At 67.0% G+C, this 115343-nt stretch carries 100 protein-coding genes and 3 tRNA genes (1 of these 103 running past the window's edge); 47 read left to right on the plus strand and 56 right to left on the minus strand.

Going from position 1 to position 115343, the window contains the following annotated elements; all coding sequences use genetic code 11:
• From IBJ82_RS07250 to IBJ82_RS07275, 6 genes are all read right to left on the minus strand, one after another.
• A partial coding sequence (locus IBJ82_RS07250; RefSeq protein ID WP_194825236.1) for an MlaD family protein occupies positions 1-248 on the minus strand: 248 nt, incomplete at its 3' end.
• On the minus strand, positions 245-1240 hold the full coding sequence (locus tag IBJ82_RS07255) for an MCE family protein (protein ID WP_194825237.1): 996 nt from the start codon (positions 1238-1240) through the stop codon (positions 245-247). The genes IBJ82_RS07255 and IBJ82_RS07250, both read right to left, overlap by 4 nt.
• Positions 1237-2262: an MCE family protein gene (locus IBJ82_RS07260; RefSeq protein ID WP_063005858.1), complete on the minus strand. Its 1026-nt coding sequence runs from the start codon at positions 2260-2262 to the stop codon at positions 1237-1239. Before IBJ82_RS07260 ends, IBJ82_RS07255 begins: the two co-directional genes overlap by 4 nt.
• Positions 2259-3752, minus strand: coding sequence for an MlaD family protein (locus IBJ82_RS07265; RefSeq protein WP_228536791.1), 1494 nt, complete (start codon positions 3750-3752; stop codon positions 2259-2261). The genes IBJ82_RS07260 and IBJ82_RS07265 overlap by 4 nt, the downstream gene beginning before the upstream one ends.
• Positions 3753-3759: 7 nt before the next feature.
• Complete coding sequence (locus IBJ82_RS07270; protein WP_194825238.1) at positions 3760-4623, minus strand: ABC transporter permease; 864 nt, start codon at positions 4621-4623, stop codon at positions 3760-3762.
• A gap of 3 nt (positions 4624-4626) precedes the next feature.
• A complete protein-coding gene (locus IBJ82_RS07275; RefSeq protein ID WP_194825239.1) occupies positions 4627-5481 on the minus strand; it encodes an ABC transporter permease in 855 nt (284 codons plus the stop codon).
• Positions 5482-5969: 488 nt separating this feature from the next.
• On the opposite strand from IBJ82_RS07275, the gene IBJ82_RS07280 reads away from it, so the two are divergent.
• Positions 5970-6638, plus strand: a complete 669-nt coding sequence (locus IBJ82_RS07280) for a S1 family peptidase (protein ID WP_194825240.1) — start codon at positions 5970-5972, stop codon at positions 6636-6638.
• A gap of 65 nt (positions 6639-6703) precedes the next feature.
• Here IBJ82_RS07280 and IBJ82_RS07285 read toward each other — a convergent pair whose 3' ends face one another.
• Together IBJ82_RS07285 and IBJ82_RS07290 are read right to left on the minus strand one after the other, a co-directional pair.
• A complete protein-coding gene (locus IBJ82_RS07285; protein WP_194825241.1) occupies positions 6704-8161 on the minus strand; it encodes an MFS transporter in 1458 nt (485 codons plus the stop codon).
• 37 nt (positions 8162-8198) lie between these two features.
• Entirely contained in the window at positions 8199-8816 is a 618-nt protein-coding gene (locus IBJ82_RS07290; protein WP_228536792.1) for a hypothetical protein, read from the minus strand.
• A gap of 231 nt (positions 8817-9047) precedes the next feature.
• Here IBJ82_RS07290 and IBJ82_RS07295 point away from each other — a divergent pair, with 231 nt between their 5' ends.
• The 7 genes from IBJ82_RS07295 (at position 9048) to IBJ82_RS07325 (ending at position 17219) form a co-directional block, all read left to right on the plus strand.
• Positions 9048-10208: a serine hydrolase domain-containing protein gene (locus IBJ82_RS07295; RefSeq protein WP_194826140.1), complete on the plus strand. Its 1161-nt coding sequence runs from the start codon at positions 9048-9050 to the stop codon at positions 10206-10208.
• Between the two features lie 36 nt (positions 10209-10244).
• On the plus strand, positions 10245-11582 hold the full coding sequence (locus IBJ82_RS07300) for a cytochrome P450 (RefSeq protein WP_194825243.1): 1338 nt from the start codon (positions 10245-10247) through the stop codon (positions 11580-11582).
• A gap of 319 nt (positions 11583-11901) precedes the next feature.
• Entirely contained in the window at positions 11902-12792 is an 891-nt protein-coding gene (locus tag IBJ82_RS07305) for a L,D-transpeptidase (RefSeq protein ID WP_228536793.1), read from the plus strand.
• A 157-nt stretch (positions 12793-12949) separates the two neighbouring features.
• Complete coding sequence (locus tag IBJ82_RS07310; RefSeq protein ID WP_370585208.1) at positions 12950-13861, plus strand: carbohydrate ABC transporter permease; 912 nt, start codon at positions 12950-12952, stop codon at positions 13859-13861.
• Positions 13858-14724, plus strand: coding sequence for a carbohydrate ABC transporter permease (locus IBJ82_RS07315; protein WP_194825244.1), 867 nt, complete (start codon positions 13858-13860; stop codon positions 14722-14724). The genes IBJ82_RS07310 and IBJ82_RS07315 overlap by 4 nt, the downstream gene beginning before the upstream one ends.
• A gap of 21 nt (positions 14725-14745) precedes the next feature.
• On the plus strand, positions 14746-16074 hold the full coding sequence (locus tag IBJ82_RS07320) for an ABC transporter substrate-binding protein (RefSeq protein ID WP_194825245.1): 1329 nt from the start codon (positions 14746-14748) through the stop codon (positions 16072-16074).
• A 68-nt stretch (positions 16075-16142) separates the two neighbouring features.
• Positions 16143-17219, plus strand: a complete 1077-nt coding sequence (locus IBJ82_RS07325) for an ABC transporter ATP-binding protein (RefSeq protein WP_194825246.1) — start codon at positions 16143-16145, stop codon at positions 17217-17219.
• A gap of 10 nt (positions 17220-17229) precedes the next feature.
• On the opposite strand, the gene IBJ82_RS07330 is transcribed toward IBJ82_RS07325, so the two are convergent.
• The 3 genes from IBJ82_RS07330 to IBJ82_RS07340 all read right to left on the minus strand — a co-directional run bounded on the left by IBJ82_RS07330 (position 17230) and on the right by IBJ82_RS07340 (position 21311).
• Positions 17230-18411, minus strand: a complete 1182-nt coding sequence (locus IBJ82_RS07330; RefSeq protein ID WP_194825247.1) for a Fic family protein — start codon at positions 18409-18411, stop codon at positions 17230-17232.
• A gap of 106 nt (positions 18412-18517) precedes the next feature.
• Positions 18518-19270 (minus strand): MBL fold metallo-hydrolase, encoded by a 753-nt coding sequence (locus IBJ82_RS07335; protein WP_194825248.1) that lies wholly within the window; start codon positions 19268-19270, stop codon positions 18518-18520.
• Between the two features lie 25 nt (positions 19271-19295).
• Entirely contained in the window at positions 19296-21311 is a 2016-nt protein-coding gene (locus IBJ82_RS07340) for a M13 family metallopeptidase (protein ID WP_370585209.1), read from the minus strand.
• Between the two features lie 268 nt (positions 21312-21579).
• Here IBJ82_RS07340 and IBJ82_RS07345 point away from each other — a divergent pair, with 268 nt between their 5' ends.
• On the plus strand, positions 21580-22011 hold the full coding sequence (locus IBJ82_RS07345; protein WP_194825250.1) for a hypothetical protein: 432 nt from the start codon (positions 21580-21582) through the stop codon (positions 22009-22011).
• On the opposite strand, the gene IBJ82_RS07350 is transcribed toward IBJ82_RS07345, so the two are convergent.
• Entirely contained in the window at positions 22008-22373 is a 366-nt protein-coding gene (locus tag IBJ82_RS07350) for a DUF397 domain-containing protein (protein ID WP_194825251.1), read from the minus strand. The genes IBJ82_RS07345 and IBJ82_RS07350 overlap by 4 nt on opposite strands.
• Before the next feature lie 10 nt (positions 22374-22383).
• A complete protein-coding gene (locus IBJ82_RS07355) occupies positions 22384-23238 on the minus strand; it encodes a helix-turn-helix transcriptional regulator (protein ID WP_194825252.1) in 855 nt (284 codons plus the stop codon).
• A 221-nt stretch (positions 23239-23459) separates the two neighbouring features.
• Between IBJ82_RS07355 and IBJ82_RS07360 the strand changes: the two genes are divergently transcribed.
• Positions 23460-23990 (plus strand): hypothetical protein, encoded by a 531-nt coding sequence (locus IBJ82_RS07360; RefSeq protein WP_194825253.1) that lies wholly within the window; start codon positions 23460-23462, stop codon positions 23988-23990.
• Positions 23991-23992: 2 nt separating this feature from the next.
• Here IBJ82_RS07360 and IBJ82_RS07365 read toward each other — a convergent pair whose 3' ends face one another.
• Positions 23993-24712 carry a pirin-like bicupin family protein gene (locus tag IBJ82_RS07365; RefSeq protein ID WP_194825254.1) on the minus strand — a complete coding sequence of 240 codons (720 nt, stop codon included), beginning with the start codon at positions 24710-24712 and terminating at the stop codon, positions 23993-23995.
• Between the two features lie 200 nt (positions 24713-24912).
• Between IBJ82_RS07365 and IBJ82_RS07370 the strand changes: the two genes are divergently transcribed.
• Positions 24913-26241 carry an MFS transporter gene (locus tag IBJ82_RS07370; RefSeq protein WP_194825255.1) on the plus strand — a complete coding sequence of 443 codons (1329 nt, stop codon included), beginning with the start codon at positions 24913-24915 and terminating at the stop codon, positions 26239-26241.
• 11 nt (positions 26242-26252) lie between these two features.
• Here IBJ82_RS07370 and IBJ82_RS07375 read toward each other — a convergent pair whose 3' ends face one another.
• A complete protein-coding gene (locus tag IBJ82_RS07375; RefSeq protein ID WP_194825256.1) occupies positions 26253-26489 on the minus strand; it encodes a hypothetical protein in 237 nt (78 codons plus the stop codon).
• A 92-nt stretch (positions 26490-26581) separates the two neighbouring features.
• Between IBJ82_RS07375 and IBJ82_RS07380 the strand changes: the two genes are divergently transcribed.
• Entirely contained in the window at positions 26582-28105 is a 1524-nt protein-coding gene (locus tag IBJ82_RS07380) for a DUF4185 domain-containing protein (RefSeq protein ID WP_194825257.1), read from the plus strand.
• On the opposite strand, the gene IBJ82_RS07385 is transcribed toward IBJ82_RS07380, so the two are convergent.
• From IBJ82_RS07385 to IBJ82_RS07415, 7 genes are all read right to left on the minus strand, one after another.
• Positions 28074-28964: a biotin-dependent carboxyltransferase family protein gene (locus IBJ82_RS07385; RefSeq protein WP_194825258.1), complete on the minus strand. Its 891-nt coding sequence runs from the start codon at positions 28962-28964 to the stop codon at positions 28074-28076. The two genes, IBJ82_RS07380 and IBJ82_RS07385, sit on opposite strands and share 32 nt — an antisense overlap.
• Before the next feature lie 69 nt (positions 28965-29033).
• Positions 29034-29708 (minus strand): allophanate hydrolase subunit 1, encoded by a 675-nt coding sequence (locus tag IBJ82_RS07390; protein ID WP_194825259.1) that lies wholly within the window; start codon positions 29706-29708, stop codon positions 29034-29036.
• Positions 29709-29723: 15 nt separating this feature from the next.
• Complete coding sequence (locus IBJ82_RS07395; protein WP_194825260.1) at positions 29724-30473, minus strand: LamB/YcsF family protein; 750 nt, start codon at positions 30471-30473, stop codon at positions 29724-29726.
• A gap of 99 nt (positions 30474-30572) precedes the next feature.
• Complete coding sequence (locus IBJ82_RS07400) at positions 30573-31778, minus strand: ATP-binding cassette domain-containing protein (protein ID WP_194825261.1); 1206 nt, start codon at positions 31776-31778, stop codon at positions 30573-30575.
• On the minus strand, positions 31775-32644 hold the full coding sequence (locus tag IBJ82_RS07405) for an ABC transporter permease (protein ID WP_370585210.1): 870 nt from the start codon (positions 32642-32644) through the stop codon (positions 31775-31777). Before IBJ82_RS07405 ends, IBJ82_RS07400 begins: the two co-directional genes overlap by 4 nt.
• Complete coding sequence (gene modA / locus IBJ82_RS07410) at positions 32641-33393, minus strand: molybdate ABC transporter substrate-binding protein (RefSeq protein WP_194825263.1); 753 nt, start codon at positions 33391-33393, stop codon at positions 32641-32643. The genes IBJ82_RS07405 and modA overlap by 4 nt, the downstream gene beginning before the upstream one ends.
• The gene (locus IBJ82_RS07415; protein ID WP_194825264.1) at positions 33390-33788 is read right to left on the minus strand and encodes a TOBE domain-containing protein; all 399 of its coding nucleotides are present in this window, start codon (positions 33786-33788) and stop codon (positions 33390-33392) included. The genes modA and IBJ82_RS07415 overlap by 4 nt, the downstream gene beginning before the upstream one ends.
• A gap of 138 nt (positions 33789-33926) precedes the next feature.
• Between IBJ82_RS07415 and IBJ82_RS07420 the strand changes: the two genes are divergently transcribed.
• Positions 33927-34742 (plus strand): hypothetical protein, encoded by an 816-nt coding sequence (locus IBJ82_RS07420; RefSeq protein WP_194825265.1) that lies wholly within the window; start codon positions 33927-33929, stop codon positions 34740-34742.
• On the opposite strand, the gene IBJ82_RS07425 is transcribed toward IBJ82_RS07420, so the two are convergent.
• Positions 34743-36206 (minus strand): CCA tRNA nucleotidyltransferase, encoded by a 1464-nt coding sequence (locus IBJ82_RS07425; protein ID WP_370585211.1) that lies wholly within the window; start codon positions 36204-36206, stop codon positions 34743-34745. It lies immediately after the preceding gene.
• A gap of 548 nt (positions 36207-36754) precedes the next feature.
• Between IBJ82_RS07425 and IBJ82_RS07430 the strand changes: the two genes are divergently transcribed.
• A complete protein-coding gene (locus IBJ82_RS07430; RefSeq protein ID WP_228536794.1) occupies positions 36755-37210 on the plus strand; it encodes an NUDIX hydrolase in 456 nt (151 codons plus the stop codon).
• Positions 37207-39666, plus strand: a complete 2460-nt coding sequence (locus tag IBJ82_RS07435) for a DUF6049 family protein (RefSeq protein WP_194825267.1) — start codon at positions 37207-37209, stop codon at positions 39664-39666. The genes IBJ82_RS07430 and IBJ82_RS07435 overlap by 4 nt, the downstream gene beginning before the upstream one ends.
• A 72-nt stretch (positions 39667-39738) precedes the next feature.
• Here IBJ82_RS07435 and IBJ82_RS07440 read toward each other — a convergent pair whose 3' ends face one another.
• Complete coding sequence (locus IBJ82_RS07440; protein WP_194825268.1) at positions 39739-40047, minus strand: hypothetical protein; 309 nt, start codon at positions 40045-40047, stop codon at positions 39739-39741.
• A gap of 951 nt (positions 40048-40998) precedes the next feature.
• On the opposite strand from IBJ82_RS07440, the gene IBJ82_RS07445 reads away from it, so the two are divergent.
• The 6 genes from IBJ82_RS07445 to IBJ82_RS07470 all read left to right on the plus strand — a co-directional run bounded on the left by IBJ82_RS07445 (position 40999) and on the right by IBJ82_RS07470 (position 49167).
• The gene (locus IBJ82_RS07445) at positions 40999-44616 is read left to right on the plus strand and encodes a murein biosynthesis integral membrane protein MurJ (protein ID WP_194826144.1); all 3618 of its coding nucleotides are present in this window, start codon (positions 40999-41001) and stop codon (positions 44614-44616) included.
• Positions 44617-44911: 295 nt separating this feature from the next.
• The gene (gene sigM, locus IBJ82_RS07450; RefSeq protein WP_194826145.1) at positions 44912-45508 is read left to right on the plus strand and encodes an RNA polymerase sigma factor SigM; all 597 of its coding nucleotides are present in this window, start codon (positions 44912-44914) and stop codon (positions 45506-45508) included.
• A 96-nt stretch (positions 45509-45604) separates the two neighbouring features.
• Positions 45605-46363: a hypothetical protein gene (locus IBJ82_RS07455; RefSeq protein WP_194825269.1), complete on the plus strand. Its 759-nt coding sequence runs from the start codon at positions 45605-45607 to the stop codon at positions 46361-46363.
• A gap of 123 nt (positions 46364-46486) precedes the next feature.
• A complete protein-coding gene (gene trxB, locus IBJ82_RS07460) occupies positions 46487-47473 on the plus strand; it encodes a thioredoxin-disulfide reductase (protein ID WP_194825270.1) in 987 nt (328 codons plus the stop codon).
• 17 nt (positions 47474-47490) lie between these two features.
• A complete protein-coding gene (gene trxA, locus IBJ82_RS07465) occupies positions 47491-47823 on the plus strand; it encodes a thioredoxin (protein WP_056822621.1) in 333 nt (110 codons plus the stop codon).
• 132 nt (positions 47824-47955) lie between these two features.
• Positions 47956-49167 (plus strand): N-acetylmuramoyl-L-alanine amidase, encoded by a 1212-nt coding sequence (locus IBJ82_RS07470; RefSeq protein WP_194825271.1) that lies wholly within the window; start codon positions 47956-47958, stop codon positions 49165-49167.
• Between the two features lie 58 nt (positions 49168-49225).
• On the opposite strand, the gene IBJ82_RS07475 is transcribed toward IBJ82_RS07470, so the two are convergent.
• The 9 genes from IBJ82_RS07475 to rpmH all read right to left on the minus strand — a co-directional run bounded on the left by IBJ82_RS07475 (position 49226) and on the right by rpmH (position 57584).
• A complete protein-coding gene (locus IBJ82_RS07475; RefSeq protein WP_194826146.1) occupies positions 49226-49951 on the minus strand; it encodes a GNAT family N-acetyltransferase in 726 nt (241 codons plus the stop codon).
• An 80-nt stretch (positions 49952-50031) separates the two neighbouring features.
• Positions 50032-51069, minus strand: coding sequence for a ParB/RepB/Spo0J family partition protein (locus tag IBJ82_RS07480; protein WP_194825272.1), 1038 nt, complete (start codon positions 51067-51069; stop codon positions 50032-50034).
• A 34-nt stretch (positions 51070-51103) separates the two neighbouring features.
• The gene (locus IBJ82_RS07485; protein WP_301904220.1) at positions 51104-52099 is read right to left on the minus strand and encodes a ParA family protein; all 996 of its coding nucleotides are present in this window, start codon (positions 52097-52099) and stop codon (positions 51104-51106) included.
• Positions 52100-54223: 2124 nt separating this feature from the next.
• Complete coding sequence (rsmG, locus tag IBJ82_RS07490; protein ID WP_194825273.1) at positions 54224-54970, minus strand: 16S rRNA (guanine(527)-N(7))-methyltransferase RsmG; 747 nt, start codon at positions 54968-54970, stop codon at positions 54224-54226.
• An 86-nt stretch (positions 54971-55056) separates the two neighbouring features.
• The gene (locus tag IBJ82_RS07495) at positions 55057-55593 is read right to left on the minus strand and encodes a R3H domain-containing nucleic acid-binding protein (RefSeq protein ID WP_194825274.1); all 537 of its coding nucleotides are present in this window, start codon (positions 55591-55593) and stop codon (positions 55057-55059) included.
• 25 nt (positions 55594-55618) lie between these two features.
• Positions 55619-56698, minus strand: coding sequence for a membrane protein insertase YidC (yidC, locus tag IBJ82_RS07500; RefSeq protein ID WP_194825275.1), 1080 nt, complete (start codon positions 56696-56698; stop codon positions 55619-55621).
• 4 nt (positions 56699-56702) lie between these two features.
• Complete coding sequence (yidD, locus tag IBJ82_RS07505; protein WP_194825276.1) at positions 56703-57002, minus strand: membrane protein insertion efficiency factor YidD; 300 nt, start codon at positions 57000-57002, stop codon at positions 56703-56705.
• Positions 57002-57418, minus strand: a complete 417-nt coding sequence (gene rnpA, locus IBJ82_RS07510) for a ribonuclease P protein component (RefSeq protein WP_194825277.1) — start codon at positions 57416-57418, stop codon at positions 57002-57004. Before rnpA ends, yidD begins: the two co-directional genes overlap by 1 nt.
• A gap of 22 nt (positions 57419-57440) precedes the next feature.
• Positions 57441-57584 carry a 50S ribosomal protein L34 gene (gene rpmH / locus IBJ82_RS07515; protein ID WP_194826147.1) on the minus strand — a complete coding sequence of 48 codons (144 nt, stop codon included), beginning with the start codon at positions 57582-57584 and terminating at the stop codon, positions 57441-57443.
• A gap of 649 nt (positions 57585-58233) precedes the next feature.
• On the opposite strand from rpmH, the gene dnaA reads away from it, so the two are divergent.
• From dnaA to IBJ82_RS07565, 11 genes are all read left to right on the plus strand, one after another.
• Positions 58234-60495: a chromosomal replication initiator protein DnaA gene (gene dnaA / locus IBJ82_RS07520; RefSeq protein WP_194825278.1), complete on the plus strand. Its 2262-nt coding sequence runs from the start codon at positions 58234-58236 to the stop codon at positions 60493-60495.
• 787 nt (positions 60496-61282) lie between these two features.
• Entirely contained in the window at positions 61283-62458 is a 1176-nt protein-coding gene (gene dnaN, locus IBJ82_RS07525; RefSeq protein ID WP_194825279.1) for a DNA polymerase III subunit beta, read from the plus strand.
• A gap of 24 nt (positions 62459-62482) precedes the next feature.
• A complete protein-coding gene (gene recF / locus IBJ82_RS07530; protein WP_194825280.1) occupies positions 62483-63685 on the plus strand; it encodes a DNA replication/repair protein RecF in 1203 nt (400 codons plus the stop codon).
• 132 nt (positions 63686-63817) lie between these two features.
• The gene (locus tag IBJ82_RS07535) at positions 63818-64354 is read left to right on the plus strand and encodes a DUF721 family protein (RefSeq protein ID WP_370585213.1); all 537 of its coding nucleotides are present in this window, start codon (positions 63818-63820) and stop codon (positions 64352-64354) included.
• Positions 64355-64762: 408 nt separating this feature from the next.
• The gene (gene gyrB, locus IBJ82_RS07540) at positions 64763-66796 is read left to right on the plus strand and encodes a DNA topoisomerase (ATP-hydrolyzing) subunit B (protein ID WP_194825282.1); all 2034 of its coding nucleotides are present in this window, start codon (positions 64763-64765) and stop codon (positions 66794-66796) included.
• 57 nt (positions 66797-66853) lie between these two features.
• Positions 66854-69361: a DNA gyrase subunit A gene (gyrA, locus tag IBJ82_RS07545; RefSeq protein ID WP_194825283.1), complete on the plus strand. Its 2508-nt coding sequence runs from the start codon at positions 66854-66856 to the stop codon at positions 69359-69361.
• Between the two features lie 42 nt (positions 69362-69403).
• Positions 69404-70378 carry a DUF3566 domain-containing protein gene (locus tag IBJ82_RS07550; protein WP_194825284.1) on the plus strand — a complete coding sequence of 325 codons (975 nt, stop codon included), beginning with the start codon at positions 69404-69406 and terminating at the stop codon, positions 70376-70378.
• Positions 70379-70512: 134 nt separating this feature from the next.
• A tRNA-Ile gene (locus IBJ82_RS07555) sits at positions 70513-70586 on the plus strand.
• A gap of 29 nt (positions 70587-70615) precedes the next feature.
• The gene (locus IBJ82_RS34585) at positions 70616-70723 is read left to right on the plus strand and encodes a DLW-39 family protein (protein ID WP_214516728.1); all 108 of its coding nucleotides are present in this window, start codon (positions 70616-70618) and stop codon (positions 70721-70723) included.
• A gap of 32 nt (positions 70724-70755) precedes the next feature.
• Positions 70756-70828, plus strand: a tRNA-Ala gene (locus IBJ82_RS07560).
• A gap of 5 nt (positions 70829-70833) precedes the next feature.
• Positions 70834-71733 (plus strand): acyl-CoA dehydrogenase family protein, encoded by a 900-nt coding sequence (locus IBJ82_RS07565; RefSeq protein ID WP_194825285.1) that lies wholly within the window; start codon positions 70834-70836, stop codon positions 71731-71733.
• On the opposite strand, the gene IBJ82_RS07570 is transcribed toward IBJ82_RS07565, so the two are convergent.
• Positions 71734-73317, minus strand: coding sequence for a serine hydrolase (locus IBJ82_RS07570; protein WP_194825286.1), 1584 nt, complete (start codon positions 73315-73317; stop codon positions 71734-71736).
• A 607-nt stretch (positions 73318-73924) separates the two neighbouring features.
• On the opposite strand from IBJ82_RS07570, the gene IBJ82_RS07575 reads away from it, so the two are divergent.
• Both IBJ82_RS07575 and IBJ82_RS07580 read left to right on the plus strand, forming a co-directional pair.
• Positions 73925-74926, plus strand: coding sequence for an ATP-binding cassette domain-containing protein (locus IBJ82_RS07575; protein WP_056822578.1), 1002 nt, complete (start codon positions 73925-73927; stop codon positions 74924-74926).
• Between the two features lie 56 nt (positions 74927-74982).
• On the plus strand, positions 74983-75777 hold the full coding sequence (locus tag IBJ82_RS07580) for an ABC transporter permease (protein WP_228536884.1): 795 nt from the start codon (positions 74983-74985) through the stop codon (positions 75775-75777).
• Between the two features lie 13 nt (positions 75778-75790).
• Here the strand turns inward: IBJ82_RS07580 and IBJ82_RS07585 are convergent, their stop codons facing one another.
• Positions 75791-75940 (minus strand): hypothetical protein, encoded by a 150-nt coding sequence (locus tag IBJ82_RS07585; protein WP_165610294.1) that lies wholly within the window; start codon positions 75938-75940, stop codon positions 75791-75793.
• A 52-nt stretch (positions 75941-75992) separates the two neighbouring features.
• On the opposite strand from IBJ82_RS07585, the gene IBJ82_RS07590 reads away from it, so the two are divergent.
• Positions 75993-76526: a peptidylprolyl isomerase gene (locus tag IBJ82_RS07590; protein ID WP_194825288.1), complete on the plus strand. Its 534-nt coding sequence runs from the start codon at positions 75993-75995 to the stop codon at positions 76524-76526.
• A gap of 70 nt (positions 76527-76596) precedes the next feature.
• Here IBJ82_RS07590 and IBJ82_RS07595 read toward each other — a convergent pair whose 3' ends face one another.
• Entirely contained in the window at positions 76597-77046 is a 450-nt protein-coding gene (locus IBJ82_RS07595; RefSeq protein WP_194825289.1) for a PH domain-containing protein, read from the minus strand.
• A gap of 84 nt (positions 77047-77130) precedes the next feature.
• Positions 77131-77394, minus strand: coding sequence for a cell division protein CrgA (gene crgA / locus IBJ82_RS07600; RefSeq protein WP_056822573.1), 264 nt, complete (start codon positions 77392-77394; stop codon positions 77131-77133).
• 93 nt (positions 77395-77487) lie between these two features.
• Between crgA and IBJ82_RS07605 the strand changes: the two genes are divergently transcribed.
• From IBJ82_RS07605 to IBJ82_RS07615, 3 genes are all read left to right on the plus strand, one after another.
• The gene (locus IBJ82_RS07605) at positions 77488-78150 is read left to right on the plus strand and encodes an aminodeoxychorismate/anthranilate synthase component II (protein ID WP_194825290.1); all 663 of its coding nucleotides are present in this window, start codon (positions 77488-77490) and stop codon (positions 78148-78150) included.
• On the plus strand, positions 78147-78827 hold the full coding sequence (locus IBJ82_RS07610) for a dihydrofolate reductase family protein (protein WP_194825291.1): 681 nt from the start codon (positions 78147-78149) through the stop codon (positions 78825-78827). Before IBJ82_RS07605 ends, IBJ82_RS07610 begins: the two co-directional genes overlap by 4 nt.
• 144 nt (positions 78828-78971) lie before the next feature.
• The gene (locus IBJ82_RS07615) at positions 78972-79430 is read left to right on the plus strand and encodes a deaminase (RefSeq protein ID WP_194825292.1); all 459 of its coding nucleotides are present in this window, start codon (positions 78972-78974) and stop codon (positions 79428-79430) included.
• Between the two features lies 1 nt (position 79431).
• Here IBJ82_RS07615 and IBJ82_RS07620 read toward each other — a convergent pair whose 3' ends face one another.
• From IBJ82_RS07620 to IBJ82_RS07655, 8 genes are all read right to left on the minus strand, one after another.
• A complete protein-coding gene (locus IBJ82_RS07620) occupies positions 79432-79851 on the minus strand; it encodes a CBS domain-containing protein (RefSeq protein WP_101465046.1) in 420 nt (139 codons plus the stop codon).
• Positions 79852-79951: 100 nt separating this feature from the next.
• On the minus strand, positions 79952-81847 hold the full coding sequence (gene pknB, locus IBJ82_RS07625; RefSeq protein WP_194825293.1) for a Stk1 family PASTA domain-containing Ser/Thr kinase: 1896 nt from the start codon (positions 81845-81847) through the stop codon (positions 79952-79954).
• On the minus strand, positions 81844-83364 hold the full coding sequence (locus IBJ82_RS07630) for a protein kinase (protein WP_194825294.1): 1521 nt from the start codon (positions 83362-83364) through the stop codon (positions 81844-81846). The genes pknB and IBJ82_RS07630 overlap by 4 nt, the downstream gene beginning before the upstream one ends.
• Before the next feature lie 37 nt (positions 83365-83401).
• Positions 83402-84874: a penicillin-binding protein 2 gene (locus IBJ82_RS07635; protein WP_194825295.1), complete on the minus strand. Its 1473-nt coding sequence runs from the start codon at positions 84872-84874 to the stop codon at positions 83402-83404.
• Entirely contained in the window at positions 84871-86343 is a 1473-nt protein-coding gene (locus tag IBJ82_RS07640) for an FtsW/RodA/SpoVE family cell cycle protein (RefSeq protein ID WP_194825296.1), read from the minus strand. Before IBJ82_RS07640 ends, IBJ82_RS07635 begins: the two co-directional genes overlap by 4 nt.
• Entirely contained in the window at positions 86343-87794 is a 1452-nt protein-coding gene (locus IBJ82_RS07645; RefSeq protein ID WP_194825297.1) for a PP2C family serine/threonine-protein phosphatase, read from the minus strand. The genes IBJ82_RS07640 and IBJ82_RS07645 overlap by 1 nt, the downstream gene beginning before the upstream one ends.
• Complete coding sequence (locus tag IBJ82_RS07650) at positions 87791-88267, minus strand: FHA domain-containing protein (RefSeq protein ID WP_062992366.1); 477 nt, start codon at positions 88265-88267, stop codon at positions 87791-87793. The genes IBJ82_RS07645 and IBJ82_RS07650 overlap by 4 nt, the downstream gene beginning before the upstream one ends.
• A 168-nt stretch (positions 88268-88435) precedes the next feature.
• A complete protein-coding gene (locus tag IBJ82_RS07655) occupies positions 88436-89866 on the minus strand; it encodes a DUF3662 and FHA domain-containing protein (protein ID WP_194825298.1) in 1431 nt (476 codons plus the stop codon).
• Positions 89867-90086: 220 nt separating this feature from the next.
• Here IBJ82_RS07655 and IBJ82_RS07660 point away from each other — a divergent pair.
• Positions 90087-90169 (plus strand) — tRNA-Leu (locus IBJ82_RS07660).
• Positions 90170-90220: 51 nt separating this feature from the next.
• Here IBJ82_RS07660 and IBJ82_RS07665 read toward each other — a convergent pair.
• Genes IBJ82_RS07665 through IBJ82_RS07675 form a run of 3 tightly spaced genes read right to left on the minus strand, consistent with a single transcriptional unit; the run spans position 90221 to position 92278 of the window.
• Positions 90221-90757, minus strand: coding sequence for a TetR/AcrR family transcriptional regulator (locus tag IBJ82_RS07665; protein ID WP_194825299.1), 537 nt, complete (start codon positions 90755-90757; stop codon positions 90221-90223).
• The gene (locus IBJ82_RS07670) at positions 90754-91596 is read right to left on the minus strand and encodes an alpha/beta fold hydrolase (RefSeq protein WP_194825300.1); all 843 of its coding nucleotides are present in this window, start codon (positions 91594-91596) and stop codon (positions 90754-90756) included. The genes IBJ82_RS07665 and IBJ82_RS07670 overlap by 4 nt, the downstream gene beginning before the upstream one ends.
• 43 nt (positions 91597-91639) lie before the next feature.
• Positions 91640-92278 (minus strand): class I SAM-dependent methyltransferase, encoded by a 639-nt coding sequence (locus IBJ82_RS07675; protein ID WP_194825301.1) that lies wholly within the window; start codon positions 92276-92278, stop codon positions 91640-91642.
• A gap of 83 nt (positions 92279-92361) precedes the next feature.
• Between IBJ82_RS07675 and IBJ82_RS07680 the strand changes: the two genes are divergently transcribed.
• Positions 92362-93795 (plus strand): hypothetical protein, encoded by a 1434-nt coding sequence (locus IBJ82_RS07680; protein ID WP_370585288.1) that lies wholly within the window; start codon positions 92362-92364, stop codon positions 93793-93795.
• Positions 93796-94605: 810 nt separating this feature from the next.
• On the opposite strand, the gene IBJ82_RS07685 is transcribed toward IBJ82_RS07680, so the two are convergent.
• A complete protein-coding gene (locus IBJ82_RS07685) occupies positions 94606-95640 on the minus strand; it encodes a stage II sporulation protein M (protein ID WP_194825302.1) in 1035 nt (344 codons plus the stop codon).
• A gap of 18 nt (positions 95641-95658) precedes the next feature.
• Between IBJ82_RS07685 and IBJ82_RS07690 the strand changes: the two genes are divergently transcribed.
• The gene (locus tag IBJ82_RS07690; RefSeq protein ID WP_194825303.1) at positions 95659-96405 is read left to right on the plus strand and encodes an RDD family protein; all 747 of its coding nucleotides are present in this window, start codon (positions 95659-95661) and stop codon (positions 96403-96405) included.
• Between the two features lie 147 nt (positions 96406-96552).
• Here IBJ82_RS07690 and IBJ82_RS07695 read toward each other — a convergent pair whose 3' ends face one another.
• The 6 genes from IBJ82_RS07695 to IBJ82_RS07720 all read right to left on the minus strand — a co-directional run bounded on the left by IBJ82_RS07695 (position 96553) and on the right by IBJ82_RS07720 (position 103290).
• The gene (locus IBJ82_RS07695) at positions 96553-97839 is read right to left on the minus strand and encodes a DUF58 domain-containing protein (RefSeq protein WP_194825304.1); all 1287 of its coding nucleotides are present in this window, start codon (positions 97837-97839) and stop codon (positions 96553-96555) included.
• Between the two features lie 4 nt (positions 97840-97843).
• Positions 97844-98839 (minus strand): MoxR family ATPase, encoded by a 996-nt coding sequence (locus IBJ82_RS07700; protein ID WP_194825305.1) that lies wholly within the window; start codon positions 98837-98839, stop codon positions 97844-97846.
• A complete protein-coding gene (locus IBJ82_RS07705; RefSeq protein ID WP_194825306.1) occupies positions 98836-99861 on the minus strand; it encodes a DUF4129 domain-containing protein in 1026 nt (341 codons plus the stop codon). The genes IBJ82_RS07700 and IBJ82_RS07705 overlap by 4 nt, the downstream gene beginning before the upstream one ends.
• Positions 99858-100739 carry a hypothetical protein gene (locus IBJ82_RS07710; protein WP_194825307.1) on the minus strand — a complete coding sequence of 294 codons (882 nt, stop codon included), beginning with the start codon at positions 100737-100739 and terminating at the stop codon, positions 99858-99860. The genes IBJ82_RS07705 and IBJ82_RS07710 overlap by 4 nt, the downstream gene beginning before the upstream one ends.
• A 204-nt stretch (positions 100740-100943) precedes the next feature.
• Positions 100944-102557, minus strand: a complete 1614-nt coding sequence (locus IBJ82_RS07715) for an adenylate/guanylate cyclase domain-containing protein (RefSeq protein ID WP_370585214.1) — start codon at positions 102555-102557, stop codon at positions 100944-100946.
• A 187-nt stretch (positions 102558-102744) separates the two neighbouring features.
• Complete coding sequence (locus IBJ82_RS07720; RefSeq protein WP_056822528.1) at positions 102745-103290, minus strand: TetR/AcrR family transcriptional regulator; 546 nt, start codon at positions 103288-103290, stop codon at positions 102745-102747.
• An 80-nt stretch (positions 103291-103370) separates the two neighbouring features.
• On the opposite strand from IBJ82_RS07720, the gene IBJ82_RS07725 reads away from it, so the two are divergent.
• Complete coding sequence (locus IBJ82_RS07725; protein WP_194825309.1) at positions 103371-104882, plus strand: MFS transporter; 1512 nt, start codon at positions 103371-103373, stop codon at positions 104880-104882.
• 48 nt (positions 104883-104930) lie between these two features.
• On the opposite strand, the gene IBJ82_RS07730 is transcribed toward IBJ82_RS07725, so the two are convergent.
• Positions 104931-106754 (minus strand): DUF4407 domain-containing protein, encoded by a 1824-nt coding sequence (locus tag IBJ82_RS07730; protein WP_194825310.1) that lies wholly within the window; start codon positions 106752-106754, stop codon positions 104931-104933.
• A gap of 929 nt (positions 106755-107683) precedes the next feature.
• On the opposite strand from IBJ82_RS07730, the gene gltB reads away from it, so the two are divergent.
• The 5 genes from gltB to IBJ82_RS07755 form a co-directional block, all read left to right on the plus strand.
• Positions 107684-112351 carry a glutamate synthase large subunit gene (gene gltB, locus IBJ82_RS07735; RefSeq protein ID WP_194825311.1) on the plus strand — a complete coding sequence of 1556 codons (4668 nt, stop codon included), beginning with the start codon at positions 107684-107686 and terminating at the stop codon, positions 112349-112351.
• Positions 112344-113816, plus strand: a complete 1473-nt coding sequence (locus tag IBJ82_RS07740) for a glutamate synthase subunit beta (protein ID WP_194825312.1) — start codon at positions 112344-112346, stop codon at positions 113814-113816. Before gltB ends, IBJ82_RS07740 begins: the two co-directional genes overlap by 8 nt.
• A gap of 192 nt (positions 113817-114008) precedes the next feature.
• The gene (locus IBJ82_RS07745; RefSeq protein ID WP_194825313.1) at positions 114009-114635 is read left to right on the plus strand and encodes a tetratricopeptide repeat protein; all 627 of its coding nucleotides are present in this window, start codon (positions 114009-114011) and stop codon (positions 114633-114635) included.
• Positions 114636-114976: 341 nt separating this feature from the next.
• Positions 114977-115324 carry a hypothetical protein gene (locus IBJ82_RS07750; RefSeq protein ID WP_228536798.1) on the plus strand — a complete coding sequence of 116 codons (348 nt, stop codon included), beginning with the start codon at positions 114977-114979 and terminating at the stop codon, positions 115322-115324.
• Positions 115321-115343, plus strand: partial view of a hypothetical protein gene (locus IBJ82_RS07755; RefSeq protein ID WP_194825315.1) — the 5' end (the start) only. The gene runs 910 nt beyond the window's last position; 23 of the gene's 933 nt are visible here — the first part of the coding sequence; its start codon is at positions 115321-115323; its stop codon lies off the right edge, out of view. Before IBJ82_RS07750 ends, IBJ82_RS07755 begins: the two co-directional genes overlap by 4 nt.

Raw genomic sequence — 115343 nt, forward strand, 5'->3', positions numbered from 1 at the left:
GTCATGTGGACCTCGACGTAGGTGCCCTTGGGCACGATCTTGTCGACCTTGCCCACCGCGAGGCCGAGGACCATGATCTCGTTGCCCTCGTACATGCCGGCGATGTTCTCGAAGTCGGCGGTGATCTTGGTCGAGCGGCCGAGCGCGTCGTCGAACTGGCTCGGCAGCAGCGAGCAGCTACCGAGGGCCAGCGCGGTGGTGGCGATCATCATCGTCCGCGCGATGCGGAGCTTGTTGGTCAGTTTCATCCTTGGCACCCCTGGATCACCTGAACGAAGCACAGCCAGTTGTCGGGGAACAACCACGGCAGGCCGACCGAGCCGTAGTTGCCGTTGCCGAGGGCGTTGTTGAAGTAACGCGCCGTCGGCTGTCCGATCTGCAGCAGCTTGTCGAGATTGTCCTTGTTCTTCTGCAGGCCCTCGGCCATGGTGTTGAGCTGGCCGATGGTGCCGCCGAACTGGTCACCGTTCTGCGCGCCGATCTCCTCCAGCTGACGGGTCAGCGTGGCGACATTGTCGAGCAGCTGGCGCAGCAGACTCTGCCGCTCCATCACCCGGTTGGCGATGGCCTCGCCCTGGGTGATGACGAGCAGGATCGAGTTGCGGTTGTCGGCGAGCAGCTGCGTGACCCGGTTGAGGTCCTTGATCAGGCTGTCGACCTCACCCTTGCGCTGGTCGACCACCTTGGCGACCGCACCGACGCTGTCGAGCGCCTGGGCGACCAGCTCCGGCGAATCACCGAGCTGGGAGTTGATGGTGTTGAGCGAGGCGGCGAGCTTCTTGGTGTCGAGCGCCTCGAACTTCGGCGTACCGACCTGCACCACATCGGCGATGTTGTACGGCACGTCGGTGTTGTTGCGCGGGATCGTCTTGTCCTTCAGGCCCGAACCGTCGCCGGGCTGAAGGTCGACGTAGCGCGCGCCGAGCAGGGTCGCCATCTTGATCGCGGCGTGCGCGTCGGGACCGAGCTTGAGCGAGCTGTCCACGTCGAGGGTGACCACCACGTGATCGCCCTCGATCTTGGCGCCGGAGACCGTGCCGACCTGCACACCGGAGACCGCGACCTTGTCGCCGGTCTTGATGCCCGCGGCCTGCACGAACTCCGCGTCGATGGACTGTTTTCCGAGCCCGATGAACTGGTAGATGCTCGAACCGACCAGCAGCAACACGATGCACAGCGCACCGATCACACCCAGCCAGAAGTTGCGGTTACCGACGAAGGCTGACCTGATCTTGCTCATCTGCACACCTCGGAATGGCTGTTGCCACCGATCTGGCTGAACAGACCGCGCGGGAAGAGGACCCCGTACAGCGAGACGTCCAGGCCACACAGGTAGGCGTTGGCGTGAGTGCCTTCCGACGTCATCCGGCCGAGGTCGGCGAGCATCGAAGGCATGTCGATCGCGACCTGGTCGAGCTTGGCGCCGTTGGCGAGCAGCAGATTCAGCGCCGCGGTGGTCGAGTTCTGGGTCGCCGCCAGCTTCGGCTGGATCTTGGTCATCATCCCGACCAGCGCGGTCGTCGAATCGGCGAGGGTGACCGTGGAAGCCTGCAGCGACTGTCCCTGGTCGTACAGTCCGCCGATCAGCGCCCTGGTCTGGGTAATCAGGGTCTCCAATTCGTCCCCTCGCTTTGCCAACCCGGCCATCACACCGGACAGGTTGGTGATCACGTCCGACAGGATCGCGTCGCGACGCTGGAAATCGGTGGCCAGCTGGGCCGCCTGGATGATGAACGCCGACAGCGAAACCCCATCGCCCTGCAGCGCCTGGATCAGGGTCTCCGACATCGCGTTGACCTCGGCGGGCTCGAGCGCCTGGAACAGCGGCTGGAAACCGTTGAGCAGGGCCGAGATATCGAACGAGGGCTCGGTGCGGTCGAGCGGAATCGTGGAGCCGCTCTTGAGCGCCTCCGGACTCGGCGTGGCGCCCGGGGTCAGCGCCACATAGCGCTGACCGATCAGGTTCTGGTACCTGACCAGCGCCTTGGTGTCGTTGAACAGTGTCTGGTCGCTCTGCACGATGAACGACACCTTGGCGTCGTTCTTGCCGTCGAGCTCGATGGCCTCGACCTTGCCGACGCGCACGCCGGCCATACGGACATCGTCGCCGGGCCGCAGCCCGAGGACATCGGTGAAGATCGCGGTGTACTTGCGGGTGTCACCGTCGACCGTGCGGGCCAGTGTGTTCCACACGACCACGGTGACGAGCAGTGAGACCAGCGCGAAGATACTGAACCCGATCAGTGGCTTACGGATACTCATGCGCCACCCCCGTTTTCGGACACTTGCAGGGTTCCGCCCTTCAGAATCGAACCGAGCAGCAGATATTCGGACGCGTTCGGCTTGCGACCGAGCAGCTGAGTCATCGCCGCGTCACCGGAGTAGGAGATCGGTGTGGCGGCAGGCACCGTTGCCGGAGCGGGTGCCGAGGCCGGAGCGGCCGCGGGCGTACCACCGAACAGACCGGGCAGACCCGGAACCTGGAGCGACGGGACGAGTCCCTCGAGCGGCGTGCCCTGGAACGGCTTGATCTCGGTGCCGTTGGCCGTGTGCATCGGCGAGACGCCGGGACTGGTCAGACCCGGGATGTCGGGCATGCCCGGGATCGACACCAACGGCGGGAGGCCGGCGGCCGAGTCGAGCCTGCGCGGACGCAGGTTGTCCGGAATCGGCGGCAGGGAGACCTCGGCCGGTGCGGTGAAGCAGCTCGGTCCGAGCAGGTCGCCGTAGCGCGGGCAATCGGCGACGGTGTTGGGCTGGTACGGCGTCAGCGTGATGCCGGCGTTCCACACCATCTGCTTGCCGCTCGGGCCACCGTGGAAGGTGGTGTTGAGCTGGGCCAGCGAGGGACCGAAGACCTGGAAGGTCTTGGTGATCGACGCGGGGTCGGCGGCCAGCGCACCCAGGGTGGCGTTCATGCCGACCGTGACTTCCTTGCCCACGTCGGGATTCGACGCGAACAGGTCGTTCACCCGATCGGTGGTGGCGCTCGCACCGGCCAGCAGCGCGATCAACTGTTCACGCTTGGTGGCGATGGTGTTCGCGGTCTGCACCGAGGAGCCGAGCACATCGAGCAGTTCCGGCGCCGACTGGTTCAGCGCGTGCGCGGAGTTGGAGAAGTTGTCCAACATGCCGCCCACGTTCGGGCCCGCGTCGGCGACCGTGGTCAGCCAGTGGTCGAGGCGCTGAATGGTCGAGCCGGGAACCCGGCCGCTGCCGTCGAGGGCCTGGGTGAGCGTGCCGAGCACGCGACCGAACTGGACCGGGTCGACCTCGTCGAGGATGTCGCGCACCGTGGTGAGCGTGTCCTGCAGCGCGATCGTGCCCTGGCTGCGGTCCTCGGGAATCTGCGACCCCTCCTTCAGGTGCTGGCTGTTCGCACCGTTGTAGACCAGTTCCACGGAGGTGACCGCGAACAGGTTGGAGGGCACGACGCGTGCGGTGACGGTGTTCGGGATGCCGTCGGCGAACTCGGGCTTGAGCTCGATGTTCACCTTCTGCTCGGCGCTCTCGCCGATGTCGACATTCTTCACAACGCCCACGAGCACGCCGCGGAATTTCACATCGGCGTCCGACGGCAGGCCGTCGCCGGTGGTCGACAGGTTCGCGACCACGTTGACCTTGGGTACGAAGTAGCCCTGGTACCTGGCGGTGAGGAACCCCAGGATGATCACGAAGACGATCAAACCGGCGGTACCTGCCACGTACAACTGCTTCATGGTGGGCCCGCGCCCACTCGGATCGATGATCATCGCGCCCTTACCCCGAGATCCTGATGCCGGGGTTGATGCCCCAGATAGCCAATGTCATGACGAGGTCGGCGAACACGACCAGGATGATGCACATCTTGATCGCGCGGCCGGCCGCCACGCCGACGCCTTCGGGACCGCCCGAGGCGAAGAAGCCGTAGTAGCACTGGATGAACGTCGTGATCATGACGAAGATGATCACCTTGAGCAGGGAGTAGAGCACGTCCGTCGGCACCAGGAATTGGAAGAAGTAGTGCGAGTAGGTGCCCGCCGCGGTTCCTCCGATCAACTGCACGGTGACCGAGCAGGCCAGGTACGCCGTTGTCAGACCGACGGCGTACAGCGGCACGATCGCCATCACCGCGGCCATCATCCTGGTACTGACCAGGTAGGGCAGCGGGCGGATGGCGATCGACTCGAGTGCGTCGATCTCTTCGGAGATGCGCATCGCGCCCAGCTGTGCGGTGAATCGACAGCCCGCCTGGGCGGCGAAGGCCAATGCTGCCAGCAGCGGGCCGAGCTCGCGGGTGGTGGCGAAGGCCGAGATCGCGCCGGTGATGGGGCTCAACCCGAGCAGGTTCAGCGAGGTGTGGCCCTGAATGGCTACCGTCATGCCGCCGAAGGCGCTGATGATCAGGATGACGCCGATGGTGCCACCACCGACGACGATATTGCCGTTACCCCAGGTGACGTCGGAGAGCAGACGCCAGACCTCCTTCGGGTACTGCTTGAAGGCCAGCGGGATGGAACCGACCGAACGCAGGAAGAAGAAGACCTGATGGCCGAGGCGGGCGAGCATGTCGCCGGGCGCCTTGCTGGCCTTCTGCAGCGACCGGATCGGCCGCAGTAGCGGAGGTACGTAAGTAGATGACATGGCTCAGACCACCTGTGGGGGGAAGACGGCGGCGTAGATCTGGGTGATCGCCACGTTGACACCGAGCAGCATGACGGTGGAGCTGACCACCGCGGAGTTCACCGCGTTGGCGACACCACCGGGGCCGCCGCGAGCGTTCAGGCCGCAGTCGCAGGCGATGATCGAGGCGATGAGACCGAACAGAACCGACTTCAACAGCGCCACCGCGAGGTCGCGGGTCACCGCGAACGAGGCGAAGGTGCTCATGTAGGAGCCGGGCGTACCGCCCTGGGCGAAGATGTTGAACATGTAGCCGGTGAGGAAGCCGACGAAGACCACGAAGCCGCAGAGCAGGAAGCTGACCAGCATCGCGCCGCCGAGGCGGGGAGCCACCAGGCGGCGAAGCGGGTCGACGCCCATCACCTTCATCGCGTCGATCTCTTCACGGATGGTGCGTGAGCCGAGGTCGGCGCAAATGGCCGAACCGACGGCGCCCGCGATCATCAGCGCGGTGACCAGTGGGGCGCCCTGCTGAATGATGCCGAGGCCGTTGGCCGCACCGATGAACGAGGTGGCACCGACCTGGCCCGCGACCGCGCCGACCTGGATCGAGACGATCACCGCGATGGGGATGGCCACCAGCAGCGTCGGCGCCGCGGCGACGCTGGCCATGAACGCGGACTGCCGGACGAACTCATCGAAAGGAAAACGCCGACGGAAGATCGCGACGAACAACTCCGTGATCGCTTCGATACCCATCGTGATCTGTCGACCGAAGGTTTCCAGCGACTTCTTCGGGTGGTCGTCCCAAAGGCCCTTCGTCCAGTCGGCAGCCTCGCTGACTCGTGAACGTGTGGGCGGACTCTCGGTCGACTGCACTGCATAACCCCTCTCGACGCCGGACCCTCAACGCTCCGGCGACTTGTTTGCTTGACGCACCTTACTACGGAGTAGCGCAGAACACATCACCGACATGTGAGCGCTGTCATAGATAGAGGTCACTGTCCGAAACGGCTATGAGACCTGCCATGCCGGACCCTACAGCCCATAATTCCAGGGTTCCGGAGATTACGCGCGAAGGTCTTTTCCTAGATGGTTTCCCAGTACCGGCGGTCGCGGTAAAGAAATATTGCGGAAGTTTGTCATTCATAACGAACTACACGCCGAATTATCCGAACACATCACGCGAGAAACACGAACGACGCGCTGCGACACGATTTCAATAGGGAATCGCTATGACAACTACTGGGGAAGGTGTGCGCGGACCGGCGGCAAACACACCGGTCCGAGGGCGCGCCCGGGACCGAATACAGGCACGATAGACAGACCGTATTGATATCGTGCGAGCTTCCGACATCTGGAGGGACATGTTCAGCAAACTCGCCAAGGTGGCCAACACCGCCTTCGCCCTCGCCCTCGGTGCAGCACTGCTCGGCACCGGCGCGGCCAACGCGCAAGCAGGCCCCCCGGTGATCGGCGGCGGCTCCGGCATCGTGATCGACAACGCGTTCGAGTGCACAGTCACCACGGTCGGCTACGACGGCGCGGGCAGGCTGGTCGGGCTGACCGCCGGCCATTGCGGCGACGCGGGCGCGACGGTCAGCGCCGAGGTGGATCGGGGCTACGGCGAGATCGGCCGATTCGTATACAGCAACTCCGAACTCGACTACGCGGTCATCGAGTTCACGCCGGGCCGGATCATCCCGGTCAACCGGATCGGCAACGTCACCATCACCGGTGTCGGCGGACCAGCGCAGTTCCCCACGATCGTCTGTAAGGAAGGCCGGACTACCGGCAACACCTGCGGCATCACCTGGGGCGATGTCTTCGCGACCAATACCGAGACCTGGTCGCAGATGTGCGTGGTCGAAGGCGATTCCGGCGCGCCGGTCGTCGTCGGCTCGACCCTGGTCGGCATGGTCAACGCCTATCTGGCCCTGGCCTGCGTCGGACCCGAGGTCGGCACCAATATGAACTCGATCATGGACGACATCAACGCCCGCGGCGGCGTGGGTTCGGGTTACCGCCCGATCTAGGCCATCGCCGGTACTCCCCGGATGTCGAGCGGGTCGCGTGGTTGTCCACGCGACCCGCTCCTTGTCTATACGTCGCGCGCGGCAAGCGATTTCGGTGCGAGTGCGGGTCCGTCGGCGCCCGCGCAGTGCGGCAGGCAGTCGACGCGTTCGGGCTGCGGCGGCTGACGCGGCACCCGCAGCAGCACCGCCGCGATTCCCGCGCCGATCAGCAAAAGCAGTGCGCACCAGCGCATCGCGGTGTCGAAGCCCGCGGCGAAGGCGACGGGGTCGTCGAACGCACCGGACAACCCGGCCAGACCGGGCAACGCCGCCACGGCGAGTAGCTGTGCCGTTCGCGCGACGGCGTTGTTCACCCCGGACGCGATACCCGCCTCGCCCTCGCGTACCGCGGCGAGCACCGCACCGGTCAACGGCGCCACCAGCACCGAAAGCCCCAACCCGAAGACGAACACGCCGGGCAGCACGTCGGTGACATAGTCCGCGCCGGGTCCGATCCGTTGCAGCGCGAACACCCCGCCCGCGGCCAGCAGCGGACCGAACGTCATCGGAATCCGCGCCCCATGGCGCTGCGCCCACCGTCCCGCGGGCGCCGAGAGCACCAGCATCAGCAGCGTGACAGGCAAGCCCGCGGCGCCCGACGCCATCGGCGAGTAACCGGCGACCAGCTGCAATTGCAGAACCAGCAGGAAGAAGACGCCGCCGAGCGCGGCGTACACGAGCAACGTCACCAGATTCGCCACCGTGAACATCCGCGAACGGAACAGCGACGGCGGTACCAGCGGGTTCGGGCTGCGCAGTTCCACCAGCACGAAACACACCAGCGCGACCGCCCCGACCGCTATCAGCACGACCCGGGAATCGATGAGTCCCAGGGTGAGGGCGCCGAGCGCGAGCGCGACGATCACCGCTCCCGGTACATCGGTCCGCGCAGGCGCCTGCGGATCACGACTCTCCGGCACGTATTTGAGCGTGACGACGGCGACCACCAGCGCGAGCGGCACATTGAGCAGAAAGATCGCCCGCCAGCCGACGAGATCGATCAATCCACCACCGAGCAGCGGCCCGAACGCACCGGCCACCCCGCCGAGCCCGGACCACAGTCCGATCGCGCTGCCCTGATCGCGCCGATCGATCGACGCCGAGATCAGCGCCAGACTCCCCGGTGTGAGCAGCGCGCCCGCCACGCCCTGCAGCAACCGCGCGCCGACGAGCATCTCGATATTCACCGCGGCCGCGCACAGCAGCGAGGTGATCGCGAATCCGACGATCCCCCAGACGAAGACGCGACGGCGGCCGAGCCGGTCACCGAGCGAACCGCCGAGCAGGATGAACGAGGCGAGAGTGAGGGTGTATCCGTTGACGGTCCACTGCAACCCGGCGACATCGGTGTGCAGCGATTCGCCGATGCGTGGCAGCGCCACGGACACGACGGTGGCGTCCAGCGACGCCATCGACGAGCCGAGGATGGTGGCGAGCAGAATCCACCGACCCGATGCCGAGTTCAGCCGAACCGTCTGTGGCACGACTCCAAACTAGCCGCCACGCACGTCGTTCGTCGGACTACAGGCTCTCCACGCAGACCACGACGCGGCGCTCGGCGTACTTGAAGCCCGAATCGGCGGCGTCGGGGCAGTCGTCGACGCTGTCGGAGTTCTTGTTGATCGTGATCACCTTGACCGGTTCGGTGCCGCCCTCGCTGCAGTCGATGCGCTTGGGTTCGTCACCGCCCACGTCGATGCAGCCGCCGAGGACCCAGTCGATGTCGAGGCACAGCGCGCCGGTCTCGATGCCGTTGAGCGTCTCGGCGTAGAAGTTGTCGCGGTCGCCGACGCAGCCGTTGCTGTTCTTGGCCTTGCCGATCACCTTGTAGTTCGACGAGCGGCTACCGCACGCGGCCTTCTCGATGGTCGCGTCGTCGACGGTGCCGCCGAGCGACACGCAATCGCCGATATTGGCCTGGAAGTCGGTCTTGCCGCCCTTGCTCGACGTCGGCGCGGGCTTGCTCGCGGTGGGTTTGCCGGTCGTCTTGCCCGGCTTGGTGGTCGGAGTCGCACTGCTCGTCGCGGGGACGACGTCGATCGCCGGCTGCGCGTGGCCGTCGATGGTGCCTCCGCAACCGGTCGAGACGAACGCGGTCACGGTGATGGCGATCGCGCCGACGAGCCGGCCGATTGGCAAATCTGCAAACACCTACTGTGAATACACCACCGGAGCTACCCCCGTCGACTCCAACCCGGCGGGTCTTGCCTGCGATACCCTTGGGATTCCGGTCGCCGGGTGCGGCGCGGGGCCCCCGATCGCGTATCAGGAGGTAGCCATGGTGTTTCCGAGGCGAGGCCGTCCGAGTAGTCCACGCACATCGTGAGTAGTAACCCAGCGCCGGTCGGCGATTTCGCGGCCCCACGGCAGATGGTGGTCGATCCGCGCTTCATCCGCCTCGCCGATCATTTCTTCGGGATGTTCTCCCAGCCCAGTCGCGGTGGCGGTGCGCTGGCCATCTATCTGGACGGGCGCCCGGTGGTCGATATCTGGGCGGGCTGGGCGGCCAAGGATCTGCGCTGGACCGGCGAGAACATCGCGCTCACCTTTTCCACCGGCAAAGGCGTCGCCGCCACCGTGCTGCACCGGGTGGCCGAACGCGGGCTCATCGACTACGAGGAGCCGGTGGCCACCTACTGGCCGGAGTTCGGGGCACACGGCAAGGACGACATCACCGTGCGCGACGTGCTGTCCCATCGCGCGGGCCTGCATCGGGTGCGCGGCCTCGTACCCGGCCGCGAGGGCATTCTCGACTACGACGCGGTGGTGACCGCCCTCGCCGAGAGCCCCGCCGACCCACGCCGCATCCGCACCTCGGGCTATCACGCGATCACCTTCGGCTGGTTGGTCGCCGAGATCGTGCAGCGGGCGACCGGTGACCCCTTCACCGAGGTATTGCGTCGAGAAGTGGCCCAGCCGTTGGGAATCGACGAGTTCTGGTTCCAGGTACCGCCGGGCGAGCGGCAGCGGATCGCGAAGATCTTTCCGCACCTGGCGCCGCCGGGGATCCGCTGGAATACGGCGTCGTCGGTGCTGTCGTGGGTGCGGCCCGCGCGCGGGCTGGCCGAGGCGGGCATGCCGGAGAGTTTCGACGAACTCGTCCGCGATCCGCGGGTGCACGATGCGGTGATGCCCGGCTGGAACGGAGTGTTCTCGGCACGGGCGCTGGCCAGGATGTACGGGGCGCTCGCCAATGGCGGCCAGGTGGGCGACGTGCGGTTCCTGCGGCCGGAGACGATCGAGACGATCAACCGGACCCAGCAGACCAGCAGCCGCGACTATGTCCTCGGACTACCGCTGCGGTTCACCCTCGGCTACCACCGGCCGGTGCTGATGACCAAGCAGCAGCCGCGAAATGCCTTCGGCCACTACGGCGTCGGCGGGTCCGGTGCCTACGCCGATCCTGATCTCGGGATGTCGATCGCGTTCGTCACCAACCGGCTGGGTGGGGCCGTCACGGCGCTCGGTGACGCGCGGTTGGCCCGGCTGGCGGCGATCGCGCAGGGAACCGTACGCGCAGCGCGTAGCTGATCGAACCGCCGGAAGGGGTCCGCCGTAGTAAAGGACATGAGTTCGCTGAGCCCCGCGCCCGCCGCGCCGCGCCTTTCGCTGCTGCACGGCATCGCCGCGGGGCGGGATTTCGAGGGCTACCTGCGACGACGCGGGGCGCGCAGTGAGCCGTTCGCGGTCGGGTTCCCCGGGTTTCCGCCGGTGCTGTTCACCGGAACGGCCGAGGGCGCACGCGAATTGTTCCGGGCGCCGGTCGCACTGCTCGAGCCGCCTCGACCCAATCCGATCGAGCCGATGGTCGGGGCCGCGTCGCTGATTCTCAGTTCCGGGACACGGCATCGCACGGATCGCGCGCTGCTGGCGCCGGCATTGCACGGCGCTCGGGTGCGGTTGCTGGGGAAGGTGATCCGGGATGCGACGCTGCACGAAATCCAGTGCGGCGCCGGTGGTCCCTGGCAACTCGGCACTCGGATCGATGCGCTCGCGGCCGCGCGCGCCATCACCCTGCGCGTCATCCTCGCCGCGGTGTTCGGCCCCGATTCCGATCGCGCGGCCGAATACGGCCCTCCGGTCACCGATTTCCTCGCCGCGTTCACCACCCCGCTGATGGTGGCGCCCGTATTACGCCGCGACATGGGCGGTTTCGGTCCGTGGGAGCGGTTCACCGCGGCTCGGGAGCGCCTGGACGGGCTGATCATGGCCGACATCGTCAGCCGCCGTCGCACCGGCCCGTCCGACGGTGACCTGCTCGATCTGCTCCTCGCCCTGCGCTACGACGACGGCACCGCGCCCACCGACCCCGAACTGTGCGACCAACTGCGCACCCTGCTCGTCGCGGGCCACGAAACCACCGCGACCACACTCACCTGGGCGCTCTACCACCTGCACCGCGAACCCGGCCTGCTCGATCGCGTGCTCGCCGAGCTGCCGATCGCGAGCGACGACCCCGCCGAACAGGCCCGACTGCCGCTGCTCGACGCCGTCTGCCAGGAAACCCTGCGCCTGCACCCGCCGGTACCGATCGTGCTGCGCACGGTGAAGGAGCCGTTGCGCTGGCGCGGAGTCGACGTGGCCGCGGGCGCCACCATCGGCCTTGCCGTCGGCGTACTGCACAGCCAGCCCTCTACCTGGCCCGCACCGCACCTGTTCCACCCCGACCGATTCCTCGGCCGCTCGGTCACTCCGTTCGAGTTCGCGCCGTTCGGCGGTGGCCACCGCCGTTGCATCGGCGCGACGCTGGCCGACTACGAGCTGCGGATCGTGCTGGCAACGCTGCTGACCGAGGTCAGGTTGACCCTGGAGCCGTCGCTGGCGCTCGGTGGGCGACCACGCACGGTGCCGCGCAATCTCGCGACCGCGCCGGATCGAGCGATCCACTTCACACGCTTGGAGTGATCTGCCTCACGTGACGTTTGAGACTCACACACCCGTACTTCCCGGCTGTTCACACGCACCGCCATCGACTCGCCGCTGTGAGCGCGGCGTTTGACGAAAGCCGATGAATAACAGCACGTTATGTGACGCACCGCACATAGTTGCCGCTCTGTTATCACCGCTCGACACGGCTGGCACCCGGTCACCTGGTGCGGGTAGTAATGGAGGGTCAGGGTCGGGGACGTCGTTACCCCGTAGAGACCCGTTGCGGCCTCTGCGTCAATGAGAAAAAGCGTCAATGAGTAGATCTCGGGCCGCCGCACGCGGAACGAGAGATGGAATGGACGAGAAACCTATGCACTACGAGGCAAATATGCGGCAATCGCACTGGCTCCGCCGGGGTCTGCTGCTGTCGGCAGCGATCGCAGCGACCGGCGCACTGATCGCCGTGCCCGCGCAGGCTCAGCCGACTCTGCCGGGCTTCGGCGCCGGTTCGAGCCAGCCCGCGGTGAACGAGCCCGCGCAGCCGGCGCCGTTCGCGCCGCCGAACATCAACATCGCCGACGGCGAGACCGTTGGTGTCGCGCAGCCGATCGCCATCACCTTCAAGGAGCCGGTCGAGGACCGCGCGGCCGCCGAGCGGGCCATCAAGGTCACCTCGAGCACCAACGCGCCCGGCTCCTTCTACTGGACCTCCAGCAAGCAGGTCCGCTGGAAGCCCACCGAGTTCTGGCCGGCCAACACCAACGTGACCGTGGTCGCGGGCGGCACCACCAGCTCGTTCCACATCGGTGACGCGCTGGTCGCCACCGTCGACGACGCCACCAAGATGATCGTCGTGACGATCAACGGTGAGGTCGTGCGCGAGATGCCGACCTCGCTCGGCAAGCCCGGCTACGAGACCCCGAACGGCACCTACATCGTGGGTGAGCGGCTCGAGAAGATGACGATGGACTCGTCCACCTATGGCGTGCCGGTCACCGATCCCGAGGGCTACAAGCTCGAGGTCGAATACGCGACCAGGCTTTCCAACAGCGGCATCTTCGTGCACGCCGCCCCGTGGTCGGTCGGCCAGCAGGGCTACTCCAATGCCAGCCACGGCTGCCTCAACGTGAGCACCGAGGACGGAAAGTGGTTCCTGGAGAACACCCGTCGCGGCGATGCCGTGGTCATCACCGGCACCCAGGGCGGAACCCTCAGTGCGGGAGACGGTCTCGGCGACTGGAACTGATGTACTGAACAAAATTCGCTGAACAAAACCCGAACAATACGATCAATCCCGGTCGCGTTGTTCGGGTTTTGCTGTAATCGGCACTGTGTGCCCGATGTTCAGAAAATCGGCGGGCAGGGTTAACCAACGGTTCGCCATGCGCCGTAAAGCTGCCGCGGTGCGACAGAGTCCAGAGCGGGTGCTCCCCGGGAGAAACCGTCCGTGGCAGGACTACGCGCTGTTCGTGGTACTCGTGGTGCCGAACCTGGCACTGCTCACCCTGTTCGTTTACCGGCCGCTTGCCGATAACATCCGGCTGTCGTTCACCGACTGGAATATCGCTGATCCGGTGGCGAATTCGGTCGGGTTCGACAACTACATCGAATGGTGGCAGCGCGACGACTCATGGAAGGTCGTCAGCAATACGGTGATCTTCACCGTGGCGGCGGTCGTGGTGAGTATGGCGCTCGGTCTCGCGCTCGCGATGTTGCTCGATCGAAAACTGTTCGGGCGCAATGTAGTCCGCTCCGCTATTTTCGCCCCGTTCGTGATTTCGGGCGCGGCGATCGGGGTAGCTTTTCAATTCATCTTCGATCCGAGTTTCGGTCTGGTACAGGACGTCTTGCACCGGGTCGGCGTCGATAATGTGCCGGATTTCTATCAGGACCCGGAATGGGCCCTTTTCATGGTGACGCTCACCTACATCTGGAAGAACCTCGGCTACGCCTTCGTGATCTATCTGGCCGCGCTCCAAGGCGTGCGCGCCGAATTGCTCGAAGCTGCCGAAATGGATGGCGCGAGCAGCTGGACTCGATTCACGAAAGTCCTTCTGCCGCAACTACGTCCGACAACCTTCTTTCTGTCGATCACCGTATTGCTGAACTCGCTCCAAGTGTTCGACATCATCAATGTGATGACGCGCGGCGGACCGCTCGGCAACGGCACGACCACGATGGTGTTCCAGGTGTACGAGGAGTCGTTCCGCAATTTCCGGGCCGGCTACGGCGCCACCGTGGCCACGATCATGTTCGTGGTGCTGCTGGTGGTCACGTTGATCCAGGTGCGCGTGATGGACCGAGGCGAACGATGAAACATGTAGGCCCGCAGACGCTTTCGTACCAGCGCCGCGAACGCGCCGTCACCTTCCTCGGTTACGCGGCGATGGTGTGCGTGTTGATCATCGTCGGGGTCCCGCTGTTCTGGATCCTGATCACCTCGCTCAAGGACCGCTCCGACATCTACACCCAGCCCGCGGTCTACTGGCCGCACAGCTGGCACCCGGAGAACTACAGCCACGCCACCACCACGGTGCCGTTCTGGACGTTCCTGCGGAACTCGCTGATCGTCACCGGCGTGGTGTCGGTGGTGAAGTTCGCGCTCGGGGTGTTCAGCGCCTACGGCCTGGTATTCCTGCGCTTCCCTGGCAAGAACATCGTGTTCCTGGTGATCATCGCGGCGCTGATGGTGCCCAACCAGATCACCGTGATCTCCAACTACGCGTTCATCGCGCAGCTCGGCTGGCGAGACACCTTCCAGGGCATCATTATTCCGCTCTGCGGCGTCGCCTTCGGCACCTTCCTGATGCGCAACCACTTCCTGTCACTGCCCGCCGAGGTGATCGAGGCGGCGCGGATGGACGGGGCGAACTGGTGGCGGCTGCTCACCCGCGTGGTGCTGCCCATGTCGGGGCCGACGATGGTGGCGTTCGCGGTGGTGACGCTGGTCAACGAGTGGAACGAGTACCTCTGGCCGTTCCTGATGGCCGATTCCGCCGATGTCGCGACACTGCCGGTGGGCCTGACCCTGCTGCAGAACACCGAGAACCCCAGCGTCACCAACTGGGGGCCGGTGATGGCGGGCACCGTGCTCACCATGTTGCCGATCCTCATCGTTTTCCTTGCCCTGCAACGTCACATGATCAAGGGCCTCACCTCCGGTGCGGTCAAGGGTTAAATCTCGAACAGGAGTTCGCCAGTGTCCAACTCACGATTCCCGGCGTTGAGTCGCCGTGGCTTCCTCGGCCTGACCGGCGGCGTCGCCGCTGCCGCGGCGCTGTCCGCGTGCGCGGGCACCGGCGGCGGATCCGGTGATTCCGGTGACGCCGGCACCATCACCTTCTGGTCCAACCACCCCGGCACCTCCAAGGAGCTGGAGCTGGAGCTGATCAACCGCTTCCAGACCGCGCACCCCGACCTGAAGGTGAACCTGGTCGACGCGGGCAAGAACTACGAGGAGGTGGCGCAGAAGTTCAACGCCGCGCTCACCGGCGGCGAGCTGCCCGATGTTGTTGTGCTGTCGGATGTCTGGTGGTTCAACTACGCGCTGAGCAAGGCCATCGAGCCGCTCGACGGACTATTCGGTGCCGCGGGTGTGCAGCTGGGCGACTACGTCGACTCGCTCGCCGCGGACTACCTGTTCGACGGCAAGCACTACGCGCTGCCCTACGCCCGATCGACGCCGCTGTTCTACTACAACAAGGACGTCTGGGCGAAGGCCGGACTGCCCGACCGCGGCCCGAACTCCTGGCAGGAATTCGACGAGTGGGGCCCGAAGCTGCAGTCGCTCATCGGCGCCGACAAGTTCGCGCACGCCTGGGGTGACGCCAAGAACTACCTCGGCTGGACCTTCCAGGGCCCGAACTGGACCTTCGGCGGCGCATACTCCGATCAGTGGAAACTGAAGTTCACCGATCCCGGCTCGATCGCCGCGGCCACCTACCTGCGCGACTCGATCAACGTCAAGAAGTACGCCGCGATCCGCCCGCAGATCGCGGTCGACTTCGGCACCGGCGTCGCCGCCTCGACCATCGCCTCCACCGGCGACCTCAAGGGCATCAAGAAGAACGCGGACGGCAAGTTCGAGGTCGGGACCGCGTTCCTGCCGCACCCGAACGGTCCCGGCGTCACCACCGGCGGTGCCGGTCTCGCCGTGCCTTCGCGGATCTCGGAGGCGCGAAAGGTGAACGCGCTCAAGTTCATCGAGTTCATCACCAACGCGGCCAACACGGCGTACTTCACGCAGAACACGGGCTACATGCCGGTGCGCAAGTCGGCTGTGACCGACCCGAGTGAGATCGACTTCCTGGCGAAGAACCCGAACTCCAAGGTCGCCATCGACCAGCTCTCGGTAGCGAAGTCGCAGGACTACGCCCGCGTGTTCGTGCCCGGCGCCGACCAGATCATCGGCACCGGCTACGAGCAGATCGGCCTCCAGAACGCCGATCCGGCAACGGTGCTCGCGAAGGTGGCCGCCGACGTGCAGGCGATCATCGACCGGCAGATCACGCCCAAGCTGCCCAAGTAGTTCCCCACGGGCCGGTGCTCCCTTGTGACCACCGGCCCGTTTCGCTTTCCCTGCTAGGAGAATTCGCCATGGCGACAGTGCAGTTCGACGGTGTGACCCATCGCTATCCCGGCGCCGACGCCCCCGCCGTCGACGCACTCGACATCGACATCGCCGATGGTGAGTTCCTCGTGCTGGTCGGCCCTTCCGGCTGCGGCAAGTCGACGAGTCTGCGCATGCTGGCCGGACTGGAATCCGTGGAGGCGGGCACGATTCGGATCGGTGAACGCGATGTCACCGACCTGCCGCCGCGTGCCCGCGACGTGGCGATGGTGTTCCAGAGCTACGCGCTCTACCCGAATATGACCGTCGCCGAGAACATGGGCTTCGCGCTGCGCAATGCGGGAATGTCGAAGTCCGACACCTTGGTTCGGGTGAAGGAAGCCGCGGCGATGCTCGAACTCGAGTCGCTGCTCGACCGCAAACCGGCCAAGCTCTCCGGCGGCCAGCGGCAGCGCGTCGCCATGGGCCGCGCCATCGTGCGCCGCCCGCAGGTGTTCTGCATGGACGAGCCGCTGTCCAACCTGGACGCGAAGTTGCGGGTGAGTACCCGTTCCCAGATCGCCGCGTTGCAGCAGCGTCTCGGCACGACCACGGTCTACGTCACGCACGACCAGGTCGAGGCGATGACTATGGGCCACCGTGTGGCGGTGCTACGCGAGGGCACGTTGCAGCAGATCGCTTCTCCCCGCGAGCTCTACGACAATCCGTTGAACACCTTCGTCGCCGGATTCATCGGTTCACCCGGCATGAACCTGCTCGAAGCGCCCGTGCTCGAGGGCGAAGCCGTGCTCGACGGACTGCGAATCCCGGTACCGCACGGCATTTCCGGCGCTCGCGTGGTGCTCGGCATCCGCCCTGAGTCCTGGGAGGTCACCACCGATCCCGCCGGCATCACCGTCGTCGCCGAACTACTCGAGGAACTGGGCGCCGAATCGTTCGTCTACACCCACGGCGCCGGCACCGACTGGTCCACCCGCTCCGGCAAGATCGTCGTCCGCGTGGACCGACGGTTTCAGACCACCCTGGGCGAAACGCTGCACCTACGACCGAAGACCGAAGAGGTGTTCTTCTTCGACGCGGACACCGAACTGCGCCTGCGCTGAGACCTGGGCGCTACGACAGGCCCGCCGCGGTGCGTCGACCGATCGCGGCGTTGAGGGCGTCGAGTTCGGCGAGGATGTCGGTGGCGGCCCAGATCCGGTTTCGTTTGGAGTCGGAGACGACTTCGAGAATGCCCACGTCGACGAGTCGTTCGAGGGCTCGGTAGGTGGCGGAGTCGGTGGTCGCCGTGATGGCGTTAGCGCCGGCGATAGTGAGAATGGGGTGCTCGAGCAGGTTTGCCAGTAGCGCCTCGTCCGCGGAACCGCCGCGTGGGCGGGCGCGGTCTCGCCAGCGCTGGGGGAGCGCGGTGAGGGTGCGGGCCGAGTCGATCGCCGCCTCGCTGGCATACACCGCCGCGAGTGCCAGATAGAGAACGAATTCGTCGGCGGCGCCGGCTCGGTAGGCCGCCAGTTGGGCGAAGTAGCGCGAGGTGTCGGCGAGCATGACCGACGCCAAGGGGACGGTCACTCTGTCGGTCAGCCCGCGTCTGCGCAGAATGGCGCTCACCAGGGCCCGGCCGATCCGGCCGTTGCCGCTGACAAAGGGGTGGATGGACACGAACTGAGCGTGCGCGATCGCGGCTTGCACGAGAATCGGCAGATCCCCGCGCGCGACGAAGGCCAGCAAGTCGGCCACCAATTCGGGCACGAGTTCTGGTGGCGGCGGTACATACAGCGCGTTGAGCGGCGTGTAATCGCTGCCGCCGATCCAGGTTTGGACGGTGCGCCAGCGCCCTGCCTTCTCCCACTCCGGGGCGATCAGCACGCGGTGGGCGCTGAGCAGACTCGCTTCGGTGATCCTGCCGGTCGCCGCCGTGTCGACCAGGCCCGTGAGTGATCGCACCGCGCCGACCTGTGACTCCGCCTCGGCACGGGTCGGCGCGCCGCCGAAGGCTTTGCTGAATGCTCGCCAGCCCGCATCGATCTGCTCGATTCGCGAGGAAGCGACTGCCTCGCTGCGCAGCAGGAATTCGCGCAGCGGTGGCGAATACTGGCCCTGGCCTGCTTCGAGATGTGTCACCGCGATCACCGCGGCTTCACTGGCCGATGTTGTTCGCCTGGAAGCGAAGTCGAGTTCGGCGATGCGCGGGGGGATCGACACCGCGACGCGCTCCGGCATGGGGCCGGCCCGTGGCCCGCGTCCGTCCCGCGCCGTCCAGGGACGCTGCTCCGTGCGGTGAGCCGGCCAACTCATGTGTTTTTACAATACTTTCGCTATAGAAAACGCTACTAACTTGTCAGCTACTCGCGCTTTTCGGAGGAAACGACAGTAGCGAGCTGACTAGTCGCTACTTGCGTCGTCAGGTGAGATCGGTTGCCGCGTGGGCCCTCGCTCGGGCGACGGCTTGTCCGATGCCCTCGGTGAAGGGGTCGCCGTGGCCGGGGAGGACCAGGCTGGCGGCGAGTGATTCGAGGGCCGCCAGGGCTGCCAGAGTTTCCGGGGTCGAATGGTTGAAGAAGTCGGGGAGTAGCTGGGGGCCTTGGATTTTCGACGTGGGATGGGCGGTAACCAGCGTGTCGCCGGTGGCGACCGCGCCCGCGTTCGGCAGGTAGAAGGCGCTGTGCCCGGAGGTGTGTCCCGGGGAGGAGATCGGGATCGGGTTGCCGGGGAAGTCGAGGGCGCCGTCGACGGGGAAGGGCTGGATGTGGGGGACCGGGTTCTTGCGAAGGCCGCCCGCGGCGGTGATGCGGGCGGCCCAGCCGATCGTGTCGAGGTCGGTGAGGCGTTTGATCACGTCGAGCGGGGTCGCGGATTCGTGGACCTCGCCACGGGCGTGGGCGACTTCGATTTCACTGGTGTAGACCGGGATCGCGTAGTGGCGATGCAGGTGGTTCAGTGCGCCGACGTGGTCCAGGTGGGCGTGGGTCAGCAGGATCGCCTTGATGTCTTCGGGGCGGTGGCCCAGCGCTCGGATCGACTTCTCGATGGTGGCGGCGTCACCGTGCCAGCCCGCGTCGATGAGCGTCAGATCACGGCCGTCGCGGAGCAGGACCATGTTCACATGGGTGCCCGCGATGGTGAAGATATTGTCGGCTACCTGCTGGTGACGCATGGGTCCCTCTCCGGAGCAATGGATGTCACCAGATTGTCACGCGTTCCTCAGGCTGCAGGAACAGTTTGTCGTCGGGGGTCACGTCGAAGGCTTCGTAGAAGCTGTCGATATTGCGGATCACCGCATTGCAGCGGAACTCCGGCGGGGAATGCGGGTCAACGGCGAGACGGCGGATGGCTTCCTCGGTGCGAGCCTTGGTGCGCCAGACCTGCGCCCAGCCGTAGAAGACGCGCTGCAGGCCGGTGAGGCCGTCGATGACCGGGGGTTCCTTGCCGTCGAGCGAAATCCGGTAGGCGGCAAGGGCAATGGACAGCCCGCCCAGATCGCCGATGTTCTCGCCGATGGTGAACTCGCCGTTAACGGTGTGCTCGTCGTCGAGCTCGGCGGGGGAGAGCACGTTGTACTGGTCGATCAGGGCCTTGGTGCGCTTGCCGAACTCGGCGCGATCCTCGTCGGTCCACCAGTCCTGCATGTTGCCGTCGCCGTCGTACTTGGCGCCCTGGTCGTCGAAACCGTGGCCGATCTCGTGGCCGATCACCGCACCGATCCCGCCGTAGTTGGCGGCGTCGTCGGCGTTCATGTCGAAGAACGGCGGCTGCAGGATCGCCGCGGGGAACACGATCTCGTTCATGCCGGGGTTGTAGTAGGCGTTCACCGTCTGCGGGGTCATGAACCATTCGCCGCGATCGACCTCGCCACCCAGTTTGCCCAGGTCGCGATCGTGGTCGGCGGCGTGGCCACGGCGGTAGTTGCCGACGAGGTCTCCTGCGTCGATCTCGACCGCCGAGTAGTCACGCCAGGTGTCGGGGTAGCCGATCTTGGGGGTGAACTTCTCCAGCTTGGTGAGCGCGGCGGCGCGGGTGTCGGGGCCCATCCATTCGAGGTCGGCGATATTGCGCCGGTAGGCCTCCTGAAGGTTGGCCACCAACTCGACCATGCGGGCCTTGGCCTGCGGCGGAAAGTGCCGGGCCACATACAGTTTGCCGACCGCTTCGCCGAGCAGTTCCTGCACCAGCGACACGCCGCGCTTCCAGCGCTCGCGGTTCTCCTCGGCGCCGGTGAGGGTACGGCCGTAGAAGTCGAAGTACTCCTCGACGATCTCGTCGGTGAGGAATCCGGCGCGCGCGTGCAGCACCTGCCACACCGCCCACGCCTGCCAGTCCGCTCGCGGCACCTCGGCCCACGCGGTGGCGAAGGCGCGCAGGTAGTCGGGCTGACGGACGACGAGCTCGGCGAACAGGTCCTCGCCGTCACGGTCGAGACCGGTGGCGACGCCCGCTACCCAAGCGGCCCAGTCGAATTCCGGGTGCTCGGCGACCAGGTCGGCGAATGTCGTGAGGTTGTAGCTCTTTTCGGCATCGCGGCGCCGCACCACATCCCAATGGCCCGCGGCGAGTGTGCGTTCCAGCTCGAACACGCGACGGGCGGCGTCGGCCGGGTCCGCCGGGAGCAGCCCGTCCAAGGACGCGTCGGTGGCGGCGATGGTGAACATCTTGGTGATGTGCGCGAGGTAGGCGTCGCGGATCGGCGCGAACTCCTCGGAGCGGTAGTAGGACTCGTCGGGCAGTCCGATGCCCGACTGGGTCGCGTGCACCAGGTAGCGGGTGGAGTTCTTGTCGTCGGTGTCGACGTAGTAGGCGAGCGCGCCACGGACTCCCGTGCGCTGCAAGCGGCCGAGCAGCGCTGCGAACGCGCTCGGGTCGGCGACCTCGGCGACCGCGCGCAGCTCATCGGCGATCGGAGAGAACCCGGCCGCCGCGACCACATCGGTGGCCATGAAGCTCGAGAACAGATCCCCGATCTTGCGGGCATCGGCATCGTCGGCCGCACCGGAGGCGCTGTCGGTGATGATCGCCTGCACATCGAGCTCGGCCTGGTCGTAGAGCGTGCGGAACGCACCGTCGACAGCCCGGTCGGCCGGAATCTCGTACCCGGCCAACCACTGCCCGTTGACATGCGCGAACAGATCGTCCTGCACCCGCACATCCTGATCGCGGAAGGACAGATCAATACCGGAGGGAGCGCTCAGATCAGAAGTCACGCCCCCCAGTATGCCGAAATCGCCTCTTCGACGGCCCTCACCGTGGATACCCAGCCCGGAAATCATCTCTGCGCAGGCGATACATCGCGAAGTGGACGATGATCTGCGAGTGGATATAGATCGAATCAGGACCGATGTCGAGCAGCTCGCGGCACGGTTCGGTGTCTCTGCTCCGAGTGTCGAGGCCGGGAAGGTATCGGAGTGGTGCCTCGATGGTGTGGAGCCGCGGTTCAGAACGCAACAGCCGCCGATGGTCACCATCGGGCCGATGTTCGATTCGCTCTCGCAGCCTGAGCGACAGGGCGCGCTCGCCGAAGCGATTGTGAGCCTCGACTTGCAGTGGGCGGGTCGGTACAGGTTGTTGCTCACCGTGGTGGTCATGGTGGTGGGTCCGTACCTGGCGCTCGAGTTGGTCGAGAGGCTGGACCTCTTACCCGGGATGACGCGCTGGCACTGGGGCGGCCTGGCCCTGATTACCGGTCTCACAGGAATTCTCGTGGCGCACTGTGTATACGGCCGACGAACGATCTATCACCTCGACCGCCGGATGACAGCAGTGCTGGGTCGCGAGCTGACCGAGAATACGATCGCCCTCGCCGCCCGCAGCCGAGCAGCCGCGGGCGGCTTCATGAGGCTCTCCACACCCAGCGCGCCGCAGCGACTACGGCGACTTGACTCAGATCCGCCGTCCAGCGTCTAGACGCAGGCGAACTCGTCGTCTCGGACGCCGGCTACGAAGGCTTCCCATTCGGGGGCGGTGAAGTGGAGGAGGACGTCTTCGTGGCGGAGGGTGGCTGAGCCGTCGGAGGAGGTGTGGGCGACGAGGTCGGGGTGGCGGCGCGCGGTCTGGAGGCAGTGCAGGAAGGCTGTCCACAGGGGGGCGTCGACCGTGATGATGGGCTCGTCCAGGCCGGTGTTCATCGGGTTGCGGCGGAATTTGCTGTCTCGTACCTGGACAGTGTTTCCATCGAAACGAACCTCGACACATTGGTTGCCGTTATTGGAGTGCGACGAGCTGAACCAGCCGTGTTCGGCCGGGCGGCGACGAGCGGTGGTGGACATACCTCGAATCTTACACGCTTGCATACTCCCTGATCAGGGCGAGAGATTCGGTGCGAGAAAGAGATTGCTCGCGGGCACGCACGTAGGCGAAGCCGAGATCGCGGACCTGTTCGGCATCGTCGACATGACCACCGAACACCGCGCTCTCAGCCCACGCGAAGGTCGGTAGCTGATCGCTTGCGAAGTCGAGCAGATGGAAGCTGGAACCGCCGAGCACGGCACCTTCGGGCGCACTGAACGGGATGACGCGCACGTCGACGGTGTCGAGCTCGCGCACCAGCGTGACCAGGTGGCGCAACTGCTCACGCAACACCGCGCTACCGCCGGTCTGCTGACGCAGAGTGGCCTCGCCGAGCACAGCGGTGAGTTCGAGCGGGTCGGGTTCGCGCAGCCGGCGCTGACGACGTAGTCGTATCGAGACTAATTGGTCTACCTGTACCGGGCGAATCATCACATCGGCGCTGATCAGGGCCCGCGCATAAGCCTCGGTCTGCAACAGCCCCGGCACGATCATGCTGTCGTAGCTGCGGATGCTCTCCGCGCCCGCCTCCATCCCGTACAGCCGCTGCAGTTCGGGACCGATCAGGGCCGAGGAGGCCGTCGTCCACCAGCCGCGTTGCTTGCTCGCCCCGAGCAGGGCGAGCAGTTCGAGGCGTTCGTCGGGCATGACGTCGAGAACGTCGAGGACCGGCTCGATCGTGGTGCGGGTGAGCACCCGTCTGCCCTTCTCGACATGGGACCAATTGGCGGGAGTGAACCCGACGCGGCGGGCGAACCCGGCCGAATCGAACCCGCGCTGCTCGCGCAGTTCGCGCAGGCGCAGGACGAGTTCCCACCGTGCGACGGTCGGTGAAACGGGAGCCATGGGCGAATATCGTACGCTGATCGACACACCAGCTACTGACTATTGTCAGCGTGGTTGTGCGGCTATAGGCTGTGCCGAACGGTCTTTTTCTCTCATGTCCTGCCGTTATGAAAAAGTTTCCCGCGCCACCGGGCCGTGATGGTCCACCCCTTACCGAGATTCGCTTCGAGCGAGCGAACTCACAGCTACATCGAGCCAGCGTCGACAGAGACGAGGTCGTGATGAGCACGTTGCACACTGATGAGGACAAGGGCGGGTATACGGCGGCCGAGGAGTACTCGGCCACCCAGGACGCTTTGGCGCGCTGTCGCCTCTACCGCAAGCACCATGGCCTCTACGGCGTCGTCGACGCCGCGCTGGGGCGGATCGTGCTCGAGATCGGCGCGGTCGGCGCGGTGGTGATGCCGTCGACGCTGGGCGAACGGGTCCGCGGGCTGCTGGTCACGCGCGGCCTGCGCTGCGGGCCGATCATCGCCCATCCGCGCTCCGGTCGCTGGACCTTCCTCACCGGGCCTGTCGACAACTCATACCTCGACACCGTGCTGTTCGCCGAACTGTTCCGGGTGTGCGCCTCGGTCGCCTTGCCGGGCAGCGACATCGTGCTGCCGTCGCCGGCCGACGAGCGCAGCGGCTATCGCACCTGGATGCAGGCGCCCGACGGTGATTTCCGGCCGGAATTCGCGGAGATCGTCGCCGTGACCCGGAGCAACGCCAAGTCGGCGACCTTGGCGCGCCAGCCGGGTTCGGCCTGAGTTCACCCTCCGCCGAGGCGCGCGTGCATCTCCCAGACGAGCACCTCGGCGTCGCCGTGCGGACGTATCAACTGGCCGCCGGAGCGGGTCAGCCGGATCGCGTCGCCCTGGGACAGCGTACCGAGTCCCTCGACGTCGATCTCGCCGCGCGCGACGAAGACATGCAGGTAGGGCGCATCGGGGAGGGTCACACCGGGGCTGTCGGCGGTCATCCTGGCGACGTGCATGGCGGCGTGCGAGGAGTTGATCGCGATGGCGGTGCGGTCGCGATAGCGGGGTAGGCCCGACGCGACGGCCACCAGGTCGCCGCGCGCGAGTTCGTCATCGATCTCGAGCTGCTGGTAGCCGGGGTCGACGCCGGGCTCGTCGGGGACCACCCACATCTGCACGAAATGCACGGGCTCGTCGTGGGATCTGCCGTCAAGGCGCCACGAATCGTTCTTCTCCGAGTGTTGGATGCCGGTGCCCGCGCTCATCCGCTGAGCCAGACCCGGATAGATGACGCCGTTGTGTCCGAGCGAATCCTGATGCACGAGGCTGCCGCCGAGCACCCAGGTGACGATTTCCATGTCTCGATGCGGATGCGTGTCGAAGCCCTCGCCGGGCAGCACCACGTCCTCGTTGTTCACCAGCAACAACCCGTGATGGGTGTTGTCCGGGTCGTAGTGCTCGCCGAACGAGAACGAATGCTTGGAGTCGAGCCACGGGATCCGCGTCTTCATCCGGTCGCCACCGCGGTGTAGTTCTAACCGCGGGGGTGTCGTCGATGGGGGCGTCACAGTTCAATTCTGGCACCAATCCTGGCGATGTACCGCTCACGGGTGTGCGTGGTCCGCGGGCCGGTTTGCCTTGGCACTAGGGTCATGGCGTGTCGACTCATCCCTCTGACGGCTCGAATACGGCGGATGAGCAGCCGATCTCGATGAGACATCTGCTTCGCGACACCCGCGAGGTGATCCGTCGCAACCCGCGGATGCCGCGCCTTGCCCTGCTGCGCCTGGCCGCGCAGTTCGGTGACGGGATGTTCCAGGCGGCCCTGTCGGGAGCGATCCTGTTCAATCCGGAACGCGAGACCGATCCGCTGGCCATCGCCGCGGGTTTCGCGGTACTGCTGCTGCCGTATTCGGTGCTCGGGCCCTACGCGGGCGCACTGCTGGATCGGTGGGATCGGCGCAATGTGCTGCTGGTCGCGAGTGCGGCGCGGGCGATGTTGATCGCCATGGCCGCGATCACCCTGTTCGTCGGGGTGGGGGAGACGCCGCTGCTGGTGCTGGCCTTGGCGACGGTGGGGATCAGCAGGTTCGTGCTGGCCGGTGTGTCGGCGGCGCTGCCGCGGGTGCTCGAACAACGCTGTCTGGTTCCGATGAACTCGGTGCTGGCGACCGTGGCCTCGGTGTGTGCCGGCATCGGCGCGGCGACATCGGTGTCGGTGATCGCGGTGATCGGCGCGGGTGACGCGGCCTCGGCGGCAGCGGTGGCACTCAGTGGGATCGGCTCGCTGGTCGGCGTGGTGCTGGCCTACGGATTCCGCCTGCATGTGCTCGGGCCGGATCGCGGTTCGGCCGAGACCGAGACCGCCGTGCACGCCATCGCGACAGGTCTGCGTACCGGCGCGCGGGCGGTCTGGCATTCGGCACAGGTGACGACGGCGATGATCGGAATCGGCGCGCATCGCATCGTGTTCGGGATGAACACGCTGATCATGGTCCTGGTGCTGCGTCAGCCGACCGACGGCGACGAGATGAGCGGCGGGTTGGTCGGCTTCGGGGTCGCGATCGGGTTCGCGGCGGCGGGCATGCTGGTGGCCGCGATCTGCGCGCCGATCCTGATCCCGCGTCTCGGCAGGCCGCGCACCGTGCTGCTCGGGCTCACGACGGCGGTGCTCGTGCAGCTCACGCTGGTGACACCGATCGCGCTGGCCACCGGCCCGGCCGTCGACGATGCGCACCGGCTGCTGCTGATCGGCGCGTTCGGGCTCGGCCTCGCCGGTCAGACGATCAAGCTGACCGGCGACGCCAGCATGCAGATCGACATCGTCGACGATCAGCGCGGACAGGTATTCGCCCTGCAGGACACGGTTTTCAACGTCTGCTTCGTGTTGGCGATCGCGGTGACCGCGCTGGTGATTCCGGCCGACGGACGTTCCATCGGGGTGGTGCTGGCCGGCGCCGGGGTCTACGTGCTCGGCATCGCGGCCATCGCGCTCAACTCCCGTCGAGCCAGGGTGGGCCCAGCTGAACTCCGGGGATAGGCCGAACACGCCTAAGGCAGTACGCCATCGTCGCCGTTGCTGAGGGCGCCCGCGGGTTCCTGCGCGAGGACCGTGCGGTGATCGACGGTGGACAGCGGGATGTCGGGGAGGAAAGCGTCGTGGTCGATGCCGGAGTCGTAGTCGACCCATAGGGCGTCGACGACGCTCGTGTCGGCCAGTTCGTCGTGGCTCGACCAGTGGTGCACGACCGCGTCGCCGGTTCCGAAGACGTACTCGATTTCGCTCACATCTGGTTGGACGCACGGCAACAGCGATCGGTTCCGGTAAGTTCTCACAAGATCACAGGTGTTCCTCGCCGACACCGATTCCAGGGAGCCAGATGCGCGCAAGACCGGTATCGCACGGAACTGCCGCCGTGGGTGTGGCACTGTCCGCGATCCTCGCTGTTCCCGCGCAAGCGGGCCCGTTGCCCTGGCTGCCGCCGCCGGTGAATATCTGCGGGGAAACGGGATTCGACCCGGTCAACCGGCTGCCCGACCCGGCCGCGCCGCCCGCGCCGGTCCTGCCGCCGACCATCGATATCCCGATCTGGGTGCCGCAGCTGACGCCGGTCCCGATTCCCGACCCGCCGCACGACAACACGCGCGTGGCACAGGTTCCGCTGCCCTCGGATCCGTGCCGTAATCCGTGCCCGGAGGTACGGGACACGCCGGAACCGGAACCGGAAAATACCGACGAGACGACATCGACCGGTTCGGCGGTCGCGTTGCCGCGGATCAGGATCAATCCGGAGATCGAGCCCATCCCGATCCCGGTACCCGGTGGCGAGGGCGAGCCCGCCCAGATAGCGCCGACGCCGGTGGTCCGGCCGGTCGAGAAGGGCCCGCTGGGAGCGCCGGTCGCGCCTGCGAAGGTGGAGTCCGTGCGGCTCGTCGACCAGGTCACCGGGCCCGGCTCGGCCAACCGGACCGATATGCGCTGGCAGGTCGACGGCACCGACCTCGGGCTGTTCTGGGAAACCGAACCGGGCAAGGTGGCCATGGTTTTCGGCGACACCTTCGGCGAGGGCTGGGCCTACGGCGGCGCGGGCTCCGACACCGCCGACTGGCGGTCGAATGTGCTCGCCTACAGCACCGACAAGGACCTGAGCGACGGGATCACCATCGACTCGATGGTGCAGGACAGCGCCTGTCATGCCGCCGAACTGCTCGGCAGCCGCAAGATCAAGAACTGGGAGACCACCACGATCCCGACCTCGGGGTTCGCGCTCGGCAAACGGCAGTTCATGAGCTACATGTCGGTGAACCACTGGTCGAAGATCCCCGGCATGTGGATGACGAACTACGGCGGACTCGCCTACTCCGACGACGGCGGCCAGACCTGGACAAAAGATCAGCATGCCCGCTGGGAGAACATGTTCGGGCTCGGGAAATTCCAGGTGGCCGCGATGGTGCCGCACGGAGATTACGTCTACATGTTCGGCACGCCCAACGGCCGGATCGGGACGATCGGCCTGGCCAGGGTGCGCAAGGCCGACGTGCTCAACAAGACGGCCTATCAGTACTGGGTGGACGGTAATTGGGCTCCGGCGGCTGAGAATTCGGCGACAGCGCTCGTGCACGGCACCGCCAGTGAGCTGTCGGTGCGGTTCGACGAGGAGAGCCGACAGTGGCAGATGGTCTATCTCGATTCGGTCGCGGGCCAGATCGTGTTGCGGACCGCAGGCCAGCCGCAGGGCGCGTGGACATCGACGGTGCCACTGGTATCCACCGAGATGTATCCGAAGGCGTACGGCGGTTTCATCCATCCGTGGTCGACCGCGCAGGATCTGTACTTCACGATGTCGGCGTGGGACAGCTATAACGTGTATCTCATGCACGCACGGTTGAATCCGCCGCGCTGATCGCCGGTGCTGCCACGAACACCAATTTTTCGCCCGGGCGAGCCTGCGCGACACGGTCGACATCGGTATCGAGGACGACCGCGATCACCGGGTAGCCGCCGGTGATCGGGTGGTCGGCCAGAAACACGACCGGCTGACCGCTCGGCGGCACCTGCACCGATCCCAACGCCACGCCCTCCGACGGCAATTCGCGCGCGACCGAACGCACCAGCGGCGGTCCGACGAGGCGATCCAGGCGCGCACCGACCCGGTCGGTGTCGGCGGAAACGATCCAGGAACCACGGAACAGCTGGTCGGGATCGGTGAACCAATCGGCGCGCGGGCCAGGACACGCCCGGATCGTGAGTACTTCCGGTCGCAGCGGAACCGGCGCGAACTCCACGGTCGGGAGGGTGCGCGGCGGGAGCCCGACCGGTAACTGCGTGCCGATCGCGAGCGGGTCGGGGCCGATGCCGGACAACGTGTCGCGGCTACGCGAGCCGAGTACCTTGGCCACGTCGATGCCGCCGCGCACCGCCACATAACTGCGCAGACCGGTGCTCGCCGAGCCCAATCGCAGTACCTGGCCCTCGTCGAGTTCGAGCACGCTGGCATGTCCGACCGGAGTGCCGTCGACGGTGGCGGGGGCGGGGGCACCGGTGACCGCGACGGTGAGGTGACCGTCGGCGCGCAGGGCGAGGCCGCCGAGCAGCACTTCGATGGCGGCGAAACCCTCCGGATTGCCGACCAGCCGGTTCGCCAGCCGCAGTGACCCGCGGTCGGCCGCGCCCGCCTGGCCGACGCCGGAATCGAACCAGCCCTGTCTGCCCAGGTCCTGCACCGTCGCGAGCGGCCCCACCCGCTCGATAAAGATCAGCATGCGATCTGTCCCCGATTCGCTGTCGAGGCGGCGCACCGTTGAGCAGCCATTGATTTTCCGCCGAAGCAGCTATTCCTCGGAAGCGACAAACCTGATCGCCGAACCCGCCCGCACCAGCGCGGGTGGATCACGGTCCACCGCCCACATTCGCAGATCGGTGGTGCCGATCAATTGCCATCCGCCCGGTGTGCCGCGCGGATACACCGCCGAATATCCACCCGCGAGTGCCACCGCGCCCGCCGGGATGGCCTTGCGGGCACTGGTGCGACGCGGCACCGTGAGCCTGCCGTCGGGCGAGGTGAGGTAGCCGAAACCGGGTGCGAAGCCGACGAACGCGCACCGCCAGACGGTGCCGGTGTGCGCCGCGATCACCGCCGGGATCGACAGGTCGAGCAGCCGGGCCACCTCGGGCAGATCCGCGCCGTCGTAGCGAACGGGAATCTCCACGACCGACTCGATATCGGGCACTGTTCCACGGGAAACATCCGGCGAATCCGCTTGCGGTGGCTCGTGATCGAGCCGGTCGAGCAGCGCGACGAGCTCCCGGCGGACCTGCACGCCGTAGCTCACCGAATGCATGGTGACCAGCACGGTTTCCGCCGCGGGCAGCACATCCTCGACACCGGCGATCGCGTGCACGCGCAGCGCCGAGGCAAGGCGCTGCACCGGGCGCGGGTCGTCGAGGGTGATGAGCACGGCGCGGTCACCCGCGGGTCGGATCCGCGCGTTCCAATCGATGTCCATCGTGCCTCCCACCCCTCAGCTGAACGGCTCCACCGGTATTCCGGCTTCGTCGAGCGCTCCCCGAATCCGGCGAGCCATCTCGACGGCCGCCGGAGAGTCGCCGTGGACGCACACACTTGCCACGGACACGGCGACCGTACCGGGACCGTCTACGGTACGCGCGGTCCCCGACAGCGCAAGAGTTGTCGCCTGCGCCACGGCGTCGTCGGGCGACAGCACCGCCCCGGCAACTCCGCGCGGGGCCAGCGAACCTGTTGCAGTGTAGGCCCGGTCGGCGAATCCCTCACCGACGAAACGCACGCGCTGCGCGGCACGTTCCAGTTCGGTGCCGGCCGGACCGAGCAGCGTGAGGCCCGGTTCTGCCTCGGCCACCGCGGCGACAAGAGCCTCGGCGAGCAGACGATCGCGAGCGGCCGCGTGATAGAGGGCGCCGTGCGGTTTCACATAGCGCACCCGATCGCCCGCTGCCCGCGCGAAGGCGGCGAGAGCGCCGATTTGATAGAGCACCTCATCGCGCAGATCGGCCGGGGCGATGGCGATATCGCGGCGACCGAAACCCACCAGATCGCGATAGCCGACATGCGCGCCGATCCGCACACCCTTGGCCACCGCGAGTTCACAGGTGCGGCGCATGATGGTCGGGTCGCCGGCATGGAATCCACACGCGATGTTCGCGCTGGTCACGATGTCGAGCATGGCGGCGTCGTCGCCCATCCGCCACGGGCCGAAGCCTTCGCCCAGATCACTGTTCAGGTCCAGCGGCATGTGCTGCCCTCCGGTCTTCGTGGGTCACTCGCCGGGTATGTACCCCGGTAATTCGAGCATGAACGCACAGATTCATACCGTTATCACCGAGGGCGTGGTTCAGCAGGCGTACACGCGGACCTCGGTGGCCTTCACCGCGAAGTACACCCGCGCACCGACGGTGAGCTGGAGTTGGGCGACGGCGGCCGGGGTCAGGTCGGCACACAGGCCGGGTGCCTGCGGTGCGTCACCGCGGACTCGGACGATGCCGCCGCGGTCGGTGATCTCCGCGATGTCGACGGTGAAGACGTTGCGTGGGCTGCCGCCCGGCCGGGTGCGGAACACCGACACCGCGGCGGGGGAGAACACCGCGGCCGCGCGGGCGCCGGGGACGAAATCGCCGACGACGCAGCCATCGACGCCGAGGTCTTCGACGAGCACAGTCCCGAAGGTCGGGGCCGGATCGCCGAGATGAGTACGCGGCATCGACGGTTCGCCATCGCCTGGATGGTCCGCTGAACTCGACTGATCCCGGGACCGAGCCTCGGCCGTCAGCGCTGACTCGATGCCGGTGCCGCGCAGGAGGTTGAGGCCGGCGATGCGGGCGGCGAAGGGGTTGCGAGGGTGCGACATCACCTCGGCGACCGGACCGGATTCGACGACGCGGCCGTCCTGAAGGACGACGAGGCGGTCGGCGAGGGTGATGGCGTCGATGATGTCGTGGGTGACCAGGACGGCGCATCGTGGGTGGTCGCGGCCGGGTTCGTCGCGCAGGACGCGGCGCAGCAGGGTGCGCATGGCCGGGGCTACGTCCACGTCGAGGGCTGACATGGGTTCGTCGAGGAGCAGCAGGTCGGGGTCGACGGCGAGGGCGCGGGCCAGGGCGACGCGCTGGGCTTGGCCGCCGGAGAGTGCGCCGGGGTGGCGGTCGGCGAGGTCGGTGGCGTCGACCGCTGTCAGCCAGTCGGTGGCGGTTCGTCGCGCGGCGGGGTTCTTCGCGCCGCGGCTGCGTGGGCCGAAGGCGACGTTGTCGAGCACGCTGAGATGGGGAAACAGCAGTGGATCCTGGGCGAGGAGGGAAACCGCGCGTCGATGTGGGGGGAGCGCGATGCCTTTCGCCGAGTCGGTGAGAGTGCGGTCGCCGAGTCGTACATGTCCTTCGTCGGGAACGATCAGCCCGGCGATCACCTGTAAGAGACTGGATTTGCCCGCGCCGTTCGGACCGAGCACGGCCAGGACTTCGCCCGGGGCCACTTCGATTCGCAGGTCGAGATCGCGGGCGGCGATCCGCGCGGAGACCGAGAGCCCGGTCGAATCCCTGGTCACTTCGTACCGCCGATCATCGGCGCGTCACCGGTCACCTGCGCGCCGGCGCTACGGAGTTGTGTGCCGGGGATCGGGCTGGTTCGACGGTAGGCGAGCAGGACTATCAGGACGGCGACGATGATCAGCACCACCGAGAGCGCGACGGCCGCATCGGGATCGGCTTCGCGCTGGAGGTAGATCTCCAAAGGCAGCGTGCGGGTACGACCCTGGAGGCTGCCCGCGAAGGTGAGCGTGGCGCCGAACTCACCGAGCGCGCGGGCGAAGGCGAGGACCGCGCCGGAGATCAGGGCGGGGCGAAGCAGGGGGAGGGTGACCCGCCACCAGACCGTGCTCGGCCCCGCACCGAGCGTCGCGGCGATCTGCTCGTAGCGACTACCCGCCGTCCGCAACGCCCCCTCGATCGTGAGCACCAGAAAAGGCAGTGCCACAAAGGTTTGTGCAAGGACCACCGCGGTCGTGCTGAACGCGATGTGAATTCCGGCCGCCTCCAGATGTTCGCCCAACAGCCCACGCCGACCGAACGTGTATAGCAGCGCGATACCACCGACCACCGGCGGTAATACCAAGGGCAGCAACACCAGTGCCCGAAGTACCGGCAGCCCACGCCACCGAGCCCGCGCCAGCACCGCGGCCATCGGCACCCCGAACACCACACACAACGCGGTGCTCGCCGTCGCCGTGCGCAAGCTCAACCACAATGCATCCCTTGATGCTTCGGTACTCACGAGTTCGACGAATCGCCCCCACTCGACCCCCCAGGCCAACGCCGCCAGCGGAAGCACCACCAGCGCGAACCCGATGACGGCGGGCACCAGCAACCACCGGGGCAGCCCGGTGGTCACGCGGCGCCGACCCGCACCGATCACGGCGCGCCGAACCCCGCGGCGGCCAGGGCTGCTCGGCCGGTGGGCCCGGTGACCAGTTCGGAGAACTTTCGCGCATTCGCGGCCTGCTTCGAATCCGCCACCACCGCAATCGGATACGTGTTCACCGCGGCCGAGGCCTCGGGTACCGCGACGGTGCTCACCTTCGCGCCCGCGCCCGACGCGTCGGTGACGTAGACGAAGCCGGCGTCGGCTTGCCCGGAGGTCACCTTGGTGAGGACGTCGGCCACCGAGGATTCCTCACTCACGGGACGCAGCGTGGCACCCGCGGCATCGGCGACGTTCTTCGTCGCCCGGCCACACGGGACCTGGGGGGCGCAAACGACCAGGGTGGCGTCGGCGAGGTCGTTGATCCCGGTGATGCCCTTGGGATTTCCCGGAGCGGTGACAAGCGTGAGGACATTGGTGGCGAAAGTGGCGGGCGTAGCGGTGATTCGGCCGCTTTGGACGGCTTTGTCCATTGTCGGCTGGTCGGCCGATGCGAAAACATCGGCGGGAGCACCGGCTTGGAGTTGCGCGGCCAGGTCGGATGATCCCGCGAACGAGAACTGCACGTCCACATCAGGGTTGGCGGTTTCGAAGTCCTTCTCCAGGCCGGTGAAGACACTCTTCAACGAGGCGGCGGCGAACACCGTCAGCGTGGATTTCTCAGTGTCGCCCCTGTTCTCACCCCCACAGCCGCCGACCGTGAGCACCACCAGCGCGGCACCGACCGCGACCCGGCGGATCATTCGACGGCCTTTTCGACCACCACGGTCGTGGCCTTCACGCTCGCCAGCGCGACGCTGCCCGGCTCGAGCCCCAGCTCGCGCACCGATTCGCTGCTCATCAGCGAAACCACTGTGAAAGGGCCGCACTGCATCTCCACCTGTGCCATCACCGTGTCCGACACCACGCGGGTGACCAGACCGGGGAACCGATTGCGTGCCGAGCTGGCGCTACCCACCTGGGTGTGTGGCGTGCGCGCCTGGTCGACGGCGTGTTCGGCGAGCTCCCTGCCGTCCAGTACCAGGCGGCCCGCGGCATCCTTGGTCGCCGTCAGGGCGCCCGTGTCGATCCAGCGACGCACCGTGTCGTCGCTGACGCCGAGCAGATCGGCCGCTTCCTTGATTCGCAATTTCGCCACGCGATCAGCATAGTTCCGCGGATTCGGACATAACAAGAAAACAACTCCGCACTTTCGGAAAGAACCGGTCGTGGAATCCCATAATCCGGTCACACTTCGTGGCCACCGGCGATCCGGCCAAGTACGCTCATAGCCATCATGGCCACGTATTTCGATCCGAAGTCCTGGTCACTGGCGGGCGCTGTCGATATGGGCAAACGCCTGCTCGACCCGTCTTGGATCGACCAGTGGCTCGGCTTCACCACGTCCTGGGCCGATCCCGTCGCCGACCTGGGCTCCGGCACCGTCACCGCGCTCATGCCCGATGTGCTGATGACCGTGCTCAGCGAGGGCATCCTCAGCCGTTTCGGCGGTCGGGAGATCAGCGCCACGCTGCTCGCGCACGACCTCACCGCCACCCTCGACTCGTTCAAGCTGCGCAGACGCGGCGCTCACTTCCAGAGCAAGACGGTGCTGTCGAACCTGGTGTGGGACTCGCACCCCTTCGACACGGTCACCGTCGTCGCGCACGGCGTGCGGCTGATTCCCGGTGTGCCGACCAAGGTCCGGGTTCAGCAACTCGATATCGAGGGCACCATCGGGATCGGCGCGATGGCCGAATGGGTGGACGCCCAGAACCTGGACTGGCGGGTGCGGCTCGACGAACGCGGACACATCGTCGCGACGCATCGCACGCGCAAGATGCGGGCGGTCGTCGACGGGCAGGTCTACGACAACCTGCTCACCCTCGACATCCGCAAGGCCAGTTGGTACGGCATCCGGCTCCCCAAACGGGTCATCCCCGCGCCCGCGCTGCTGCTCGACGACCTACCCAACCGGGCGAGCATCTCCTACGCGCACCGTCGCGGCGACGTGGTGAAATTCCGGCTCGAATTGCCGGCGACCACCGGCTCGTTCGACCTGACCCAGATCCGCGACGCCATCATCGCGGGCACGACGCTGATCGTCTTCTGATCAGTTCTGCTGGGCCCACCAGCCCTGGAGGGCCGCTTCGGCCTCTTCCCGCGTCATCGGACCGCGGTCGAGGCGCAGGTCCTTCAGGTACTTCCACGCCTTACCCACCTGCGGACCCGGCGGCAGCCCGAGCAATTCCATGATCGCGTTGCCGTCCAGGTCGGGTCGCACCCGTGCCAGGTCCTCCTGCTCACGCAGGGCCGCGATCCGCTCTTCCAGCTCGTCATAGGTCGAGCTCAGCGCGGCGGCGCGGCGCTTGTTGCGCGTGGTGCAGTCGGCGCGTACGAGCTTGTGCAGCCGATCGAGCAGGTCGTCGGCGTCGGTGACATACCGGCGCACCGCCGAATCCGTCCACTGCCCCTTGCCGTAGCCGTGGAAACGCAGGTGCAGGAACACCAGGCGCGCAACCTCTTCGGTGAACGCCTTCGGATACTTCAGCGCCCGCATCCGCTTGCGCACCATCTTCGCGCCGACCACCTCGTGATGGTGGAAGCTGACGCCGCCCGCCGGCTCGTTGCGCTTGGTGTCGGGCTTGCCGATGTCGTGCAGCAGCGCCGCCCAGCGCAACACCAGGTCGGGATCGCCTTCCTCCTGGTCGATCGCCTGCTGCAGCACGGTCAGCGAATGCTGGTACACGTCCTTGTGCTGGTGGTGCTCGTCGATCTCGAGCTTCATCGCGGGCACCTCCGGCAGCACTCGCTGCGCCAGACCGGTGTCGCACATGAGGTTGATGCCGTCGATCGGGTGGTCGGCGCCGATCAGCTTGTCGAGTTCGGCGCGCACCCGCTCGGCGGTGATCCGGTCGATCTGATCGGCCATCTCGACGATCGCCGCCCGCACCCGCGGCGCCACCTCGAATCCCAGTTGGGCGACGAAGCGCGCTGCCCGCAGCATGCGCAACGGATCGTCGTCGAACGAATCCTGCGGCGCCGCAGGAGTGTCGAGCACCCCCTCGAGCAGCGCGTCGATGCCATTGAGCGGATCGACGAATTCCAGCGACCCGTCGGCGGCGATCTTGACCGCCATCGCGTTCACCGTGAAGTCGCGGCGCACCAGGTCGCCCTCGAGGGTGTCACCGAATGTGACCTCGGGATTGCGCGAGACCCGGTCGTAGGTATCGGCGCGGAAAGTGGTGATCTCGAGCTGCTGATCGTCCTTGGCCGCACTGACAGTGCCGAACGCGAGGCCGCCCGTATCCCACAGATGATCGGCCCACCCACGCATCAACTCCTGCACAACCTCCGGCCGCGCATCAGTCGTGAAATCCAGGTCGTTGCCGAGCCGACCGAGCACCGCGTCCCGCACGCTGCCACCGACCAGATAAAGAGTGTGCCCCCGCTCGGCGAACATCCCCCCCAACGGCACCAAAACATCATTGAGCTGCCCCAACGTCACCGCCGCCCCCGCCAGCAGGCGAGCACGACGATCCGCCACAGCATCAGGGACAACATCGGGAGAAACCACATAGGCACTTTACCGACCCCGTCGAATCGTTTCCCCCCAGTCCACCACCGCCCTCCAACACCCCACCCGAGCCCGCCATAACCCCACAACCAACCCCGAACCCGCCACAACCACACCCAGCCCAGCCACACCACCCACCCCGAATCCGCCACAACCACACACCCAGCCCACCACACCGCCAGCCCGAATCCGCCATGACCGCACTCCCGACCCCCACCCGCGACCCCTAGGGAGCGGCGGCCACGAAGTGGCCGGTCGCGGCCGGGTCGCCGGTTAGGCGCCGGTGCGTAGGCGACGAAGGAGCAAGCACCGGCGCCTAACCGGCGGCCCCTCAGGGCCGCGACTCGAGCGCGCCAGCGCTCCAATAAACACAGCCCCAACCCGCCCAGGACTACCGAACACCAAATCCCGCCCCCGCACCCTCACTCGCGCCCGCACGCAATATGCACAGCTAAGCTGGCGAGGTGTCTCCTCCGGCCGATCGCGCGAACAGTCGACGCCGCCAGCCGCGGCGGCGCGGTTCGGCGAACACTGCCGGTAAACCGCGCATGCGCACCGTCCGGGAAACCTCCGCGGGCGGGCTGGTCGTAGAAGGTCTCGACGGTCCGAAAGAGCAGCGCACCGCCGCGTTGATCGGGCGGACCGACAGAAGAGGCCGTCTCCTGTGGTCGCTGCCCAAAGGCCATATCGAAGAGGGCGAGACCTCCGAGCAGACCGCGATCCGCGAAGTCGCCGAGGAAACCGGGATCGACGGCGAAGTGGTCGCCGAACTCGGCAGTATCGATTACTGGTTCGTCACCGAGGGCAGACGGGTACACAAGACCGTGCACCATTTCCTGCTGCGATGTCTCGGCGGTGAGCTGTCCGACGCCGACGTCGAAGTCACCCAGGTTGCGTGGGTTCCGTTGAGCGAGTTGGATTCCCGATTGGCCTACGCCGACGAGCGGCGGCTGGCCGAAGTGGCGAATCGATTGATCGACCGGATGGAGACCGGCAAGCGATGACGGGTGGACTGATCCGGCTGATCACGGCGGTCCTGACCATCTTGGGTTCGATGACGCTGCTGCCCGCGCACGCGCACGCTCAAACGGACGGGTCGGGAACGCCGAAGTTTCTCAAGCTCACCCTGGACGCGGTGGCGCCGGGCACGGTGACCACCGGCAGCGATCCGAAGCTGACCGTGTCGGGCACGGTCACCAATATCGGCGACCGGGTCGTCGACGATGTGAGCGTGCGAATCCAGCGCGCGGCCGCGGTGGATTCGCCGAGCGGGCTGCGCAGTTCGCTGCGCTTGGACCAGGCGAACTACGAGGTGACCGGTCCGTTCCAGGATGTGGCGTCGCAGTTGAGTCCCGGTCAGCGCAAACAGTTCTCGGTGAGCATCGCGTTGCGCGCGGGCTCGGAGGCCTCGCTCGGACTGACCGATCCCGGGGTGTATCCGCTGCTGCTCAATGTCAACGGCGAACCCGCCTACGGCACCCAGGCCAGGCTCGACGACGCGCGCTTCCTGCTCCCCGTGCTCGGACTGCCCGGCACCGACGACACGAACCCACCGGTGGCCACGCCGCCGGAGGCCACGCCCGTCGCGACCACGATGATCTGGCCGCTGGCCGACCGGCCGCGCATGGTCGCCGGCAAGCCCGGCGCGGTGAACGGCCAGGTCGAACTGCTCGATGACGAACTGGCGGCCTCGGTCGGCAAGGGCGGGCGCCTCGAACAGCTCGTCGCGGCGCTGGAATCGGTGGTGCCCGCGCCGGGCAAAGACAAAGGTGTGGCCGGATCGGTGTGTATCGGCATCGATCCGGACCTGGTCTCGACCGTGCAGACCATGACGCGCGGCTATCGGGTGCTGGCGAGTCCGTCGGATCCGAGCGGGGCGACCAGGGAGGGGACCGGGGCGGCGAGTGCGCTGGCCTGGCTCGACCGGTTGCGCTCGCTGGCCGGCTCGATGTGCACGGTGGCCTTGCCGTTCGCGCAGGTCGACGTGTCGGCGCTGGCCGCGGTGAACGATCCTGGACTGTCCGCGCGGGCCCTGCTCGCGCCCGCCGATGTGGTGGACTCGATCCTCGGCACGCAGTCGTTGCGCGGGGTGAGCCTGCCCGATTCGGGCAGCATCGACGATCCCGCCGGACAGTTGTTGCGCGAGCACGGATACGGAACAGCGGTGCTGGCCGGTTCGGCCGTCTCGGGTGACGGGTCGCCTGCCGATGCCGACAACGCGCTCACCACCGCGCCGACCACGCTCACGCCCGATGTCGTCGTCGGTGGGGAACAACCCGCACCCGATGTCGTTCGGGTGCCGGATGTGAGCGTCGACCCGCCCGCCGGTGCCGCGGTGGGAACCGATCCCGCGCTGCGCGTGGCCACCTTCGATATCTGGTCGGCGACCGCGCTCGCAGCGGTGGGTTCGAATCCGCCGACGCCGTCGTTCACGCCGTCGAAGGTGCGTTTCGACGTCACCAACGACTCGCGCGCGGCCCGATTGCAGGACGCGCTCGGCGCGATGGCGTGGAGCGCGCTCAATCCGGCGCCGGACCGGCCGCGTTCGCAGCTGCTGATGCCGCCGCAGCAGTGGGGTGCCAGCCGGGAGGAGGGCGTTGCGCTGCTCAAGCAGGTCGAACTGCTCACCCGCAACAACCTGGCGAGTCCGCGCAGCTTCACCGACCTCGTCGCCCAGGCGCCCGATCCGCGCCCGTTCGCGCTGGAGTATCTGCCGCGCGCCGCCCAGGACGCCGCGCCGGAACAGTTCATCGGACCGGTGCACGCCCAAGGCGCCCGGGTGACCGAACTGATGCGCGCACTGGTCGAACTGCCCGAATCCGAGCTCACGCCGCTCGCGTTCCTGACCCCCGCCCGCGAGGATCTGCTGCGCGCGCTGAGCCTGTCCGACCGCAGGGCCGACAACGACACGCTCGCCGACCTGCACGCCCAGCGACGCATCGATCAGGCCACCCGAGAGCTGGACACGATGTTCTCCTCGGTGTCGGTGCTGCCGCCGGGCGGGGTGTACACGCTGGCCTCCGAGCAGAGCCCGTTGTTGCTGGTGGCGCGCAATGAACTGCCCGTCGCCATCCGGGTGATGTTCCGGATCGAGGCTCCGGCCGAGACGAACATCACCGATATCGGCGAACAGCTGCTTCCGCCGTCCGGGACCCGGTCGTTCCAGATCCCGACCGAGGTGAGCGACAGCCGTAAGCTGGTGATTCCGATCGCCCTTACCACCCCGGACGGGATAGCGCTAGGAGAGGCGACTTCGGTCTCGGTGCGCTCGAACGCCTACGGTCAGGCGCTGGCCATAATTACCGCATGTGCCGCGATACTGCTGTTGCTGCTCGCCGGGCGCCGACTGCTGCGGCGGTTCCGCGGGCAACCCGATCCCGCCGACGAAGGGTTCGCCCCGGAGACGGTCGTACGGGCGGGTCGGCTGCGACGCGCACGTCAGCGGCTGCAACGGCAGTGAACCCCCGCGCCTGACGCGCGGTCAGGGCACCATGACAGACAAGGACGAGAGTGGCACTGGTGAGCGAAACGCTCATCGGACCGGCGGGATTCGCGGGTTACGCCGGGTACAGGAGGCATGATGGGCGACGATGATTCCGCTCATCGGCGCGACCACGACGACGACCCGACCCTGCGCCGGGCCCCCAGCGCACCGTGGGAACGTGGGATGACGGCCGGCCAGGACGCCGACCGCGACGAGGCCGTGCCGCACGTGGATCGCCCGGTGGATCGGCGCCCCGGTGCGCCCGGTCATCGACCGGAGTTCGTCGCGCCCCGAGAGGGCCGTCCGCCGGTCCGACCCGGTGATCCGGTCGTCGATCCGCACGCGATGCCTCGTCATCCTGCTCCCGGCCAGCCCGGCACGCCTCGTCATCCTGGTGTCCCCGGCGCCGAACTTCCGCCCGAGAATCCGGGTCGTGGCGGCTACCGACCCGTCGAACAGACCGGTTACCGGCCGGCATCCGCCGACCCCGGCGCACCGGCGCCGCCCTCGGCTCAACGCGGCCCCCGGCCTGCCATGCCGCCGGGTCAGCCCAGCTATCGCCCTGAACCGCCACCGCCCGGGTACCGCCCTGGACCTGACGTGCCCGCTGGACAGCGCCCAGGACCCCGACCAGGGCCGCCCCAACCGCCCGCCGGTTATCGCTCCCCGGATCCGCAACGTCCGCCGCAGGGCGAACGGCCAGGGCCGGTCCCGCGTCAACAGCCACCCGGTCCGGCGAATCGCTCGGGCGAGTTCCCCCAGCAGCAACGTCCCGGCGGCGTGCCGCCTCAGCGCCCCGGCGTAGGCGTTCCTCCCGGACGCCCCGGCGAGCCTCCACGCCCTGTGGCTTACGGCCCCGACGGTCGGCCCGTACCTCCACCGCAACGGCGAGCGCCTGGTTCCGCCGGGCGCTCGGGCGAGTTCCCGCAACAGCAGCGCCCCGGGCCCGACGGGTTCGCCCCACGGCGGCCCGGTCCGAACCCCTCGGGCGAGTTCCCCCAGCAACGACCGGTCCCGCCGCGTGGTGCGCCTTCCGGCGCCATTCCGAGACAGGATCGGCCCGATCAGGCCGGTGGGCGCCGACCGGTTTCGCCGGAGCAGGGGCGGCCTGTGCCGCCGCCGCGTGGAAGTTTCCCCGGGATGCCTGCCGCGGATCCCGCGCGGGCTGGTCGCCAGGCAGGATTCGGCGGCCGTGGGCGGGCCGCCGGCGGTTCGCCTGCTGCTGATCGGTCGGCGGAGCGGACTCAGGTCATCGCCAGGCCGAAGAAGGTGGCGGCCGAACCTTCCCCCAAGTCGAGCGACGCCCCGATGAGTGCCAACGCGAAGCTGCTCAAGGACTCGGGTTCGATCGCGGTCGCGACGCTGATCAGCCGGATCACCGGGTTCGCCAAGCAACTGTTGTTGCTGACTGTGCTCGGTCCGGCCATCGCTAGTGCGTTCATCTCGGCGAACCTGATCCCCAACATGGTCGCCGAGCTCGTTCTGGGCGCCGTGCTGACCGCCATCGTCGTGCCGACCTTGATCCGTGCCGAGCAGGAGGACGCCGACAACGGCGCCGCGTTCGTGCGCAGATTGGTGACGGCGGCCTTCACTGTGCTGCTCGTCGCCACCGTGCTGACCTTGGCGGCCGCGCCGATCCTGGCCGGTCACGTGCTCGTCTCCTCCGACGGCAAGGTGAACACGAACCTGACCGTCGCGCTGACCTACCTACTGGCGCCCGCGCTGCTCTTCTACGGCATGTCGGCGTTGTTCACCGCGATCCTCAACACCAGACAGGCGTTCAAGCCGGGTGCGTGGGCCCCCGTGATGAACAATGTGGTCGCGCTGACGGTGCTGGCGGTCTACGCGCTGACACCCGGCGAGATCACCCTCGATCCGGTGCGGATGAGCGATCCGAAACTGCTGGTCCTCGGCCTCGGTATCACCGCGGGCGTGGCGACACAGGCACTGTGCCTGCTGCCCGCGATCCGCAGGCACGGGATCAACTTGCGTCCGCTGTGGGGAGTCGACGCGCGCCTCAAGCAGTTCGGCAAGATGGGCATCGCGATCATCCTGTACGTGCTGATCAGCCAGGTCGGCCTGGTGGTCGCGAACAACGTCGCCTCCCAGGCCGACGTGGCGGGTCCCGCGATCTTCGCGAACGCATGGGCACTGTTGCAGCTGCCCTACGGCGTGATCGGGGTAACCCTGCTCACCGCCATCATGCCGAGGCTGAGCCGCAGCGCCGCCGACGACGACACCCCCGCGGTGGTCGACGACCTGTCCGTAGCCACCCGACTCACGATGATCGCGATGATCCCGATCGTCACCTTCATGACCCTCGCGGGCCCGGAGATCGGCCAGGCGCTCTACGGCTACGCACGATTCTCCGGGGACGCCGAACGGCTGGGCAGCGCGGTGAGCTGGTCGGCGTTCTCGCTCATCCCGTATTCGCTCGTGCTCATCCATCTGCGGGTGTTCTACGCGCGCGAGCAGGCCTGGACACCGACCTGGATCATCCTCGGCATCACCACGATCAAGATCCTGCTCTCGGCACTGGCACCGGTCATCGCCCGCGACAGCGACGACGTGGTGATCGTGCTCGGTGTCGCCACCGGCCTCGGATTCACCGCGGGCGCGGTGATCGGCGGCGTGCTGCTCCACCGCAGCCTCGGCGACTTGCGGATGGTCAATGTCGGCCGAACTGTGACCAGAGTGTTGCTCGCCTCGATCGCGGGCGGCGCGGTGATGCTGATCGTCGACACGGTGACCGGACTCGACCGGGTCTCCGGCGGCGCGGGCTCGTTGCTGCGCGTCGTCATCGATTCGGTGGTGATGTTCTCGGTGGCCTTCGGCCTGATGCGTCTGGCCGGCATCCCCGAGGTCGTCGCCATCACCGTCGCGATCTCGCGCAAGCTCGGCATCACCCCGCCTGCGCCGGATCTCGGACTCGACGACACCCCGGCAGACGACATCTACGCCACCACCGTGCTTCGCCGTCCCGATACCTATGGATTCCCCGCATACGGGCAGTCTTTGGATACTCAGACCATGGTGCTCCCCGTCATTCGACCGGGCGCTGTTGACAGCACCGGTAAAGCACAGTTCCCGTACGCTGTTCCGCAGACCGACACGGGTTTTCAGGCCGAAGGAGGACCGAGGGTGAGCGATGACGCGGTGGGCGGCGTCCCGGCCGCTGATTCTGCGGCGCGCGCGGCAGCAGGAATGTCCACCGAGGTCGGGCCCGATGCGCCGAACTCGACGGATTCCGAGCATACCGACGCGCCAGACGAAGGCGATACGCACCAAGACGACGCGCGGTCGGCCATGCCGCCGGGCGATCCGACATACGACACCGGCATGCTGCCGATTCCCCCGCAGGTGCCCCCGAGCGCCGCGGCCAACCGTGGGCAGCGTGGCCCCAAGCTCATCCCCGGCGCGTCCGTCGCCGGTGGCCGATACCGATTGCTGGCCGGTCACGGCGGTGCGCGTGGGCTGAAGTTCTGGCAGGCACTCGACATCAAGCTCGATCGCGAGGTCGCGCTGACCTTCGTGGACGCCGATCAGACCTCCGGCGAGAACTCCGGTCACGACGGCCCACAGGCGGTGCTGTCGCGCACGCTGCGCCTCGGCCGGATCAATGCGCCAGGCCTGGCCAGGGTCCTCGACGTGGTCCGTGGCAGCTCCGGCGGCATCGTCGTGGCCGAGTGGACCCCCGGCCGTTCGCTGCGCGAGATGGCCGAGACCGTACCCTCGCCGGTCGGCGCGGCCAGGGCTATCAGGGCGCTCGCCTCGGCGGCCGAACTCGCCCACCGTGGCGGCGGCTCGCTGTCGATCGATCACCCCGATCGGATCCGGATCAGTGCCTCCGGCGACGCCGTCCTCGCGTTCCCCGGCACGCTCGGCGATTCCGACGCGCAAGGCGATGTCCGTGGCCTCGGCGCGATGCTCTACGCCCTGATCACCGCACGCTGGCCGATTCGCGTCGGCGGCGTCACCGGCTCGGCCGCCACCATCGGCGGTCTGCGACTGGCCGATTTCGGGCCCGACGGCACGCCGGTGGAACCGCGACAGATCCGGCCGGAGGTGCCGTTCGAGATCTCGGCCGTCGCGGTTCGCTCGCTGGAATCCAACAAGGGCGTGCGCACCGCTGCCACCGTGCAGCACGTGCTCGAGCAGGCCTCGGTCGTCGACCAGAAGACCGACTTCATTCCGGTCTTACGACTGGGTCAGCGGGCGGTTGCCCCCGGCGCCGACTCGCTCGCCGACCCGGAACTGCTCGCCGCCGAGCGGGAACGCTCCCAGCGGATGATGTGGATCATGGTCGCCCTCGGCGTACTCGCGGCGCTGGTGGTCGGCGTGCTGATCTGGTGGATGGTCAGCATCTTCGCGCCCGGCGCGTCGGACAAGCCACTCGACCAGCAGATCAATATCGGGCTCACCTCGAGTGTGGCGCCGCCCGCGGCGTCCGCGCCGCCCGCCGACGACCCCGCGGCACCGCCGACGAGTGTGCCGGTGCCGGTCACCGGTGCCGCGGTGTTCTCCCCGGAGGGCACTCCCGACGGCGCCGCGGCGGCGGGCGCGGTGCTCGACCAGAACACCGCGACGGTGTGGCGCACCGATCAGTACTTCCAGCAGTTCCCCGCCCTCAAGAAGGGCGTGGGGCTGCTGGCCACGCTGCCGACGCCGGCGAAGTTGACCAATGTGTCGATCACCTCGCCCAGCGCGGGGAGCACCGTCGAGATCCGCACCTCGCCCACCGAGGCGCCCACCCTCGACCAGACCCAGCTGATCGGTTCGGCCAAGCTCGTCGACGGGGTCACCGATATCGCCGTGCAGACCGATCAGGCCGCTCGTTTCGTGCTGGTCTGGATTACCGGACTCGCTAACTCCGGCGGTCAGTTCCAGACCGCGATCGCCGACGTCCGCTTCGACGCGGCCCCTTAGTCTCACTGCGCCGTAAAACCCTCCCGCCTCCGCATCGACGCAGGTGGTCGATGATTTCCGGGCCCATCGCCGAGCTTTGTCGAACCGCGGTCCGGTTGGTGCCTATTTGTTATCGACGATATGATTCCTGCGCGCTCTCGGTTGAGAGTTACCCAGGATTTGTCGACGTCGATCCTGGACGCCGCGTAGTAGTCAGGTGATGGATCGGCCTTGTTTCGCCGACTCGAAGTCGCCGTAACGAGCGCTGTCCGAGGGGTCCGTTTTGTCGCCGGAAGTCAACGAGCAAGTCTGCGGTGTGCCACCGCGGCAGGTCGCGTCCAGCGTCCGCTCGTGCCTCGAGAACGGCAGCGACAAGCAACTGCTGGCTGCCCACGTGCGCGGGGAACCGCATGTTTTCGCCGAACTACTGCGCAGGCACTCCGACCATCTCTGGCAGACCGCACTGCGCACGTCCTACAACCGCGAGGACGCCGCCGACTGTCTGCAGGACGCCCTGTTCTCGGCCCATCGCACCGCCGCCTCGTTCCGCGCCGAGTCCGAGGTGCGCAGCTGGCTGCACGCCATCGTGGTCAATGCCTGCCTCGACCGGATCCGGCGCAACAAGACCCGCCGCGCCGTCTCGATCCTGCCCGACACCATGCCCGAGGCGGTCGACCCGCACGACGCGTTCGCCGATTACGAACTTTCCACCGTCGTGAGCGAGGCGCTGTTCACCCTCCCTGACGAACAGCGGTTGGCCCTGGTCATGACCGAGATGGAGGGCCGCAGTGTCGCCGAAACCGCCGCTGCGCTCGGCGTGGCGCCCGGCACGATCAAGAGCCGATGTGCCCGAGCGCGCGTACGTTTGCAAGAACGTTTGGAATTTTTCCGGGATCCAGGGAACCGGATGTAGTCGAGATGCGTCATTAACAGTGACGAGTAAGTCAGCGATCTAAATCCTGCGATCCGATATCGACAGAACAGGGGAGGTGCGAGGGTGTCTCGATCCGTGCCGCAGCCTCCGTTCCCGTCGGAACTGCTGGCCGATCTGCATGCCGACAATCTCGCGCCCGAATTGCGCGAGCAACTGTGGCCCGTGGTCCGCACCGACGTAGACGCGCTGCACTACCTGAACAAGCTCGACGAGGTGAACACCCACCTCCGCACGCTGGCCACCGACGAGCGGGTCACGCACCGCATGCCCGACGACGTGGCCGACCGCATGTTCCGATTCGTCGCCCAACTCGACGCGGGCGACGGGCCGACCGACCGCATCACGCCTCTCTCGGCCGCCCAGGCGCCTCCTGCCGAGCCGGTACCCGCCGCCGACGAAGCTCCCATCTCGCTGGACCGCTACCGTTCCCGGCGCCGACTGGGGCTACTCGCCGCCGCCGCGGCCACGGTGGCCGTCCTGGCGGGCGCCGGTGCCGTGTTCAGCACGTTCGACACCACCGAGGGCACCCCCACGGCCGCGCCGTTCACCGAACCGGCGGCCGCCGACGAACTCACCACCGCCGCCGCACTGCGCGTGCTGGGCAAACGCGACGTGATCGGCCCGCTGGCCGACGAGGCCGCCCTCACCCGCTGTGTGCAAGCCAACGGCATCGACCGGGCGGTGCTCGGAGCGTCGAATATCACCTTCCGCGGCTCCGACGCCGTCCTCGTCCTGGTTCAGGGCGCCGAGGCTCCCACCATCACCGCACTCGTCGTCGGAACCGGCTGCACCACGGGCACCCCCGAACGGCTGACCCTGCGCGACATCGGCTGAGAACCGACCATGAACCGGCACCGAGACAACAGCGGTGCCAGCCGCGAAGCCATCACCGGGAACAACACCGATTAGGGTGTTGTTGACCGACACGTCCCCAGATTGTTTTTTCGGAAGGGCCCCATGAGCACGCCAGTTCGCGACCTGATCATCGTCGGCTCAGGACCCGCCGGCTATACGGCAGCCGTCTACGCCGCCCGCGCGGAGCTTTCGCCGCTGGTCTTCGAAGGCACCCAGTTCGGTGGGGCCCTGATGACCACCACCGAGGTGGAGAACTTCCCCGGCTTCCGCGACGGCATCATGGGTCCCGACCTCATGGAGCAGATGCGCGACCAGGCCAAGCGTTTCGGCGCCGAGCTGCGCACCGAGGACGTCGACGCGATCGACCTGTCCGGCCCCGTGAAGAAGGTCACCGTCGGTGACGAGACCTTCGAGGCCTACGCCGTCATCCTCGCGATGGGCTCGGCCGCGCGCTACCTGAACGTGCCGGGGGAGCAGGACCTGCTCGGCCGCGGTGTGAGCGCCTGCGCCACCTGCGACGGCTTCTTCTTCAAGGGCCAGGACATCGTGGTGGTCGGCGGCGGCGACTCCGCCATGGAGGAAGCGACCTTCCTCACCAAGTTCGCCGCGAGCGTCACCATCGTGCACCGCCGTGAGGAGTTCCGTGCCTCGCGAATCATGCTCGAGCGCGCCAAGGCCAACGAGAAGATCAAGTTCCAGCTCAACTCCGAGGTCGTGAAGGTCAACGGGGAGAAGAGCGTCACCAGCCTCACCCTGCGCGACACCCGCACCGGCGAGGAATCCGAGTTCGCCGCGACCGGGCTGTTCGTGGCCGTCGGCCACGACCCGCGCAGCGAACTCGTCAAGGGCCAGATCGCACTCGACGGCGAAGGCTATGTGCAGGTGACCGATCCGGGCACCGCCACCGACGTGGCAGGAGTGTTCGCTGTGGGCGACCTCGTCGACCACACCTACCGGCAGGCGATCACCGCCGCCGGCACCGGCTGCCGCGCCGCGATCGACGCCGAACGCTGGCTCGCCGAGCAGGGCGACATCACCGCCAACACGCTCGACCACGCCGACGGCCCGGCCGCCGTGCGCACCAACTGATTCAAGGAGATACACCCATGGCCGAGAGCGCCAACACCATCACCGTCACCGACCAGTCCTTCGCCGATGACGTCCTGCTCAGCGAAAAGCCGGTGCTCGTCGACTTCTGGGCCGACTGGTGCGGCCCGTGCAAGATGGTCGCCCCCGTGCTCGAGGAGATCGCGGGCACCCACGCCGACAAGCTGACCATCGCCAAGCTCGATACCGAGGCCAACCCCGGTATCGCCCGCGACTACCAGATCCTGTCGCTGCCCACGATGATCTTGTTCCAGGGTGGCAAGCCGGTGAAGCAGATCGTCGGTGCCAAGGGCAAGGCCGCACTACTGCGCGAGCTCGACGGCCTCATCTAGCACAGAGCATCCGATAAAAGCGTCTCCTACCGGCCGACGCGCCGTAGGATGCCTGGACCCGGGATTCCCGCAAAGCGGCCCGGGTCTGAGACAATCGACGGACGCTCCGGCCGAAGGAAAGGGCTCTTACGCATGCACCGACTTCGTCACGGCGATTCAGGACCAGCCGTCGCAGAGGTTCGGAGCACCCTCGCAAGCCTCGGCTTCCTGCATCTCCCACACGTCGAATCCCCTGACGGACCGGAGTATTGGAAGGACACCGAGGCGGTGTTCGACCGGCCCCTCGATTCGGCGATCCGCGCGTTCCAGCAGCAGCGCGGTCTCCTCGTCGACGGGGTGGTCGGTCCGGCCACCTATCGCGCGCTGAAGGAAGCCTCCTACCGGCTGGGTGCTCGCACGTTGATCTACCAATTGTCGGCACCGCTCTACGGTGACGACGTGGCCACCCTGCAGCGCAAGCTGCAGGACCTCGGCTTCTACGTGTACCGGGTGGACGGGCACTTCGGCCCGCACACCCACGAGGGCCTCAGCGCGTTCCAGCGCGAGATCGGCCTGTCCGCCGACGGTATCTGCGGACCCGACACCTTGCGCTCGCTGGATCTGCTCGGCGCGCGCGTCACCGGTGGCAACCCGCATCGCATCGCCGAGGAAGAGGTCGTGCATCGGGCGGGCCCGCAGCTCACCGGCAAGCGGATCGTCATCGATCCCGGATTCGGCGGCACCGACAAGGGTTTCGCGGTGCCCACCGAATTCGGCGACGTCTACGAGTCGGAGATCCTGTGGGATCTGGCATCCCGACTCGAGGGCCGGATGGCCGCGACCGGCATGGAAACCTTTCTGTCCCGGCCGTGGGGCGCCAATCCCACCGATGTCGAACGCGCCGACACCTCCAACGCCTTCGATGCCGATCTGATGATCTCGCTGCGCTGCGCGACCAGTGACAACCCGTCCGCCAAGGGAGTGGCCGGTTTCTACTGGGGCAACTCGCACGGTTCGGTGTCGATGATCGGTCAGGTACTTGCCGGCTTCATCCAGCGCGAAGTGGTGGCCCGAACCTCGGTGCAGGACTGCCGGACCCATCAGCGCACCTGGGACCTGTTGCGCCTGACCAAGATGCCGACCGTGCAGGTCGACCTCGGCTACCTCACCAACGACTACGACGCCTCGGTGCTCGCCAACCCGCGCATGCGCGACGTGATCGCCGAAGCGATTCTCATCTCGGTGAAGCGGCTCTATCTGCTCGGCCAGGACGACCAGCCCACCGGCACCTACACCTTCGCCGAGCTACTGGCCGAGGAACTGGCTGCCGCCGACGCGGGCCACATTCCGGCCCCGCGCGTGTAGTTCTCTCGAAGACCAACGGCCCCGCGGTTTTCCGCGGGGCCGTTGTTGTCGTCTCGGGTCAGTGTGCGCCGACGCGCGACGGCGGTTCCATCGACGCGGCGGCGAGGAGTTGGTCCAGCGCGCGCTCGACGTCTTCCTTCCAGCCGTGGTCGGAGTCGAGCTCCAGACGCAGGCGCGGGAAGCGATGATGCGGGGCCACCACTTCGAAACCGACCTCGGCGAGGAAATCCGCGTCGATCATGCAGGTTTCGGGGGTGCACCTCGTCGCCGACGACGGGTCGCGCAGTGGCGCCGCGATCCGTTCCATCAGCCGCATCGACGATCCGAAGCCTCGATCGGCCACCGAACTGGACGGTGGGCCGTTGCGAATGCCGAACGCCTCCAGCGCCCGCACGCCACGACGCACCAGATCGGCCACTACGGCCTGAACCAGGCGGTGGGCTACATCGGCCTCGTCGTAGGGGAATTCGGCCTGCAGCGTGGTCAGCAGGACCGCGTCCGGGCTCACGGGGGAAGTGGGGAACAGTGCGGAGCGCGGCACGGCGCTCGGGGGGGAGTACAGCGCGCAGCCCGCGAGGCTGTTCTCCACGTGCGCCACCTGCCCGCACGAGCCCCACTCGAGCATCACCGTCGAGAGCCAGGCTTCCTTCTCGAAGACCGGATCGCTGAATGCGTGCGAGTCCTCGGCGACGGCCGGGTCGAGCTCCCAGAACACACACCGCCGGGTGTGCGCCGGGAGCTGACCCAACCCGTCGAGAGTCAAAGCCGTGACGCTGGTCGGCACCGCCCTGTTCAGCCTCCAGCTGTCGGATTCATCCACGCTCACGCCACATCACTATCCACAGTACGTGCCGCCTCTTTCAGTCACAGTGACGTTTCGGGGCCGACTTGGTCCATCAGCGCCACAATGCGCTCGAGGTCTTCGACGGACCCGAACTCGACAACGATCTTGCCCTTGTTCTTGCCGAGACTGACTGTGACCCGGGTGTCGTAAGAACCCGACAGCCGCTCGGCTACATCCTGCAGACCCGGCATATGGATCGGTTTGCGTTTCGGCGCCGGGGGAGCGACCGTAGCGGGGTTGCGGTTCGCGAGTTGCACCGCTTCCTCGGTGGACCGCACCGACATTCCCTCACGAACGATCCGCGCCGCCAATTCCTCCTGTGCGTCCGCGCCGGCATCCAAGCCGAGCAGCGCCCTGGCGTGTCCGGCCGAGAGCACCCCGGCGGCCACCCGACGCTGCACGGGAATCGGCAGCTTCAGCAGACGAATCATATTCGTCACCACCGGTCGCGAGCGACCGATTCGTGAAGCCAATTCCTCGTGGGTGACATCGAATTCCTCGAGCAGCTGCTGATAGGCCGCCGCCTCCTCGAGGGGGTTCAGCTGCACCCGGTGGATGTTCTCCAGGAGTGCGTCGCGCAGCATCGAGCCATCGTCGGTGTCGCGGATGATCGCCGGGATCGTGGCGAGTCCGGCCTCTTGGCACGCGCGCCAGCGGCGCTCGCCCATGACCAACTGAAACTTGTCGACGCCCGGTTCGACGCGGCGCACGACGATCGGCTGCATGAGACCGAACTCGCGAATCGAGTGCACCAGCTCGGCGAGTGCGTCTTCCTCGAAGACCTGACGCGGCTGCTTCGGGTTCGGCTCGATCAGTTCCGCGGGGATCTCGCGATACACCGCGCCGCCGGGGGAGACCAGATCGGATTCAGGCTCGGGCTCGGGCTCCGGCTCTGCGTCCGGGACGCGATGCAGGAATGCCTCGGCCGGTTGCGGGCCGATCGGATTGATCCCGATCACGCTCGCCGCGGCACTACTCAAGCCCGGCGCCACGGCCGGACCCGTCGGGATCAATGCGGCCAACCCGCGGCCGAGACCGCCCTTTTTCGCCTGACTCATCGACTACCGATCCCTTTCTCGTTCCAACTCACGCTTAAGACGCGTCTTGCTTCAGCTGCGCACGAGCGGCGAGCTCACGCCCCGCGTCCATGTAGCTCATCGCACCGCGCGAGCCTGGATCGTAATCCAGCACGGTCATCCCGTAGCCCGGCGCCTCCGAGACCTTCACGCTGCGCGGGATCATCGACTTGAGGACCACGTCGCCGAAGTGGTTGCGCACCTCCTCGGCCACCTGGTCGGCCAGCTTGGTGCGGCCGTCGTACATCGTCAGCAGGACGGTCGACACGTGCAGTTCCGGGTTGAGGTGCGCCTGGACCAAACCGATATTGCGCAGCAACTGACCCACGCCTTCGAGCGCGTAGTACTCGCACTGGATCGGGATCAGCACCTCCTTGGCCGCCACGAGCGCGTTCACCGTGAGCAGGCCCAGCGAGGGCGGGCAGTCGATCAGCACGTAATCGATGTCGAAGCCGACCATGCCCGCCTCGCGGATCGCGGTCTTCAACCGACCTTCCCTGGCGACCATCGAGACCAGTTCGATCTCGGCGCCGGCCAGGTCGATCGTGGCCGGAACACACAGCAGACGTTCGCTGTGCGGGCTCACCTGGATCGCGTCCTTGACCGTCACCTCACCGATCAACAGCTCGTAGCTGGACGGCACACCCGAGTTGTGCGCGACGCCCAGCGCCGTACTCGCGTTGCCCTGCGGATCAAGATCGACCACAAGGACCGTCATTCCCTGGTGCGCTAGCGCCGCAGCGAGATTGACCGTCGTAGTCGTCTTACCGACGCCGCCCTTCTGGTTGGCGATAGTGATGATCCGTTGCTCGCGAGGTTTCGGCACATTGACCTTTCCTGGATGCAGAATCTGGCTGGCGCGTTGCGCTTCCGCCGCGATCGGGGTCTCGGCCGGGGAGATGTGCCCGAAAGGAGTATTCCCGAACGTCTCCGCGTCGAAGCTGCTGGAATCCAGCATCCCCGGGACCCGCGACGTTGTTTCCCGTGAAACATTCGCCGGACCGCTCGACATAGATTGCTCCTTACCCGAGAAACTTCAGATCACGTATCCCCGACGAACGTCGGCGCCGTGTCGTCACAAACAAACTGTGTCGGTGGAGAACTCGAAGACTCGAGGAGGGTGGCTCACTCCCGCCCGACTCTGACAGCTTGCCAGCCTCAAGACAGTTAGGAAAGCTGAATCGCGGCACGCCGACAAGGACACACCCAACACCCACAAATTAGAACCCGCGACCGATGTTTCACGGGAAACAACAGGGGAGTGGGGCACCACGATCCGATGACCGTTGAGCGCCCCCAACACCTAGGTCGAGCTCACCCAAATAGCTCCCACGCCAACCCGTCCCACCCCAGCCCAACCCGTCCCATTCCTTCCCCGTCCAATCGGCCCCGTCCCAACCCTGCCCTGCCCCGCCCCGCCCCGCCCCGGCCCGGCCCGGCCCGGCCCGGCCCGCGAAGTCCATCGAAGACCACGCGCCAACTTCACCTACACGCACCGGCCCCACGCTCCCAACCCCACCTCACGAAGCACGCCCCCGGACTGCCTCCCAACCAGCTGGGCGTGTGGGATCAAGGGTCGGTCCGGATCGTTCGATGCTCGCCACGTTCCCCCCGCAGCAGCGCGAGCCCACCCAGTTCGCACTGGATCCGATCCGCTTCCCCATAGCCGACTGCTGCCCCCGGTCCTCCCCAAACCCGGGCCGTCCCGCACTCCTCACCACACGCGCACCACCGTCCCAGCGCCATGCCGTACATAGCAAAGACAACCGCCCTCCCGCACTCCCAGCCGCACCTCGCTCCAAGTCCCAGCCGCACCGCGCCCCAACTCCAAGCCCCACCGCGCTCCCAGCACCACACCGGTCTACTCCAAAGTCCGCCGCCCTACCCGCACTCCCAGCCACACGCTGCACCCCAGATCCGCCATGACCGCACTCCCAACCCCGCACCCGCGACCCTTAGGGAGCGGCGGCCACGAAGTGGCCGGTCCGCGGCCGGGTCGCCGGTTAGCGCTCGAAGCGCATGCGCCGCAGGCGCGAGTCTCGAGCGCTAACCGGCGGCCCCTCAGGGCCGCGGACACGCGCGCGCCAGCGCGCCAACAAACACAGCGTCAAACCATCTGGGACTACCGAACACCCAATTTCAGCCACCATCACCCCCGCACTCCCCACCACCCAGCCCCCCCCCCGAGTCCAGCCGAGAACCCCCTCCGCATCAGCCCACCACCCCAGCAACACCGACCTCCGAACACAGTCACCACGTGCGGGGGACACCACGCTCCGGCGCGGACACCGAACCACCACAAAGGTTCGGTGCGGCAACCCCGCCCCACATTCACAACTCACCTCTTGGCCGATCACGCGCAGATCCATGTGCTGCATCCGGAGATCAGCGAAGCGGTCAGCTCACCTCCCCGGGCCGCCAGCAAGCCTCCGAACCCGCCTCATACACAGACCGAATACACCACCACCAACCGCCAGACTTCCCCTCACACCGAACTCCACTCCACCACCGTGACCCCACTCAACGAGCGAACCCAGCTGCCGCCGAGAAGAACCGAAGCCGCACTACTTCCCACCGGACACCAACGCCCACTACCGACCCAAAAGCACGAACTGCCGAACACACTCACCCACGGCAACTTCCACCCCAGTCCTGCCACCCGACAGACGACCACATTCCCGCCCTCGACTCCGCCGAAGCTCACCCCACCCGACGGACCGCACCCAGCGATCACCCCCACCAGCGAGCCGAAGATTCGATCCCGAAGGACACGACCAAACTCACCACGCAGCGCTTCCCAAACATTGACGCTCGGCTCACTCACGTCCGACAGACCCTCCGACGTATCTCAGTCACGCACTCAGCGATCAAGAGCATCTCGATGCAACCAAGACGAGCGAGCGATCCACGAGAACGACCCGACTAGCGAACTACGCACAACTACCACGAAGTTCGATCAGCAACGAAGCAAAAGAGGGGCGTCGCGTTCCACGTGAAACACTTCCGCTCCACGAACACGACACCCCTCCGCAACTATCGAAAATAGACCCGCGCCAACCCCATGCAACGACCCTCGGCACGATTCGTCACGTTACGAAACACACAAACGCGCTAGACGAAAGAAACTTCAACCCGATCAGGATTCGCGACGCTTCCGAGCCTTCTTCTCCACCCCGGCAGCCTTGCGTTCACTACGACGAGTCGGACGCTCAGCACGGGGGAGTAGTTCGGCACTGATGACAAGCGTAGGAATTTCCACGATGCCGGCACCACACCCGACAACACGGAGATCAGTAGCACCGTCGCGAATCAACTCAGCACCATCGCGCTCGAGTTCTTCAGCAGCGCTGGTTCCTTTGAGAGCGAGCATGCGTCCGTGGTCGCGGAGAAGGGGGAGCGACCAGTGAGCAAGTTTGGCGAGCGGAGCCACCGCGCGCGAAGTAACAACATCCGCACCGCCCGCTTCCTTGATCACGCCGGACTGCTCCGCACGACCGCGAACCACCGTGATATCCAACCCGGCTTCTTCGATGAACTCGCTCAGGAAGATGGTCCGACGCAGCAGCGGTTCCACGAGGGTGATGCGAAGGTCGGGCCGGGCGATCGCGAGGGGGATTCCGGGAAGCCCGGCGCCGCTGCCGATATCGACAACCGAGGCGCCCTCATCGATCAGCTCGCCGATGACGGCACAGTTGAGGATGTGTCGTTCCCACAGCCGGGGAACCTCACGGGGACCGATGAGACCGCGTTCCACGCCGGCCGTCGCCAGCGCCGCGTAGTACCGGCGGGCGATGTCCAAGCGGTCGCCGAACACTCGGGCTGCGGCGGCGGGCGGTTCCTGCTCGTCGGACGGCGCACCCAAATCTCGTTCCACGTGAAACATCCTTCTCCGTTGAGGGCAAATGAAAAAGCCCCCGGTCCGAGACCGGAGGCCTAATCACATTGTTCGTGGTTGCGGCGGAAGTCAGCCTACTCGGGCACTACCACCACGTGACGATTCGGCTCGACGCCTTCGCTCTCGCTCGCCACACCCTCAATATCGGCAACAGCGTCGTGCACGATCTTGCGCTCGAACGGAGTCATCGCGGACAGCGCCTCGGGCGCTCCCGACTCGAGCACCCGCTTCGCGGCAGCGACGCCGATCTCACTCAGATCGGTCCGGCGCTGCGCCCGCCAACCGGCCACATCGAGCATGAGGCGGCTACGCACGCCGGTCGACTGCTGCACGGCGAGCCGGGTCAGCTCCTGCAGCGCGTCGAGCACTTCACCATTGCGCCCGACGAGCTTGGTCAGATCGCGGCCCCCGTCGATGCTCACGATGGCGCGGTCGCCCTCGACATCGAGGTCGATATCGCCGTCGAAGTCGAGCACGTCGAGTAGCTGCTCGAGGTAGTCGCCCGCGATCTCGCCCTCTTCGATCAACGCTTCTTCGGCGTCGTTAACGACGTCAACAGCAGTCGTCGCCACAGTGGCGTCCCCTCCGTCGGTCTCGGTCTCAACAGTCATTGGATTCCCTCTATCCGATCGCGTCTCAGCGCTTACGCTTCTGGTTCGCACGGCCACGGTTACCCGGCCGCTGCTGCCCGCCGGGCCTGCGCTTGCCGCCGCCCTGCTTGGCCGACTGTTTGGGGGCGGTGCCGTTGGTCGCCGCGGTGCCGTTCGTCGACGACTCGTCGTCGGCCGGGGCGTCCTGCTTCTTGCGGATGTCGACCGGCTTGACACCGGGCTTAGGTGCGTTCTGCGCCCGCAGCTCCAGCTTCTTCTGCTTGCGCTCTTCGTCTTCCTTTTCCATCCGGCCGAACACCAGGTGCTGCTGTCCGTAGGTCCAGATGTTGTTGGCCACCCAGTAGAGCAGGATGCCGATCATCAGGAAGGGGCCACCGACCATCACGCCGAGCGGGAAGACCCACAGCGACAGCTTGTTCATGATGGCGGCCTGCGGGTTGGCGGCGGCCTCCGGCGTCTGCCGCTGGACCGAGGCGCGGGCGTTGAAGTGGGTCGCCAGACCGGCGATGATCATCAGCGGGATGGCGACGAGCGCGATGCTCATCTTCGTCGGGGTGCCGCCCCAGTCCGCGAAGGCTTCGAGCTGTTCGGGAGGAGCGGTGATGAACGCCGCGATCGGCGCACCGAAGATGCGGGCAGTCAGGAAGGACTGGACGTCGGTCGCGCTGAAGATGTAGTTCGCGGTGTGCGCGTTGTCGTAGTTCGACATCCCGATCTGGCCCCAGCCGGTGCCCGTCCGGTTGAACGAGCGCAGCACGTGGAACAGACCGAGGAACACCGGCACCTGCACCAGGACCGGCAAGCAACCCATGAGCGGGTTGAAGCCGTGCTCCTTCTGGAGCTTCTGCATCTCCTTCGCCATGGTCTCGCGGTCGTTCTTGTACTTCTTCTGCAGCTCCTTGATCTGGGGCTGCAGCTCCTGCATCTGCTTGGTGGTGCGCACCTGCTTCACGAACGGCTTGTACAGCACCAGCCGGAGCGTGAAGACCAGGAACACCACGGCAAGGCTCCACGTGAGCCCGCTGTCGGCACCGAACACAAAGCCGAAGGCCTTGTGCCAGAACCACAGAATTGCGGATACCGGCCAATAGATGATGTCGAGCACGGCTCTAGGTACTCCCGTCGTTCGTATCGCCGATCAGCGCGGGCGATGACTGTGTGCAGGCTTTCGACCCGCGCTCAGGCACGGGATCCCACCCTCCAGGGTGCCAGGGCGCGCATTTCGCGAGCCGCACGACCGTCAACGCCGATCCGACGACCAACCCGCGGGTACGCAAGGCAGTCACCGCGTACTCACTGCAGGTGGGGGTGAACCGGCAGATCGGCATCCGGGTGGGGGAGACATAGGTCCGGTAGAGCTCGATCAGCGAGATCAGGGCTTTCGCGGGTAGGCGGGCGAGGGTCCTCATCACCGTTCACCGGCCGGGGTGCGACCGAACGCGAGCTCCGGTTCCCCGCGCAAGCCGAGCTTGCGCAGGCCGGCGCGCAGCTGGCGCAGCAACTCGGCGGAATCAGCGGTAGCGGCGCCGGGCAGGGCCCGGATCACGACGTCGGTGCCGACCGGTAGTTCGTCGACCACCTGGGCGCACATATGACGCAGGCGGCGGGCCACCCGGTGGCGAACCACCGCGTTACCCACCGCCTTGCTGACAATCAGCCCGAACCGAGGACCGCCTACGCGGACCAGGGAATCGCCGTCGGCGACATCGTCGTACCCGTGCGTTAGCGCGTGTACGACGAGATCTCGCCTCCCGATTCGCTGACCGCGGCGCACCGTGCGGGAGAATTCGGCACGGTGGTGCAACCGATACGGCTCAGGCAACACCCGAGCGTCCGACTACGCGCGATCAGGCAGTCAGTTCGGTACGGCCCTTACGGCGACGCGCCCCAACGATGGCGCGGCCCGCACGGGTCCGCATCCGGAGACGGAAGCCGTGGACGCGAGCCCGACGACGGTTGTTCGGCTGGAACGTCCGCTTGCCCTTGGCCACGGTCAACACTCCTGTAGTAGGTGGGCACCATTCGGCGCCCGAAGTCTGTACAAATGATTTGTCTGCGCTGCGGACCGCGGTCTACGCACAGATTGCCTTGGCGATCGATGTGCAGCAGACAGCCGCCAACCGCGCCAAGGGGTGACTGTACGAGGGTACTTACCCCGAAGGAACGGGTCAAACTCGACCCCCACGTACCTGTCACCGGCACGGGTCAAGGCTACCGGACTCCCGAATGGACCCGGGGATCGGCCCGACCAGGCACGACACGCCCGGGCTACAGTGACGCATCCAGCCACTTTTCGTGAGTTCTTCCACACCCCTGGCGTTGCGAGGCGCGGCCAGCTAACCTCTGTAGCCGGGGGATTGCTGAAGAACCGCAGGTCCAGCCCCATTCACTGCCACACGCTGGCAGAATTCCTTTATCCCCAGGTTTGTCCACATCTGTGGATAATTATGTGGACAGACGGCCGCAGTGGCATATTCGTAGGGCCGTCGGTGCCCGCGCCGCAGTCCGGAATCACCGGACCACAGCGTTCGAACCGGCTTCGGTTGTACGCAGGATCACTGGAATACACCTGTTCACGGGTGCTTTCCGGCGTGCGCGAAGGCCGTGGGCCCCAACAAACCGGTCCGGGGAGGACGCTGTATGGACGACGAGCAGAACGTGCTGGCCACAGTGTGGCCGGAGGTGGTTGCCGAACTCACCACCGGCTCGGCCGACGGCGCCATCCCAGCGGTGAGTCGCGCACAGCAGGCCTGGTTGAAGCTGGTGAAGCCGCTCACCGTCGCCCAGGGTTTCGCGTTGCTGTCGGTTCCGTCGTCGCTGGCACAGGAGGCGATCGAGCGTGATCTGCGCGAGCCGATCCTGCGATCGCTCGCCCGGCGATTGGGTCCCCAAGTGGAAGGACTCGGAGTGCGCATCGCCGCGCCGAGCCCGGCCGCGGGGGAGCGGGCCGGTAGTTCGCCTCGGCACGCCAGGATGACGAGCAGGCCGGAGCGTCCGCGCGAGCAGGTCCGTCCGCCCGCCGGTTATCCCGGCCCCGATTTCAGTGTTCCCGACTATGCCGCCCGCGGTGAGTACGGCAGACCGCGCTACGGCGCGGGCGAGTACCCCGTCCAGGGCGGCGAGTACGGCAACGACTATCAGTCGTCGCCCGACTATCCGGCCAATGGTGAGTACCCGAACAGCTACGGCGGCCGTGAGTACCCCGGGCAGGCCGGCGAGTACGGCGAGCGCAACGACTACGCGGGGCGCCGCGAGTACCCGATCGAACCGGAGTACCAGCAGCAACAGCCCGAGTACCAGCAGGCACCGGCGGAATTCAGCCAGCCGACCGAGTACAAGCAGGCCCCGTCGGAGTACGGCCAGCAGCCCGAATACCAGCAGGCGCCCTCGGAGTACGGCCAGCAGTCGGAGTACAAGCAGCCACCCTCCGAATACCCGCAGCAACCCGAGTACCAGGGCGAGCGCAACGAGTTCCCCGGCACCGATTTCGAGCCGACCGTGGCGTATCCGGCACCCGACTACCCCGGCGGCGAGTTCGGCGGCCGCGGTGAGTTCCGCGGTGGGCGTCCGGACCAGCGAGTCCCCGAGACCGCACCGCCCGCACGCCGTGAACAGGCACCCGCGCCCCGCCGCGACCACTCCGGGCAGGAGTCGCTGTTCACTCCCGAGCCTCCGCAGCGCGCACCCAGCCGCAGGCCGTCCGACGAGCCCGCACCGGCCCGCGCCGAGGAGCCGAACACCGAGGGCCAGGACAAGCCGTTCCCCGGCCAGCCCGGGGCCCAGCCGACCGACGACGAACCGGTGGTCAGCAACCGCAACAACTGGCCGACCTACTTCAACAAGTCGCCCGAGGCGGCGCCGCAGTCGTCCTCGTCGGCCAGTCTCAATGCCAAGTACACGTTCGAGACTTTCGTCATCGGCGCGTCCAACCGGTTCGCCCACGCTGCCGCGGTCGCGATCGCGGAGGCGCCCGCACGCGCCTACAACCCGCTGTTCGTCTGGGGCGCTTCGGGATTGGGCAAAACCCACCTGCTGCACGCGGCGGGTCACTACGCGCAGCGACTGTTTCCCGGCATGCGGGTGAAGTACGTCTCCACCGAGGAATTCACCAACGACTTCATCAACAGCCTGCGCGACGACCGCAAGGTCGCGTTCAAGCGGCGCTACCGCGAGACCGACATCCTGCTGGTGGACGACATCCAGTTCATCGAGGGCAAGGAAGGCATCCAGGAGGAGTTCTTCCACACCTTCAACACCCTGCACAACGCGAACAAGCAGATCGTGGTGTCCTCGGATCGCCCGCCCAAGCAGCTGGCCACCCTGGAGGAACGGCTGCGGACCCGCTTCGAGTGGGGCCTGATCACCGATGTGCAGCCCCCTGAGCTGGAGACTCGCATCGCGATTCTGCGCAAGAAGGCGCGGATGGACCGGCTCGATGTGCCGCACGACGTGCTCGAACTGATCGCCAGCCGGGTGGAGCGCAATATCCGCGAGCTCGAGGGCGCGCTGATCCGGGTGACGGCCTTCGCCTCGCTCAACGGCCAGCCGCTCGACCTCTCGCTGGCCGAGGTGGTGCTGCGCGACCTGATGCCCGACACCGCGGCCCTGGAGATCAACGCGGCGACGATCATGGCCGTCACCGCCGAGTACTTCAACACCACGCTCGAAGAGCTCACCGGGCCCGGCAAGGCACGTCCGCTGGCGCAGGCCCGCCAGATCGCGATGTACCTGTGCCGTGAGCTCACCGATCTGTCGCTGCCCAAGATCGGGCAGGCGTTCGGTCGCGACCACACCACGGTGATGTACGCGGAGAAGAAGGTGCGCAAGGAGATGACCGAGCGCCGTCGCGTCTACGACCAGGTCCAAGAACTCACAGCCCGAATTAAACAGCGCTCCCGCTGATTTCATCCCCAACCCCGAACACCGCCCTGACCTGGGGCGGTGTTCTTTTTTGCCCTGTGGATTCCTCGAGGAATTCCTGTGGATTCCTCGAGGAATCCACACCTTTGTGCACCGGTCGGTGCACAGGGTGTTGGGCGCGGGTGTGCAGCGTTCATGCACAGGCAGTTGTCCACATCATCCACAAGACGCTCCACTAACACCTGTGCACTAGCGGTGACCTGCGATGTCACCGAATCCGGCCTGTGGATTCCTCGAGGAGTCCCTGTGGAGTCCTCGAGGAATCCCCACCGTTACCACCAGGCTGGCCCGACGTGTGAACAACTGGGTGAATCCGGTGGAACAACTCGAGGACAACTCGAGGATGGAATGGGGACAACTCCGCCCCTCCACAGCCACCGCCGATTCATCCTCGAGTCACCCCAAGGCCATCCCCATGCCACCAAGCGCTCTGACCTGCGGATTCGGTCGAAATCCACAGATTCCACAGTGCCTACTACTACTTCAGTTCTCCTTCTAGAGAGAACTCTTTTAAAACAGGGTGTGTGGAAACTCGGTTGGGGAGGCTCTGCTTCGTCGGTTGTCCACTCACAGGCAGGCAAGGAGGAACAGGGGTAGTTCGACGAACAGGAATCGACCGGGAGGGTCGATGCGGAGTTCGCGCACTGCACGGGTACCGTTTGGTTGTCGGTCGGTTGTGCGAGACTCAATGCGCGGCCGACACAGCAGTTCAACTCCGCTGACACACCCCCGCACACGGATTCGAAACTCGGAGAGGACAAATCGGGCGATGGAGCTTGCGAGCATGAAGTTTCGGGTCGCCCGAGAGGACTTCGCCGAATCGGTGGCCTGGGTGGCGCGCAGTCTCCCGTCCCGGCCTCCGGTGCCTGTTCTGGGCGGTGTGCTGCTGGTGGCCGACGAGAACGGCCTGACGGTCTCCGGGTTCGACTACGAGGTCTCCGCGCAGATGCGCGTCGCGGCCGAGGTCGCCGGTCCCGGTCAGGTGCTGGTCTCGGGCCGCCTGCTCGCCGACATCACCAAGTCGCTGTCGAACAAGCCGGTGGATGTCTCCGTCGACGGCACCCGCGTGCTCATCGCCTGTGGCAGCGCGAAGTTCTCCCTGCCGACCATGCCGGTCGAGGACTATCCCCAGTTGCCCGAGGTGCCGCAGCAGACCGGTGAAGTCACCGTCGACGTGTTCGCCGAGGCCGTCGGCCAGGTCGCCGTCGCCGCAGGCCGTGACGACACCCTGCCGATGCTCACCGGCATCCGTGTCGAGATCGAGGGCAACGACGTGGTGCTCGCCGCCACCGACCGCTTCCGCCTCGCCGTGCGCCACCTGCAGTGGCAGCCGACCCGCTCCGATATCGAGACCGCGGTGCTCATCCCCGCGCGCACGCTGTCCGAGGCCGCGAAGACCCTCGGCTCCGCCGAGGCGCCCGTGCAGCTGTCGCTGGGCAGCGGTGGCGGTGCCGACGGCCTGCTCGGCATCGTCAACGGCGGCAGGCGAACCACCACCCGCCTGCTCGACGCGGAATTCCCCAAGTTCCGCCAGTTGCTCCCCAAGGAGCACACCTCCATCGCCACCCTGCCCGTCGCCGTGCTGTCGGAGGCGATCAAGCGCGTCGCCCTGGTGGCCGAGCGCGGTGCCCAGGTGCGGCTCGAGTTCTCCACAGACGGCGTGCTGTTGTCAGCGGGTGGGGACGACGCGGGCCGCGCCGAGGAATGGCTGGAGGCCGATTTCCGTGGCGAACCGCTCACCATCGCGTTCAACCCCGGCTACCTGACCGAGGGCCTTGCCGCGTTGCACACCGACCGGGTCACCTTCGGGTTCACCACCCCCAGCCGTCCCGCCGTGCTGCTGCCCGCCTCCGACGAGGAGCCCAAGGTGCTCGAGTCGGGCGCGTTCGCGGCGCTGGAGAGCCAGTACATCTACCTGTTGATGCCGGTCCGGCTGCCCGGCTGAGCCGGCAGGCGCCGGTAGGCCCGCATGTTCATTCGTGAGCTGTCGGTCCGTGATTTCCGTTCGTGGGAACACGCCGACCTCGAGTTGTCCCCAGGGCGCACAGTGCTGCTGGGGGCAAACGGCAACGGCAAGACCAATCTGCTCGAGGCGGTCGGCTATCTGGCGACGCTCGGCTCGCACCGGGTCTCCGCCGACGCGCCGCTGATCCGGATGGGCGCCACCCAGGCAAGGATCGGGGCCACCGTGGTGAACACCGGCCGGGAACTGCGCGTGGACGTGGAACTCAAGGCGGGCAGTGCCAATCGCGCGCAGATCAATCGCTCGCCGGTGCGCCGCTCACGCGAAATCCTGGGAATTCTGCACACCGTCTTGTTCGCGCCGGAGGATCTGGCGCTCGTGCGTGGGGATCCGGGGGAGCGGCGTCGGTTCCTCGACGAGTTGTCCACAGCCCGGTTGCCCAGGCTCGCTGGTGTCCGCGCCGACTACGACAAGGTGTTGCGCCAGCGCTCGGCCCTGCTGAAAACCGCTGGGCGCCAATCGCGTTCGCGGGCCGATCTGGGCACTCTCGACGTGTGGGACGGGCACCTCGCCGACCACGCGGCGGTGCTGCTCGCCGAACGGCTGCGCCTGGTACACGACCTGTATCCCCATCTGTCCCAGGCATATCGGTCGATCGCACCCGAATCGCGCCCTGCCGCAATCACTTACCGCTCCGGGTATCTCCCGCCGGAACTGCTAGATCCGGCCAGGGCGCCGGAGGCCGGTGACGCACAGTTGCTGCACGAGATCATGCTGCGCGAGCTGGCCGCCGCACGGAACCGAGAGCTCGATCGCGGGGTCTGTCTGGTCGGCCCACATCGCGACGATCTGGAGCTGCTGCTCGGCAGCGCGCCGGCGAAGGGCTTCGCCAGCCATGGTGAATCCTGGTCGTTCGCCCTCGCGCTGCGGTTGGCCTCGTTCGAGCTGTTGCGCAGCGAGGGGTCCGAACCGGTGCTGCTGCTCGACGACGTGTTCGCCGAACTCGATCGCCGCCGCCGGGCCGCGCTCGCGGAGGTGGCCGCGGGCGCCGAGCAGGTGTTGATCACAGCCGCGGTGGCCGAGGACGTGCCGTCGGAACTGGCCGCCGAACCGTTGCGTGTGCAAACGACCGGCGAAGCCGACCGGCGTACCTCACATATCGTCACCGAAGTCGTCGAACACGCCGAAGATATGCACAGATCGCGATAGTTATCCCCAGCCCCTGTGGAAAACCGGCAACATGCTGGACATATGCCGGATCGGTGCTCGACGAGCTGGTCGGCGCCCCGGCGTAGACTCCATCCACACTCGGCCACCCTCGACACCGGAAGGCGGAAACCCGTGCCGGAAGAACCCGCACCGGAGCTGCGCGGCATCGATCTGGCCCGCCGCGCGCTGGAAGAGGCGCGTGCCGCGGCCAAGGCGAGCGGCAAGTCCATCGGGCAGGGCAGGGCCTCGCCGGTACGCAAGTTGCGGGCAGGCGGCAGGCGCCGCAGCGGCTGGTCCGGGTCGGGCCCCGATGCCCGCGATCCCCAGCTCCTCGGCGCGCTCAGCGGCTCGCTGGCGAAGAATCGTGGCTGGTCAGGCAAGGTAGCCGAGGGCACGGTGTTCGGCAGCTGGCCACGGGTGGTCGGCGAGGACATCGCCTCACACGCCACCCCGGTGACCCTCGAGGGCGGTGTGCTCAAGATCGCCGCGGAGTCCACCGCGTGGGCCACCCAGCTGCGCATGTTGCAGAGCCAGATCCTGGCCAAGATCAACGCCGCGGTCGGCCACGGCGTGGTCACCTCACTGCGCATCACCGGCCCCACCGCACCGAGCTGGCGCAAGGGCGACCGACACATCAAGGGCCGTGGCCCGCGCGATACCTACGGGTAGCCGCGCGGTGACCGGGGCGAGATCCGTTGTGCCTGCGCCGCTCTCGCGCCCCGAGTTGTGGACATGTGCACAAAGCCTGTGGATAACTTTTACCCAGAGCAACAGGCCGGATCTCGCACCACGCGCCCGCCGCGTCGGACGCGCCCGCCTATTCGCTCCCAAGACCGTCAAAATCCCCGTAGAGGCGGAAATGTCCCGCGGTTGGGCGATTTCTTGCATTCACGGCGACGCCAGGGGTGTCGTAGGTGCACTGTAAGTTGGGCTTACCAGTAGGATGGTGACGTAACCAGCGGCGAACCTTCGGCGCGTGCTGTGCAGTCCGTGATATCTGATGGCTCTTCCTGAGCCGTGCGCGTGCTGCCCGGATCGCTGCGCCAGGGATCAGCAAGTAAGGAGAGCTACCGAGAAGTGGCTGCCAACGACTCCAACGCATCGGGCAACAATTCAGGCTACGGTGCCTCTTCCATCACGGTCCTCGAAGGCCTCGAGGCGGTGCGCAAGCGCCCTGGCATGTACATCGGGTCCACCGGTGAACGCGGTCTGCACCACCTCATCTGGGAGGTTGTGGACAACTCGGTCGACGAGGCGATGGCCGGCCACGCGACCAAGGTCGAGGTGACCCTGCTCGCGGACGGCGGCGTCGAGGTGATCGACGACGGTCGTGGCATCCCGGTCGGGATGCACGCGCAGGGCGTGCCGACGATCGAGGTCGTCATGACCCAGCTGCACGCCGGTGGCAAGTTCGACTCCGACTCCTACGCGGTGTCGGGTGGTCTGCACGGTGTCGGTATCTCGGTGGTGAACGCTCTCTCGACCAAGGTCGAGGTCGAGATCGACGTCGACGGCTACCACTGGACCCAGACCTACAAGGACGCCAAGCCCGGCAAGCTCGCGCAGGGCGAGGCGACCAAGGCCACCGGCACCACGGTGCGATTCTGGGCCGACTCGGACATCTTCGAGACCACGACCTACAACTTCGAGACCGTGGCGCGGCGCCTGCAGGAGATGGCCTTCCTGAACAAGGGCCTCACCATCAAGCTCACCGATGAGCGGGTCGCCGTGGGCGACGTCATCGACGAGGTGGTCAGTGAGACCGCCGAGGCGCCCAAGGACGCCGAGGTGGTCGCCGCGGAAGCGGCCGAGCACAAGGTGAAGACCCGCACCTACCACTACCCGGGCGGCCTGGTGGACTTCGTCCGCCACATCAACCGCACCAAGTCGGCCATCCACAACTCGGTCGTCGGCTACACGGTCAAGGGCACCGGCCACGAGCTCGAGGTCGCGATGCAGTGGAACTCGGGTTACTCCGAGTCGGTCCACACCTTCGCCAACACGATCAACACCCATGAGGGCGGCACCCACGAAGAGGGCTTCCGCGCGGCGCTCACCACGGTGGTCAACAAGTACGCCAAGGAGAAGAAGCTCCTCAAGGAGAAGGACGGCAACCTCACCGGTGACGACATCCGCGAGGGCCTCGCCGCCATCGTGAGCGTCAAGGTCGGCGAGCCGCAGTTCGAGGGCCAGACCAAGACCAAGCTGGGCAACACCGAGGTCAAGTCGTTCGTGCAGCGCGCCTGCAACGAGCACCTGCAGCACTGGTTCGAGGCCAACCCGGCCGACGCGAAGACCATCGTGCAGAAGGCGGTGTCCTCGGCGCAGGCCCGGATGGCCGCCCGTAAGGCGCGTGAGCTGGTGCGTCGCAAGTCGGCGACCGACCTGGGCGGACTGCCGGGCAAGCTGGCCGACTGCCGGTCCAAGGATCCGGGCAAGTGCGAGATCTACATCGTCGAGGGCGACTCCGCCGGTGGTTCGGCGAAGTCGGGCCGCGACTCGATGTACCAGGCGATCCTGCCGCTGCGCGGCAAGATCATCAACGTCGAGAAGGCCCGCATCGACCGCGTCCTCAAGAACAACGAGGTCCAGTCGATCATCACCGCGTTCGGCACCGGTATCCACGACGAGTTCGATATCGCCAAGCTGCGCTACAACAAGATCATCCTGATGGCCGACGCCGACGTGGACGGTCAGCACATCGCGACGCTGCTGCTCACGCTGCTGTTCCGCTTCATGCGTCCGCTGGTCGAGCACGGCCACGTGTACCTGGCCCAGCCGCCGCTGTACAAGCTCAAGTGGATGCGTTCGGAACCGGATTTCGCCTACTCCGACCGTGAGCGCGACGCGCTGGTCGAGGCCGGTCTCGCCGCGGGCAAGAAGATCAACAAGGAAGACGGTATCCAGCGCTACAAGGGTCTGGGCGAGATGAACGCCAAGGAGCTGTGGGAAACCACGATGGACCCCGCGGTTCGGGTACTTCGTCAGGTGACGCTCGACGACGCGGCCGCGGCCGACGAGCTGTTCTCCGTGCTGATGGGCGAGGACGTGGAAGCACGTCGCAGCTTCATCACCCGCAATGCCAAGGACGTCCGTTTCCTCGATGTGTAAGCGGCGCAGCGCCTCCTGGCGCGCCCGCTCGCATGTCGGCCCCTCGAAGGAGATTTGATGACTGAGACCACGCTGCCACCGTCCGGCGGTGCGGGCGACCGGACCGAACCGGTCGATATCCAGACCGAAATGCAGAACAGCTACATCGATTACGCGATGAGCGTGATCGTGGGCCGCGCGCTGCCCGATGTGCGCGACGGCCTCAAGCCGGTGCACCGTCGCGTGCTCTACGCGATGTACGACAACGGCTACCGCCCCGATCGCGGCTATGTGAAGTCCGCGCGTCCGGTCGCCGAGACGATGGGTAACTACCACCCGCACGGCGACTCGTCGATCTACGACACCCTCGTGCGCATGGCCCAGCCGTGGTCGCTGCGCTACCCGATGGTCGACGGCCAGGGCAACTTCGGTTCCCGCGGCAACGACGGCGCGGCCGCCATGCGGTACACCGAGTGCCGCCTGACGCCGCTCGCGATGGAGATGCTGCGCGATATCGACCAGGAGACGGTCGATTTCGTCCCGAACTACGACGGTCGCTCGCAGGAGCCGACCGTGCTGCCCGCGCGCGTGCCCGCCCTGCTGATGAACGGCAGCAACGGCATCGCGGTCGGTATGGCGACCAACATCCCGCCGCACAACCTCAACGAGCTGGCCGAGGCCATCTACTGGGCGCTGGAGAACTACGAGGCCGACGAGGAATCCACCCTCGCCGCCTGCATGGAACGGGTCAAGGGCCCCGACTTCCCGACCCACGGCCTGATCGTCGGCGGTCAGGGCATCCACGACGCCTACACCACCGGCCGCGGTTCCATCCGCATGCGCGGTGTGGTGGAGATCGAGGAAGACGCGCGTGGTCGCACCACGATCGTCATCACCGAACTGCCGTACCAGGTCAACACCGACAACTTCGTCAACTCCATCGCCGAGCAGGTGAAGGACGCGAAGATCGCGGGTATCTCCGATATCCACGACGAGTCCTCCGACCGTGTCGGCATGCGCATCGTGGTCACGGTCAAGCGTGACGCGGTGGCGAAGGTGGTGCTGAACAACCTCTACAAGCACACCCAGCTGCAGACCAGCTTCGGCGCGAACATGCTCTCGATCGTCGATGGCGTACCGCGCACCCTGCGCCTGGACCAGATGATTCGCTACTACGTGAATCACGAGCTCGAGGTCATCGTCCGGCGCACCCGCTACCTGCTGCGCAAGGCCGAGGAGCGCGCTCACATCCTGCGCGGCCTGGTCAAGGCCCTAGACATGCTCGACCAGGTCATCGCGTTGATCCGCGGCGCGGCCAACACCGACACCGCGCGCACCGGCCTGATGCAGCTGCTCGACATCGACGAGATCCAGTCGACCGCCATCCTCGACATGCAGCTGCGTCGACTGTCGGCGCTGGAACGTCAGCGCATCATCGACGATCTGGCCAAGATCGAGATCGAGATCGCCGACTACAAGGACATTCTCGACAAGCCGGAGCGTCAGCGCGCGATCGTGCGCGACGAGCTGGCCGAGATCGTCCAGAAGTACGGCGACGATCGCCGGACCAGGATCATCGCCGCCGACGGTGACGTCAACGACGAGGATCTGATCGCCCGCGAGGACGTGGTCGTGACGATCACCGAGACCGGCTACGCCAAGCGCACCAAGACCGACCTCTACCGCTCGCAGAAGCGCGGCGGCAAGGGCGTGATGGGCGCGGGTCTCAAGCAGGACGACATCGTCAAGCACTTCTTCGTGTCGTCCACGCACGACTGGCTGCTGTTCTTCACCAACAAGGGTCGCGTCTACCGGGCCAAGGCCTACGAGCTGCCCGAGGCCAACCGGACCGCGCGTGGTCAGCACGTGGCCAACCTGCTGGCCTTCCAGCCGGATGAGAAGATCGCCCAGATCATCCAGCTCAAGACCTACGAGGACGCCCCGTACCTCGTGCTCGCGACACGCGCGGGCCTGGTGAAGAAGTCCAAACTCACAGACTTCGACTCCAACCGCTCCGGCGGCATCGTCGCGGTGAACCTGCGCGACGACGACGAATTGGTCGGTGCGGTGATGTGCTCGTCCGACGACGACCTGCTCCTGGTCTCGGCGCACGGCCAGTCGATCCGCTTCGCAGCCACCGATGAGGCCCTGCGTCCGATGGGGCGGGCCACCTCCGGCGTGCAGGGCATGCGCTTCAACACCGACGACGAATTGCTCTCGCTCAACGTGGTGCGTCTGGAGACGTATCTGCTTGTCGCGACCGCTGGTGGGTATGCCAAGCGAACGGCGATCGAGGAGTACACGGCCCAGGGTCGGGGCGGAAAAGGCGTATTGACAATCCAGTACGACCCGAAACGTGGCAGCCTGGTGGGTGCGCTCATCGTCGACGACGAGGACGAGTTGTACGCGATCACTTCCAGTGGTGGTGTCATCCGCACCGCAGCCAAGCAGGTTCGTAAGGCCGGACGCCAGACCAAGGGCGTGCGATTGATGAACCTCGCGGATGGCGATACCTTGCTAGCGATCGCGCGCAACGCCGACGAGCCCGATCCCGATCAGCTCCTCGGCGACGTGGCTTCGGAGTAACACACCAAATAGCGGCGGCAACGAACGGATCTGAGGATTCCATTGACCACACCGAATCAGTCGAACGACGATCGGAACCAGACCAACGGCGTCACCGAGCGAATCGCCACGTCTCCGATCCCGCCGCGGCCGATCCCACGCCAGGGCGGTCCGACCGAGGGCGCGGCGCCGGAATCCAGTGCGGCCGGTCCCGATTCGCTCGACGGTAAGGGCAGCAAGTCCTCGCCCTACCAGGACGGGTGGGCTCAGCTGCCGCAGCGTGAACCGCAGTCGAACCTGTACCGGCCCGGCGAAGCGCCGAGCCAGGGACGGCCGGCGTCCGGCGGCGCGTCTTCGGGCGGGCTCAAGGGCAGCGGCGCGTCCAACGCCCGCACCACCGCGGACCTGGCGGCCAAGGCGGCCCGCAAGGAAGCGGCGATGGTGAAGTCCGTCGGTATCGACGGGCCCACTCGCAGCATCGCGCGTCCGGAACTGGTCAAGGACATGCCCGACCTGTCCGACGTGCGCCACCCGGCACCCGACGCGCCGATGGCGCCGCCAGGGCTACCGATGGCGCCGCAGCCCCCGCACTACAACCCTGGGCCGAGTGCGCGGGCAGCCGCGGCGGGCACGGTCTCGCCCGCGGTACCGGTGGCCATCGCGGCCGCCGCGTCGGGTGAGCCACTACGCGCGACGGTGCAGATCCGCCGGATCGACCCCTGGTCGACCCTCAAGATCACGCTGGTGATCAGCGTCGCACTGTTCTTCGTGTGGATGCTGGCCGTCGGACTGCTCTACATCGTCCTGGCCGGCATGGGCGTCTGGGACAACCTGGACAACTCGCTGGGCGAGATGCTGAACCCGGAGGGCAACTCGTCGAGCCTGATCGACGCGGGCACGGTGTTCGGCTACGCGGGTGTGATCGGCCTGATCAACGTGGTGCTGTTCACCGCGCTGGCCACCGTCGGCGTGTTCATCTACAACCAGTGCTGCGATCTGGTCGGTGGCATCCAGGTAACCCTGGCTGATCCCGACTAGAACGGCGTTTTCCCGAACGGCCGGTCGGCTCAGGAAACTGGGCCTGACCGGCCGTTTTGGTTATCGGTAGCCAGGTAAGGTAACCTCGTTTCTCGTTGCGGTTCACTGCTCCGGCAGGGGATCGAAATGAGTTCGGGCCTATAGCTCAGGCGGTTAGAGCGCTTCGCTGATAACGAAGAGGTCGGAGGTTCAAGTCCTCCTAGGCCCACTCCCGAACAGCACAGTAGGGTGGGAATCATGAAGATTGTCCTCATGGTCGGTGTTGTGATCGCCGTTCTCATCGGTGTCAACAAATTCCGCAAGCGCGACGACGCAGACCTGTGGCGCGAGGTCACCACCCGCTGATTTCGGGTAGCCAACTGGTCAGCGACCAGTAAGGGGCCTTAGCTCAATTGGCAGAGCACTGCCTTTGCAAGGCAGGGGTTAGGGGTTCGATTCCCCTAGGCTCCACATCTGTGAATTCCTCGGTATTCGATTTTCTCCTCACCGCCACTCCCGCCGACTCGGTTTCGACTGACTTCGCGGCGGAATGGGCACGCCACCGCGCACGGTCCCACGATTTCGTGAGTTCCATCGACCGCGCGGCGATCGCCGGATTCGACAGTGCCGGCACAGGTCCCGCGTTTCTCGGGGGATATCAGGAAGCGCTGCACGCGCTGGTGCCCTCGCTCGATCCCGCCGAGCTGTCCTCGATGTGTGCGACCGAAGGCGCCGGTGCGCGGCCGTCGACGATGACCACCACGGTGGGCGAGGACGGCGCGGTCAGCGGAACGAAATCCTTCGCCACGCTCGGTACGTTCGCCGATCGGTTCCTGGTGATCGCCCGATCCGGTACCCAGTCCGACGGCAGGCCGATCCTGCGAGCTGTGCTGGTGCCCGCCGGTGCCGCCGCGGCGGTGTCGCCGTTGCCCGCGTTGCCGTTCGCGCCCGAGATCCCGCACGCGGGAATCACCTTCGATGCCGCGCCGGGCGAAGTGCTGCCCGGTGACGGCTACGCCGACTACCTGAAGCCGTTCCGAACGGTCGAGGATTTGCATGTAGTGGCCGCTGTGCTCGGTCAACTGGTTCGGGTGGCCCGGTTGTCACAGTGGCCCGCTGAGCCCGTAGAACAGCTGCTGGCGCTGTTTGCGGCGGTACGTGGGGTCGGCGCAGAGGATCCGAGCTCGCCGGGTGTGCACATCGCGCTCGGCGGCCTCTTCGATCGGCTGACTGCCTTGCGTGCCGAACTGGAGCCGCTGTGGGCGCCGGTGGACCCTGAGGTCAGGAAGCGCTGGGAGCGTGACGTTCCGCTGCTCGGGGTGGCGGGCAGGGTCAGGGCGGCGCGGCTGGCGACCGCATGGCGCGCGCTCGCCTGATCAACCGCTCTCGGCGAAGGTGCCGAGGCCGTTCTCGTCGAAGTAGTCGATGGTCAGCCTGCCGTCGGTGAACCGCGCCGAGGAGACGCTGCCGGGCGGGGCGTTCTCGCCGCTCGGCTCGAAGGCGAAGGTGTCGCCTTCCCAGTGCCGGAGTGGGTACTCCCGCCGCGCGGGGCCGATGGTGAGGACCAGGCCCGTCGGTGTGGCCGAGATGGTCGCGGGGCCCCAGTAGTCGCTGTCGTAGGTGCCCGTGTAGGTCGACAGCGCCTGCGCGGGAGCCGGATCGGACGGGGCAGTCTTGCCGGACAGGTCGCCCTCCGGTTCGTCGACCGCGACGAACGCGTCGCGGTACAGCCCGCGCCAGTCCTCGCGCACCTCGCCGAACTGCACCAGATCACCGAACTCGGCGGTCAGGGTCTCCGGGATGCCGAGCGGCGCCGCGTTCGTCAGCGCGACGATGGCCACGTCGGCGGACGGGATCACCAAAAAATTGGTCGCCGCGCCGAGGGTGAAGGCGCCGGAATGGCTGTTGGCGGTGCGACCCGCCGAGGAGACCGACACGTTGAAGCCGTACCCGTAGCTGCCGGCCCGCGCCGCGGGGGCCGTGGGCGGCGCCGAGACGATCTGGGGTGTCACGGCGGGCAGCAGGGCTTCGGGCGGGGCGATGGTGGTCGCGCCCGTCGTGCCGTCGCCGAGCAGCATCGTCAGCCAGCGGGCCATGTCGTTCACCGACGAGCTCGCGCCGCCCGCGGGGGACTGGGGGTCGGGGTCGCGCACGTAGCGGGCGACCCATTCGCCGTCGATGTTCACGTGCCCGACCGCATGGTTCGGACGGGCGCGGAAGTCGTCGAAGCGAGAGCTGGTGTCGCGCATGCCGAGTGGTGTGTAGAGGGCATCGGCCGACAGCTGGGCCCAGTCCTTTCCGGCTGCCGCGGCTACGGATTCGGCCGCGGCGGTGAGCCCGAAGTTGGTGTAGTGGTAGGTGATGCGGAACGGGTCGAGGGGTTCGAGGCGCAGCTTGTCGAAGATCGCGGCCTGGTCGTAGCCGAGGTCTTCGAGTCGATCGCCCGCGTGGTCGGGCAGGCCGCTGCGATGCGCGAACAGGTCGCCGACGGTGAGCTGGGCCGTGGTGGCGGGATCGGCCAGTGCGAACGACGGGAGGTGGGTGACCACCGGGGTCGTCCACTCGACCGCGTTCGCGCCGACCTGGTTGGCCACGACGGTCGCGGCGAGCGACTTCGACACCGAGGCGAGTTGGAAGACGGTGTCGGCGTCGATCTTGTCCGGAGCGCCGGCCTCGCGAACACCGAAACCCTTGGCATACACGGTCTTTCCACCATGGACGACGGCCACAGCCATGCCTGGGATACGGCTGGAGTCCATCAGCGAGCCCGCCAGTTCGTCGAGGCGCCCGATGGCCTTGTCGACCGCGTCGGCGGGCAGCGCGACACCGGCGACTTGATTCGGGGGGACCTCGACGGAGGGCGTCGCGGTGGGGTGTTCGTCGTCGGTGGAGCCGGTACAGCCGACCAGGATCGTCAGCGATAAGACGACCCCGGCGATCGCTCCGCGACCAGGCACCATGGGCCGACGATAACCCTGGTAGCCGGGTGATCGCCGGAACGTGGCCGGACTGTGACGCTCGGCGTATCGGTGCGCGTCGGGTGGTCTACCGAGCTGCGACCTTGCCGGAAAATGGGGAGCGGGCCTCGGCGAAGGGGGGGAGTTAGCCGAGGCCCGCGTAGGGTCGGCCCGGGGGGGAGGGGCCGACCTGAACGATCCTACGCGATACGCGCGGAATTGGTGTGCGCGCACCTGGCGAGTTGGCGAGATTTTCCGGGTGTCGGCGCGGGTATCGGTGGTGGTCGGGGGTGCGGTCCGGGGGCGGTGTGCACGCCCGGTACCTGTCAGGTGTCTTACGGAGACCGGAATCGGCTGGTACGCAAGGTTTTACGGGGAATTGCCGGTGAACATGTTCTCGTCCCGCACTTGGCAACCACCCAGGGAACCGACGTCATCGTTCGTGGTCTGCGACAGAAAATCAGTCCGATTCGCCGCGTGTCGCATCGCGTCGGCATGTCGAACACTTGTGTACATCTGATGCGCGGTCGCGCTGAAATTTGGGATGCGACTTGTCGGTGGGTAGGGCAATACTGGGCAAAACATCGCCAACCACGACCTCAGGAGAATCATGCCCGACGCAATCGTCGCCGAGGGTCTGGTCAAACGGTACGGGCAACTCGTCGCCCTGGACGGACTCGACCTGTCCGTTCCGGAAGGTACCGTCACCGCGCTTCTCGGCCCCAACGGCGCGGGAAAGACCACGACTGTTCGCGTTCTCACCACTCTGCTGATCCCCGACGAGGGCACCGCCACCGTCGCGGGCATCGACGTACTCAACAATCCACAGGCCCTGCGCTCGCGCATCGGCGCCTCCGGCCAGTATTCCGCGGTCGACGAATACCTCACCGGCTTCGAGAATCTCGAAATGGTGGGCAGGCTCTACCACCTGGGCACCCAGCGCAGTAAGGAACGGGCCCGCGAACTGCTCGACCGCTTCCGGCTCAGCGACGCCGCCGACCGGCCGGTGAAGGGCTACTCCGGCGGTATGCGCAGGCGCCTCGACCTGGCGGGCGCACTGGTGGCCAATCCGCCGGTGCTGTTCCTCGACGAGCCGACCACCGGCCTCGACCCGCGTGCCCGGCTCGATCTGTGGGATGTCATCGAGGAACTGGTCGCAGGCGGCACCACGCTGCTGCTCACCACCCAGTACATGGACGAGGCCGACCGCCTCGCCGACTCGATCGCGGTGATCGATCGCGGCAAGGTGATCGCGCGCGGCACGGCCGACGAACTCAAGGCCCTCGTCGGCGGCGACCGGATCGAACTCACCGTCGGCGCCGTCGACCAACTGGCCGTCGCCCAGCAGGTGCTCAGTGGGCTCGCCGATGGCGAGATCCATCTCGAACCCGGCCTGCGCAAGCTCATCGTGCCGGTGGCCGATGGATCGCAGGACCTGGTGACCGCCATCGGCAGGCTCACCGAGCACAAGGTGGACATCAACGATGTCGCACTACGCAGACCCTCGCTCGACGACGTCTTCCTGACGCTCACCGGGCACGAGGCCGAAGAACTCGTCAACGGCGATCGCGAGTCGGAGACCGTGGGCGCCGTGGAAGGAAAGAACCGATGAGCGTCGTACTCGACAAAGCCGAGGTGCACCGTCCCAGCCTCGGCGAACGACTGTCGATGGTGGTGAGCGACAGCGTCACCATCGCCAAACGCAATGTCATCAAGATCAAGCGCGTGCCCGACGTGCTGATCTTCACGACGATGTCGCCGATCATGTTCGTGCTCATGTTCGCCTACGTCTTCGGCTCGGCGATCAAGGTCGAGGGCGTGGAAGGCGGCTACCGAGAATTCCTGATCGCGGGCATCTTCGTCCAGACCGTGGTGTTCGGCGCCTCGTTCACCGGCGCGAGCTTGGCCGAGGACATGCAGAAGGGCATCATCGACCGATTCCGGACACTGCCGATGGCGTCATCGGCGGTGTTGGTCGGTCGCACCGTCAGCGATGTGGTGATCAACATCGTGAGCCTGGTGGTGATGTCGCTGACCGGTCTGCTCGTCGGCTGGCGTATCCGCGGGTCGTTCCTCGATGCTGTGCTGGCCTACGCGTTGATGTTGCTTTTCGCGTACGCGTTGTCGTGGATGATGGCCGTGGTCGGCCTGCTCGTACGGGCACCGGAGGTCTTCAACAACGCCAGCTTCATGGTGATCTTCCCGCTGACGTTCCTGTCCAACGCGTTCGTGCCGATCGACGCTCTGCCGACGCCGCTGCGGGTGTTCGCCGAGTGGAATCCGATGTCCGCAGTCACCCAGGCGGTGCGCAACCTGTTCGGCAACGTCAACCCGTTGGCGCCACCCTCACAGGCGTGGACGATGCAGCATCCGATCATCACATCGCTGGTCTGGATCGTGGTGATTCTGGTCGTGTTCGTGCCGCTGGCTCAGATCCAGTACAAGAAGTCGGTCAGCCGCTGAACAACAGCTGGAACTAGTGCGCCGAGCCGTTGCGGGAATATCCCAGACGCGGCGGCTCGGCGGCCGGTTCCGGCAGTTGCGGACGCTTGGCGCGGGCCAGGTAGGCCAGGGCGCCCGCCCCGGCGAGCGCGAGCGACGCGAGCAGTGGATTACGAAGCTTCATTTCACCACTGTGGCACAAACGGATTCGGCGTGCCGCGTGGCACCATAACTGCGTGACCTCACCCAACCAGACGGCCGTGGCGACTCTGCACACCAACCACGGCGATATCAGGATCGCGCTTTTCGGTAACCACGCCCCGAAGACGGTGCGCAACTTCGTCGGTCTCGCCGACGGCACCGCGCCGTACTCCACCGTCAACGCCGGCGGTACGGAAAGTGGCCCGTTCTACGACGGCGCCGTCTTTCATCGGATCATCCCGGGGTTCATGATCCAGGGCGGCGATCCGACAGGTACCGGCCGAGGTGGGCCGGGCTTCGAGTTCGCCGATGAGTTCCACCCGGATCTGCGCTTCGACCGCGGTTATCTGCTCGCGATGGCCAATGCGGGCGCCGGCACCGAGACCAATGGTTCGCAGTTCTTCATCACCGTCGGCGCGCAGCCGCATCTCAACCGCAAGCATTCGATCTTCGGCGAGGTGGTCGACCCCGATTCGCGCAAGGTGGTCGACGCAATCGCTTCGGTGAAGACCGATCGCAATGATCGCCCGACCGACTCGGTCATCATCTCAGCCGTGAGTATCGACTGAGCACAGCCACAAAAAACTCCCCGCCGCGGTTCATCGCGGCGGGGAGTTCTTTGCTTCACGTGAAACAACGTCAGTCGGAGGTCACCGAGGCGAAGCCGTTGACGACCAGCGTGTCGTACACATCGTGGGGGTTGGTGCCGAGGTCCCAGCGGCCGAAGATCAGCAATCGCTCGGTGCCCTCGTGGTGGACGTCGACCTCGAGCATCGCGCTTTTGCGGCCGAGGCGGCGGTAGGACACCATCCGAATCCGGTCGATCCGGTCGATCGGGTATTCCTTCGGACCGGTGAGCGTGCCGACCACCAGGCGCGGCGCGGCGCCGGGAATCATGGTGAGCCGGGGGCGCTGCCGGAAACCGAGCACGGCTGTTGCCAGCACCGCCACAGCGGCGACGCCGACGAGTAGCCTGCTCGGTCCGTCCTGGGCGAGGATTGCGGCCACGACCAGCAGGATTCCGCCGCCGGTGACGGCGAGCAGGCCTGCGGTAGGGGTCGACCACGAGACAGGTTGTGCGTCGCTCACGTGGTTGTTCGCCCCTCTATCCTCGAGTTGTGCACAGGGTTATCCACAGGTGTGCATGAATAACACCGGTGTAATCCGCTGCGATCAGCGCCATCGCATGGTCATGATCAGGCCGACGACCATCAGGCCGAACCCGATCAGGAAGTTCCAGGCGCCCAGATCGAGCATGAAAGCGATGTGGTCCTGTGCCAGGTAGTAAACGATCAGCCACACCAGGCCGGCGAGCATGAAGCCCAGCATGATCGCGACGTACCAGACCGGCGACGGCCCCGCTTTCACCTTCACCGGCGTACGGCTGGCAGGGCTCGGGGTGTAGTCGGCCTTCTTGCGGACCTTGGACTTGGGCATGACGTCCTCGAATTCGGAGTACAGGTAACCCCTAGGCTATCCCACCAGGTAATGGATGCGACTACCTATAGGGTCGCCACGTACCCTCGACGCATGCGTGTATTGGTCGTCGACAACTACGACAGCTTCGTGTTCAACCTGGTCCAGTACCTAGGCCAGCTTGGTGCCGACGTCGTGGTCTGGCGCAATGACGATCCCCGCCTCGACGATCTGGACACCCTGCTCACCACCGGCGACGAGGGCGGCGCGTTCGACGGCGTGTTGGTGAGCCCCGGCCCCGGCAGCCCCGACCGAGCGGGCGCGAGCATCCCGCTCGTGCACGCGGCCGCGAAGCACACCATGCCGCTGCTCGGCGTGTGCCTCGGGCATCAGGCGATCGGCGAGGCGTTCGGCGGCACCGTCGACCGGGCGCCCGAACTGCTGCACGGCAAGACCAGCGACGTGTTCCATCTCGGGTCCGGCGTGTTGGCCGGGCTGCCCGACCCCTTCACCGCCACCCGCTACCACTCGCTGACAGTTCTCCCCGAAACTATGCCCGACGAGCTCGTGGTCGTCGGCCACACCGAGAGCGGCATCGTGATGGCGGTGCGCCACCGCACCCTGCCCATCCACGGCGTGCAATTCCACCCCGAGTCCGTTCTCACCCAGGGCGGGCACCGGATGCTCGCCAACTGGCTGGAGGTATGCGGCGAACGCCCGTCGGAGGCACTCGTCGCCACGCTCGAGGCGGAGGTCGCCGCGCTGGTGACCAAATGAAGGTTTTGCTGTCGGTGGCGGCCAGTCTCGACGGCTATATCGATGACGCGAGTGCGCAGCGACTCCTGCTGTCGAACGCCGCCGACTTCGATCGGGTCGACCAGATCCGCGCCGAGTCCGACGCCATCCTGATCGGTGCGCAGACACTGCGCACCGACAATCCCCGGTTGCTCGTGAACAGCGCCGAGCGCCGGGCCGCGCGGGTGGCGGCGGGCAAACCGGAGTATCCGGTGAGAGTGACCGTCACCGATTCCGGTGATCTCGATCCACACCTGCGCTTCTGGCACACCGGCGGCGACAAAATCGTCTACACCTCCGACGCGGGCGTCGCGAAGCTCGGCGATCGGCTCGACGGACTCGCCGAGGTGATCAGCCTCGGCGAGCGACTCGCGCTCTCCGCCCTCGTCACCGACCTCGGCAACCGAGGTATCAACAGGCTCATGGTCGAAGGTGGCACCGGCATGCACACCGGTTTCCTCGCCGCCGACCTGGTCGACGAGATCCGTCTGGCGATCGCCCCGATCCTGGTCGGCGACCCGGCGGCCCCACGCTTCGTCGGACCGGCCGAGTTCCCCGGCGGCGCCGGTCGCAGGCTGCACCTGGCGGGTGTGGAACAACTTGGGGATGTCGCTGTGCTGAACTACCTGGTCAGCCCCGATCCCAGGCCCCACAACTAACTGGTACCGCGAATGGAATCACTGCACTGACCTGGGAAAATTCCACTGTCCACAGTTGGCGGACAACTTTTCTCCACACCTGAACATGACCGATTCCACATCACGCGAGGGTTGTGGATAACTCGCCCACCACAGGGAAAAGACATGAGCTACGACGACACCGACCACCGGTTCATGCACAGGGCGATAGAACTCGCCAGGAACTGTCCCCCCAGCGAGACGGCCTATTCGGTCGGCGCGGTGATCGTCGCCGACGGGGTGGAGATCGCGACCGGCTTCTCCCGCGAAACCGACGCGAAGGTACACGCCGAAGAGGCCGCACTGAACAAGCTCGACCCCGACGACCCACGCCTGACCAGGGCAACGATCTACAGCACCCTCGAACCGTGCTCCACCCGCGCCACCGCGACCCGGCCCCCGTGCACCGATCGCATTCTGGCCGCGGGCATTCCCACGGTGGCCATCGCCTGGCGCGAGCCGAGCCTGTTCGTCGCCGCGTGTGAGGGTGTGGACAAACTCCGCACCCACGGCGTGCGTGTAGTGGAGCTCACCGACCTGGCCACCGAAGCCATGTCGATGAACACCCACCTGGATTTGAGCTAGCTCACGGCCGCCCGTAGATGGCGGTCACGAATTCGCCGAGCTGATTGTCGTCGAGGTGGCGAGCCAGATCGGCCTCGCTGATCATGCCGACCAGGCGCTTGTTCTCGATCACCGGCATCCGCTTCACCCGGTGCGACTCCATCTGGTCGAGCACGTCTTCCACATCGGCGTCCGCGCTCACCCATCGCGGTGTCGACTCGCAGAGTTCCGCGGCCGTCGTCAGGTCAGGAGACAGACCGAGCGCGACGCACTTCACCACGATGTCGCGGTCGGTGATGATGCCGCACATGCGCTCGTCGTCATCGGCGACGACGATCGATCCGACCCCGAGATCGGCCATCGCCGTCGCGGCGGTCGACACGGTGTCACCACGGGTGATCCACTGCGCACCGGGCTTCATGATGTCCCTGGCTGTCGTCATAGGGGGCTACCTCCTCGTCAGCAACGCTGGATGGGATGAAAGCAGCCTTATTCTGCGCCCGCGTGGGCGCGGCGGACGCGTTCGCCACCCAATCGAGACCTCACCGCGGAATCGGCGACGCTCCCACGTGCAAAACGATATTGCCGCTGATCGTCACCGACGAACCGGCCGCCGGACTCTGCCCGACGACCTTGCCCGAGGCATTGCCGTCGAGGGTGATCACCGTGGTCTGGCTGAGCTGTCCGGCCCACCCTTCGCTGCGCAGTCTTTCCTGGGCCTGCACCGGCGTGAGCCCGGTGAGATCGGGGACGGTGATGCGGTCACCGGCGGAGACCTGGACCGTGATGGTCGAGCCCTTCTCCGCGTTGCTGCCGCCGGTCGGGTTGGTGGAGAGCACCTGGCCCTTCGGCAGCGAGGACTTCACCTCCTGGATCTCGACCTTGAAACCGGCGGGGTCGACCAGATTCGGCTGGGCGATCGAGATGTCCTGGCCGACCACGGTCGGTACCCGGACCTGCTCCGGACCGCTGCCGATGGTGACGATGATCGGCCGGTCGATGTCGACCCGCACGCCCTCGCTCGGATCCTGCGCGATCACCTTGCCGTTCTCGGCTGTGCTCGACGCCCTGCGCACCACGTTCGGATCCATTTGCAGGCCGATCGAATTCAGCTTCTGCTCGGCCTCGGTCTGGCTCATCCCGAACAGTCGCGGCAACTGCACCTGCGTCGGGCCGGTCGAGACCTGCAACGTCACCGTGCTGCCCTCGTCGATGCGCGAACCGCCGAGCGGCTGGGTCGCGATCACATTGCCCGGCGCCACCTTGCCGTCCGGCTTCTCCTGCACGGCCACATAGAAACCGGACTTCTGTAGTTCGTTCTGCGCCTGCTGAGCGGGCTTGCCCGACAGGTCGGGAACGGCCACCTGATCAGCCCGACTGCCCGGCCCGACCAGCACCCAGAACAACCCGAACGCCACGGCGAGCGCGGCCGCGACACCGAGTGCGATCAGCCCGGTGCGGTTACGTTCCTCGTCGGGCGGCCCGACCGCGAGGTGCTCGGAGGTGTCGTCGCGGCGGTCGTGGAAAGTCCGCGGGCCCGGCTCGTCGTCGTAATCGGTGCGGTCTTCGTCGTTCATCACCATCGGCGCGCTCGGCTTCTGCCCGCCGAGCACCCGGATCAGGTCGGCCCGCATCTCCGCGGCCGTCTGATACCGGTTGGCCGGGTTCTTGGCCATCGCCTTGAGGATCACCGAATCGAGCTCGCGCGGTACGCCGGGGTTGACCGACGACGGCAGCGGGGGGTCTTCCTTCACGTGCTGGTAGGCGACCGCGACCGGCGAGTCACCGGTGAACGGCGGCTGCGCGGTGAGGATCTCGAACAGCACACAGCCGACCGAGTACACGTCGGAACGCGCGTCGACGGTCTCGCCGCGCGCCTGCTCGGGTGAGAGGTACTGGGCGGTGCCGATCACCGCGGAGGTCTGGGTCATCGGGTTGGCGCTGTCGGCGATCGCTCGCGCGATGCCGAAGTCCATCACCTTCACCGCACCGGCGCGGTTGATCATGATGTTGGCCGGCTTCATGTCACGGTGCACGATTCCGGCCTTGTGGCTGAAATCGAGCGCGGCGCACACATCGGCGACGACTTCCATGGCCTTGCGCGGCGCCAGTGGTCCCTTGCCGCGCACAATGTCGCGCAGGGTGTCGCCCTCGACGTACTCCATGACGATGTAGGGCAGCGGCCCGCCGTCGACGGTGGCCTCGCCGGTGTCGTACACGGCCACGATGGCCGGGTGGTTCAGCGCGGCCGCGTTCTGCGCTTCGCGCTTGAACCGCAGGTAGAACGTGGGGTCGCGGGCCAGATCGGCCCGCAGCACCTTGATCGCCACGTCGCGGGACAGGCGTACGTCGCGGGCGCGGTGCACCTCCGACATGCCGCCGAACCCGATGATCTCGCCCAGCTCATACCGAGAGGAGAGATTCTTCGGGGTCGTCATGGTTGTCCTATGGTCGGGCCTACGGCCGTGTCGCTATCGGGGAACGGCAGGTCGAAGGTGGGAAGCCGGGGGCGACCCACGGTGGTGGTTCCCCCGGCGGGCGCCGTGGTGGTCGCCTCCGGTTTGGTCGGCTTCGGCGTCGTCGTCGGCTTGGTTTTGCTGGTGGTGGTCGGCGGCACCGTGGTGGTGGTCGGCGGCTCGGTGGTAGTCGGCGGCGCCTCGGTGGTGGTCGTCGGACGCGGCGGTTCCGTCGTGGTCGGCGGGTCCTCGGTGACTACCGGCGGCGGCACGGGCCTGGTGGTCACCGGCGGCGGCACCGGCTTGGTGGTCTGCACGGTGGTGGTCGTGGTCCCCGAATCCCGGTTCGGTTCACCGCCGAACAGCAACCACAGCACGCCGCCGCCGAGCAGCAGCGCGCCGACACCGAGCGCGATCAGCCACTTCTGATTGTTCTTGGCGTTGCTCGCGGGGACCGGCGCCGGCGCGGCCGCCTGGGTGGCCGGGCCGCTGTAACCGCCGGTCGGTGGACCGACCTGGCCGCCGGGCTGATGGCCGAAGCGCATGGTCGCACCGTCGTAATCCGCCGCGGCGGCGGCAGCGGCGATCGCCACGGTCGGGCCGGGCGGAAGCACCCGGGTCGCACCGGTCATCGACGGACCGGTGGCGCCACCGGGGATCGGCGGCATGTGTCCGGCACGTACCGCGGCCACGGCGTCGGCGAACTCGCCGCCGCTGCTGTAGCGCTGCAACGGATCCTTGGCCATCGTGATGGCGATCAGTTCGTGCACGTTCGCGGGCAGGTCGTCGGGCATCGGCGGCGGCGCGTCGCGCACATGCTTCATCGCGACGGTGATCGCGCCCTCGCCGGTGAACGGACGGACTCCGGCCAGTGCTTCGTAGCCGACGATGCCGAGGGAGTACACGTCGGAGGCCGCGGTGGCGTCCTCGCCGACGGCCTGTTCGGGCGCGATGTACTGGGCGGTGCCCATCACCATGCCGGTCTTGGTCACCGGCGAGGCGTCGACCGCCTTGGCGATGCCGAAGTCGGTGATCTTCACCTGACCGGTCGGCGTCACCAGGATGTTGCCCGGCTTCACGTCACGGTGCACCACGCCCGCCGCGTGCGCGACCTCGAGCGCGCGCCCGGTCTGCTCGAGCATGTCGAGACCCTGGATGACCGAGAGCCTGCCCATGCGGTTGAGCACCGCGTTGAGCGGTTCGCCCTGCACGAGCTCCATCACCAGGTACGCGGTCTCGCCGCCCGACGGGTCGGTGGTCTCGCCGTAGTCGTAGATGCCCGCGATCCCGGGTGCGTTGAGCTGCGCGGTGGTGCGCGCTTCCACCCGGAACCGCGCACGGAAGGTCGGGTCGGCGGAGAACTCGGTTTTGAGGACCTTGACCGCCACCCGGCGATCGAGCCGGGTGTCCATCGCCTCCCACACCTGACCCATACCGCCCGTGGCGATGAGCCGCTGCAGGCGGTAGCGGTCGGCGATCATGGCGCCGTTGTTCAGCATCGGGGCCCCCGTGTTGTCACTCGCACACTCATTTCGTTCAGCCCCCTGCCAGGCCCGCGTCGAGCACAGACCTGGCGATCGGTGCCGCCACCGAGCCTCCGGTGGCAGCCAACTGCCTGTTGCCGCCGTTCTCGACGATCACCGCGATGGCGATCTTCGGGTTCTGCGCGGGCGCGAAGGCCATATACCAAGCATGTGGCGGGGTGTTACGGGGATTACTGCCGTGTTCGGCGGTTCCGGTCTTCGACGCGATTTGGTAAGGCGACCGCCCACCGCCCACGGTATTGGCCTCCGAGGCGACCATCAGATCGGTCAGGGTCGACGCTACCTGGGGGCTCACCGCCTGCCCGACGCTGACCGGTTTGGTCTTGCTGAGCTCCGACAGATCGGGCGCCTGGGTTTGATCGACCAGATACGGCTGCATCCTGGTGCCGCCGTTGGCGATGGTCGCGGCGATCACCGCGACATTGAGCGGTGTCACCGACACATCACGCTGACCGATGCTCGACTGGCCGAGCGCGGCGTTGTCCGGGATCTGGCCGACGGTCGATTCGGCGACCGGGATCGGCACACCGGGCGGATCCTCGACTCCGATGCCGAACGCGGCGGCCTCGTCCTTGAGTTTGGCCGCGCCGACCTTCACGCCGAGTTCGACGAACGCGGTGTTGCACGAACGCCGGAACGCTTCGTAGAGGCTCGCGGTCGGCTGGTCGCCGCAGGTGGTGCCGTTGTAGTTCTCCAGCGTGGTGCTGGTTCCCGGCAGGGTGATGTTGGGTGCCGCAGTGAACTGGTCGTTCGGACCGGCGACACCGTTGGACAGCGCGGCCGCGGTGACGACGGTCTTGAACGTCGACCCCGGCGGATAGGTTTGCGAGACAGCGCGATTGAGCATCGGCTGACTCGAATCGGTGCTCAGCCGCTCCCAGGCCGCCCGCCCCGCCGCGCCGTCGTGGCCCGACAGCTCGTTGGGGTCATAGCTCGGCGTGGACACCATGGTCAAGATCTTGCCGGTGCTCGGCTCGATCGCCACAACGGCGCCGGTGTAGCCCTTCGAGGTCATCTGCTCGTAGGCGACCTGCTGCATCATCGGATTCAGCGTGGTGAGCACGTTCGCACCGCGCGGATCGCGCCCGGAGAACATGTCGATGAGCCGTCGACCGAACAGGCTCGAGTCGTTGCCCGACAGCAGCGGATCCTCGGCCAACTCGAGCCCGGTCTTGCCGTACTGCATCGAGTAGAAGCCGGTGACCGGCGCGTAAGCCGAGGGATCGGAGGGGTATTCGCGCAGGTACTTGTACCGGTCGTCGGTCGCGACGGAGCCGGCGAGCACGGTGCCGCCCGCGGAGATCTGACCGCGCTGGCGCGAGTACTCGTCGAGCAGCACCCGCGAGTTGCGCGGATCGCTGCGCAGATCGTCGGCCTTGACCACCTGCAGGTAGGTCGCGTTCACGAGCAACGCCACCACCATCACCATGACGGCGACGGCGACACGACGCAGAGGTGTGTTCATTCGCTCACCCTGCTTTCCGGCCTGCGGACCAGTTCCGTGGCCGCGTCGGCGATCGGGGCAGGCGCGCGCTTACGGGCTGGTGCCGGTGCGCGAGCCGCATCGGAGATCTTCATCAACAGCCCGAGCAGCGCGTAGTTCGCCAGCAGCGACGAACCGCCGTAGGAGATGAACGGCGTGGTCAGACCGGTGAGTGGAATCAGTTTGGTGACACCGCCGACGACCACGAAGATCTGGATCGCGATGGTGAACGACAGGCCGGCCGCGAGCAGCTTGCCGAAGCTGTCACGCACGGCCAGCGCGGTGCGCAACCCGCGGACGATGAAGATCAGGAACAGCATCAGCACCGCGGTGAGCCCGATCAAGCCGAGTTCCTCGCCGATGGTGGTGACGATGAAGTCGGTCTTGGCGAAGGGCACCTGCTGGGGTCGTCCGCTGCCGAGGCCGGTGCCCGCGAGCCCGCCGGTGGCGAAGCCGAACATCGACTGCGAGATCTGGTAGCCGGTGTTGTGGTAGTCGTCGAACGGGTGCAGCCAGGTGTCCACGCGCACGCGCACATGCCCGAACAGCTCGTAGGCGAACACGAATCCGAGCGCGAGCAGCCCGCCGCCGATGATCAGCCAGCCCACCCGTTCGGTGGCGATGTAGATCATCACCAGCACCGTGCCGAAGATGAGCAGCGAAGTGCCGAGGTCTTTTTCGAGCACGAGCACGCCGATGCAGACGATCCACACGATCAGGATCGGGCCCATATCGCGTGGCCGCGGCCACTCCATGCCGAGGAAGTGCTTGCCCGCCGCGGTGAACAGGTCACGCTTGGCCACCAGTACGCCCGCGAAGAAGATGATCAGCAGGATCTTCGCGAATTCGCCCGGCTGCATGCTGAATCCGGGCAGCCGGATCCAGATCTTGGCGCCGTTGACTTCGGAGAACCGGCTCGGCAACAGTGCCGGAATCGCCAGCGCGACCAGGCCGACCAGGCCTAGTGTGTAGGTGTAGCGCGCCAGCGTGCGGTAATCCCGCAAGACGATGAGCAGGCTGATGAACACCACGATGCCGAGGCCGGTCCACATGATCTGCTGGTTGGCGTCGGGGGAGGGGACCGCTGTCGCGTCGGATGCCGCCTTCTGCGCTTCGGCGAGATCGAGCCGGTGGATCAGCACCAGCCCCAATCCGTTGAGCAGCGCCACAATCGGTAGTAGGAGCGGGTCCGCGAACGGCGCGAATCGGCGCACCGCGAGATGCGCGATTCCGAACAGCGCGAGGAACGCCACCCCGTACTTGGCGATGTCGGTGGTGATCGACTGTTCCTGGCTCGCCTCGACGATGAACAACGACACCGTCGTGATGCCCGCCGCGCCCGCCAGCAACAGCAACTCCTGGTTGCGTCGCGTCGACGGCGGCGGCGCCGGCGCGAATCCACCAGGGGGACTGGGGAACGCCCCAGCCGACGGCGGTGGCGGTGCGGACATCAGTCCGTCACCCGGCAGTTCTCCCCTGAGATCTGCGGGGTTGTCGGAGGAACAGTGGTGGTGGTCGGCGCCGGGGTGGTCGTGGTCGGCGCCGCGGGCTGGTCGGGGCCGGGAGTCGGTGCGCCACCGGGGATCACCGGAGTCTGCTCGGGCGGCAGCACGCCGGGCTGGGGGACCGATTCCTTCTTCGGGCACGGCGGAAGGAGCTCGTTCTGCGCCAGCACCTTCATGCTGCCGCGCGCCTTGTCCAGCGAATCCGGCGGCAGGCCCTTCTGCACCTGTTCGCGCCCGGTCTGCTTCAGGTCACTGACCATCAGCGTCTTGCAACCACTCGGCGCCGGCTTGCCCACCTCGACGAGAGTGAGCTCGCTCTTGCTGTTCACACAGCCCGTCAGCTCCACGTCGTGGATCGAGTAGCCGAGGATCGAACCGGGCAGGCCGCGCATCACGACCACCTTGTCGTTGTCGGCGCCCACGTAGTAGTTGCTGCGAATCATCTTGTAGCCCACCACGAGTCCGATGGCCACCGCGGCGATCAACGCCAGCGACAACAGCAGCCAGCGCAGCTTGTGTGACTTCGTTTCCGGCGGCGGCGGCGCGGCGGCTGCCCGGCGCGGTTGCGCGCGGGGCGGACGCATGGCGGCAGCGCGCCCTGCCGCGGTATTCGGCGGCGGGGAGTCTTCCTCCTCCTCGGTGGAGGCGGCGCCCGCGAGAATCGGGTGGCTCTGGCCGTAGTCGAGGTCGATCACATCGGCGACGACGACGGTCACATTGTCCGGACCACCGCTGCGCAGCGCCAGCTCGATGAGCCGGTCGGCGCACTCGTCGGTGTTGCCCTCGCGCATGGTGTTGCCGATGGTCTCGTCGCTCACCACGTCCGAAAGTCCGTCGGAGCACAGCAGATAACGATCACCGGCGCGGGCTTCGCGCATGATCAGCGTCGGCTCGATCTCGTTGCCGGTGAGGGCACGCATGATCAGCGAACGCTGCGGGTGGGTGTGCGCCTGTTCGGCGGTGATCCGGCCCTCGTCGACCAGTGACTGCACGAACGTGTCGTCGCGGGTGATCTGGGCGAGTTCGCCGTCGCGGAGCATGTACGCCCGCGAGTCGCCGATATGGACCAGGCCGAGCTTGCGGCCCGCGAACAGGATCGCGGTGAGCGTGGTGCCCATGCCGTCCAGTTCGGGTTCGGCCTCGACGTGGTCGGCGATGGCGGCGTTGCCGGAATGCGTGGCGTGGTCGAGCTTGCCGAGGATGTCCTCGCCCGGCTCGTCGTCGTCGAGATGCGCCAGTGCGGCGATCATCAACTGCGAGGCCACTTCTCCGGCGGCGTGCCCACCCATGCCGTCGGCCAGCGCTAACAGGCGTGCGCCCGCGTAGACCGAATCTTCGTTGTTGCCCCGGACGAGTCCGCGGTCGCTTCGCGCGGTGTAGCGCAGAACAAGTGTCACGATCGCAGCTCGATCACTGTTTTGCCGACTCGCACCGGAGTGCCGAGCGGAACACGGACGGCGGTGGTGACTTTCGCGCGGTCTAGATATGTGCCATTGGTGGAACCGAGGTCTTCCACGTACCAGTCGTCACCACGCTGAGACAGTCGCGCGTGCCTGGTCGAGGCGTAGTCGTCGGTGAGTACCAGCGTCGAATCGTCGGCGCGTCCGATGAGAACCGGTTGCGTGCCGAGGGTGATTCGAGTGCCGGCGAGTGAACCATGAGTCACCACTAGATACTTGGCGCCCTTCTGGCTTCGGCTGAAGGAGGGCAGACCGATGGATCCGCGATTACCGCGGGTTGCCCTCGGCTGTATCCGTATGCCGGATGCCGCGTAGATATCGCTGCGCAAGGTCCGCAGAACGGCCCAGACGAACAACCAGAGCAGCAGCAGGAACCCCGCGCGGGTTAATTGCAGGATCAATCCCTGCACGGCGTTCCACCTCCTGTTTGCCCGGGTACGTCGGTACGGCAGGTGCGGGCCGAACCACCCCCACCAGCGTGCTGGCTTGCGGGCCCCGAGGTCGGGACCGTGCGTGTAATGGCAGCATCATAGAGCCGACAGCGTCGACTCGTGACGTGCACCGCGCAGCTTACGGGATCAGACGATCCGGATCAGGATCTCGGAATGTCCGGCCCGGATCACGTCGCCATCGGCGAGCTGCCAATCCTGCACGGGGGAACCGTTGACGAGCGTTCCGTTGGTGGAACCCAGGTCCGAGAGCATGGCCGTCTGGCCGTCCCAGCGCACCTCGATATGCCGACGCGACACGCCCGTGTCGGGTAGCCGGAAGTGGGCATCCTGGCCGCGGCCGATGATGTTGGAACCCTCGCGCAGCGCGTAGGTGCGGCCGCTGCCGTCGTCGAGCTGGAGCGTGGCCGAGTAGCTCGACTGGGCGGCGGCGTAGCCCGCGCCCTGCTGCTGGCCGTAGCCCTGCTGGCCGTAACCGGCGGCGGCGGGCTGGGCGTAGCCGCCCTGCTCCTCCTGGCCGTAGGCGGGCTCGGCGTAGCCGGGCTGCGCGCCGTAACCCTGCTGGCCGTAGCCCTGCTGCTGCGGTTCGGCATAGCCCTGCTGGCCGTAGCCACCACCCTGCTGGTCGTAGCCCGGGTCGGCGTAGCCCTGCTGGCCGTAACCCTGCTGGCCGTAGCCCTGCTGCTGAGGTTCGGCATAGCCCTGCTGGCCGTAGCCGCCCTGCTGGTCGTAACCGGGCTCGGCGTAACCGGGCTGGGCGCCCTGCGCGCCGTAGCCACCCTGCTGGCTGTAGGCCTGCTGGCCGTAGCCGCCCTGCTGGTCGTAACCGGGCTCGCCGTACGCGGGCGCGGCGCCGTAGCCACCCTGCTGGCCGTAGCCCTGCTGGGCGGGCGCGGCGGGGTCGTAGCCGTTCTGGTATTCGCCACCCTGCTGGCCGTACGCGTCGCCATATCCGGGCTGCGCCTCGGGCGCGCCGTAGCCGCCACCGCGGCCGTAGTCGTCTGCCGGGTAGGGAGCCCCTGGCGCGCCGGCGGGCGGCGGTGCGTACCCGCGGTTGCGTGGATCGGACTCCGCGGGCTCTCGGCTTGGCTCGTAGCCTGAGTTATGCGTCATGGGGCCAGCTCCTGGTTGCGGGTGTGCGGGTCGTTGTGGCGGTCCGGTGCGAGGTGGGGCCGTCCCGCGACCGGCGTCGGGGTCGACGTGGCCGCTCGCTCTGAACATTCCGGTGTGCAGCGTAGGTGATGCCTCGAACGCCACGTGTACTTCGCCGTAGGTCTGCCAGCCCTGCTCCCGGATGTAATCCTGCAGATGTTTGGCGAACGCTTTGGTCGTCAGGTCGTGATCGGCGTCGAGCTTGCCGTGATCGGTTTCATTGATCGTGATCACGTAACTGTTCGGCGCGAGTCGATGCCCGCCGTCCAGATCCTGGATCTGATCTGCGGCTTCGCGCTGCAGCGCGGCCTCCACCTCTTGGGGAACCACACTGCCGCCGAACACCCTCGCGAACACGTCACCGACAGCGCCCTGCAAGCGACGTTCGAATCTCGACACGATGCCCATCACAGCCCTCCCTTCGGTGCGCGTGTCCGCCCTCCTCGACACGCTGGTTACGGCGTGTCCGGACCCGACCACGTTCCTTGCATGATATCCACGATCCTCTACCTGGGTAACTCCCGGCGGCGCCCCCCCGGTTCCCCGGCCGGATTCCACGGCATCGCCGCAGGTCAAGGAATCGATTTTATTTTCGCCCGCGGGGCATGTTAGATTTTTCCAGTCGCTCGGGCGAGTGGCGGAATGGCAGACGCGCTGGCTTCAGGTGCCAGTGTCCGTAAGGACGTGGGGGTTCAAGTCCCCCTTCGCCCACAAGACTAAAGGCTCGATCCTTATGGATCGGGCCTTCTGTCGTTTCCGGGGTCAGGGGCGGGCGATGCGGAGCAGGGCGGCGCGAAGATCCGGTCGCGGGGACTGTGCGTCCAACTCGAGTAAGGCGGTTTCGGCTGTGGCCGCTACCAACAGAACGGCGACGGGCGCCGGGTCGGTCCAGCCCATCGCCGTGAGGTCTGTGGCGAGCAGGGTGGCGGCGGCGGAATTGCGGGCGCTCACTTCGGTGGCCAGGCCGGCGTCGGTTCTCGCCTGTACTAATAGGCCCTTTGTCGCGGGAGCGGCCAGGCAACCGTCGAGGTAGGCGGTGATCGCGGCCGCGAGGCGTCCCTTACCGGGGGGTAGATCGGCGATCGCTGTGCCGACCTGCGCGTCGAGATCGTCGTGGAAGGCGCGGTGCAGGGCGAGTAGGTAGGACTCCCGACTGGGCCAGTGCTGGTAGAAGCTGCCTTTGGCCATCTCGGCCGCAGTCGTGATGGCGTTGACCGAGAGCTTGCTCAGGTTCTCGGTGGCCAGTAGCTGCCTGCCCGCGTTCAACAGGGCCCGGCGGCCGGGCTCGGCGGATCTCATTGCCGCATTCCAGCACAGCCTGCGAGAAACTCGCGCACGGTTTCGAGAAACAGTTCGGGGGCCTCGGCGAACGGTTCGTGCCGGGTGGGCAGCAGTGCGACCGGTGCCGCGGGCAGGGCGCGGGCGATGCCGCGCCGGTTCGCAGGCCAGGGGTTACTCGGGTCGTTGCGGCCCCAGACCACCTGGACGGGAAGCTCGGGGAGCAGCGGGGCGGCGCCGGTCAGGTCGACGCGTGGGTCGTCCAGGCTCCGCCAGAGACTGCGGTACACAGCGAGCCGGATCGGATCGCCGGGTATCTCACGGGCCCGCTCGAGGAGGGGCCGAACACCCTCGTTACGCGGCGAACCCAGATACAGCCGTGCGTTCACGACCACGAACCGCCGGGCTACCGAGGGCCGCGCGATCAATCGGAACATGGCTCTGGTCACCACATTCAGTGGTGCGAACCCGGCCGACTGCACCAGCACCAGCCCGCGCACCAGATCCGGTGCGCGCTCGGCCAGGCGTACCGCCGCGTATCCGCCGACACTGTTGCCGATCACCGTCAGCGAACCGAAACCGAGCTGCGCCAACGACTTCGACACTCGTACGGCCACGTCACCGAGCGCGTCGACGGTGATCGCGTCCGGGTCGAAGACCGTCGACGCGCCGTAGCCCGGCCAGTCGATCGCCGCCACCGCCCACGTCTCGCCCAGCGTGGGGACGATCTGATCGAAGTCGCGGTGGTCGCCCGGATTCGCGTGTAGCAGGAGCAGTCCCGGCGCATCGGCGGGCGAGCGCCCGCTCAGGTGCACGACCACGTCGCCATACGGCGTGGCGACAGTGATCGGTGTGCTCATGTCCCGACTGTAGCCATGACCGACCGGTCGGTCAAGAGTCCGATCACACCTTGCGAGCGATCAACAGGTGGTGCGGAATCGGCGGATTCGCCAACGTGCGCTGCTCCACGGTCAGTCCGGCGGAGCTGAGCGCCGCCACCACATCGGCGACCGGACGCAAGGTGAATCCATATGGGGTGAAGGGCATTGTGGCCATGGCTTCGGGATCGCCGATGCCGATCACCGCGGTGCCGCCGGAGCGAAGGACGCGGGCGAGTTCGACGCAGGCGGCCGGGAGGTCGTCGAGGAAGTAGATGGTGTTGACGGTGATGGCCGCGTCGAGGCTCGCGTCGGGCAGTGGGAGCGCGGTGAGGGTGCCGTCGGCGAGGGCGAGGCGGCCCTCCGCGATCTCCATGGCGAAACGGCCACGGGCGCGGGCGCGCATGTCGGGGGACGGTTCGATGCCGTGCACCACGCCTTCGGCGCCGACGCGGGCCAGCGACATCTCGAGGCCCACCCCACCGCCGAAGCCGATATCGGCGACCGTCGCGCCGGCTGTCGGCGCCGCGGCATCCACGGCCGCCGCGATGGCACGCTTGTTCCCCCGATTGAGCACGAACGCCACGCCCTTACCGAGCACACCGTGCGGATTGCCGAGCTGCCCGGCGATTGTCGTGAGCAGGCGATCTTTGACCCCGGTCATTTCGCCATCGTAGGCGGCATTTTCTCGGCGCCGGTTCCGCAGGGTGATCCGAATACTTCTCCTGAGCCCGGAATTCGGGTTCGATACAGACCGTGCCGTCTGCAACCCGCCGCCGCTTCCTTGCCCGCGCCGCTGTCCTGGTCCTCGCCTCGGCGTGCGCCTGGTCGGGTCCGGCGTCGGCGGACCCGCCGCCGGTCACCGGTCCGCTCGCGGCCAACCCCTTCCTCGGTCCGCTCGGAACGGCGACCATGCACGGGGATGCGGGGTCCTCGGATGTGACCCCATTGGCCGGGCCTGCTCCGGGGGCCGGCGTCACGGTGTATCCGCTCGGCGCGGCTTGCCCGACGCTGCTCGAAGGCGCGGATGGGCTGGTGGTGGGGCTGTGCACCGCCATCGCGGGGCAGACGCCGACGGTGTTCCTGTTCGACTCGGGTGCGTCGGGCTCGGTCGGTGGGGCGCTTGCCTCGTTGCCGTTGACCAAGGGGAGCTTGCTCGGCGGGGTCTATGCCTTTCTCGACAACGAGGATCGACTGGTGGTCGTCGACAGTGGGCGACGGCTGTTGCGGGTCGCGCATGTTCGGGGTGAGGACGGTGCGTGGCGGTTGGTCGCCACCGTGCAGGCGGATCTGAGTGGTTCGATTCCGCAGGGCGACAACGTGACCGGACTGGTTCCCGATTGGACGGGCAACGTCTGGTTCGCGACCGGCCGCGGGGTTGTCGGGTTCGTCGGAACAGCGGGGCGTGTCGCGACGGTGGCGCTGCCGTCCGGGGAACTGGTGGCCAACAGTATTTCGTCGGCGCCCAATGGCGGTGTGGCCGTGGCGAGTACGCACGCGCTGTACGAGCTGCGCGCGAAAGGCGCTGAACCCGAAATTCTTTGGCGGTCAGCCTACGACCGTGGCACCGCGCGGAAACCGGGTCAGCTCAGCTGGGGTACCGGCTCGACGCCGACGTACTTCGGGCCGGTGCGCGGCGACGAATATCTCGCCATCGTCGACAACGCCGACAACGGGGTGCGGCTCATCGTGGCGCGCTCCGGTTCGGGTGAGCAGGTCTGCTCGGTCCCGGTCCCCATCGGCGGCAGCGAGAATTCGCCGATCGCGATCGGTTCGTCGATCTTCGTCGCGAGTACCTACGGCTATCCGTATCCCACCGTGCCCGAAGGCGCGGGCCCGGCCGTTCCGGCGAGCGCGCCGTTCCTGGGCGGCCTGAGCCGGGTCGACCTCACTGCCGACGGATGTGTCCCGGTGTGGGACAGCGGGGTACGCAGCGCTGCCGTTCCGCGACTGTCGCTCGCCGACGGTGGCATCCACACCCTGCGTCGCATCGGACCGGATGCGACAACCCCCCTCGACGGATTCGACTATGTCGTTATCGACCCGGCAACCGGCGCTGTTCGCACCTCGACTCCGCTGCCGGGCACGGTCGCGGAGGACCCGCTGCAGATGGCCGCGCTCATCACCCGCGGCGGCGCGCTCTGGCAGGGAACGGTCACGGGGATCGTCCGAATCGGCTGACTCCGTCTCACGTCCTCGAACCGACCTCACGCCTGTTTCGGCAGCCTGACGACTACTGTCGCGCGCCGACCTCGAAACACCTGCTCAGTCGACCGCCGGGTACCCCTTGCCCCCAAGCAGGTCGGATACTCGTGATTTCCGCAGGTGAGGCGAAGGTCACACTGCCTGTGCAATCTTGTATTCCGGATGTTCTTCTGCCGATTTCCGTCCGTTCGGCGGACCGTGCGCAACCAGTCGTCCGTCCAATTTGAGGCGATGAATTCGGTGTTTCAGCGTGATTGCTGGGCGTGCATCTCGTTTGCAACGTAGTTAACAAACTTTAGGTCTCTTTTTTCGTTTCAAGTAGTCGGCAACCGTAATTCCGTTGCCGAAACCCCAGGTGACAGCTATGTCCAGGGCTCGGTGTGATCCGGGGCAACCTTGCTCGACATTCGCGCGCGGGCTTCATCGAGGATGCGTGACTCGTTATCGAAGGTTTGCCCGAGGTGAATTCTCGGTGCCGTCGACTGCTCGATGAAGGCGGTGCCAGGAGTTTGCTGCGGGTGTGAAAATCAGTGCGTCCACAGGGCTTTGCATGTTCGCAGTTCCTACCCCGGACCTGCGCGTTGGGGGTTGCGTGGGGATAACGATTGTGTACAGTTGACGGTAACGCTGGCCGCAGTTCGAGCCCGACTCGCTGCGGCCAGCGGAACTCAAATGGGGGAGTTCGAAACCATCTCTTAACCTTCTGTAGCTGCCGATTGTCCGGTGCTGTTTCCGGGCGGTGTGCTCGGAGTTGTCGGCCTCACAGATGTACGTGCAGATGCGAGCTCACGCCCGGTTCAGAGCTTTTGGCTGCGCCATCAGCCACCGATCAGCCGGATCAGCCGACAGCATCGGTACCGCTGCCTCGGCATCCTGTTCCTCGGCCACTCTTCTGCCGATCCCGAAGACGTAGTACAGGAACAGCGCCTCCGCCGTGAAACCCAGCGCGATCCGCACGGGCACGGGCAGCGGGCTCGGCGTCACGAAACCCTCCAGCAGTCCACACACCAGCAGCACGCACACCAGCCCGAGCGCCACGGTCGCGGTCGCACGCCCCTGCCTGGCCATCGCGGCCGCCCTGCTGCGCGGTCCCGGGTCGACCAGCGTCCACCCGAGCTTCAACCCCACCCCGCCCGCGACGAACAGCGCGGTGAGCTCGAGCGTGCCGTGCGGCAGGATGAAGCCGAAGAACGAATCCAGCCGCCCCGCCTCGGCCATCAATCCACCGGTTATCCCCAGATTCAGCGCATTCATGAACAGTGCGTACACAGCCGGGAGGATCAGTACACCTGTGAACAACGCGATCGCCGACACCAGCGAATTGTGGGTCCAGACCTTCGCGGCGAAGGCCTCGTTGGGGTGCTCGGAGTAGTACGACTCGAACGAACCCCCAGGTCCGGTGACATCTGACAGGTCGCCGTCGGGTATCCCCAGCGCGTCGCGGGCCGCGGCCGAACGATTCACAAGCACGCCGATCACCCCCGCGACGGCGAGGAAGATCGCAGTTGTCCCCAGCCACCACGGCCAGGCTCTGTACACAGCCGCGGGAAAGTGCCGGGTGAAGAACCGGCCCACCTCGCGCCACGGTTGCGACCGCGCCGCGAGTACTCGCCCGCGGGCCCGCGCCAGCAGTGCGCTGAGTCGGTCCACGAGCTCCGGATCCGGATGGTGCCCCTGCAATCTCGCCAACTGCTGCGAGGTCGACCGGTACAGCCGGACCAACTCATCGGCCTCCGCGCCGGACAATTTCCGCTGGCGAACCAGCTGATCGAGCCGATACCACGACCGTTGATTCGCCCAGCTGTAGGCATCGCTGTCCATATCGGGAATGCTAGCCACATGGCTGAATTCACCACCGGCGAAGCGGTGGCGCTCGAACTCCCGATCGCGCGCATCCCCAGCCGTGCGGGCGCTTTTCTGCTCGACCTGATGCTCCAGCTCGCGCTCGCCGCGACGCTGCAATACGTCTTGATACTCGTGCTGCTGGCCACCGACGCCGATTCCGCCTGGTTCTCGGTGACGGCGGTCATCACATTGGTGACCGTGCTGATCGCCTATCCGGTGTGCAGCGAAACCGTCTCGCGCGGGCGGTCGCTGGGCAAGCTGGCGTTCGGGTTGCGCGTCGTGCGGGCCGACGCGGGGCCGATCGACTTCCGGCACGCGCTCACGCGCGGGCTCGCGGGCGCGATCGTTGATTTCTGGCTGCTCGGTGCGTTCGGCGCGGTGGCCGTTGTCGCGTCGCTGTGTTCGCGCGATGGCAAGCGGGTGGGCGACGTGCTCGCCGGAACGGTAGTTGTGCACACCCGCCAGACCATGCCGATGCCGTCGCTGGCCGTCGCGCCGCCGTGGTTGACCGGCTGGTCGGCGCAGCTGGACCCGAGCGGGATCTCCGACGAACTCGCTGCGGCGGCGCGCCGGTATCTGACCCGGCTGCCGACGCTCACACAGCCCACACAGCACTATCTGGGCACTCAGCTCGTCGAGGCCATGTGTGCGGCGCTGCGCTGCCCGGTGCCCGTCGGCTACCCGCCGTATCACGTGCTCGGCGCGATTCTCGCTCGGCGACAGCAGCTTTCACGGGTGTAGATCACCAGCCTGTGCACGACCCACCTGTGCACAGACCAGCCTGTGGATGAATCTGTTGGCAAGTCGGTGGATGAACTGTGAGTACCGGTGGAAACTGCGGTTATCCACAACCACGTGCGGTTGTGCACAATTCGCGATGTCCACAGATCACAGCGAGCCGGACTGCTTCAATTCGAGGTATTCGTCGGCCAGCGCCTCTGGCAGTTGATCGGGGGCCGCGGCCACCACGGCCACACCGCGTCGACGCAGTGATTCCTGCACGAGAGCGCGTTCGGCCAGCACGGTTTCGGCGGCGGCCGCCGTGTAGACCGCCGAACGATCACGGGCAGCTGCGGCGACGTCAGGATCGGTGACGGACACGATCAGTACCCGATGACGTCGCGTGAGCGTCGGCAGGGCGGGCAACAGGTGCTCGGTGACGGTCGGCCCGTCGAGACTGGTGAACCACACGATCAACGCTCGCCTACGAACCCGCGAGATCACGGTGCGGACCAGCCCGTCGGTGTCGGTGTCCACCAGCTGTGGAGTAACCCCCGCGAGGGTGTGCATAAGTTTCAGCGGCAGCTGATTGCCGCCGACTCCACTCACTTCCGCGCGCACTCGCCGGTCGTAGGCCATCAGGTCCACGGTGTCGCCCGCGGCCGCGGCCAGCCCACCGAGCAGCAACGCCGCTTCGATCGCACTGTCGAGTCGAGTTCCCTCGCCGACCCGACCCGCGCTGGCCCGCCCGGTATCCAGAACCATCAGCATGTGCCGGTTGCGTTCGGGCCGCCAGGTCCGCACCAGCACGTCGTTGGCACGCGCGGTGGCCCGCCAGTCGATGCTGCGCACGTCGTCGCCCGCCACGTACTCACGGAACGAATCGAACTCGGTGCCCTGCCCGCGCGTATTTGCCACATTGCGTCCCTCGAGATGATGCAGCCGCTTCACCTTCGAACGCAGCAGTCGCTCACTGCGAAACGCGGGCAGCGCGCGCACCCTGGCAGGCACATCGACGCGGCTCTGCCGTCCGGCCAGACCCAGTGGTCCGAGCAGCCGAACCGTCACCGGACCCGCGACCCGATCACCGCGATAGATCGGAGTCAGGCTGGTGCGCAAACGGATTCGGGTGTGCGGGGCCAGATCCAGGTGGTGGCCGTCGATGTCGGCGCGGGCGCTGTCGGGCCAGGCGTCCCACAGCATGCCGCGCACGGTGGCCTGGCCGGTATTGGTGACCACCAGTTCCACCTCGGTGCCGCGACCGAGCCGCACCACCGTCAACGGATCACGGGTCAGCGACAGCGAATCCGCCCGCGCGGTGAGCGCGACATCGGTCAGCAGCAGCGCCAGCAGCACCGCGCACGCGCCGAGCACCCCGACCCCTGTCGGCACCACGAACATCACCACCGCCGCCGCGAGCGTGGCGAGCAGCGCGAATCGGCCTGTGACCACCACGTCGCTAGACCGGGACCGGCACCGAGACCAGCAACGACGAGAGCACGCCCTCGGTGCTCACCCCGTCCAGCTCGGCCTCCGGCCGCAACTGCAGGCGATGCCGAAGTACTGCCATCGCCACCGTTTTCACGTCGTCGGGCGTCACATACGCGCGCCCGTTGAGCCAGGCGAAGGCACGGGCGGCGGCCAGCAGCGCGGTCGCACCGCGCGTGGACGCGCCGTGCGCGACGGCGGGGGAGGAGCGGGTGGCACGGCACAGATCCACGATGTAGGCCAGCACCTCCGGGCTCACCGCCACCTGGCCCACCGCGGCGCGCGCGGCCGCGATGTGCGCGGGCCCGGCGACCGGCCGCAGCCCGGCGGCGCCGAGATCACGCGGATCGAAGCCGCTGGCGTGGCGTTGCAGGATGCGGAACTCGTCGTCGCGGTCGGGCAGACGGATGTCGACCTTGAACAGGAACCGGTCGAGCTGCGCCTCCGGCAGCGGATAGGTGCCCTCCTGCTCGATCGGGTTCTGCGTGGCGACCACCACGAACGGATCGGGCAGCGCACGCGGCTGACCGTCCACCGAAACCTGGCGCTCCTCCATCGATTCCAGCAGCGAGGACTGGGTTTTCGGTGGGGTGCGGTTGATTTCGTCGGCCAGCAGCAGGTTGGTGAAGACCGGGCCCTTGCGGAAGGTGAACTCGGCCGAATGCGGATCGTAGATCTGGGATCCGGTGACATCGCCCGGCATCAGGTCCGGGGTGAACTGCACGCGCGCGTGGTCAAGCGCCAGCGAGGTGGCCAACGCGCGCACCAGCAGCGTCTTCGCCACGCCGGGAACACCTTCCAGCAGCACATGCCCGCGGCACAACAGAGCGAGCACCAGGTACAGCACGGCCTGGTCGTTGCCGACCACCGCCTTGCCGATCTCGGTGCGCAGCGCGGCCAGCGCCGCCGCGGCTTCCTGTGCGCTCGGCGCTTCCAGCGCGACAGCGTCCTTGGAAATATTTGTCATCCGAGCTCCGTCTCGATCCATTCGAGGTGTGCGGCAACGTAATTGAGGGTCGTCTCGTCCGGCACGTCACCGAACAGGACAGTGCCGATCTGTTGAGCGGGGACGCCGAGTCGACTCGACACGACTGCGACGAGTTGATCGTCGGTGAGCTCGCCGCCCAGCCGTGGCTTGATCCGGCGCAGCGTCGCGGCGCGCACGATGTGCGCCACATGGGCCACGTCGCCGGAGCGCCGGTACAGCCCCGCCTGCCCGGCGAGCAGCTCGTTCGCGGCGACCTCGACCGGGCGCGGCTCGCCGACCAGCGCGCCACGTCTGCGCGCCCGCCACCAGATCAGCGCCACGAAGGCGAGCAGGAACTGCAAACCGCCGAATGCCAGCCAGCCGGGCAGCCGCGTGAAGATCGAGTCCTTGCCGCTGCCGAAATCGAGGTCGCTGTCGTCGGGCGGTGTGTCGGGCGGATTCGGTGGGTCGGGCAGGTCGGGGGTGTCGGGCGCGTTGGGGGCGCCGCACGACTGCATGGTGGCGTAGATCAGCAGCGCGATGGCGAGTCCGGCGGCCAGCGTTGCCCAGAAGCGGGGGCTGCGCAAGATCCCGGGCAGCGGCGGAAGTTTCCTGCGCTGCTTGGGTTCTCGTTCGACGACCTCGATTTCGAGCGGGTCGAGGACCGGCGGTGGCGCGGATTGGGAGTACCGGTCGGCGTATTCCAGGCGGCGGTACTCGTCCTCGGTGGCCGCGCGCCCGCCGTAGACCACTTCGTCGAAGCTGCGTGCCGCCGGATGTAATTCGGTGGATTGCTCCAGCGGAAGTGCGGTGGTCGCGTCGTCGGCGGTCTCCTGCGCCGTGCGCGAGCGGCGCACCGGCAGGCTGCCGTCCTGTTCGAGTCCGCGCAGGACGGCGCGGAAACGTTCGCGCAGGGCGCGGTCGTAATCGCGTCGGCCCGCGGCGTTCTCGGCGGCGGCGCGATGTTCGGCGGCGGCGCCGAGGCGGGGCCGCGGTGGGACGCCACCGGGGGAGTCGGTCACCGGCGATCACCGGGGATTCGAATGTCCATACCTTCCCGCACGCAGCGCCTGCTGATGTAGCAGAGCACGCGGCTGGTCGCCTCGACGATCTCGCTCACCGTCACCACCAGCAGGAATCCGCCGACGAGCAGGGTGATGACCGCCCAGCGGTGGGTACCGGAGAAGTCGGAGAGGAAGAACGGAATACCGAACGCGGGCACCGCGAGTACGGCGAAGATGCACCGCTGGGTGAGCCACAGGCCCGCCGTCGACCAGACGCCACCGTGCATGAGCTCCTTCGAACGGGCCACGCCCACACCGAAACCCGCGTGTTCGGCAACGATCACCGGTTCGGCGACGAACCGTCGCGCCCGCACATGCGAGAGCCAGATCAGCGCGAGCGGAAAGGTGATCACCAGAATGCTGCCGAGCAGCAGCACCCCGATTCCGGTGAGCGTGAACATGATCTGTGCCACCACCAGCGGCATCGCCCGTCGGCCCGCGGCCCGCAACCCGTCGAGCACGCCGTAACGCACCCCCTGGAAATCGGCGAGCCCGATGGCGACGGTCGCGCCGCGCAGGACAAGGCGCACCAGCCACACACCTGCCGCGGTGGCCAGGATCGCGGCCCACGCGGTACCCGCGTCGGAACCGTCGGTGAGGTGGGAAACCAGCCCGGTGAGCCCGAGCACGCCGAGCACCGCCAGCACCAGCGCACTGCCGCCGAGCACCGCGAAGGTCCTGAGATGGGCCTGGATCAGGGCGAACGGCTCATCGAGCAATTCGCGGAAACGCAAGGGGCGGATCGGCACCGTAGGCGGCATTTGCGGTACCGGCGCAGGCACCGGTACCGGATCGACTCCCGCCCCGACGGCGCCAACCGTATCGGCGGGACGCACGGGCCGAGTCTAGTCAATCCCACCCGCCCCGCCCGATATGTCTCTACCCGGAGGGGCCCGCCCCGATCTGGACTGACCGGAGGGTGCGACGAAGGAGTACCCGCAGGGAGGGAAGATCGGGGGCCCGAAGGGCCCCGACTCGAGCGCGTCAGCGCTCCAACAAACACAGCACACCGCCCCGGGCCCGGTCTACCGTTGTCGTCCCTACCGAACGTCGGCAGACCCGCGCCCAACAGCTGACCGCTCATCAACCAACTCCGGGACCCGCGGCAACGCGATCTGCGTCGGCTTCAACCGCCCACGCAGCGTGACAGTCTCTCCGAGCACCCACTGCGCGGATTCCGAATCAGCCGCGGCGGCAAGCGTGGTCGCTGACGTGAGCAAACGTTCGTCGTGCTGTTTGGACAGCTCACACAGCCGAGCGGCCTCGTTGACCGCATCACCGATCACCGTGAATTCGTACCGGTTGTGCGTGCCGACATTGCCCGCGACCACCCGTCCCGCCGCGACACCGATACCCGCGTCGAGATCGGACGCATCACGCAGTCGACGTTGGATCGCCCGTCCACATGACAGCGCCGAGCCGGCCAGGTCGTCGAGCGGAGCCGGCGTGCCGAACACGGCCAGCGCCGCATCGCCCTCGAACTTGTTGAGCAGCCCACCGTGGCGTTCCACCTCGTCGACGACGATGTCGAAGAACCGGTTGAGGATGCCGACGATCTCGGGCGCGGGCAGGGTGGCCGCCATCGTGGTCGAGCCGATGATGTCGATGAACAGGGCAGCGGCCTCGGTTTCGGTGCCGCCGAGCACCGGCTGGGAGGCGATCGCCGCCATCGCGACATCGTGGCCGACGTGCTTGCCGAACAGGTCCTCGATCATCGCCCGCTCGCGCAGGCCGTGCACCATCGTGTTGAAGCCGCTCTGCAGTTCGCCCAGTTCGGTGCCGTCGTAGAGGGCGATCTCGGCGTCGAGGTCACCGTTCTCCACGCGGCGCAGCGCCTGGCGTACGCCCTTGATCGGGGCCACCGTCGCCGCGACGACCTGGGCCATCAGGATCAACCCGAACACCAGCGCCGAGCCGCCGAAGCAGAGCATGCACACCGCGAGCCTGGCCTTGCTCACCGCGGGATCGGCCAGGGCCCACACCGCCACCGTCATCGTCAGCATCACCGGTACCCCGACGCCGACGAACCACGACAGCATGGTCCGGCCGAACACGCCGATGCCGCGGCGGCGGTGCGGGTCGGCGGCCAGCACGCGCGCGGTCACCGGACGCAGCGCGAATTCGATGATCAGGTAACTGTTGGCGCACACGACGATCGCCGCGGCGCCGATCGCGAGGACGGCCTTGGGGATCAGCGCCGGTTCGAGCACGCCGTAGACAATGGTGAGCACGGTCAACGTCAGCGTCCACAGGAGGGCCTGCTGCAGCACCATCCAGCGTGGCGCCGACACCGTGACCTGCTGTTCGGCCGGCGTCGGCACATGGTCGGGATCGGTGGCCCAGCGCATCGATCGCACACCGGTGACGGTGCCCCACACGGCGCCGCCCGCCAGCGCCATAGCGGCGCACAGTGGCGTGAAGACGCTGTTGACCAACAGCAGTTCCCGGGTGAACACGGTCGGTCCCGGCAGCACGAAGCCCGCCAGCACCACCACCATCGTGATGCCGATCAGATTGGCGATGAGCAGCGGAATGGTGAGCAACAGCTGCACCCGAACGCGCCGGACCGTCGATTTCTCGTCGACTGGTCCGAGCAGCGGGGAGCCCCACGGCGCTGATTTCGCCGCGCGTGCCGGTCCATCGCGGTTGATCACACACGAACTGTAAACCGGCGAAACGACCATTGACCACAGAGTTGCGTAGGTCACTGTGTCAATCGGGTGGCTATAACAACTGGTAGCAGCATATTTTGTGAGCCTCCACCGGTCCAGTTGGTCGTGGTGTTGTCTATGGCGGCGTTCGGTGTACAAGCGTCCACTCAGTGCGCGCGTTTGTGGTTTGTCAGCGTTGCAGCAGTCGGTCGACGACGGCGCGGTAGCGCGCGGGCTCGATCTGCGGCAGGCCGAGCAGGGCGCGCAGGTAGACCCCGTCGCCGACAAGGCGGATGGTGTCGGCGCGGACGGGGTCGTCGACCTCGGTCTCGAGGTTGTCCGACCAGGCTGCCATCACCGCGTCCAGTGCGCGCTGTACCTCGTCGGGTTCGCTGCCCGCCGAGGCGTCGATGGTGCGCATAGTGGCCAGCAGTGAGCGGTACAGGGCGAGTTCGACAGCATCGGCCTGCGCGGTGGGGTCGGGGGTCTGGAGGTACCACTCGGCGATCGAGCTCCCGCTCGCTCTGGCTTCGTCGAGTTGGGTGCGGGCGCGCTCGCCGAGTCGATGCACCAGCCCGACGAGCAGCGCGTCCTTGCTCTTGAAGTGGTAGAGCAGCCCGCCCTTGGACACTCCCGCCGCCGCGGCGACGTTGTCGAGGGTCATCTGGGCCGTGCCGCGTTCGAGCAGCAGGGTTTCCAGGGCGTCGAGGATGCGATCGCGGGTGCCGGGGCTCACAGCGCTCACTGTACCGTCTGGACGGTTTTCCTGTTACTGTACCGGCTGGACGGTTTACCAACCCGAAAGTCGAGAGACCGATGAACACCCCCACCGCACTCGTTCCACCGCGCGCCACCCCGCGTGAATGGGCGGGCCTCGGCGTACTTGCCCTTGCCCTGCTGCTGCTCGCCGTCGACGCGACCGTGCTCGACCTGGCCGTGCCCGCGATCAGCGCCGACCTGGCCCCGAGCACGCCACAGCTGCTCTGGATCATCGACGTGTACTCGTTCGTGCTCGCCGGCCTGCTGGTCGTGATGGGCAACCTCGGCGACCGGATCGGCAGGCGCAGGCTGCTGCTGATCGGCGCCGTGGGCTTCGGCATCGCCTCGGCGCTGGCCGCATGGGCGGTCTCGCCCGAAATGCTGATCGCGGCGCGGGTATTGCAGGGTGTGGCCGGTGCCACGCTGATGCCCGCCACCCTGGGGCTGATCCGCTCGATGTTCCAGGACGCGCGTCAGCGCACGATGGCGATCGGCGTGTGGAGTGCGATGGCCGGTGGCGGCGCCGCGGCCGGTCCGCTGGTCGGCGGCTGGCTGCTCGAACACTTCTGGTGGGGCTCGGTGTTCCTGGTGAACCTGCCGGTGATGCTGGTGCTGCTGGCACTCGCGCCGCTGCTCATCCCCGAATCACGTGACCCGAACCCGGGCCGGTTCGACGCGCTCAGCGCGCTGCTGTCCATGCTGGCGCTGGTCCCGGTGGTCTACGCGGTGAAGGAAACCGCAGCGCACGGTCCCACGGTGAGTGCGCTGCTGGTCGGCCTGATCGGTGTGATCTCGGCCGTGCTGTTCGTGCGCAGGCAACGTCGCCTGACCGATCCGATGCTCGACCTGCGGCTGTTCGAGTTGCCGAGGTTCCGGGTTGCGGTGTTCACCAACCTGCTCGCGGTGTTCGCACTGGCAGGCGTGCTGTTCTTCGGCTCGCAGTATCTGCAGCTGGTTCTCGGCCGCACGCCCCTGCAAGCGGGTCTGCTGATGCTGCCCGGACTCGCGGCGAGCGTGCTCGGCTCGCTGGCGGCCACCCTGCTCGTGCGGCGCTGGCGCGCGACGGTCGTGCTGGCCGGTGCGCTGGTTGTCACGGCGCTCGGCGCGGCGGCTTTCCTCGCGGTCGACGTGGTGAGCGGCGCCGAAGCGTTCGTGCTCGGTTTCGTCGGGATCGGCCTCGGCGCCGGCGTGGCCATGACGGTGGCCGCCGACCTGGTCGTCGGATCGGCTCCGGCCGAACGTGCCGGTGCGGCCGCGGCGATCTCGGAGACCGCCTACGAGACCGGACTCGCCCTCGGTGTCGCCCTGCTCGGGAGCACCGTGATGGCGATCTTCCGGCGTGGCCTCGACCTGTCCTTGCTGCCCGACGACGCGGTGGCGACCGCATCTGGTTCGCTCAGCGGCGCGGTCGAGGTGGCCGCCGAGCTGCCCACCGCGGCGGCGCAGGAGTTCCTGTCCTCGGCGAATCAGGCGTTCGTCAGCGGCATCCATCTGACGGTGGTCGGCATCGTCGCGGTGCTGTTGTTCGCGGCCTACAGCGCGGTCCGTACGAAGACCACGCGCGGCTGAGCGAGAGTTCGGGACAGCGGGCGCTGCCTGCTGTCCCGACTCGTGCGATCAGCGGGCGGGCGGCAGCTGACGGCGACCGCCGGGGAGCTCGCCCGCGCCGCCGCCGGGGAGTTCGCCGTGGCCCTGCGCCTCGGGCAGACCGTTGCCCTGTCCGGCGGGCAGGGCGGTGTAGGTCGGCGCCGATGGGTACTGACGCGGGTCCGGGTGGAAGCGGCTCGACGGCGCGTCGACCACGTTCGAGGCGATCTGCTGGGCGTAGGGCTGGTACGGCTGCTGGTACTGCGGCTGCGGGTAGGCGCCGGGCGGCAGGAAACCCTGCGCGGGCTGTCCCTGCAGCTGGTATCCGGCGGGAACCTGCTGCTGTGCCGAGGAATCCTGGGTGTCGACGGTGACCTTGCGTGAGCGGCGCAGCGTGAACGTCACCTCTTCGACCTCTTCGAACGCCTGTCGCGCGGTCCGCATCGGGTGGGTGGCCGAGTCGAACGCGTTGGCGACGAACGAAGGCACCAGCGGCCGAATCCAGCGGGCCGCGGTGTCGGTGAACGGCACTGTTCCGATGATCGGCAGCTCGAGGCCGCCCCCGCTGGTCGGCGCGGGCGCGGGGGCCTGCTGAACAGGGGCCTGGTGCGCGGGGACGAGGGCCCCGGCGGGACCGGTGGGCAGCGCGTGCTGGACATAACCGGCGGGCAGCTGCGATGTCACGTTCGGCTCCAGAGACACGGAGTCGTCCTTTCGATGCGGCTCGGAGAACCCGAGCTCGAAACCGCCGATCGCGGCGATGATCCTGGTGCGCTGACGTTCTCGATCGATCACGGTATCGGCTTCGATGGCCAGTTGCGCGGCGGTGAGCTCGTGTTCGGCGCGCAATGCGGCCGTCTCGGTGCGAGCTTCGGCGCGTTTCACCGCGATGGCGGCGTCGGCTTCGCGCTGGGCCCGATCGGCCACGTCCGCGGCGTCGACCCGGCGGTCCAGCGAGGTTTCCCCGCGCCACCAGTGCAACAGCAGCGGCAGCAGGGCCACCACGATCCCCGCGAGCAGGATGAGAAGTCGCAGGGCCGCGGCGCCGGCGTGTGAAGCGGTGTAGCTGTTCATGGCCAGCCAGCGGGCGCCGAGACCACGGTCGCCCTCGGCGATCGCGCTGGTCCGCGCGGCGGCGAGGGCGGCGGACTCGGTGCGAACCCGCTGGTCGAGGCCCTCGACACGGCCCTGCGCCGTGACGAGCTGTTTGCGGGCGTCGTCGAGCATGTCGTTGGCGGTCTGGGTTTCCGGACCGCGACCGGGCACCCCGGTGATCCTGGTCCGCGGGCATTCCGGAGTGGGGTTGTACTCGCACCGGGCGATCACCAGCGCACGGTCGATGTCGGCCTGCGACTTGGCGATGCTCAGGTCGAGCGCGGCGCGGTCGGCGGTGGACAGGTCGAAGGTGGTGCGGGCGGCGACCACGGCGGGCGCATTCTCGGCGCTCACCTGGGCGCGCACATCCAGTTCCCGGTCGACGGTCCCGCCGAGCAGCACCGTGGCGGCGAGTTCGGCGACGAACACTCCCGCCAGCACCCCGACCCCGATCCGGGCCGCGACGCCGAACCGGTCGTCGTCGGCCCCGGGACGAGTGGTCGCCAGCGCCCGTCCGAGCGCACCCGCCGCGCCGGCGACGACCAGCGCGAACAGCACCGCGCCGACCACGCCGACATCGGCGGCGAGCAGCGCGCACAACGCGACGAGACCGGCGATCAGCGCGAACGACGACACTGCGGCACCGGTGACGAGATAACGGCCTTGTTCATGGCTGAAAGCCAGGTCAGCTCCCGTTTCAGGGTCCCGGCGCCGAGGCGAGGCGAGGCCTCCGCCGAGCCAGGTGAGTAAGCCGGTCATGAATTCTCCCCGGGTCGTGCGCTCCACTGGGCATGGCGAAACTGGTAGGCATGGCAAAACTGGCATGGATTCGTTGTGTCAGCGTGACAGGCCGGACACCGACACACCGAGTGCCCAGGTGCTGCTTGTGGTCAGCCTCACAATCGAGTGAGTCCGCCCATCGCGTCGACCGAGATATTTCCGTGCCCGCCTCGGCGTGTCGTACGCGGCGAGCCGGGCTCCACCGCCGTCCGCGCCCGATTTGTGTCGAACGACACTGCCAGAAGTTAGCCAGAGGTGTGCTGTGACGCACATTTCGCAATACAGACCGTACGGTCGGCTGACTGGCGCGCTTGTGGGGGCCGGTGTCGGGAATATCTCACAGTCCCCACCCCCGGTTAGCGGAGGTCGGAGGTTTGACCAGGGCATCTGTAGGGAAATCTGCTGCGGTGCAGGTGAGTTCAGCTTTCGGCCCCGGGTCGGCGGCCGATTCGAGCCTGCTCGTCCACGGTGTTCACGCAGGTAGGAACGGGTTGTCCGGGATCGATCCGGTCCCCAGTCTGCTTTACACTGGACGACGCGCGCGACGATGCAAGCAGCCGTTACAAACCCCAGCTAGACGGGTTACTTAGCACAACCTTAGTTGGTTGGGTCTGCGGTCTGACTTATCGTTTGCTCTTACGCCGAACGCACCCATGTTCGGCCAACCACCTGTTCGAGGTCCGGTGAAACCGGGCCAAGAGTAGCGGGTGAAACCCCGCGCAGAGGTAAGGGAGAAGTAAGCATCCCGTTACCTCTGAGCACCCCAACTACGTCAACGCCGCAAACCACCACCGTCGCTGGTTTCGGATCGTACGGACGCAGTCTTGACGGAGGCGAAACGACGAAGGGCCCACGCTCAGCTTGCTGGGTGGCCGACATCGACAGCCGACTTTCTTGAAGGCAGAGGCATGACGCAACTTCCTGGCCACAGGTCACCCGGAGTCACCGGGCTCTACGATCCGGCATTCGAACACGACGCCTGCGGCGTCGCGTTCGTCGCCGACATGCATGGACGACGCAGTCGAGACATCGTCGACAAGGCCATTACGGCCCTCCTGAACCTGGAGCACCGCGGTGCTGCGGGTGCCGAGCCGAACTCCGGCGACGGCGCGGGCGTCCTGATCCAGCTCCCGGACAAGTTCTTCCGCGCGATCATCGCCGAAAGTGCCGCCCCCTTCGAGTTGCCGCCGGAGGGCTCCTACGCCTCCGGTATCGCCTTCCTGCCGCAGGCCCGTCGCGAAGCCGCGCGTGCCGCCTACGGCGTCGAGAAGATCGTCACCGAAGAGGGCCTTGCCGTACTCGGCTGGCGCGAGGTGCCGATCGACGAGTCCTCGCTGGGCGCGCTGGCCCGTGACGCCATGCCGACCTTCCGGCAGATCTTCATCGGCTCGCCGAAGAACTCCGCCGAGCAGCTCTCCGGCATGGACCTGGAGCGTCGCGCCTATGTGATCCGCAAGCGGATCGAGCACGAGCTCGGTAAGGCAGGCCCCGGTGAGGGCACCGTCGGCAAGGAATCGGTGTACTTCCCGAGCCTGTCCGGCCAGACCTTCATCTACAAGGGCATGTTCACCACGCCCCAGCTGCGTGCGTTCTACCTGGACCTGCAGGACGAGCGCGTCGAGTCGGCCATCGGCATCGTGCACTCGCGCTTCTCCACCAACACCTTCCCCTCGTGGCCGCTGGCGCACCCGTTCCGCCGGGTCGCCCACAACGGTGAGATCAACACCGTCACCGGCAACGAGAACTGGATGCGCGCCCGCGAGGCGCTGCTGCGCAGCGACGTGTTCGGCAAGGACGAAGCGGGCAGGGACCGCCTGCAGAAGATCTTCCCCGTCTGTACCCCCGGCGCTTCCGACACCGCGCGCTTCGACGAGGTGCTCGAACTGCTGCACCTGGGCGGTCGCGAGCTGCACCACGCCATCATGATGATGATTCCCGAGGCGTGGGAGCGTAACGAGAACCTCGACCCCGAGCGGCGCGCGTTCTACGAGTACCACTCGATGCTGATGGAGCCGTGGGACGGCCCGGCGGCGGTGTGCTTCTCCGACGGCACCAAGATCGGCGCCGTGCTCGATCGCAACGGTCTGCGCCCCGGTCGTATCTGGGTCACCGACGACGGTCTCGTCGTGCTGGCCTCCGAGGTCGGCGTGCTCGACATCGATCCCGCGACCGTGGTCCAGAAGATCCGCCTGCAGCCGGGCAAGATGTTCCTGGTCGACACCGAGAAGGGGCGCATCGTCACCGACTCGGAGGTCAAGTCCGAGCTGGCCGCGGCGCAGCCGTACCAGGAGTGGCTCGACGCGGGCGTGAGCCGTCTGGCCGATCTGCCCGATCGCCCGCACGTGCACATGTCGCACGACCGCGTGCTGATCCGTCAGCAGATCTTCGGCTACACCACCGAGGACCTGAACCTGCTGATCACGCCGATGGCCAAGACCGGCGGCGAGGCACTGGGCTCGATGGGTACCGACACCCCGATCGCGGTGCTGTCGAACCGTTCGCGTCTGCTGTTCGACTACTTCTCGCAGCTGTTCGCACAGGTCACCAACCCGCCGCTCGACGCCATCCGCGAGAAGGTCGTCACCAGCCTCAAGCGCAACCTCGGCCCCGAGGCCGATCTGCTGCACCCGGGCCCCGACTCCTGTCGGATGATCGCGCTCGAACAGCCCATTCTCGACAACGACGAGCTGGCCAAGCTCGTCCACATCAACGACGACGGCAGCCAGCCGGGCCTGCGCTCGGTGGTCGTGCGCGGTCTGTACCCGGTCGCCGCGGGCGGCGAGGGTCTGCGCAAGGCGCTCGCGGCCATCAACACCCAGGTCTCGGCCGCCATCGACGGCGGCGCGCGCATCATCGTGCTGTCCGACCGTGAGTCCAATGAGAAGCTGGCGCCGATCCCGTCGCTGCTGCTCACCTCGTCGGTGCACCACCACCTGGTGCGTGAGCGGACCCGCACCATGGTCGGCCTGGTCGTGGAGGCCGGTGACGCCCGCGAGGTGCACCACATGGCCCTGCTGATCGGTTTCGGCGCTGCCGCGATCAACCCGTACATGGCCTTCGAGACCATCGAGGACATGCTCGAGCGCGGTTCGCTGCAGATTCCGGGCAGCACCGGCGATCTGTCCGCCGACTTCCGCAAGGCTGTCGCGAACTACTGCACCGCGGCCAGCAACGGCGTGCTCAAGGTGATGTCGAAGATGGGCATCTCCACCCTCGCCTCCTACAACGGCGCCCAGCTGTACCAGGTCATCGGCCTGGCCCAGGACCTGGTCGACGAGTACTTCACCGGCCTGCGCTCCCCGCTGGGCGGCATCGGTCTCGACGAGATCGCCGAAGAGGTGGCCATCCGCCACCGCGTCGCGTACCTGGAGAACCGCAACGAGCGCGCGCACCGCGAGCTCGAGGTCGGTGGCGAGTACCAGTGGCGTCGTGAGGGCGAGTACCACCTGTTCAACCCGGACACGGTGTTCAAGCTGCAGCACGCGACCCGCACCGGCCAGTACTCGATCTTCAAGGAGTACACCAAGCTGGTCGACGATCAGTCCGAGCGCTTGGCGGCGCTGCGTGGTCTGTTCAAGTTCAAGTCGAACCAGCGTGCGTCGATCTCCATCGACGAGGTCGAGCCCGCTAGCGAGATCGTGAAGCGTTTCTCGACCGGTGCGATGAGCTACGGCTCCATCTCCGCCGAGGCGCACGAGACCCTCGCCATCGCGATGAACCGCATCGGCGCTCGCTCGAACTCCGGTGAGGGCGGCGAGAGCCCCGCTCGCTTCGAGGTCGAGGAGAACGGCGACTGGCGTCGTTCGGCGATCAAGCAGGTCGCGTCGGGTCGCTTCGGCGTCACCGCGCACTACCTGACCAACGCCACCGACATCCAGATCAAGATGGCCCAGGGCGCCAAGCCGGGCGAGGGCGGCCAGCTGCCCGCGCACAAGGTGTACCCGTGGGTCGCCGAGGTGCGTCACTCCACGCCGGGCGTCGGCCTGATCTCGCCGCCGCCGCACCACGACATCTACTCGATCGAGGATCTGGCCCAGCTGATCCACGACCTGAAGAACGCGAACCCGCAGGCTCGGATTCACGTGAAACTTGTCGCGGAGCCGGGCGTCGGCACCGTCGCCACCGGTGTGTCGAAGGCACACGCCGACGTGGTGCTCATCTCGGGCCACGATGGCGGTACCGGCGCTTCGCCGCTCACCTCGCTCAAGCACGCCGGTGGTCCCTGGGAGCTCGGCCTGGCCGAGACCCAGCAGACCCTGCTGCTCAACGGCCTGCGTGACCGCATCGTCGTGCAGGTCGACGGTCAGATGAAGACCGGCCGCGACGTGATGATCGCCGCCCTGCTCGGCGCCGAGGAGTTCGGTTTCGCGACCGCGCCCCTGGTCGTCTCGGGTTGCGTCATGATGCGCGTGTGTCACCTCGACACCTGCCCGGTCGGCATCGCCACCCAGAACCCGGTGCTGCGCGAGCGCTTCACCGGCAAGCCGGAATTCGTCGAGAACTTCATGATGTTCATCGCCGAGGAGGTGCGTGAGCTGCTCGCCGAGCTGGGCTTCCGCACCCTCGACGAGGCCGTCGGCCGGGTCGACCTGCTCGACACCGCCAAGGCCAAGCAGCACTACAAGGCCGCCAAGCTGGACCTGTCGCCGATCCTGGACATGCCGGAAACGGCGTTCATGAACCAGAACACCCGGTGCACCACCACCCAGGACCACGGTCTGGACAGGGCTCTCGACAACGAGCTGATCGCGCAGAGCGCCCCCGCGCTCGAGCGTGGCCAGGCGGTCAAGATCGAAACCAAGATCACCAACGTGAACCGCACGGTCGGCACCATGCTCGGCCACGAGGTGACCAAGCTCTACGGTGGCGCGGGCCTGCCCGACGACACCATCGACATCACCTTCACCGGTTCGGCGGGCAACAGCTTCGGCGCGTTCGTCCCGGCCGGCATCACGCTGCGGGTCTTCGGTGACGCCAACGACTACGTCGGCAAGGGTCTGTCGGGTGGCCACATCGTGGTCCGTCCGTCGGCTTCCGCACCGGAAGCCTTTGTCGCCGAAGACAACATCATCGCGGGCAACGTGATCATGTTCGGCGCCACCAGCGGTCGAATCCTGATCAACGGTGTCGCGGGCGAGCGCTTCGGCGTTCGTAACTCCGGCGCCACCGCGGTCGTCGAGGGTGTGGGCGACCACGCGCTCGAGTACATGACCGGTGGCCGCGTGGTCATCCTCGGTGATACCGGCCGCAACCTCGGCGCGGGTATGTCGGGCGGTGTGGCCTATGTCTACGACCCCGAGGGCAAGCTGCCGGGCCGGGTCAACCCCGATCAGGTCGACGCGATCGAGCAGCTCTCCGGTGACGACTTCACCTGGCTGCGCGACATCATCGCGACCCACCGTGAAGAATCGGGATCGGCTGTGGCCGAACGCATCCTGAGCGACTGGTCCCAGCAGGTGAACCACTTCGTGAAGGTCATGCCCCGCGAATACAAGAAGGTTCTACTCGCCATTTCCGAAGCCGAGAAGGCCGGCAAGGACGTGGATACCGCGATCATGGAGGCGGCTCGTGGCTGACCCACAGGGATTTTTGAAGCACACCTCGAGGGAAACCCCGGTCCGTCGTCCGGTCGACCTGCGTCTGCTCGACTGGAAAGAGGTCTACGAGGAGAAGAAGTTCTCCCAGGACACTTTGAAGAACCAGGCCAGCCGCTGCATGGATTGCGGAATTCCCTTCTGCCACCAGGGCTGTCCGCTCGGGAACCTGATTCCCGAATGGAACGACCTGGTCTACAAGGGTGCGTGGCGCGAAGGCATCGACCGCCTGCACGCCACCAACAACTTCCCGGAGTTCACCGGCCGCCTGTGCCCGGCTCCGTGTGAGGCGTCCTGCGTGCTCGGCATCAACCAGGAGCCGGTCACGATCAAGCAGGTCGAGGTCGAGCTCATCGAGAACGCCTTCGACGAGGGCTGGGTCACCCCGGTGTACCCGACCCGTCTCACCGGCAAGAAGATCGCCGTCGTCGGCTCCGGCCCGGCCGGTCTTGCCGCCGCCCAGCAGCTCACTCGCGCCGGTCACACCGTGACCGTGTTCGAGCGTGACGATCGCATCGGCGGCCTGATGCGCTACGGCATCCCGGAATTCAAGATGGAGAAGTCGGTCATCGACCGTCGTCTGGCGCAGATGGAAGCCGAAGGCACCATCTTCAAGGCGGGCGTCAACGTCGGTGTCGACATCACCGCCGAGCAGCTGCGTGAGCGTTTCGACGCGATCGTGCTGGCCGGTGGCGCCACCATCGCCCGCGACCTGCCGATCCCGGGCCGCGAGCTCGACGGCATCCACCAGGCGATGGAATTCCTGCCGCTGTCCAACCGGGTGCAGCTCGGTGACGACATCGCCGACGCGGACGGCCTGCCGCCGATCCACGCCAAGGGCAAGAAGGTCATCATCATCGGCGGTGGCGACACCGGCGCCGACTGCCTCGGCACCTCGCACCGCCACGGCGCCGAGTCGGTCCACCAGTTCGAGATCATGCCGCGTCCTCCCGAGGAGCGCGCGGGCTCGACCCCGTGGCCGACCTACCCCCTCATGTACCGGGTCGCCTCGGCACACGAAGAGGGCGGCGAACGTCTGTTCTCGGTGAACACCGAGCGTTTCGTCGGCAAGGACGGCAAGGTCACCGGCCTCGACGCCCATGAGGTCAAGATGGCCAACGGCCGCTTCGAAAAGGTCGAAGGCACCGACTTCACCCTCGAAGCCGACCTGGTCCTGCTGGCCATGGGCTTCGTCGGCCCCCAGAAGCCGGGCCTGCTCACCGATCTCGGCGTCGGCTACGACGGTCGCGGCAACGTCCAGCGCGACAAGAGCTGGGCCACCAACATCCCCGGCGTCTTCGTCGCCGGCGATATGGGCCGTGGCCAGTCGCTCATCGTCTGGGCCATCGCCGAAGGCCGCGCCGCCGCGTCGGCCGTCGACAAGTTCCTCGAGGGCGAGACCGCGCTGCCCGCGCCGATCCCCCCGACAGCTGTCGCCCAGCGCTGATCGCGTAACCACCGAGGCGCCCGCGGACTTTTCGAGTCCGCGGGCGCTTTCGTGTTGCCGAGGGGATGCGTAGGGGGCTGAACGACCAAGTTACTCAATGGTTTCGATGGCTACCCAAACGACATGGCTGATCTTCCCTGCAGCACATAGACTTTCCCTGTCGAGGTGTACGGGAAGATCCGAGGGGGAGCTGTGCCGTTGCCGCCGGAAGCATTGGCGAACCTGCGTCGCGCCGCAGAGCGTGGTGACGGTACCGCTATGCACAATCTTGCCCACTTCTACCACGACCACAGCGATTTCGAGGCTGCCGAGCACTGGTTTCGGCGCGCCTCCGCCGCGGGGCACACGCGCTCGATGAACAACCTCGCCGTCCTGCTCGATCAGTTCGGTGAACTCGACGAGGCCGAATCCTGGTACCGCCGTGCGGCGGCCGCGGGCAACTGCAACGCGATGTTCAATCTGGCCACCATGCTCTACCAGTGTGGTGACCGTCGCGATGCCGAGACCTGGTACCACCACGCCGCCATGGCCGGCCACGTCGACGCCATGTACAACCTCGCCCGGCTCTTCGAAGACCAGCACCGCCTCGACGATGCCGAAGCCTGGTACGGCGAGGCCGCCGACCACGGCGACATCGACGCCGTCAACAACCTCGGCATCCTGCTGCGTCGCCGCGGCGCCACCACCGAGGCCCGCCGCTGCTTCCGTCGCGCGGCCGACCTCGGCCACCCCCGTGCCATGGCCAACCTCGCGGCGCTCCTGGAATCCCAAGGCGCCCACCGTGAAGCGGAAACCTGGTACCGCCGCGCGGCGGGCTGATCGCGCAATTCTCGAGCACATCGGTGTGGCAGTGGTGTGCGCCGAGTAAGGCGAGGTCTGCGAAGACGCTGATTCGGAAGTTCGCGCGATGATCGCTGGCGGGTGGAATAGGCGAGTGATCACCGGTTATGGCGTCGGGCAGCGAATGACCGCCGAAGTTACTGAAAAGTATTGATACCGAGCGGTTTTCCAGCAACCATCAGCAAACATATTGTGCGGCAGCAATTTTCCGGCGTTCAAGATGCGGAGGATAGCGGAGCGGTATAACGTCTCGTCTCGATCAATAGTCGATGACGGTCGGGGGCTCGGTGAATTCGCTTGATGGGTGTCTGAAACGCATCATGGATATTCCCGGAGCGCGCAGTGTGACGCTGGTGGACGGGGCGAGCGGGTTGGCTGTCGCCGCCGCCGGGGAACACCAGGGCGTCGACGAGCACGAGGACGCGGCGGGGACCACCGACGTGGTACGAGCCGCGCTCGGGTGTCCGGCGCTGGGGAGTTCCGATGACGACCTCACCGAGATCGTGGTGTGCCGGACCAGGGGGTTCCATCTCTTACACCTGGTAGACGGTGACTTCGACGGCAGGTTGTTCATGCATGTCGTATTCGACAGCGACACAGGGAATCTCGGAATGGCGCGCTATCAACTCAGATCGGCACTGGAAGACTTGACGGGCGGGAACCGATGAGTGTCGCGCTCGCCGATGA

Source organism: Nocardia sp. XZ_19_231 (assembly GCF_015355705.1).
Classification (GTDB): domain Bacteria; phylum Actinomycetota; class Actinomycetes; order Mycobacteriales; family Mycobacteriaceae; genus Nocardia; species Nocardia salmonicida.

Coding starts and splice junctions, on each gene's coding strand:
- IBJ82_RS07255 (WP_194825237.1), bottom strand. CDS start 1,240: ATGAGCAAGATCAGGTCAGCCTTCGTCGGTAACCGCAACTTCTGGCTG.
- IBJ82_RS07260 (WP_063005858.1), bottom strand. CDS start 2,262: ATGAGTATCCGTAAGCCACTGATCGGGTTCAGTATCTTCGCGCTGGTC.
- IBJ82_RS07265 (WP_228536791.1), bottom strand. CDS start 3,752: ATGATCATCGATCCGAGTGGGCGCGGGCCCACCATGAAGCAGTTGTAC.
- IBJ82_RS07270 (WP_194825238.1), bottom strand. CDS start 4,623: ATGTCATCTACTTACGTACCTCCGCTACTGCGGCCGATCCGGTCGCTG.
- IBJ82_RS07280 (WP_194825240.1), top strand. CDS start 5,970: ATGTTCAGCAAACTCGCCAAGGTGGCCAACACCGCCTTCGCCCTCGCC.
- IBJ82_RS07295 (WP_194826140.1), top strand. CDS start 9,048: ATGGTGGTCGATCCGCGCTTCATCCGCCTCGCCGATCATTTCTTCGGG.
- IBJ82_RS07300 (WP_194825243.1), top strand. CDS start 10,245: ATGAGTTCGCTGAGCCCCGCGCCCGCCGCGCCGCGCCTTTCGCTGCTG.
- IBJ82_RS07305 (WP_228536793.1), top strand. CDS start 11,902: ATGGACGAGAAACCTATGCACTACGAGGCAAATATGCGGCAATCGCAC.
- IBJ82_RS07315 (WP_194825244.1), top strand. CDS start 13,858: ATGAAACATGTAGGCCCGCAGACGCTTTCGTACCAGCGCCGCGAACGC.
- IBJ82_RS07325 (WP_194825246.1), top strand. CDS start 16,143: ATGGCGACAGTGCAGTTCGACGGTGTGACCCATCGCTATCCCGGCGCC.
- IBJ82_RS07330 (WP_194825247.1), bottom strand. CDS start 18,411: ATGAGTTGGCCGGCTCACCGCACGGAGCAGCGTCCCTGGACGGCGCGG.
- IBJ82_RS07335 (WP_194825248.1), bottom strand. CDS start 19,270: ATGCGTCACCAGCAGGTAGCCGACAATATCTTCACCATCGCGGGCACC.
- IBJ82_RS07345 (WP_194825250.1), top strand. CDS start 21,580: ATGTTCGATTCGCTCTCGCAGCCTGAGCGACAGGGCGCGCTCGCCGAA.
- IBJ82_RS07350 (WP_194825251.1), bottom strand. CDS start 22,373: ATGTCCACCACCGCTCGTCGCCGCCCGGCCGAACACGGCTGGTTCAGC.
- IBJ82_RS07355 (WP_194825252.1), bottom strand. CDS start 23,238: ATGGCTCCCGTTTCACCGACCGTCGCACGGTGGGAACTCGTCCTGCGC.
- IBJ82_RS07360 (WP_194825253.1), top strand. CDS start 23,460: ATGAGCACGTTGCACACTGATGAGGACAAGGGCGGGTATACGGCGGCC.
- IBJ82_RS07365 (WP_194825254.1), bottom strand. CDS start 24,712: ATGAAGACGCGGATCCCGTGGCTCGACTCCAAGCATTCGTTCTCGTTC.
- IBJ82_RS07370 (WP_194825255.1), top strand. CDS start 24,913: ATGAGACATCTGCTTCGCGACACCCGCGAGGTGATCCGTCGCAACCCG.
- IBJ82_RS07380 (WP_194825257.1), top strand. CDS start 26,582: ATGCGCGCAAGACCGGTATCGCACGGAACTGCCGCCGTGGGTGTGGCA.
- IBJ82_RS07385 (WP_194825258.1), bottom strand. CDS start 28,964: ATGCTGATCTTTATCGAGCGGGTGGGGCCGCTCGCGACGGTGCAGGAC.
- IBJ82_RS07390 (WP_194825259.1), bottom strand. CDS start 29,708: ATGGACATCGATTGGAACGCGCGGATCCGACCCGCGGGTGACCGCGCC.
- IBJ82_RS07395 (WP_194825260.1), bottom strand. CDS start 30,473: ATGCCGCTGGACCTGAACAGTGATCTGGGCGAAGGCTTCGGCCCGTGG.
- modA (WP_194825263.1), bottom strand. CDS start 33,393: ATGATCCGCCGGGTCGCGGTCGGTGCCGCGCTGGTGGTGCTCACGGTC.
- IBJ82_RS07420 (WP_194825265.1), top strand. CDS start 33,927: ATGGCCACGTATTTCGATCCGAAGTCCTGGTCACTGGCGGGCGCTGTC.
- IBJ82_RS07430 (WP_228536794.1), top strand. CDS start 36,755: ATGCGCACCGTCCGGGAAACCTCCGCGGGCGGGCTGGTCGTAGAAGGT.
- IBJ82_RS07435 (WP_194825267.1), top strand. CDS start 37,207: ATGACGGGTGGACTGATCCGGCTGATCACGGCGGTCCTGACCATCTTG.
- IBJ82_RS07440 (WP_194825268.1), bottom strand. CDS start 40,047: ATGACGAGGCATCGCGTGCGGATCGACGACCGGATCACCGGGTCGGAC.
- IBJ82_RS07445 (WP_194826144.1), top strand. CDS start 40,999: ATGAGTGCCAACGCGAAGCTGCTCAAGGACTCGGGTTCGATCGCGGTC.
- trxB (WP_194825270.1), top strand. CDS start 46,487: ATGAGCACGCCAGTTCGCGACCTGATCATCGTCGGCTCAGGACCCGCC.
- trxA (WP_056822621.1), top strand. CDS start 47,491: ATGGCCGAGAGCGCCAACACCATCACCGTCACCGACCAGTCCTTCGCC.
- IBJ82_RS07470 (WP_194825271.1), top strand. CDS start 47,956: ATGCACCGACTTCGTCACGGCGATTCAGGACCAGCCGTCGCAGAGGTT.
- IBJ82_RS07480 (WP_194825272.1), bottom strand. CDS start 51,069: ATGAGTCAGGCGAAAAAGGGCGGTCTCGGCCGCGGGTTGGCCGCATTG.
- IBJ82_RS07485 (WP_301904220.1), bottom strand. CDS start 52,099: ATGTCGAGCGGTCCGGCGAATGTTTCACGGGAAACAACGTCGCGGGTC.
- rsmG (WP_194825273.1), bottom strand. CDS start 54,970: ATGTTTCACGTGGAACGAGATTTGGGTGCGCCGTCCGACGAGCAGGAA.
- IBJ82_RS07495 (WP_194825274.1), bottom strand. CDS start 55,593: ATGACTGTTGAGACCGAGACCGACGGAGGGGACGCCACTGTGGCGACG.
- yidD (WP_194825276.1), bottom strand. CDS start 57,002: ATGAGGACCCTCGCCCGCCTACCCGCGAAAGCCCTGATCTCGCTGATC.
- dnaA (WP_194825278.1), top strand. CDS start 58,234: ATGGACGACGAGCAGAACGTGCTGGCCACAGTGTGGCCGGAGGTGGTT.
- dnaN (WP_194825279.1), top strand. CDS start 61,283: ATGGAGCTTGCGAGCATGAAGTTTCGGGTCGCCCGAGAGGACTTCGCC.
- recF (WP_194825280.1), top strand. CDS start 62,483: ATGTTCATTCGTGAGCTGTCGGTCCGTGATTTCCGTTCGTGGGAACAC.
- gyrA (WP_194825283.1), top strand. CDS start 66,854: ATGACTGAGACCACGCTGCCACCGTCCGGCGGTGCGGGCGACCGGACC.
- IBJ82_RS34585 (WP_214516728.1), top strand. CDS start 70,616: ATGAAGATTGTCCTCATGGTCGGTGTTGTGATCGCCGTTCTCATCGGT.
- IBJ82_RS07570 (WP_194825286.1), bottom strand. CDS start 73,317: ATGGTGCCTGGTCGCGGAGCGATCGCCGGGGTCGTCTTATCGCTGACG.
- IBJ82_RS07575 (WP_056822578.1), top strand. CDS start 73,925: ATGCCCGACGCAATCGTCGCCGAGGGTCTGGTCAAACGGTACGGGCAA.
- IBJ82_RS07580 (WP_228536884.1), top strand. CDS start 74,983: ATGGTGGTGAGCGACAGCGTCACCATCGCCAAACGCAATGTCATCAAG.
- IBJ82_RS07585 (WP_165610294.1), bottom strand. CDS start 75,940: ATGAAGCTTCGTAATCCACTGCTCGCGTCGCTCGCGCTCGCCGGGGCG.
- crgA (WP_056822573.1), bottom strand. CDS start 77,394: ATGCCCAAGTCCAAGGTCCGCAAGAAGGCCGACTACACCCCGAGCCCT.
- IBJ82_RS07605 (WP_194825290.1), top strand. CDS start 77,488: ATGCGTGTATTGGTCGTCGACAACTACGACAGCTTCGTGTTCAACCTG.
- IBJ82_RS07610 (WP_194825291.1), top strand. CDS start 78,147: ATGAAGGTTTTGCTGTCGGTGGCGGCCAGTCTCGACGGCTATATCGAT.
- IBJ82_RS07615 (WP_194825292.1), top strand. CDS start 78,972: ATGAGCTACGACGACACCGACCACCGGTTCATGCACAGGGCGATAGAA.
- IBJ82_RS07620 (WP_101465046.1), bottom strand. CDS start 79,851: ATGACGACAGCCAGGGACATCATGAAGCCCGGTGCGCAGTGGATCACC.
- pknB (WP_194825293.1), bottom strand. CDS start 81,847: ATGACGACCCCGAAGAATCTCTCCTCTCGGTATGAGCTGGGCGAGATC.
- IBJ82_RS07630 (WP_194825294.1), bottom strand. CDS start 83,364: ATGCTGAACAACGGCGCCATGATCGCCGACCGCTACCGCCTGCAGCGG.
- IBJ82_RS07635 (WP_194825295.1), bottom strand. CDS start 84,874: ATGAACACACCTCTGCGTCGTGTCGCCGTCGCCGTCATGGTGATGGTG.
- IBJ82_RS07640 (WP_194825296.1), bottom strand. CDS start 86,343: ATGTCCGCACCGCCACCGCCGTCGGCTGGGGCGTTCCCCAGTCCCCCT.
- IBJ82_RS07655 (WP_194825298.1), bottom strand. CDS start 89,866: ATGGGCATCGTGTCGAGATTCGAACGTCGCTTGCAGGGCGCTGTCGGT.
- IBJ82_RS07665 (WP_194825299.1), bottom strand. CDS start 90,757: ATGAGATCCGCCGAGCCCGGCCGCCGGGCCCTGTTGAACGCGGGCAGG.
- IBJ82_RS07670 (WP_194825300.1), bottom strand. CDS start 91,596: ATGAGCACACCGATCACTGTCGCCACGCCGTATGGCGACGTGGTCGTG.
- IBJ82_RS07675 (WP_194825301.1), bottom strand. CDS start 92,278: ATGACCGGGGTCAAAGATCGCCTGCTCACGACAATCGCCGGGCAGCTC.
- IBJ82_RS07685 (WP_194825302.1), bottom strand. CDS start 95,640: ATGGACAGCGATGCCTACAGCTGGGCGAATCAACGGTCGTGGTATCGG.
- IBJ82_RS07690 (WP_194825303.1), top strand. CDS start 95,659: ATGGCTGAATTCACCACCGGCGAAGCGGTGGCGCTCGAACTCCCGATC.
- IBJ82_RS07700 (WP_194825305.1), bottom strand. CDS start 98,839: ATGACAAATATTTCCAAGGACGCTGTCGCGCTGGAAGCGCCGAGCGCA.
- IBJ82_RS07725 (WP_194825309.1), top strand. CDS start 103,371: ATGAACACCCCCACCGCACTCGTTCCACCGCGCGCCACCCCGCGTGAA.
- IBJ82_RS07730 (WP_194825310.1), bottom strand. CDS start 106,754: ATGACCGGCTTACTCACCTGGCTCGGCGGAGGCCTCGCCTCGCCTCGG.
- gltB (WP_194825311.1), top strand. CDS start 107,684: ATGACGCAACTTCCTGGCCACAGGTCACCCGGAGTCACCGGGCTCTAC.
- IBJ82_RS07750 (WP_228536798.1), top strand. CDS start 114,977: ATGGATATTCCCGGAGCGCGCAGTGTGACGCTGGTGGACGGGGCGAGC.